The sequence below is a fragment of the Burkholderia sp. KL41 genome (assembly GCF_057005415.2).
Genome location: NZ_CM174446.1, coordinates 2776455 through 2888549, shown reverse-complemented (window position 1 = coordinate 2888549; position 112095 = coordinate 2776455). Strand labels below are relative to the sequence as shown.

The window sequence follows — 112095 nt, the reverse complement described above, 5'->3', positions numbered from 1 at the left end:
GTGCACACGTGCTGCATCAGTGTGTCGGTCGGTACATCGGCTTCGTCGGCGGTACGCAGCCAGTCGCGCACGCATTGCTCGACCGACGAGCCGAACGTCGAGCGCACGCGTACACGCTCGCGCGCGGCGTCGGCCGCATGACGCTGAATGCCGGCGAGCGGCGCGTTGTAGCGTTCGAACGGCGTGTCGAAGTGCGCGGAGCGCAGCACGATGCGGTTGTGCGCGGCATCGAACGACATCGGTGCGCCGAGCATGTCGCGCAGCGCGGCGGTGGGTGCGAACGCGCGGCCGGCGAAGGCGGCGTCGTCGACGCACACGTGCGGATCGTACAGGCGGGCGAGCGCGGCGAGGATCGCGAGGTTCGCGAACGCGCTGCCCGCGTGCCGGCCATCGCCTTCGTTCACGTATTCGAGCGCGATCGCGTCGCCGTTCTCGTGCGCGAAGACCCAGTCGACGTTGCCGATCAGCTCGCGATAGTGCAGGTAGCCGTGCAGCGCGTCGCGCAGTGTCGCCGCGTTGCACGTGACGCCCGCGAGTTCCGGGAACGGCGCGAGCCACGGCACGACCTGCGGCGGCGGGCAATGCCACGACAGCGGCCATGCGCTCGTGAGCCGCATCGCGGCGACATGCCGGTCGCCCGCGATGCGGCGCGTGTCGTCGGCGAGTTCGGCCGGGCCGATGCCAAGCGTGTCATACAGCGGCGCGAGATCGATGCCGTTCGCGCGCGCGTCTTCGCACAGCCAGCGGTAGATCCGCACGGATACCGATTTCTGTTGCAACTCCATGTCTGTCCCCCTTCGTCATGCCGTTCGGGTTTGTCCCCGCTGCGAGAGGTCAACGCATGCTCCTGCCGGTCAAGCGTGGTGACCGGTCAATTTTTAGACTCGGACGCTGGAGTGTGGCGACAAGTACAACAGAACGATTCAGGAGGATCAATGAAAACTTCGCTGTTCCGGTGTTCGACGATTGCGTCCGCGTGCGCGCTTACGGTGCTGCTCGCGTCGTGCGGCGGCGACGACATCCACGCGGGTCCGGTCGCGCCGGCCGACCCCGATGCCGCGGCCGACCAGCGCGCGGCCGCGCTCGTCGCGCAACTGACGAACGACGAGAAACTGCAGCTCGTGCACGGCACGGGCCTGCCGGCGCTCGACCTGGGCGGCCCGTTCCCGGCCGACGCACTCAATGGCGCGAGCTACATCCCGGGCGTGCCGCGGCTCGGCATTCCGGCCGTCAGCAGCGCCGATTCGGCGGGCGGCGTGAACGTGAAGAACGCGCGCGTGACCGCGCTGCCCGCGCCGGTCGCGCTCGCGGCAACGTGGGACCCGGCGCTCGCCGGCACCTACGGCACGCGTATCGCGCTCGAACTGCGTGCGCTCGGTTTCGCGGAAGGGCTCGGCGGCGGCGTGAACCTCGCGCGCGAGCCGCGCAACGGCCGCACGTTCGAATACATGGGCGAGGATCCGGTGCTCGCGGGTACGCTGAGCGCCGCGCGCACGCAGGCGACGCAGGCGCAGAAGGTGATCGCGACGATCAAGCATTTCGCGTTCAACGACCAGGAAACCAACCGGATGACGATCGATTCGGTCGTCGACGAGCGAACCATGCGCGAGGCCGAACTGCTCGCGTTCGAGATCGGCGTGAAGGACGGCCAGCCGGGCAACGTGATGTGCTCGTACAACAAGCTGAACGGCGTGTATGCGTGCGAGAACCCGTATCTGCTGACCACGGTGCTGAAGAACGAATGGGGCTTCAAGGGCGTCGTGCAGTCCGACTGGGGCGCGACGCATTCGACGGTCGCGGCCGTGCAGGCGGGGCTCGACGAGGAGGAGCCGGGTGCGGCGGACGACAACAACGCGCCGCTCGGCTCGTTCTTCAACACGAAGCTGCGTGCGGCGCTGCAGGCCGGCAGCGTGTCGGCCGCGCGGCTGAACGACATGGTGCAGCGCAAGCTGCGCACGCTGATTCGCATCGGCGTGATGGACGCACCGCCGAAGCCGGGCGGCGCGATCGACGAAGCGGCCGGCAACGCCGATGCGCTCGCGATCGCACGGCAATCCGCGGTGCTGCTGAAGAACGCGGCCGCGCCCGGCGATGCGCAGCCCGTGCTGCCGCTGGCGGCCGGCGCGCTGAAGTCGGTCGTCGTGATCGGCGGGCATGCGGACGCAGGCGTGCTGTCGGGCGGCGGCTCGGGCGCGGTGCCGGCGATCGACGGCAATGCGGTGACGACCTGCCAGCAACCCGCCGACACGCTGTTCGGCGGCTGTGCGTCGTGGTACAAGTCCGCGCCGCTCGCGGCGATTCGCGCGAAGGCGCCGAACGCGGCGGTCAGCTACCTCGACGGAATCGACGCGAATGCCGCGGCGAGCGCGGCGGCGCAGGCCGATGTCACGATCGTGTTCGCGACGCAGTGGCAGACGGAAGGGCTCGACCTTGCGAGCCTGTCGCTGCCCGATGCGAAGGCCGACCCGTACAACCAGCAATACGACCAGAACGCGTTGATTGCGGCGGTCGCGGCGAAGGCGAAGCGCGTGATCGTCGTGCTCGAGAACGGCAGCCCCGTGCTGATGCCGTGGCTCGCGAACGTGCATGGCGTGCTCGAAGCGTGGTATCCCGGCGCGCAGGGCGGCCAGGCGATCGCCGATCTGCTGTTCGGCGACGCGAACCCGTCGGGCCGGCTGCCGCTGACGTTCCCGAAGCAGGAGGCCGACCTGCCGCAGCCGGCGATCGATCCGTCGCGCACGCAGACCATTTACGCGGAAGGGCTCGCGTATGGCTATCGCTGGTTCGACGCGAAGGCGATCGAGCCGCTGTTCCCGTTCGGCTATGGGCTGTCGTACACGACGTATGCGTTGTCGGCGCTGTCCGCGCGGGCCGATGCGGCAGGCAACGTGACGGTCGGCGTGACGGTGACGAACACCGGCGCACGGGCCGGTGCGCAGACGGTGCAGATCTACGCGGCACTGCCCGCGTCGCTCGGCGAACCACCGAAGCGCCTCGTCGGCTGGACCAAGGTCGCGCTGCAGCCGGGCGAGGCGCGTACCGTCAGCGTTGCGGTGCCGGCGCAGCGCTTCGCGGTGTGGGATGCGAATGCGCATGCGTGGCGGATCGCCGCGGGCAGCTACGGGCTGTCGGCGGCGGCTTCGTCGCGTGACCCGCAGGCGCAGTCAACGACGGTGACGCTCGCCGCGCACTGAGCCGGGCGGCCACGCGGCACGCGGCGAGGCCGGTCGTGGTCTCGCCGCATTCCGGCACGTACCGTCACCTACCGGCACGTTCCGGCACGCAGTCGTTACCCGGCGCCGCGCCGGAACGGATCGTGTTCGCGCAATTCGTCGACGTACGCGTGGATGTGCTCGGTCTCGCGTTCGAGAAAGCGCGCGACGGCGTCCGAGAATGCCGGGTGCGCGAGCCAGTGCGCGGAGTGCGTGACGGTCGGCAGGAAGCCGCGTGCGAGCTTGTGTTCGCCCTGCGCGCCGCCTTCGAACGTGTCGAGCCCGGCCTCGATGCAGAATTCGAGCAGCTGGTAGTAGGCCGTTTCGAAATGCAGGCACGGCACGTGCTCGACCGCTCCCCAGTAGCGGCCGTACAGCGTGCCGCCGCCGTTCTCGCCGCGCCGGTAGACGGCGAGCGCGCTCGCGATCGGCTGGCCGCCGGCTTCCGCGATCACGAGCAGCAGGTTCTCGGGCATCGTCGCACCGATCGTGCGGAAGAAGTCGAGGTTCAGGTACGGGCTCGAATAGTGTTCGCGATAGGTCTGCCGGTAGCAGCGCGAGAAGAAGCGCCAGTCGGCGTCGGTGATCCGGTCGCCGGTCAGCCGCCGGAACGTCACGCCCGCCTCGTGCACCTTGCGCCGCTCCGCGCGGATGTTCTTGCGCTTCTTCTGCTCGAGCGTGCCGAGGAAATCGTCGAAGTGGCGGTAGCCGTCGTTGATCCAGTGGAACTGCACGCCTTCGCGCAGCATCATGCCCATCGATTCGAGGAGCGCCGCTTCGTCGCCGGTCGGGAACAGCACGTGCAGCGACGACACGTCGCTCTGCTCGGCGAATGCGAGCAGCGTGGCCGCGAGCCGGCGGCGCGCATCGTCGTCGGCCGCGAGCAGGCGCGTGCCCTGCACGGGTGTGAACGGCACCGCGCACAGCAGCTTCGGGTAGTAGGGCAGGTCGTTGCGCTGGTACGCGTCGGCCCAGGCCCAGTCGAACACGTATTCGCCGTACGAATGCTGCTTCGCGTAGACGGGCGCGGCGGCCGCGAGGCGGCCGGTGCGCTCGTCGGTCAGCGTGACGAAATGCGGCGACCAGCCGGTATCGTCGACCGCGCAGCGCGCGACGTGCAGCGCGTCGAGGAATTCGTGGCGCAGGAAGGGCGTCGGCTGCGCGTCGCGGGCGAGCAGCGCGTTCCATTCGTCGGCCGGCACCTCGGCGGGGGACGACAGGATGCCCGTGCGATAATCGATGCGTTCGTGTTTCAAGCGTGAATCCGTACCGTTCTGTGTCGCCGGATGCGAGGGCCTGCGCGGGCCCGCACCGGGACGATTTCGTCAGCCGTTCAGGGCGCGCCGCCGGGCTGCGCCGATCCCGCCATGAAGACCCGACTCGCTCTCGCCCAGATCAACGTCACCGTTGGCGATTTCGCCGGCAACGTCGCGCGGATCGTCGCGGCCGCACGCGCCGCGCACAACGATGGTGCGCAGCTGATGATCGCACCCGAACTTGCGCTGTCCGGCTATCCGCCGGAAGACCTGCTGCTGCGGCCGGCGTTCTACGCGGCGGCCGCGGCCGCGCTCGACGCGCTCGCCGGCGCCTTGAAGGCGTTCGACGGGCTCGCGGTGCTGGTCGGCCATCCGTTGCGCGGCGCGGGCGAAGGCGCGCCGGGCGGCGATCCGCATGCGCCAGCCGTCGATGGTAATGCAAACCGCCCGATCGAGCGCGGCGTGCCGCCCACCGATACCTACAACGCGGTATCGCTGATCGTCGGCGGCGAGATCGTCGGCACCTACCGCAAGCAGGACCTGCCCAACACCGAGGTGTTCGACGAGAAGCGCTACTTCGCGACGGACGCCGAGCCGCTCGTGTTCGAGCTGAACGGCGTGAAGTACGGCGTGATCATCTGCGAGGATGCGTGGCATGCATCGGCCGCGCAGATCGCGAAGGCGGCCGGCGCGCAGGTGCTGCTGATCCCGAACGGCTCGCCGTACCACATGAACAAGGAAGCGGTGCGCGTCGACATCCTGCGTGCGCGGATTCGCGAAACCGGGCTGCCGATGGTGTACGTGAACCTCGTCGGCGGCCAGGACGAACTCGTATTCGACGGCGGCTCGTTCGTGCTCGACGCGCAGGGCACGCTCGTCGCGAGGATGCCGCAGTTCGACGAAGGGCACGCGATCGTCGAATTCGACGGCGCGCGGCCGATGCCCGGCGCGATCGCGCCCGAGCTGTCGACCGACGCGCAGGTGTACCGCGCGCTCGTGACCGGCGTGCGCGACTACATCGGCAAGAACGGCTTTCCGGGCGTGCTGATCGGGCTGTCGGGCGGTGTCGATTCGGCGCTGGTGCTCGCGGTCGCATGCGATGCGCTCGGGCCCGGGCGCGTGCGCGCGGTGATGATGCCGTCGCGCTTCACGGCCGACATCTCGACCACCGACGCGGCGGACATGGCGCGGCGCGTCGGCGTGCGCTACGACGAGATCGCGATCGCGCCGATGTTCGACGCATTCCGCGCATCGCTCGCGGGCGAGTTCGCGGGCCGCGCGGAGGACGCGACGGAAGAGAACATCCAGGCGCGCATCCGCGGCACGCTGCTGATGGCGCTGTCGAACAAGTTCGGCTCGATCGTGCTGACGACCGGCAACAAGAGCGAGATGGCGGTCGGCTACTGCACGCTGTACGGCGACATGGCCGGCGGCTTCGCGGTGATCAAGGACATCGCGAAGACGCTCGTGTACCGGCTCTGCCGCTATCGCAACGAAACGGCCGACTATGCCCTGCGCGACGTGATCCCCGAGCGGATCCTCACGCGTGCGCCGTCGGCCGAGCTGCGCGAGAACCAGACCGACCAGGACAGCCTGCCGCCGTACGACGTACTCGACGCGATCATGCGGATGTACATGGAAGAGGATCGGCCGCTCGCCGAGATCGTCGCGGCCGGTTATGCGCAGGCCGACGTCGAACGCGTGACGCGGCTCATCAAGATCAACGAATACAAGCGCCGCCAGGCGCCGATCGGCATTCGCGTCACGCATCGCGCATTCGGGCGCGACTGGCGCTACCCGATCACGTCACGTTTTACCGAACGCCTCGACTGAGCCGTGCTGGGCCGCATGCGGCTCGCAGGCTTACAATCGGGGTCGCGATTTTTCATCCAAACGAGCATTGGGGGACAACCACCATGAAACGCATCACTGCCATCATCAAGCCGTTCAAGCTGGACGAAGTCCGCGAAGCGCTCGCCGAAGTGGGTCTCACGGGCCTGACCGTGACGGAAGTGAAGGGCTTCGGCCGCCAGAAGGGGCATACCGAGCTGTATCGCGGCGCGGAATACGTCGTCGACTTCCTGCCGAAGATGAAGATCGAGGTCGTCGTCGCGGAAGCGCAGGTCGACCAGGTGATCGACGCCGTGATCGGCGCGGCGCGCACCGGCAAGATCGGCGACGGCAAGATCTTCGTGTCGGATGTCGAGCGCGTGATCCGCATCCGCACCGGCGAAGAGAACGAAGCGGCCGTCTGAACGCCGTATTCGTCAGCGGGCCGTTTCAGGCCCCGCCAATAAAAAACGGTGCGATACCCGATTGGGTACCGCACCGATACGCGCCTCTCGCAGCAGCGTGGAAAGTGTTGTCGAATCGTTCTTTGACGGCGCCTGATCAGAACAGGTGCTGGATGCCGGCGTAGACGCCGGTCTGGCTGCCGCCCGGATTCGGGTTGCCCGTCGACACGGCCGTACCGGCGCCGTTCGCGTTCAGGCCGAAGTTGGCGTTCTTGCTGTTGCGCACCGTCGCGACCTGCAGGTCGAACAGCGTGCGCTTCGAGATGTTGTACGAGCCGCCGACGGTGTAGATGTTCGCGTTGCCGCCGCCGTGGTTCGCGTTCACGTGATACACGGCCGCGATCAGCGCCGCTGCCGGCGTTGCCTGCCACGTCACGCCGCCCCAGACCTGCTGGGTGCCCGTCACGCCGGCGTTCACCGCCGGGCCGCCGCTGCCGTCCGCGCGCGAGGCCTGGTAAGCGGCCTGAACCTTGAACTGGCCGAGGAACACGTTCACGCCCGCGAAGTATTCACGCGAGTAGTTGAACACGTCCGAGAAGCGGCCGTTGCTGTCGCGCGTTTCGTCGTAGATGCCGCGCAACTGGAACAGCGAATTCGTATAGGTGACCTGTGCGCCGGCTGCACGGCCCGGTTGGCCGGCCGTCGTGTTGCCGTTGAAGCTGGTCGAGTTCGAGAACGAGAACTGGCCGTAGAAGTCGAGGCCGTAGAACTGCGGCGACTGGTACGACACGTTGTTGCTGGTCTTGTTCCAGTTGCGGCCGCGTACCAGCGATGCCGTCGACCAGGCCGACTGGCCGAACGGGTCGAAGTCCCACACGCCGTTGGCGATCGCGAGTTCACGACCCAGCAGCAGCGTACCGTAGCGGTCGTTGGAGATCCCGACCGTCGCATAACGATCCCAGATCGAGCCGCTGAAGCCGCCCGTCATCGTATTGAACGCGCCTTCGAGGTGGAACAGGATCTTGTTGCCGCCGCCGATGTCTTCGGTGCCCTTCAAGCCCCACAGGCTGGTGCCCCAGTCGCCGCTTTCCGCGCGCACCTGGTGGCCATTTTGCAGGCCGTTCAGGTACTCGAGGCCGGCATCCAGGCGACCATACAGCGTGACGCTGCTCTGCGCGTGCGCCGTCACCACCCCAGCAGCCATCAGCGCGGCCGCGACCAAAGCTTTCTTCATCATCTCCTCCATACCCTGTCAAAAAGTCAACCCAGACTGCACGAGATGCCCGGAGCGCGAGCGCCGGGCAAAAGCGGGATAACCAGGGAGACCTCGTGCAGGGCCGGTAAGCGCAGCACGCGGGCAAGCGGACGGAAAACCGTTGAGCGGTCCCGCGCAGCCGGGTCGGCCTGCGGGGTCTCCTTGTAGTGTCGTGAAGCTAAACTACATTTCACGAACTTCGTTTTGCTACTTTGGTTACTAATTTAGCAAAAATACAATTTTGTGGCGATGGAAATCGTTGTTTGACTAACACCTGTCGCCAAATTGCCATGCAACACGGTGGGCAACAGGTGCGCCGAGGGTTTGCAATTAACGGAAAACCCTTGTCCCACAAGGGAGACACGACTTTCGCAAACATGGATCAAGGATTGCCACTATTGACGTTGCAGGGGGCGCGGGCGTAAGCGCCATACAGGAGGAATTGGTAAGTATTTCGTAATGAATGGGCGGGCACCGGACGTCGCCGGCCCGTGCCTGTCGCGCCGGCACGGCAACGCGCGACGCGGTGCGCCGGCGCGCTCAGGTCAGGCAGGTTCCGGCCTCGCTTCGAGCAACTGCGTGCGAATCCAGCGATGCGCATCGGTGCGCGCGTGCTTCGCGTGCGAGTAGACCTTCACGGTGTAGCGCGGGATCTCGAACGGCGCCGGAAAGATGCGGATCGGCGCCGCGTGCCGCAACGCCTGCGCGGCGCGGTTCGGCACGGTCATCAGCAGTGCGGATTCCGCAATCACGAACGGCGCGGCCAGCACGGTCGGCAACTGCACGGCGACTTGCCGCGCGAGGCCGAGCCGGTCGAGCACGTGGTCGACGACGCCGCGCGACTCGTTCCACGGCGTGACGACCACGTGGCGTGCCGCCAGGTACTGGTCGAGCGTGAGCCGCCGGCGGATGTCCGGATGCGCGGCGCTCGCGATGACGACGTAGTCGTCGGAGAACCAGTCGAAGTCCTCGATGCCCGGCGCGTCGGCCGCCGATTCCTCGTGGTAGCCGAGCGCGAAATCGATGCGGCCGGCCGCGAGTTCGTCGACGGAAATCTTCCGGTCGGAATGCACGACGCGGATCCGCAACCGCGGCGCGACATGCTGGATGCGCGCGAGAAACGCCGGCAGCACGGCGAATGCCGTGTAGTCGGTCGCCGCGAACACGAACGTGCGGTCGCTTTGCGCGGGATCGAAGCGGCGCGCGCGGGCGAGCCCCTTCGACATCGCGTCGAGCGCGTCGCCGGCCCAGGTGGCGATGTCGTCGGCGCGCACGGTCGGCTGCATCTCGTTGCCGAGGCGCACGAACAGGGCATCGCCGATCGCGTCGCGCAGCCGCGCGAGCGCGTGGCTCAGCGCGGACGGGCTCAATGCAAGCTCGTGCGCGGCCGCGGCGACGGACCGGTGGCGGTACAGCGCGTCGAACACGAGCAGCAGGTTCAGGTCGAGACGGCGCAGATCGGGATGCATCATGTTCAGGTCAGGATGAAAAACCTGCACTTCCTGCAGGCGCTGCGTGAACGTAGCATGACGATCTGATTGGCGCCAGCGCGGCTGCGCGGCGCCGCTTTCCGTTTCAAGTCCGGGCCGGAGGAGGGCTCATCCCGTGCAAATCGACATTCGTTCCGCCACCGTCGCCGACGTGCCGCAGATCCTGCGTTTCATTACCGAACTGGCCGTCTACGAGAAGGCCGAGCATGAAGTGGTCGCGACGCCCGCGTCGCTCGAGCGCAGCCTGTTCGGCGACGGATCGCCGGCGCGCGCGCTGATCTGCGAGGTCGACGGCGAGCCGGCCGGCTTCGCCGTGTATTTCTTCTCGTATTCGACGTGGCTCGCCCGGCAGGGGCTGTATCTCGAAGACCTGTACGTGTCGCCGCGTTTTCGCGGCGCGGGCGCCGGGCTGCGGCTGCTGAAGGCGCTCGCGCGGATCGCGGTCGAGTCGGGTTGCGGGCGTTTCGAGTGGAGCGTGCTCGACTGGAACGAGCCGGCGATCCGCTTCTACGAGAGCGTTGGCGCGGCGCCGCAGAGCGAATGGGTGCGTTACCGGCTCGCGGGCGACGAACTGCGCGCGTTCGCCGACAGCGCGCCGGTGAGCGCCGCATGAACGTCACATAGACGCCACGTAAACGCAAAACGGGCGCCGCGAGGCGCCCGTTCGAACGTCGTGCGTTTCGTGCGCGTTACTTGAGGCTGCCGGACAGGAACCCGCGCAGGCGTTCGCTCTTCGGGTTGGCAAACACCTCGGACGGCACGCCTTCTTCCTCGACGCGGCCCTGGTGCAGGAACATCACGTGGTTCGACACGTTGCGCGCGAAGCCCATCTCGTGCGTGACGACGATCATCGTGCGGCCTTCCTCGGCGAGCTTCTGCATCACCTTCAGCACTTCACCCACCAGTTCCGGGTCGAGCGCCGACGTCGGTTCGTCGAACAGCATCACGTCCGGATGCATCGCCAGCGCGCGCGCAATGGCGACACGCTGCTGCTGGCCGCCCGACAGGTGCGACGGATACTGCTTCTCGACGCGCGGCGCGAGGCCGACTTTCTCGAGATACGCGCGCGCACGCTCCTCGGCTTCCTTCTTCGGGATGCCGAGCACGTTCACGGGTGCTTCCATCACGTTCTCGATCACGTTCATGTGCGACCAGAGGTTGAAGTGCTGGAACACCATCGACAGCTTGGTGCGCACGCGCTGCAGCTGCTTCGTATCGGCCGCGCGCAGCGCGCCCGACTTGTCGAGCGCGGTGCGCACTTCCTCGCCGTCGACGAAGATGCGGCCCGCATTCGGCTGCTCGAGGAAGTTGATGCAGCGGAGCATCGTGCTCTTGCCGGAGCCGGACGAGCCGATCACGCTGATCACGTCGCCCGAGTTCGCCTTCAGCGACACGCCCTTGAGCACCTCGTTGTCGCCGTACCGCTTGTGCAGATCGTCGACGAAAAGCTTCTGAGTCTGGGAATTCATCAATAGTCCTGCGAAAACTTACTTGCCTTGCGGGCGCAGATACGCGAGCCAGCGACGCTCGGCCTGGCGGAACAGCCACACGAGCGTGAACGAGATCACGAGATAGAGCAGGGCGGCGATGCCGAACGCATGGAACGACATGTAGGTCGCCGAGTTCACGTCGCGGGCGATCTTCAGGATGTCCGGCACGGTCGCGGTGAAGGCGACGGTGGTCGCGTGCAGCATCAGGATCACTTCGTTGCTGTACAGCGGCAGCGCGCGACGCAGTGCCGACGGCAGGATCACGCGGCGATACATCGTGAACGAGGACATCCCGTAGGCACGCGCGGCTTCGATCTCGCCGTACGACGTCGCCTTGATCGCACCCGCGAAGATCTCGGTGGTGTACGCGCAGGTGTTCAGCGTGAACGCGAGCAGCGTGCAGTGCATCCCGTCGCGGAAGAACGCGTCGAGCATCGGCGTGCCGCGCACGGCCTGCAGGCTGTAGAGGCCCGTGTAGCAGAGCAGCAGCTGCACGTAGAGCGGCGTGCCGCGGAACACGTACGTGTAGAGCCACACGGCGCTCGACAGCCACTTCTTCTTCGACACGCGCGCGACGGCGAGCGGCACCGACAGGCAGAAGCCGAGGCCGATCGACACGACCAGCAGCCACAGCGTGATCGCGACGCCGGTGATGCGGTAGCCGTCGGTGTAGAGATAGTTGCGCCAGTATTCTTGGATGAGGTCGATCATAGGTCAGCCTTGCGGACGCCGGTCGAGTAGCGCTTTTCGAGCCACATCAGCACGAAGTTCGAGATCGTCGTGATCGCGAGGTAGACGGCACCCGCGATCAGCGTGAAGAAGAAGAACCGCAGCGTGCCCTTGCCGGCGTCCTGCGACGCCTTCACGACATCGGCCAGGCCGATGATCGACACGAGCGCGGTCGACTTCACGAGCACCTGCCAGTTGTTGCCGATGCCCGGCAGCGCGAAGCGCATCATCTGCGGGAACATGATCCGCGTGAATACCTGCCAGTTGGTCATCCCGTACGCGCTGCCGGCCTCGAGCTGGCCGCGCGGCACCGACAGGAACGCACCGCGGAAGGTCTCGGTGAAGTACGCGCCGTAGATGAAGCCGAGCACGAGCACGCCGGCGAGGAACGGGTCGATGTCGATCTGGTCCCAGCCGAGCGCGTCGGTCGCCATGTTCAGCCAGATCTGCAGGCTGTAGAACAGCAGCAGCATCAGCACGAGGTCGGGCACGCCGCGGATCAGCGTGGTGTAGACGGTGCCGACGCCGTTCGTGAAGCGGTTGCGCGACAGCTTCGCGCCCGCGCCGAGCAGCCCCAGCAGGAACGACAGCGCAAGCGAAAGCACCGCCAGTTTGACGGTTTGCCAGGTGCCAGCGAGGATCAGCGGGCCGTAACCTTGTAGAAACATATGTGGTCCCTGGGGTGGTCCCTAGTGTGGTCCCGTAGGGCGCACGCGGTGCGCCGCGAAAGACGCGCCCGCCAAGCTGCGCGGAACGCCCCGTGCGTATCATGACCGTCCGCCCCGGCATCGGTGCCGGGCCAGCCCGTCGCGCGAGCGGCGGGCGAGGGGGCGGGCGGCGCGTGGTCGACTGCCTGTACTGCCCGGACACGGGGCCGCCCCCGCATCCGTTGCCTCTTCTTTTCGACGCTCAGCGGGCCGAAGCCGAATAGACGCTGAACGCGAAATACTTGTGCGACAGCCGGTCGTACGTGCCGTCCTTGTGCATGTCGGCCAGCGCCTTGTTGATCTTGAGCTTCAGGTCCGTATCTTCCTTGCGCAGGCCGATCGCGGTGCCGTCGCCGATCGTCTTCGGATCCTTCACTTCCGGCCCGGCGAACGCGAAGCCCTTGCCGCGCGGCGTGCGCAGGAAGCCGTAGTCGGCTTGCAGCTCGTCCTGCAGCGTCGCGTCGAGGCGGCCCGAGCCGAGATCGGCATAGACCTGGTCCTGGTTCTGGTAAGGAATGATCGTCACGCCCTGCGGCTCCCAGTACGCCTTCGCGTAGGTTTCCTGCGTCGAGCCCTGCTCGACGCCCACGCGCTTGCCCTTCAGCGATGCGATCGTCGGCAGCAGCGGCGAACCGGCTTTCGCGATCATCCGCGCCGGCGCGTCGTATACCTTGTCGGAGAAGTCGATCTGTTCGCGGCGCTTGTCCGTGACGGTCAGCGACGACACGATGACGTCGTACTTCTTCGCCTTCAGCGCCGGGATGATCCCGTCGAGATCCTGCGCCACCCACACGCATTTCACGTTGATCCGCTTGCAGATTTCCTTGGTGAGATCGACGTCGAACCCGACGATCTCGCCGCTCGGCGCGGTCGACTCGAACGGCGGGTAGCTGGCGTCGACGCCGATCCGCACGGTCTTCCACTCCTTCGCGAAGGCGCTGCCCGCCACGAGGGCGAGGGCGGCGCACAGGGCGGCCTTCTTCATTTCGATCCTTCTGTTGCTGACTTTCCGGGGGCGCTCGCGGCCGGTCGAACCGGGCGCCGCGGCGTATTCTAGACGGCCAAAATTCGCCGATCGGCGTTCTGGCGATGGCGGCCGCCGGAACGGCGAACGCCAAAAGGGCGGTATTTTACCCGAACGCGATACCCGGAAACCGGCAATCCGGGCCGACCGATCGATTCCTCGAGGCATTGATCCGGCTGTTGCGATAATCGTCGTATTCGCAGCGGGCATTGAGTCCATTGCATCCGCAGATGCAACGATGCAGTGCACGAGCGGTGGATTGTGGCGCGATTGGCACACTCATACAGTGACGGCATACCAGAACAACGCCTCTCACGGAGTGTCCGCCCCATGTTCCAGATCCGCCGCGCCGCCGATCGCGACCAGCGCAGCCATGGCTGGCACGAATTCCTTCACAGCTTTCCTCGCGCGTCCGGCCAGAGCGGGCCGCCGGTCTTCGGCGCGTTGCGCGAACTGAACGAGGAATGCATCGCGCCGACCCGCGGCTACGGGATGCGGCCGTACCGGGATGCGGAAATCGTCACCTACGTGCTCGACGGCGCGCTCGCGCACCGCGACAGCCTCGGCAACGGGGCAATCGTGCGTGCGGGCGGCGTGCAGCGCATGAGTGCCGGCACCGGCGTCATGCTCAGCGAAGCCAACGCGTCGTGCGACCAGCCGTTGCGCCTGCTGCGGATCTGGCTCGCGCCGGCCGGGGCGGCCGGCCGTCCCGGCTATGCGCAGACGCGCTTTGCCGACGACGACAAGCGCGGGCGGCTGCGGCTCGTCGCGGCGCCGGACGGTGGCGGCGGCGCGCTGCCGTTGGGTGCGGACGCACGCATCTTTGCGGGACTGATCGACGGCGACGAGGCGGCGGCGTTCGACCTGCCGGCCGGGCGCCGTGCCTATGTGCACGTGGTGCGCGGCGACGTCGCGGTGAACGGCCGCGCGCTGGCCGCGGGTGACGGCGCGCGGATCGGCGGCGTGGACGCGGTGGCGTTCGCACGCGGCCGGGCGGCCGAGGTGCTGCTGTTCGACGTCGCCTGAAACGCAAAAGGGGACGCAGGGCGGTGCCCGCGTCCCCTTCGAGGGTGCCGCTCCGCGGAGCGGCCCCGCCGGCTTACTGCGCCGGTGCCGACGCGGCCTTGGCCGCGCGATGCTGCTGCCAGCGCTCCTTCATCTTCTCGTGGCGCTGTTCCATCTTCGCGAACTGCTGCTTGAGCGCCGTGCTGACCGTGGTCTTCTGCTGGTCGTTCAGGCCGTTGTAGAACGCGAGCCACGCGGCGGACGTCTGCTCGCGCAGTTGCGCGTTCTGCTGCTCGGCCTGCTGGCGCGCGGCGTGCATCGCGCTCAGGTCGAGGATCGGCTGGTTCTGCTGCGCCTTGAACTGTTCGCGCATCTGCTCGTGGCTCTTGCGCATCGCGTCATGGTTCTGCTTCATCGTGTTGACGGCGGCCTGCCACTGCTGTTCCTGCGATGCGTTGAGCTTCAGCTGGTCGTGCAGTTTCATGATCACGCCGAACGGGCCGCCGTCGTGCCCACCGTGCATCTGGTGGACGCCGGGGCCGCCCGGAGGCGGCATGTCGCCGGGTTGCGCGGCGTGCGCGGTGCCGAATGCGAGAGCGAGCACGGTGGCGGCCGCGATGGCCACGCGGGAAGTCTTCTTATACATTTCAGAAACTCCTTGTATCCAAAGGGTCCGGCGATGCGGTGCCGGGAAAGCCGTGTACCGCATCCGGTAAGACGCAGGTTAGCGAGGCAGGCCCCGGCCGATGTTACGTGGCGCGGTGGCCGGGTTACCGCGCATTACAGTTCCCTTGCGCGGTAACCCGCAGTAACCCTTTCGTCCCTTTGTTTCGTTCTTTGACTCCGCCCTCGCGCGGTAAACTTCGAGCCATGACTACCCAGATCCTCATCGTCGACGACGACCAAGAACTCCGAGACCTGCTGCGCGACTATCTCGTGCGCCAGGGGATGGAAGTGTCCGTGCTGCACGACGCGGCGACGCTCGAGAAACGCCTCGAGCGCGAGCGGCCCGACCTGATCGTGCTGGACCTGATGATGCCGGGCGTCGACGGCCTGACCGCGCTGCGCCAGTTGCGCGCGGCCGGCGACGACATCCCCGTGATCATGCTGACCGCGCGGGCGGACGACGTCGACCGCATCGTCGGGCTCGAGCTCGGCGCGGACGATTACCTCGGCAAGCCGTTCAACCCGCGCGAGCTGCTCGCGCGCGTGCAGGCCGTGCTGCGCCGCCGCCGCGCGACGCCGTCGGCGGCGGCGCCCGAGCAGCGCGAGCCGTTCGGATTCGGCCGTTTCGTGCTCGACTTCCAGGCGCGTACGCTGTCGGTCGACGGCAAGCCGGCCACGCTGTCGAGCAGCGAATTCGCGCTGCTGAAGATCTTCGTGAACCATGCGCTGCGCACGCTCACGCGCGAGCGGCTGCTCGAGCTGCTGCACGGGCCCGAGTACGACGGCACCGACCGCGGCATCGACGTCCAGGTGTGGCGCCTGCGCCGCATTCTCGAAACGGATCCGTCGACGCCGCGCTTCATCCAGACGGTGCGCGGGCGCGGCTACGTGTTCGTGCCCGACGGCGAGGCCCATGCGCAAACCCATTGATTCACTGTTCGGGCGGCTGGCGCTGCTCGTCGTTGGTGTCCTGCTCCTGTCGCACTTCGCGTGGTTTTTCGCGATGCGGCTTGAGCGCAGCCAGATGCAGACGCGCTACGCGGTCGAAGAGGCCGCGTTCCTGGTCGACGCGGTGCGCCAGCACGTCGAGCGCACGCCCGACCAGCCGTTGCCGTCGCGTGTGCGGCTCGTGGCGCCGGACAGCGCCGACGTGCCGAACGGCGATCCGTCGAACCTGCCGGCGGCGCTCCGGCGGTTCCGCGACGACGTGAGCGAGCGGATGCCGCCCGGCACGCGCGTCGAGCTCGGCGCGCCCGGCCATCCGCCGGTGCTGTGGGTGAAGGAGCCGACCGACCGCAACTGGATCGTGGTGCCGGTGCAGCCGTTGCGGCCGCCGCGCTCGCTCGACCGGATGCTGCTGTGGCTCGGCACGATCTTCTCGGCCGGCGTGATTGCCGCGCTGTTCGCGGCCTGGCAGCTGCAGCAGCCGTTGCGTTCGCTTGCGCGCGCGGTCGCGCGCTTCGGCCGTGGTCAGCCGGTGCCGCCGTTGCGCGAGCGCGGCCCGCGCGAGCTTCGCCAGCTCACGCACGGCTTCAACCAGATGGTGGAGCAGGTGTCGCAGGCCGAAAGCGACCGTGCGGTGATGCTGGCGGGCGTGGCGCACGACCTGCGCACGCCGCTTGCGCGGATGCGGCTGCGGGCGGAAATGATGGACGACGTCCGGCTGCGCGACGGCGTCGTGCGCGACGTCGATTCGATGTCGCACATCGTCGACCAGTTTCTGGTATTTGCCCACGGCGGGTCCGATCGCAGCGAGCCGGTGCCGGTCGATCAGGCGTGCGAGCGGATCGCACGCAGCTATCGCGCGGTCGCGCCGAACGCGCCGACGGTCCAGACCCGGCTCGACGCCGATCCGGGCTTCCGCCTGCCGACGGCGACGCTCGACCGGATCCTGTCGAACCTGCTGGACAACGCGCATGCGTACGGTGCGCCGCCCGTGCTCGTCGAGACGGCACGCACGCCGGCCGGTTATGTGCTGTCGGTCAGCGACAGCGGCGGCGGGATCGCCCCGCGCGATCTCGCGGCGGCGACACGGCCGTTCGTGCGGCTCGATCCCGCACGCGGCGGGAACGGCCACAGCGGGCTCGGGCTCGCGATCGTCGAGCGGCTCGTACTCAGGCTGGGCGGGGCGTGCGACATCGGCAACCGCCCCGAAGGCGGCCTGCGTGTCGCGATGACGTTCCCGTTCGAGGCCGTGCCGAAGGACGAACCCCACGCACAGGCCGCATGAGCGGCTGCGGCGCCGGCCCGGCCGGGCTGGCGCCGCGTGGCATCATTCGCCGAACAGCGTGCCGAGCGTCTCGGCCGCGTTGCTGTCGATGGTGTTGTAGGTCACGCTGGTGGCCTCGAAGATGTAGACGGTCGTATACCGGCCGAGGCGCTCCAGGATTTCTTCCTGCAGCGATTCAGGCACGACGTTCATGTTCAGGTACCATGCCGTCGACGACAGCCGCGTCTGGAACGACCCATATTCCTGCATCAATTCGTAGAACGCGTCGGCATCCTGATCGCGGCAGACGATCACCAAGTTTCCTGCCATTCCCTTTCCTCCCGCTCGTCGATCGATCCCCAGGGCCTGCGGACACCGGGAACGCGCATGCGTTGCCATCGGTACGGCCGCAACCGACCCCAGGGGCCAGCCCCGATCATACCCGCTTAGTCGTATCGGGCTGGTGACGCCCGACATGGTTTGCGCGTGCGTGCGGCGGGCGGGTTCCCGGCCGGGCCGGATCACGGCATAATTCGGGCCTGCGTGCCGGCCGAAGGAGTGCGGCCGGGCTGCTCGTACCGCGCACCCGTCATTCGCCCGCGCGCCAGGCACGATCCGTGCGCCGCCTGCGCCGTTCCCGGACGGTTGTACCTGAAATACAGGTTGGTGTAGTGTCGTGCCGTCGCGGGCCGGCACGTCCGGCGCGCGATAGCGCGTGCACGCACGGCGCACCGCGCTCGCGCGCGATCGTCAGTCAATCGAATTACCGCACCCGTGCGCTTTGCCATGAATCAACATCGACTGCCGGCTTCGTTCGGCCTTACCGGGGAGGGCGCCTGATGAACGTCGGATTCTTCAATCCGAACCGGACCGCCAACGCGTCCGCATGGCGTGTTCTGCCGAACCGGTGGGATTTCATCGCGTTTCCGCTGATCATCTGCCTGATCGCGATGGCGGTCGTCGGTTTCCACGAAACGATGGCGCCGATCGGCACCCTGCAGACGCAGAAGATCTCGCTCGACCCGTCGAACCTGCCCGAATACGCGTTGCGCACCACGCTGCGGATGCTCGCCGCGATGGTCGCGTCGCTCGCGTTCACGCTCGTCTACGGCACGCTCGCGGCCAAGAGCCGCCGTGCCGGCATGGTGCTGATCCCGATCCTCGACATCCTGCAGTCGGTTCCGGTGCTCGGCTTCATCTCGTTCACCGTCACGTTCTTCCTCGCGCTGTTCCCGAGCCGCGTGCTCGGCGCCGAGCTCGCGGCGATCTTCGCGATCTTCACGAGCCAGGCGTGGAACATGACGTTCAGCTTCTACCAGTCGCTGCGCACGGTGCCGCGCGACCTCGACGAAGTGTCGCGCGGCTTCCACCTGACGTCCTGGCAGCGCTTCTGGAAGCTCGAAGTGCCGTTCTCGATGCCCGGCCTGATCTGGAACATGATGATGTCGATGTCGGGCGGCTGGTTCTTCGTCGTCGCGTCGGAGGCGATCACCGTCGGCAACCAGACCATCACGCTGCCGGGCATCGGCGCGTACCTCGCGCAGGCGATCTCGGACAAGAACTTCGGCGCGATCGGCTGGGTGATCCTCACGATGACCGTCGTGATCCTCGCGTACGACCAGTTCCTGTTCCGCCCGCTGATCGCGTGGGCCGACAAGTTCCGGATGGAAAACACCGCGTCGGGCGACGCGCCGCAATCCTGGCTGCTCGACCTCGTCCGCCGCACGCGCCTGATTCATCAGCTGCTCGTGCCGGCCGGCTGGTTCTTCGCGAAGGCCGCGCGGATTCCGCTGCGCCTGCCGCTGTCGGGCGCGGTGCGCTTCACGTTGCCGAAAGTCGAGAAGAAGGCGTCGCGCACGGTCGACATCGCATGGGCCGCGCTCGTGCTGCTCGGCACGGCCTATATCGTGTGGCGCGTCATCAGCTTCGTGTCGACCGGCGTGACGATGGCCGAGGTCGGCCATGTGGTCATGCTCGGGCTCATCACGCTGCTGCGTGTGGTCGTGCTGATCGCGATCGCATCGGTCATCTGGGTGCCGATCGGCGTGTGGATCGGGCTGCGCCCGCGGCTCGCCGAGAAGCTGCAGCCGCTCGCGCAGTTCCTTGCCGCGTTCCCGGCGAACCTGCTGTTCCCGGTGTTCGTGATCGTGATCGCGCGCTTCCACCTGAACGCCGATATCTGGCTGTCGCCGCTGATCGTGCTCGGCACGCAGTGGTATATCCTGTTCAACGTGATCGCCGGTGCGACGTCCTACCCGAACGACTATCGCGAAGCGGCGACGAACTTCCGCATCCGCGGCTGGCAGTGGTGGCGGCAGGCGATCCTGCCCGGCATCTTCCCGTACTACGTGACTGGTGCGATCACCGCATCGGGCGGCGCGTGGAACGCGAGCATCGTGTCGGAAGCCGTGCAGTGGGGCAATACCAGGATCGAGGCGCACGGCCTCGGTGCCTATATCGCGCAGACCACCGCCGCCGGCGATTTTCCGAAGATCATCCTGGGCATCGCCGTGATGTCCCTGTTCGTTACCCTGTTCAACCGCCTGCTGTGGCGTCCGCTGTATGCCTTCGCCGAAGCGAAGCTGCGGCTCGACTGAGACCGATTGAGAGCGAAACGCGATGCACAATCCGAATGCTGTAAACGCCCCCGTCCAGACGAACCAGCCGCCGCGCCTCGGTGAGGAAATCCTGCGCGTCGATCACGTCTGTCGCGGCTTCAACAAGACGCAGGGCGAGCTGCTCGTGCTCGACGATGCGAACCTGTCGCTGCGCGAAGGCGAGATCGTCGGGCTGCTCGGCCGTTCCGGCTCGGGCAAGTCGACGCTGCTGCGCATCATCGCCGGGCTGATCGAGCCGACCGGCGGCGAGGTGACCTACCTCGGCAAGCCGCTGCGCGGCCCGGCCGAAGGCGTCGCGATGGTGTTCCAGACCTTCGCGCTGTTCCCGTGGCTCACCGTGCTGCAGAACGTGGAAGCCGGGCTGGAAGCGCTCGGCGTCGGCGCGCGCGAGCGGCGCGAGCGTGCGCTTGCGGCGATCGACCTGATCGGTCTCGACGGCTTCGAGAACGCGTACCCGCGCGAGCTGTCGGGCGGCATGCGCCAGCGCGTGGGCTTTGCGCGCGCGCTCGTCGTCGATCCGACGATCCTGCTGATGGACGAGCCGTTCTCCGCGCTCGACGTGCTGACCGCCGAGACGCTGCGTACCGACCTGCTCGACCTGTGGACGCAAGGCCGCATGCCGATCAAGTCGGTGCTGATCGTTACGCACAACATCGAGGAAGCCGTGTTCATGTGCGACCGGATTCTGGTGCTGTCGTCGAATCCGGGCCGCGTGATCGCCGAGATCAAGGTGCCGTTCAAGCATCCGCGCAACCGGCTCGACCCGGCGTTCCGCAAGCTGGTCGACGACATCTACGCGAAGATGACGGCGCGCCAGACCGGCGAGGCGACGAAGAAGGGGCTGGAGCTCGGCAGCTGGCTGCCGCAGGTGTCGACCAACCTGATGGCCGGCCTGATCGAGACGCTCGCGATGGCGCCGTACCACGGCCGCGCGGACATGCCGGAAATCGCGCGCACGCTGCATCTCGAGGTCGACGACCTGTTCCCGATCGCCGAAGTGCTGCAATACCTCGGCTTCGCGGACGTGCGGGAAGGGGACGTGTTCCTGACGCCGCCGGGGCGCGTCTTCGCGGAATTCGGCACGCAGGAGCGCAAGTTGATGTTCGCGGATCACCTGCTGAAGCACGTGCCGCTGGCCGCGCGGATCAAGAAGGTGCTGAACGAGCGTCCGGGCCATCGCGCGCCGCGCGTGCGCTTCGAGCAGGAGCTGGAGGATTTCCTGTCGGACGGTGCCGCCGAGGAGACGCTCGACGCGGTGATCGACTGGGGGCGTTACGGCGAGATCTTCTCGTACAACGACCAGACGGAGATTTTCAGTCTCGAGGACGTCGAGACCTGATGCTGGCGGGGCGACTCCTGCGTATCCCGCCGGAATCGCCCGGATGCCCCGAGCGGCCTGATGCTGCCGTCGCGGGCCAAGGGCCGCGGCCCGACCCCGGCGTTCGCAACGGGCGCCCGGCCATGAATACCTGATTGTCGGATCGTGCGCCTGCCGGAAGCGCTGAGAATGGTGTTCGGCGACGATGCCGCGTCCAGTTTCACTCTTCGGCGACAACGATTCGTTCACCTCGGACACCGTTCTCCACTTCACCACGTATTGAATGCCTGCTGCGTCGGTGCGGTGTGCTTCGACGCGCGATCACGCTCGTCGATCGGCAATAGATATTAGGGATTGATCTGCTGATCGATCGGGCTGCTTTCTGCACTGAACATTAAATCCTGACAAGTGGTTATGAATTTCCCTACGGTTTGATATATTTGGCGCCACCAAGGCGGCTGAGAGCGTCTTGTTGGTGCGATAGCGTCCAGATCGCGGCGGGTCCGCCCGACAAAAAGAACGAGGTCAATGATGAGTTTCGCAGCAAACGGAAACCCTGACGGGATGGGCGGGGGCGGTGCAGCCTTGGCCGGCGGTTTGAGCAACCTGGGTTCGCTTGCCGGCATGGCGGGCCAACTGGGCGCGCTGACGGGTATGCCTGGCGCGGGGCTGCTGGGCGGTGCCGCGAGCGCGGTGCAACTGGCGCAAACTGGCTTGTCGCTGATGGGCAAGGCTCCCGAATCGATCGCCGAGGCCATCAACAGCCTCACGGGCGCGCTTCCGCGCCTGACCCAGGACAATCGCTTCATCACGATCGAAACGCCGCTCGGCCCGGACGTGCTGCTGGTCAGCGCGGCGGTCATCGACGAGCACGTCAATCAGCTGACTGAAACACATCTCGACCTGCTTTCCCATCGCAACAATATCGAACCGCAGGAAATCGTCGGGCAGCGGGTCAAGATCACGCTCGAGCCGCAGAGCCGCAATTTCAGTCTGACGCGCGTCGTGACGTCGGCTGCGGATATTGAGACGAAACGATATTTCGACGGTTACGTTGCGTCGTTCGGCCGCGTCGGAAAATCGGGTTCGGTGACCCGCTACGAAATGTCGGTCGTTCCGTGGTTCTGGTTTCTCACGCGCTCCACCGATTGCCGGATATTCCAGAACCAGACGCCGCAGGACATCCTGAGCGACATTTTCCGCGAGATGGGTTTTTCGGATTTCGAGTTCACGATGCAGGGCGAAAGTCCGAAACTCGAATACATCGTCATGTACGACGAGTCGTACTACAGTTTCTGCTCGCGCCTGATGGAGCAGGAAGGGCTGATCTGGACGATCCGCTACGAACAGGACAAGCACATCCTCGTGATCGGCGACACCAACGCGGTGTTCCAGCCGATTCCGAACCTGAAGACCATTCCGTACGAAGCCAGTAGTGCCGCCAGCGAGCAGAACGGCATCGATCGATGGGACGAGGCGTTCAGTTTCCGCGTCGGCAAGATCACGTATCGCGACTTCAACTATAACCAGCCGTCGTCGCAACTGATGCATGTCGAGGTGCCGACCGTCAATCTGAAGCACCCGAACATCCAGACGACCGAGCGTTACCAGTTCCATTCGCTGTATGACCACGGCGACGACGGGCAGCGCTACGCGTGCTACGCGATGGAAGCGGAAGAAGCGCTCGCACATCGTTTCAACGGTGCCGGTCATGCGCACGGGATGACGACGAGCGGGCGATTCACGCTGGTCAATCACGGCACGTCCGCCTACAACAACAAGGACTTCGTAATCCTTCGCGTTCGTCACCAGGTGGCGAACGACTATACCCAGCAGACCTCGAAACTGCCGTACCACAACACGTTTACGTGCCTGCCGATCGACATCCCGTTCCGACCGGAGCGGCGTACGCCCAAGCCGCACATGCAGGGTACCCAGTCGGCGATCGTGGTCGGGCCGAAGGGCGAGGAAATTCACACCGACGGCAGCCGGGTCAAGCTGCATTTCCTGTGGGACCGGCGCGGCAAGCTCGACGGTTCCGATTCGATGTGGGTGCGTGTATCGCAACCATGGGCGGGCAAGGGCTGGGGCGGCTCCGCGATCCCGCGGATCGGCCAGGAGGTGCTCGTCTCGTTCAATCAGGGCGATCCGGACAACCCCATCGTCGTCGGCCGTGTGTTCAACGGCGATTCGGGCAACCCGTATCACGGCAGCGGCGGCCAGACGATGGGGATGCGCAGCCAGACGCACAAGGGCGAGGGCTTCAACGAGCTGCGGTTCTCGGATGTGAACGGCGCGCAGGAAGTCTTTCTGCATGCGCAGAAGGACATGAAGACGATCGTCAAGGACAGCGAATCGCACACGGTCGAGTCCGGCGCTCGGAACGTGTCGGTGCTGAAAGGCGACGAGAGCAAGCATGTCGCGGAAGGCAGCCTGTCGGAAAAGATCGCGAAGGCGCGCTTCACGACGGCCAACACCGTCGGCGTGCAGGCGTTGGCGGGCGATGCCGGCCCGGGCAAGCAGAGCTATCAGGCGACGGATGAGATCGAGCATCGGGTCGGTGCGAGTATCGTGACGCTCAAGCCGGACAGCATCAAGCTGTCCCACGGCGCATCGAGCATCCTGATCAATCAGAGCGGCATCTTTCTCGATGGCCCGGTGATCCATCTGAACCAGGGGTTGTTCGTGACCCCCGAGCAGGCGATGGCGATCGAATGGGCCAATCAGCAGGCGATCATCGCGGCGGGTCTCGCCTCGGCCGATCCGAAGGTGCAGGCCGCGGCACGCAAGCTTCAGGCGACGGTCAAGGCGCAGCAGTTGGCCAAACTCGCGGGAGCCGTGTATACGCCGGGTACGGCGCCGCCGGGATGGAAGAACGTGTCGAACGATCCGGAAGCTCTCAAGAAGTTCGGCTTGAGGCCGCAGGACTTGCAGATTCCCGGCAGCAACTTCGGTGCGCAGGCGTACGTGCCAGATCCCGCGGTGTTCGGCGACAGCATGAAGCCTGCTCTGGCCTTCAAGGGAACGCAGCCCACGGTCAAGGAAGACTGGTCGAACAACCTCAATCAGGGATTGGGCGACAACTCTCCGTACTACGATCGCGCGGTGACCATCGGCAAGAAGATCTACGGTTCCGGCAATGCAGGCGGCCTCGATCTCACCGGTCATTCGCTCGGCGGCGGCTTGGCTTCGGCGGCGTCCCAGGCCAGCGGCGCGGGCGCGACGACGTTCAACGCGGCCGGCCTCAATTCCGAAACGCTGCCGATGTACGGTGCAGCACCTCGGGCGTCGGCCATCACGAACTATCGGGTCGATGGAGATATCCTGACCGGGGTGCAGGAAGGCAGGCTGGGCCCGATCAGCGACGTGACGTCGGAATTGATGCCCAAGGCCGTCGGTGAGCAGATCACCATTCCGGGCTCCAGTTTGACGACCGTTCAGCGCCACATGATGGGGCAGGTGACGAGCGGACTGGAAACGACCGTTGCCGATCAGCAGGCGTCGTTGCTGAGTCAACTTCAGGGACATTGATGAAATACAGCAAGGTCATTGCCGCGGGCGCGGTTGTCGCGGTAATCGGTTTGTCGTCGCCGTTCTGGTGGCCGACTCATGCACAGGAAACAAAAATGGCAGACTTCAAGCGTTACCCGCCCGAAGACTTTTTCTCGGGATCGCAACTCGAGCTGGCGCGTGCCATTCGCGACGGAAATCTCGAGCAGGTCAAATCGCTTGCGACGCATATCGATCTGGCTGCGCCGGGCAACAAGAAGGCCACCCTGTTGTCGTTCGCGGTGCAGGAGGCGATTCCGGTGAAGACGGACACCTCGAACGTGCACTTCCAGATCATCAGCGAACTGGTTCGGGACGGCGCGAAGCCCGAACAGCCGTTCGGTGAGAACGGTGCGAACGTGGCATATCTGGCTGCGCGGGCAGACACGCCCAACCTGCTGAAAGCGTTGCTGGCCGGCGGCATGAGCCCGGATCTCAAGTACGACGGCGATACACCGCTGCTGTTCGCAACCTGCAAGGACACGCTGTTGCCGCAAATGCGCGTGCTGGTCGAACACAAGGCCGACGTCAATCGGCGGGACTCGATGAAGGAAACCGCGCTCTACGAAGCGACGCGCCTGCGGCAGTGGGACGTCGTCGATTATCTGCTCGCGCATGGTGCCGATCCGTCGGTGAAGAACGACAACGGCCTCGCCTATTCGAAAGTCCTCGGCGACGAACTGCAGCAGACGCCGAAAGGCTCGCCGCAGCTGAGTCGCATCGAAGCCATTCACAAGCGTTTGGTCACGGCTGGCGTGCAGTAACGCAAGCCGCAGACGGCTGGGCCGGCTGCGGCTGTGCTGCGGGCGAACAGTTTCAATCCGGCGCCTGCCCCGACGGGCGGGCCGAACCGAGAAGAGCATGTCCGAATATCAGATGAACGATGCCGTCATTCAGTTGCCGGCGCACTTCAAAGACAAGACGATCCACCTGTTCACGGTAGACGAAGCAGGAAGCAGCGGATTTACCTTCGTGGTGTCGCGCGCGCCGATGGAGCCTGACGACACGGTCGATACGTTCGTGACGCGATTGGTCTCGGAGATGCGCAAGTCGCTGCCGCGTTTCGAATTGAAGCATCTGGAAAACCGCGAAATCGACGGCGAAACCGCGCGCGAAATCGATTACCAGTGGGTGTCGGAAGGCTCGCCGCTGCATCAGCGCCAGACGGTCGTGATGTCGCCGAAGGCGGGGCGCGAGCGCATGGCGATCAGTTTCATCGGTACCTGTCCGAAGTCGTTCACGGAGGACAAGAGCAAGGAATACAAGAGCCTGCTCGCGAGTGTCGTGTTGACGCGGCCCGAGCGGGCGGCCTTCGCGCCGAGGATGCTCGGCCAGGACGAGGCCGGCATCGTGTTCGTGCTGCACGAGCCGAGTGCGACGCTGTACGCGCTCACCGGCATGGCCGAACTGTACCGCCACGACGTCACGGAAATGTTCGAAGACACCGCGTTCTTCGGCCCTGGTGGCGAGCCGCTTGCGCTGCAGCCTGCGCCGCACGGGCAACCGGCGTGGCGAGCCGTGGATGGCCGTCAATTCGCGCTATGGACGACGGATTCGCGCGAGCACGCGTCGCTCGGTGACCGCCTGGGTGACGTGGCGGCGGTGAAAGGCATGGTCGGCATGCAGAACGTCGAGGCCGTACGGGCTTATCTGACCGCGGTTGCGAACGCGGGCTGACGGGGAACGCGCGTGGATACATTGCTTGCTGCTGCGCGGTTCGGCGATCCGATTGCGCATACGGCGTCCAAGGGGTGGATGATCGCCGGGATGATTGCCGGCGCGGTGATTGGCGCCGTGGCGGTGGTCGCAACCGGCGGTGCGGCGTTGACGGTGATTGCCGCGGTCGCCGCGGGGGCTGCCGCTGGCGGCGGACTGGGCGAAGTGCTGGGCACGATGTCGTGGGCGCCGCGGCACGTCACCGGAAGCCTGATAAAGGGTTCGCCCAACGTCTTCATCAACAGTCGGCCGGCGATACGGGCCATTTTGAGCCTCGGGCTGTGCAGCGACCACGCGGGTCCGCCGCAGGTGGTCGCGCAGGGTTCGTCGACGGTATTCATCAACAGCCAGCCGGCGAGCCGCAAGGAAGACCGGATGATGTGCGGCGCGTTGATCAACGACGGATCGCCGAACGTGTTCATCGGTGGCCCGGCAGTCGGCGAGTTCAATCCCGAGATCCCGGCGTGGGTGAACTGGACGATGGCTGCGGTGGGCATTGCTGCCGCAGCCGTTCTTGCAGGGCCGGCGCTGGCGTTTCTCGGCGCGGCCGGCGGTTTTCTTGGCGGCGAAGTTGGCGGGTGGCTGGGCGGAAAGATTTTCGGCGAGGGTTCGGACGGGCAGAAGTGGTCGATGCTTGGAGGAAGCTTGCTGGGCGGGTTCGGGGCGGCGAAGGGCGCCGGGCTCGTCAGCGGGGCGAGGGGAGCGGGCTCTGCAGCTGGCGAACTGTCGGCGCTGGAAGCAGCCGAAGGTGCCGCAGGGGCGACGGAGCAGCCGACGATTTCACTGTTCGGTGTGCGTGGTGGCGGGCGGGTGTCCGATGTCGAAGGCGGGATGCATCCGTACCAGTACACTGGCCACGTCGGGTATTCGCTGGACGGCGGCAAGACGATATGGGGCTTTGGCCCTGCAACGGGCGATGCGAGCGCGGCGGAAGTGTTTGCTAATCTGAAAGGATCGGGCAGCTACCCCGGGATGATTACCGCGGATCAAGATGCATTCATCGCGATCGCGAAAAATCCGATGGCTGCCCGTGGCGGTGGCGGAGCGCTACAGACCGTGTACGAGCAAAAGATACCGGTCACGCAGGAGCAGTACGAATCAATACTGGCGGCGCACGAGGAACTGGTTGCGCGCGGGCCGATGGATGACATTCGGTATCAATGGCCACCCAAGTCTGGCGAATGGCCGGAAAACAACTATAACTGCGCGACGTTTCCAGGTCGCCTCGGCATTCCCATTCCCGAAGGGACAGGGAAATTGCAGAACTACATGCCGGAGCTCGAGAAAGTGGGTACGCCTTGGATGCCAGGGAATTAAATCTTATGAACATGTCAGAGAGCCTCTATTCTGTCGCTGCTGGTATGCACGACCTGGTGGTCGTGTCCGTCATCGATTCGCCGAGTCCGCACGTTTTTCGCGCAAAAATCGAGCAGATCTATTCCTGCGGGAAGGGCATCACGCCGGATCGTCTCGGAACGGAGTTCGAGTTTTACAGCGGGCCTGCGACGTGGGGGAACGTACCGCTCCAGATCGGGGAGCGGGCGTTGCTCTTCGTGCATCAGGTGTCCGGTGTGTTTAACGAATATCCATGGCGCGGCCACATGGTTCTGGAGGAAATTGACGGTGAATCGTACGCCCGATTACAGATTCCCGAGTTGTGGTTGAGGGACGATCTGCCGGAAGCCGTGAAAGCTGCGGCGGCTCCTCATCCAACCAGGCGAAACGCATCGATTGTCAGGTTCGGTGCGCTCGAGAACTACCTGAAAGGGCTCATCGAGAAAGCGGTTCGCTGAGCCGGGGCCGCTTCCGGACAGCGAAGCGGATAATGCGCGTGCGAAGTTTTTGGAGCTGAATTGAATGACCGATAAGAACCCCGATTTTTCACCGATGCGCATGCGGGCACGCGGATTCGTGTCGCAGGGGCGCATCGAGGATGCGCTCGGACTGTACGGCGACATCCTGAAGGTGGCGCCGGAAGACGCGGCGACGTATGCCGATCGCGGCACGACCTTCGCGATGATCAAGAAGACAGCGCTCGCGCTGAACGATCTGAACCGGGCCATCGAGCTGGGCTACACGGATCCGTCGGCGTATTGCACGCTCGCGACGATTTACCTCGAAGGCGGCGCCTACCAGAAGTCGCTCGATTACTTCGACAAGGCGCTGAAGCTCAATCCCGACCAGCCTTTCGTCTATTTCAATCGCGCCAGGGCATACGAGACGCTGGGTGATATCAACGCGTCGATCGCCGATCTCGAGCGGTGCCTGACTTACGACCCGGACGATGCGCTGTCCGCGAAGATCAAGGAAAGGGTGGCGCAGCTTCGCGCGCGTCTGTAACGGCTGCCTCCGGATGTGAAGTGTGCGGTACCCGGCCCGGAATCCGGGCGAATGGCTTGGGGAGTCGTGATGTTGAAGCGGGACAGCTTGCCGTATTCCGTGCTGCCTTCATCGTTGGCAGCATTAATCTCAGAGACTGATTTTCTGACGGCGTTCGAGAATGCGGAGTCGCAAACCGTCATCGTTTGGTATGTCGACGCGCGAATCGGTCGTCAGCATGAAATCGAGTTTTCCCCGAGGCTAGGGCGTCTGCTGTCGCGCGGCGAGCGCGAAGCGCAATTTCCGCCGGAGCGTCAGATGGTGCTGCAAGACGGGATCCGCGTGCACGTAGGCAATAGGCTCGAGGCCGATACCGACGTTCGCTATGCAACCTATACCGCACACGATCCGGTGACGTCGTCGAAGCTTGCCGTCGGCGAACAGATGTTCTTTGTGCAGTTTCTGGACGAGCCCGAGCCGGTCGTTCGGCAGGCAATCGAACGAGCGAAGTTCCCGAATACGTATGCGGGATGGAGCGCAATCGAGCGCATTCGTTATTGGGTGGGCGTGCTGTATCGTGCGCGCCGCCAGACGGGGGAGTCGGGTATCAACGAAGACGAAGCCTTTCGGCCCGCAGTGTTGAAGCACATGAGGGCGGTGGATCCTGATGTCGATGACATGCTTGCGGCGGTGCTTGCCGAGCTGAGTCGAATGGAAATGATCGCCCCGGATATCATGCGGGCTGCGTTCAATCGACGTACAGGCGCATCGATCTGATCGCCCAGACCACCAGTGTGTCCGATGAGCGACGCGCATTGATTGACCGACGCGCAGCACACCGCTCCGCTACTGCAAATTCCCCCACCGATCGACCGCCGGCTCCGCCGACGCCCACTTCCAGTGCGTGCCTTGCTGGCACGCATTCGCGAAAAACCAGTCGGCCTTGTCGCCGTCCTTCACCGAGAACGCGAATTCCTTGCACAGCGCGAGCGCCGACGAGTACGCGCGCGTGACCCGCACTTCGCCTTCGCCGTTTTCGAGCGGCAGCGTGTTCTTCACCTTCCACGGCTTCACTTCGCCGACGGCGAGACTGCCGGCCGTCTTCGCGATCGCGTCCTGCTGATTCTGATGGAACTGCTTCATCGTGCGGTTCACGGCTTCGTCGGTCGCGGCCTGCACGGCGATCCCGACGCCGACGCCGACCGCCGGGTTCGCGGTGACGAGGCCCGTCGCCGCACCGGCAAGCGCGCCGCTCGCCGCGCCGACCGACCCGCAGCCCGACAGCGTGGCCGCCGCCGCGCACAGCGCGCCGATGGCCGCGATACGGATCGCGACGCTCATTGCAGCGAGCCCCAGCGTTCGGTTGCCGGCTCCGCCGACGCCCATTTCCACACGGGGCCGTCGCGGCAGATCGTGGCGACGTAGAACGCCGATTGCGCGGCCTTGTCGGCTTTCGCGGGCGTGTCGACCGCGAACACGATTTCCTTGCAGTCGAGCGGGCCGATGCTGATCATCCGGCTGACCGTCACGCGGCCCTGTTCGTCGTCCTCGATCGGGAACGAGTGGTGCGTCGACCACGGCGCGACGCCGCCCACGTCGAGCGGGCCGGCCGCCTTCGCGATCTGTTCCTGTGTGTAACGGTGTGCGACGCGCTGCGAGTACTGGACGCCCGCACGCGCACCGGCGACGGCGCCGAGGCCGATGCCCGTCGCGACGGCGGCGTTGTTGGTGACCTTGGAGGCGATCGCGGCACCCGCGATACCGGCGCCGGCTGTCGCGCCCTCGCTGTACAGCGAGTTGCAGCCGGACAGCAGTGCGGCCGCGGCGATCGCGGCCAGCACGACGCGCGCCGGAATGGCCCGGCGCGGCGATTCGAAACGAATGTTCATCCCTGAGTGCAAGTCCTGTCTGGGTGAGCGGCAACGCGTGCGCGCCCTCATGCCGCGTCATTGTTTCGCAATTGTCATAGGAAAACTGCAAAGCTTTGACAAATCGCCGGACGGCATCCCGCGCGCGTACGCGCGGCGTTATTGTCGGACAGGTGGATCGTGAGGGGTCGAAACGTTACAAATTGAAGGTAATTGTTACTTTGGCGTGCAAGGAAGCGACCTAGACTTTTCAGTTATGGAATGTTTCTACGACGGCCTCGGGCCGCGCCGCACATGAGACACCCGGCCATGCGACGTTCGAAACGGTTTTCGCCCCGGCCGCCCGACGCAGGGGCGGTCCGCCCGCATTCGCAGACCGACGCGCCATCGGCACCGCCTGCCGGCGCGCCCGGCGAGACGCCGTCCGACGGCGATCACAACCAGGGCGGTGCCCGCCCGGAAGGGCTCGACTATCAGCGGGATCTCGGTCAGGAGCAGGACGCCTGATGTCGTTGCCGTCGTATTCCGCCGCTGCCTTTCACACCTGCATTTCTCACGTCTGAATCGCCGCACGGCCGCCTTCGGGCAGCCGTGCCAGCCTTGGCGCGCGCCGCGCGCCAGCCCATCGAATCGAGGAGGGAAAGCCGCATGAGCAGATTGATCGTGGTATCGAACCGTGTCGCCGCCGGCGAGGACACGCGCCCGAGCGCGGGCGGCCTGGCCGTCGGCGTGATGGACGCGCTGAAGGAAACGGGCGGTGTCTGGTTCGGCTGGAACGGCGAGATCGTCGGCGCACCCGACACCGCGCCGGCGATCCAGCGGGACGGCAACGTGACCTATGCGACGGTCGGGCTGACCCGGCGCGACTACGACCAGTATTACCGCGGTTTCTCGAACGCGACGCTGTGGCCGGTGTTCCATTACCGCGGCGATCTCGCGCGCTTCGACCGCCAGGAGTACGCGGGCTATCTGCGCGTGAACGCGATGCTGGCGAAGCAGCTTGCCGCGTTGCTGCGTCCCGACGACCTGATCTGGGTGCACGACTATCACCTGCTGCCGTTCGCGCATTACCTGCGCGAACTCGGCGTGAAGAATCCGATCGGCTTCTTCCTGCACATCCCGTTTCCGTCGCCCGACATGCTACGTCTCGTGCCGCCGCACGAGGAGCTCGTGAAATTCATGTGCGCATACGACGTCGCTGGCTTCCAGACCGAGGCCGACAAGCAGGCGTTCACCGACTACATCGAGCGGCGCGGGATCGGCGCGGCGAGCGACGACGGGATGCTGCATGCGCACGGGCGTGTCGTGAAGGTCGCCGCCTATCCGATCGGCGTCTATCCCGACGCGATCGCGCAGGCGGCCGTCCAGTACGGCGCGCGCAAGCTGGTGAAGATGCTGCGCGAGGCGCTCGACGGCCGCAAGCTGGTGATGAGCGTCGACCGCCTCGATTATTCGAAGGGGCTCGTCGAGCGCTTCCAGGCGTTCGAGCGGATGCTCGCGAACGCGCCGGGCTGGCAGGGGCGCGTGTCGCTCCTGCAGATCGCGCCGCCGACGCGTTCCGACGTGCAGACCTATCAGGACATTCGCGAAACGCTGGAAGGCGAGGCCGGCCGCATCAACGGCCGCTTCTCGCAGCTCGACTGGACGCCGATCCAGTACCTGAATCGCAAGTACGAGCGCAACCTGCTGATGGCGTTCTTCCGGATGTCGCAGGTCGGCTACGTGACGCCGTTGCGCGACGGGATGAACCTCGTCGCGAAGGAGTACGTGGCATCGCAGGATCCGGCCGACCCGGGCGTGCTCGTGCTGTCGGAGTTCGCGGGCGCGGCGGCCGAGCTGACCGGCGCGCTCCTCGTCAATCCGTACGACCTGTCGCAGATGGCGGAGGCGCTCGAGCGCGCGCTGTCGATGCCGCTCGCGGAGCGGCAGGCGCGCCACGAGGAGAACCTCGCGCGGCTGCGCGGAAACGACCTGTCGGTCTGGCGCGATACGTTCGTCGCCGACTTGCGCAGTGTCGCGGCCGCCGCGTCGGTCACGCGGCGCGCGGGCCGGCGGGTCGTGCATGCGTGAGGTCGTACAGGGGCCCGGCGCCGCCGACGACACGAGCGACGACGCCACCCGCCGCTTTTTCGTCGTGACCGGTGGCCCGGGTTCGGGCAAGAGCACGCTGCTCGATGCGCTCGAGCGCGCCGGTTACGCGCGCTCGCAGGAAGCCGGGCGGGGCGTGATCCGCGACCAGATGGCGATCGACGGTCACGCGTTGCCGTGGCGCGACCCGGCCGCGTTTGCCGAGCTGATGCTGAGCTGGGAGATGCGCTCGTACGATCTCGCGCGGCATGCGCGCGGGCCCGTGTTCTTCGATCGCGGCGTGCCGGACGTGATCGGCTATCTGCGGCTGACGGGGCTGGCCGTGCCCGCGCATGCGGAGGCCGCGGCCAACCGTTTCCGCTATCACCCGCGCGTGTTCATCGCGCCGCCGTGGCCGGACATCTATGCGCAGGACACCGAGCGCCGGCAGGATTTCGCGGAAGCCGTGCGCACCTACGACGCGATGGTCGAGTGCTATACGTCGTATGGCTATCGGCTGATCGAACTGCCGCGCGAGAGCGTGCAGGCGCGCGTGCGTTTCGTGATGGACGCGCTCGACGCCGCATGACGCGCGGGGCGGCGCGCGACGGTATCAGGTTGCCGCGTCCGGTCGCGGCGACGCGATGCGCAGCATGCTGACGAGCGCGGCCACCGCCGCGAATGCCGCGGCGACATAGAGCGCAATCGTCGGCCCGCGATCGGGGACGAGCCCGAAAATCAATGCGACGAGCGCGGCGCCGAGCGTCTGCCCGGTCAGCCGCGCGGTGCTCAGCATGCCGCCCGCGCCACCGCTGCGTTCGCGCGGCGCCGACGACAGCATCGCGCGGTTGTTCGGCGACTGGAACAACCCGAAGCCTGCACCGCACAGCGCCATCCGCCACACGATGTCGACGGTGCCCGGGTGCGCGCCGATCGTCGCGAGCGACAGCAGCCCGGCCGCGAACAGGGCGAGCCCGATCCCGCCGAGGATGCCCGCCGAATAACGATCCGACAGCACGCCCGCGAGCGGTGCGGCGAACACGATCACGAGCGGCCACGGCGTCATGTAGAGGCCCGTCTCGACCTGCGAGAAGCCGAGCGAGTGCTGCAGCCAGAACGGCAGCGCGACGAACGCGAGCATCTGCGACGTGAACGATGCCATCGACGTATAGATCGACAGCGCGAACATCGGGATGCGCATCAGGTCGACGGGCAGCAGCGGCGCCGGCTGCGACAGCTGGCGCTTCACGAAGAAGTAGCCGACGACGGACGCGACGGCCAGTTCGGCCGCGACGTACGCATGGCCTTCGCCGTGGCCGAGCCCGTCGACCGCCGTGATCAGCAGACCGAACACGCACGCGTTCATCAGCGCGCTCGGGAAATCGTACGGCGCATCGTGCAGCGGGTTGGACGGCAGCGCGCGCAGGCTGCCGATCACCGCGGCGATGCCGATCGGCACGTTGACCGCGAAGAGCCACGGCCACGATGCGAACGACAGGATCGCGGACGCGACCGTCGGCCCGATCGCCGACGACAGCGCCACGACCATCGCGTTGATCGACAGCCCGCGCCCGAGCATCGACGACGGGTAGATCATCCGCACGAGCGCCGCGTTGACGCTCATGATGCCGGCCGCGCCGAACCCCTGGATCACGCGCATCACGGCCAGCATCGGCAGCGAGCCGGCGAGCGCGCAGCCGAGCGACGCCGCGGTGAACAGCGCGAGCCCCGCGACGTAGATGCGGCGATAGCCGATGCGCTCGCCGAGCGAGGCGAGCGGCAGCAGCGTGATCGTGACCGCGAGCTGGTATGCGTTGACGATCCAGATCGATGCGGCGTCGGACGCGTGCAGGTCGCGTGCGATCGTCGGCAGCGCGACGTTTGCGATGGCGCCGTCGAGCACGGCGAGCGTGATGCCCAGTGCGACGCAGAGGATCGCCCAGTAGCGTTGCGGAAGCGGCAGGCCGGTATCGGCGTTCATGGCGGGAGCAGATGCGTGGTTGTCCGCGCGCCCGGCTGCCGGTTGCGTGTGCAACCATGCGGGAGGGTGGAGGCGGCGATGAGCGGCCCGGCCGGCGCAACTGCGCCGAGGCGGGGCCGGCCGAGTGTATCACCGGGCCGCATTGCGCGACGCCGGCACTCAGCCTTCGAAGTCGAGGCCGCCGAGCCGCACGAGCGGGTCGGCCTGCGTGCGCGACAGGAGATCGATGTCGCGCGCACCCTGCCATGCGCCCAGTTTTTTCGGCAGCGCGGCCAGGTAGTGCTCGAAGCGCCGCGGACCGTCCGGTTCCATCAGCCGCTCGATTTCGTCGGTGTCCCAGGTCAGTTCGAGATTCAGCGGATGCTCGAAGCCGCTGACATGCTCATGCGGCGCGCTGCGGATCTGCACGCGCGTCGGATGCCCGTGGCCGCCATACGGGACGACGTCGGTCAGCACGTGATCGGCGAAGAAGGCGGCGATCGCCTGTGCGATGCGCGGGGCGAATTCTGTATCGAAACGGCGGGCGGTTTCGGGCTGCATGAAGGCGTCTCCTGTATGCCGAAAATCCTAGCATGGCGGCGCCGCATTTCGGTGTGCGTGATAGCGGTAATCGCGCGTTACCACTTGCTGCATCTATTACGGCCGCCTGCCGCCACAATGCATCGCATCCAGTACCACTTCGCGTGGGAGCCCATCATGAAAAAAATTGCCGCAGTGTGTGTCCTCGCCGGTTCGCTTGCCGTGGCGGGTCCGGCGTCCGCGCATGGCCGCGACGGCGGCGCCGTCATCGGCGCATTGATCGGCGGCGCGGTGCTGGGCGCGATCGTGACGTCCGCGATGAATCCGCCCGTCGCGTATCAGGCGCCCGTGTACCAGGCACCGGCCTATCAGCCGCCGACGTACTACCAGGCACCCGCGTACCAGCAGCCTGCCTATCCGACCTACCAGCAGGCGCAGTACCAGGACGACGGCCCGAACTATTGCTACGACCGCTACCAGCGCGCGTATGTGTGCGGCGCGCCGGTGCGGGGCGGCTACGCGCAGCCGGCCGGGTGGTAAGCGGGCGGATGCGTGACGCGTGAACGGCCGGTGCCGGGCGGCCTGCGCCGCCGACGTTCGCTTCGCCGCACCGGACGACAAAAGGCCCTCGCTTCGTGCGAGGGCCTTTGTTTTTTGCGCGGGAGTCCGTTCGTCTGCGTAACTCAAGACCGGCAAGACCGCCCTTCGGCGGGCCGTGCGCGGATACAAACGGTTGCAATTGTGCGTCAGTGGCGATGGCCGCCGCCTCCGCCGCCTTCGTTCCAGTCGCCGCGGCGTCCGCCGCCGTGCCCCCAGCCGTTGCCGCGGTTGCCGCGATCGCCGTCCCAGCGATGGTAGTCGCGCCGGCCGCGATCCCAGTCGCGTCCGCCGCCACCGCCCCAGATGTTGACCGTGCCGTACACGGGGGACGGCGCGTATGCGTAGCCCGGGTCGGAATAGTAGGGCTGGCCGTAGCCGTATCCGGCGTCCGGGGCGACGACGCAGCCGGCCAGCAAGGTCGCGACGCCGGCGGCAGCAATGAGCTTCAGCATGATGTTCTCCGTTGGTTCCCCTATAAGTACCGCGCAAGGGGATTGCCAGCTGTTTGCAATTGTGTCGTCAAATTACAGCGCCGTAAGGTCATGCGACGAAAGTGTTAGCATCCGGAGCTCATTTGTTTTTCAGGAGTACCTCGATGAAATTCGCGATCCGGGCCGCGCTGGCCGCCTTGTGCGTGACGACTGCCGCCGCCTGCGTGGCCGCGCCTGCATCGGCGCCCGCCGTGCCGGCCGAGTCGATCAAGATGTTTCCGCAGGCAGCGGCCGGCCAGCAGCGCGTCGTGATCGCGCTGCCCGCGCTCGAGAACGAAGGCGATGCGCGCGTCGAGCTGATGATCGGCAAGACGTTGCAGACCGACTGCAACCAGCAGTGGTTCGGCGGCGAGCTGACCGCCGAGGACGTGAAGGGCTGGGGCTATACGTACTACCAGCTCACCGACGTGAAGGGCCCGGCGTCGACGCTGATGGCGTGCCCGGGCCAGGCGCCGCAGCAGCGGTTCGTGCAGGTGCGCGGCGATGGCCAACTGCTGCGCTACAACAGCCGCCTGCCGCTCGTCGTCTATGTGCCGGACGGTTTCGAGGTGCGCTATCGCGTGTGGCATGCGTCGAAGGACGTGCAGCACGCTGCAAGGCAGTAACGCGCGGGGGCGGCCGTGTGCGGCGGCGTCCTGCCGCTACGCGCCGCCCATACCGACGAGCGCTGGCCACGCGGCCAGCGCGGCCAGCGCGACGGCCTCAAGATCGCGACGGCTCGCACCATCTCGAGCCTGGATCGACATCCCCTGCTGGACGGTCACGTAGTACCGCGCGATCGCGTCGAGGTTCGCGTGCGCCGAGATCTCGCCGGTCGCGACACCTTGCCTGAGGCGCTCGCGCAGACTCTCGACCGTGCCCTCGCGCATCGCGATCAGCGTTTGCCGAACCGTATCCGAGCGCTCGGCCGGATGCAGCGCCGACAGCACGACCAGGCAGCCAGCCGGCTTCGACCGCCGCGTGAACACGCGTGCGGTATCCATCAGGTAGTTCCGCACGGCGTCGTGTGCGCTGCCGGCCTCCTCGACGCCCCCCCAGATTTCTTTTCCCTCCGTTGCGCGGTAGTGATCGAGCGCCTGCCGGAACAACGCTTCCTTGCTGCCGAACGCCGCATACAGGCTCGGCGATGCGATGCCCATCGCGGCCGTCAGGTCGGTCATCGACGCGCCCTCGTAGCCGAGGCGCCAGAACACCTCCATCGCGCGTTCCAGCGCCGCTTCCTTGTCGAAGCTCCTCGGTCGGCCCCGTTCAGCCATTGCGTCCGTTCCTTCGTCGATATCTGTATCGATCGATAAAATAAATCAATTGACTGTGCCGCGCAACTTGCCACATTCTGTGCCGGTCGTTACATAAATGAGGAAAGGAACCGACATGAATCGACTTCAGGGCAAGCGTGCACTCATCACGGGCGGCAGCCGCGGTATCGGTGCGGCGATCGCGAAACGGCTGGCGGCAGACGGCGCGGACGTCGCGATTACCTACGAGAAATCGGCCGAGCGGGCGCAGGCCGTCGTTGCCGGCATCGAAGCGCTGGGCCGGCGCGCCGTCGCGATCCAGGCCGACAGCGCCGATCCGGTGGCCGTGCGCGACGCAGTGGATCGTGCCGCGGAGGCGTTCGGCGGTCTCGACATCCTCGTCAACAACGCGGGGATTTTCCGGGCCGGCGGGCTGGACGATCTCACGCTCGACGATATCGATGCGACGCTGAACGTGAACGTGCGCGCGGTGATCGTCGCGTCGCAGGCGGCGGCGCGGCATCTCGGCGAGGGCGGGCGCATCGTGTCGACCGGCAGTTGCCTCGCCACGCGCGTGCCCGATGCGGGGATGAGCCTCTATGCGGCGAGCAAGGCCGCGCTGATCGGCTGGACTCAGGGGCTCGCGCGCGATCTGGGCCCGCGCGGCATCACGGTCAATATCGTGCATCCGGGGTCGACGGATACCGACATGAACCCGGCCGACGGCGAACACGCCGGCGCGCAGCGTTCGCGGATGGCGATCCCGCAGTACGGCAAGGCCGACGACGTCGCGGCGCTCGTTGCGTTCGTCGTCGGGCCGGAGGGGCGGTCGATCAACGGGACGGGATTGACGATCGACGGCGGCGCGAACGCGTGATCGCGTGATGGCGGACGCCCGGTGTGAGTTGACCGGGCGGCGTTGCGTTCGTTATCGGCAGCCGAGCCGTTGATGCTCGGCTTCGAGATCGGCGCGCTTGTCATAAGCGCGCAGTTCGTTGCGCGGCTTGCCGTCCGGGCCCATCCCGCGCACGACCTTCTGGCCGCGGTCGGGGGTGTGCGTCACGGCGTCGATGCCGGCGGCCAGTTCACGGCAGCGTGAGTCGGAGGAGGGTTTTTCCGGGCGCGGTGCCGCTGCGTTCGCGACGTTGGCGATGCCGGGGCTGACATAGCGCCGCTTCTCGGGCGCGGTGATGGTGTCGGCGGCGTTCGCCGTGCCGGTAATCGCGGAAAGCGCGGCGAGTGCCGCGATCGTTCGAATCATTACGGAAGTCCGGATGCTGAAGAAGGTTCGGAATTCTACGCAATGTCTGGTGCGGAGCCGCGGCGATCGGGCCGGATGCGATCGTGTGTCGCAGGTGGTGCCGGCGGCTGCGTGTTCCGCAATTTGTCTGCGATGCCTGCCAGGCGGTGCACACGCAGCAGTGCATGCGGAAAGCAAGAAGCCCGCTTGCTTTCGCAAAGCGGGCTTCGGTATTGGTTGCGGGGGTAGGATTTGAACCTACGACCTTCGGGTTATGAGCCCGACGAGCTGCCAGACTGCTCCACCCCGCGGCGCGAAGTGTACTTGGGCTGATGCCGAGAGTCAAACGATCTTTGATTCGCGTCGAATGGAAGCCGTGGTTCACCTTCACCGGGTGCGGCGATCCGGCGTGTGGGTTGGCTGCTGACGCATGCCCATCTGCTTCGACGTCGTGCGCTTTTCGTCGCCGTCGTTGCGGTACTTGATCGTGGGAAAGTGGATGAAGCCATGAGGCTTGGCTGGTCCCCCCGACAGGAATCGAACCTGTATCTAGCGCTTAGGAGGCGCTTGTTCTATCCATTGAACTACGGGGAGCGCCATGTCCGGGTGCTCGCACAAAAAACGCGAACCGGACGGCAGTGTGGACAGCGCGCAGAGTATAGCAAACGCGCGGCGCGTCGGCGGGGCGGAATGCACGCCGACGCGCGCGATCGCGCAATTAGCCGCGATCAGAACATCGTGGAATCAGAAATCGACGACAACAAAATCTTCCTTGCCCACGTCGCACAACGGGCAGCGCCAGTCGGCGGGAATGTCGGCGAAACGGGTGCCGGGTGCGATGCCTTCGTCGGGCAGCCCTTCCGCTTCGTTGTAGACCCACCCGCAAATCAGGCAGACCCAGCTCTGGTATTCGGTTACTTCGCTCATGTGGCGCTCGGTAAAAATGAAAATCCGGTGATGCCATCCGCGGCCTGGCCGCGGACGAAAGGCGCAATGGTACCGGAATTTCGCCGAACGGCTCCGCAACGTCGTTTTAAACGTACGCATCGCGAACAACACAACCGGACCACACGTGCCGTACGTGCGGTGTATGCTTCCCGGGCTGTCCAACCATAAGGAGAATGCGATGCTGAACAAAAAGTGGATCGCGAGTGCGGTATGCGTGGCGGCGATGGCCGTGTCGACGGTCGCGCGGGCCGAGGCGCGCGTGTTTTTCGAAGCGCCGAGCGACGGCGCGACGGTGTCGAATCCGGTGCTCGTGAAGTTCGGGCTCGAAGGGATGGCGCTTCGGCCCGCCGGCGACATGACGCCGGATACCGGCCATCATCACCTGCTGATCGACGGCCGGCCGATTCCGAAGGGCGACGTGATTCCCGCAGGCGAGCGTTCGCTGCACTTCGGCAAGGCGCAGACCGAAACCGAACTCAGGCTGCCGCCCGGCCAGCACACGCTGACACTGCAGTTCGGCGACGGCGCGCACCGCTCGTACGGCCCCGAAATGAGCTCGACGATCTCCGTGAACGTCAAGTAAGCACGCATATCCGCGAGGGCGGCCGGGCCGTCCTCGTGACGGAGTGAGCCCGCGCCTGCGGGCGCGGGTGCCCGCCGCGCGCGCGGCACTCGACCTCAGGCAACCGGCCCGCGCGACCGGTCCTGCACCTTATCCGTCCGGCCATACCGGTACCGGCGCCCGCGACCGGTACAATGGGCGCTTCCGATTTCTCTCTTCGCCGTCTCCCCATGTCGCTCTATTCCATTACCGGCGCGCAGCTCGCGTTCGGTCACGTCGCGTTGCTCGATCACGCGGATTTCTCGCTGGAAGCCGGCGAGCGCGTCGGCCTGATCGGCCGCAACGGCGCGGGCAAGTCGTCGCTGCTGAAGATCGTCGCCGGGCTCGCGAAGCCCGACGACGGGCTGGTCACGCGCCAGCAGGAGCTCGTGACCGTCTATGTGCCCCAGGAGCCCGAGTTCGAGCCGGGCGCGACGGTGTTCGATGCGGTCGCGTCGGGGCTCGCGCACACGCGCGAAGTGCTCGAAGAATACGATTCGATCGCGCACCGCCTCGCGGATACGCCCGAAGGCGCCGAACACGATGCGTTGCTCGCGCGAATGAACGCGCTGCAGTCGTCGCTCGACGCGCACGACGCGTGGAACTGGCGCACGCGCGTGTCGATGACGCTCGCGCAGATCGGCCTGGCGGACGTCGACGCGAGCGTCGACGCGCTGTCGGGCGGGATGCAGAAGCGGGTCGCGCTGGCGCGCGCGCTGGTGCTGCAGCCTGACGTGCTGCTGCTCGACGAACCGACCAACCACCTCGACTTCGACGGCATCCGCTGGCTGGAAGAGCTGCTCGTCGCGCAGCGCGCGGGCCTGCTGTTCATCACGCACGATCGCGCGTTCCTCGACCGCGTCGCGACGCGCATCGTCGATCTCGACCGCGGCCGGCTGTTGTCGTACCCGGGCAATTTCTCGGCGTACCAGACGCGCAAGGCGCAGCAGCTCGAAGTCGAGCGGGTGGAAAACGAGAAGTTCGACAAGCTGCTCGCGCAGGAGGAAGTGTGGATCCGCAAGGGGGTCGAAGCGCGCCGCACGCGCAGCGTCGGCCGCATCGCGCGGCTCGTGCAGATGCGCAACGAGCGCGCGGAGCGCCGCAATTCGCAGGGCAACGTGAAGCTCGACGTCGCGCAGGGCGAGAAGTCCGGCAAGATCGTCGCGGAGCTGACCGACGTGACGAAGCGCTACGGCGGCCGCACGGTCGTCGATCGCTTCTCGACGACGGTGATGCGCGGCGACAAGATCGGCTTCATCGGCCCGAACGGCGCCGGCAAGACGACGCTGCTCAAGCTGATTCTCGGCGAACTGAAGCCCGACGAAGGCACGGTGCGCACCGGCACGAACCTGCAGGTCGCGTATTTCGACCAGATGCGCGCGCAGCTCGACCAGGAAAAGAGCCTCGCGGATACCATCAGCCCCGGCAGCGAATGGGTCGAGATCGGCGGCGTGCGCAAGCACGTGATGAGCTATCTCGGCGATTTCCTGTTCGCGCCGGAGCGCGCGCGTTCGCCGGTGAAGTCGCTGTCGGGCGGCGAGCGTAACCGGCTGCTGCTTGCGCGCCTGTTCGCGCGTCCGGCCAACGTGCTGGTGCTCGACGAACCGACCAACGACCTCGACATCCCGACGCTCGAACTGCTCGAGGAGCTGCTGGCCGACTACGACGGCACGGTGCTGCTCGTCAGCCACGATCGCGCGTTCCTCGACAACGTCGTGACGTCGGTGATCGCGTCCGAGGGCGACGGCAAGTGGCGGGAATATGTCGGTGGCTTCACCGACTGGCAGATCCAGAGCGCGCGCGCGGATCAGCTCGCGCAGCAGGAAGCCGCGAAGCGCGCGGTGAAGGAAGCGGCGCCCGTCAAGGAAGAGCCGGCAAAAAGCGCCGCGGGCCGCAATGCGCAGCGCACGGTGAAGCTGTCGTTCAACGAGCAGCGCGAGCTCGATTCGCTGCCGGAGAAGATCGCCGCACTCGAGGAGGAGCAGAGGACGATCAATGCCCGGCTCGAAGACGGTTCGATCTTCGCGAAGGATCCGCAGGAAGGCACGCGCCTGACCGAGCGGTTCGCGGCGATCGACGACGAATTGCTCGCGGCGCTCGAACGGTGGGAAACGCTCGAGGCGAAGCGCAAGCCGGCGTAATCCGCATGACGCGTCGCGCGGCCGGCGGCGGCCGCGCGCGATTGCGCGATTGGCGTGCCACGCGGAACCAGTAAAATACCGCGCGTCCCGGGCAGCGCAGCCAACGCCGCGCGCCCGCTTTCTGAGCAGTCCAAGCACACCGTTGTTTCGATTCGCTTTTTTACGGAACTCAACGTTTTGTCCACGACGTTATCCACACGAGGTGTGGACAACGTCCCGATGAATGACGAAATTCAGCGCCTATGTCAACGAAGAAACCCAGCGCGGCCTATAGCGAAGCATCGATCAAGGTGCTCAAGGGTCTCGAGCCGGTCAAGCAGCGCCCCGGCATGTACACCCGTACCGAGAATCCGCTGCACATCATCCAGGAAGTCATCGACAACGCGTCCGACGAGGCACTCGGCGGCTACGGCAAGCAGATCACGGTCACGCTGCACGCCGACCAGTCGGTATCGGTCGAGGACGACGGCCGCGGCATCCCGTTCGGCATGCACCCCGAAGAGGGGGTGCCGGTCGTCGAGATCGTATTCACGCGCCTGCACGCAGGCGGCAAGTTCGACAAGGCCGCGGGCGGCGCCTATACGTTCTCGGGCGGCCTGCACGGCGTCGGCGTGTCGGTGACGAACGCGCTCGCGACGCGCCTCGACGTCACCGTCTGGCGCGACGGCAAGATCGCGGAACTCGGCTTCGCCGAAGGCGATGTGGTGAAGCCGCTCACGACGCAGGGCGCGGGCCGCGGCGAAAAGAAGTCCGGCACGCGCGTGCAGGTGTGGCCGAATCCGAAGTACTTCGATTCGCCGAACCTGCCGCTCGGCGAGCTGCAGCGCCTGCTGCGCTCGAAGGCCGTGCTGCTGCCGGGCGTCGAGGTCGTGCTCGTCAACGAAAAGAGCGGCGAGCGCCAGACGTGGAAATATGAAGACGGCCTGCGCGGCTACCTGCTCGACGAAATGAACGGCAGCGAGTTGCTGATCCCGTTGTTCGAAGGCGAGCGTTTCGCCGATTCGCGTTCGGGCGACGATACCTTCGCCGAAGGCGAGGGCGCATCGTGGGTCGTCGCCTGGAGCGAGGAAGGTTCGCTCGTGCGCGAGTCGTACGTGAACCTGATCCCGACGCCGGCCGGCGGCACGCATGAATCCGGCCTGCGCGACGGTCTCTACCAGGCGGTGAAAAGCTTCGTCGAACTGCACAACCTGCAGCCGAAGGGCGTGAAGCTGCTCGCGGAAGACGTATTCGCGCGCGTGTCGTTCGTGCTGTCGGCGAAGGTGCTCGATCCGCAGTTCCAGGGGCAGATCAAGGAACGCCTGAACAGCCGCGACGCGGTGAAGCTCGTGTCGTCGTTCTCGCGTCCGGCGCTGGAGCTGTGGCTGAACCAGCACGTCGAGCACGGCAAGAAGCTCGCCGAACTCGTGATCAAGCAGGCCCAGGCGCGCACGCGCGCGGGCCAGAAGGTCGAGAAGCGCAAGAGCTCGGGCGTCGCGGTGCTGCCCGGCAAGCTGACCGACTGCGAGACCGAGGACATTACGCGCAACGAGCTGTTCCTCGTCGAGGGCGACTCGGCGGGCGGTTCCGCGAAGATGGGCCGCGACAAGGAATACCAGGCGATCCTGCCGCTGCGCGGCAAGGTGCTGAATACCTGGGAAACCGAGCGCGACCGCCTGTTCGCGAACAACGAGGTGCACGACATCTCGGTGGCGATCGGCGTCGATCCGCACAGCCCCGATGAAAGCGTCGACCTGTCGAACCTGCGCTACGGCAAGATCTGCATCCTGTCGGACGCGGACGTCGACGGCTCGCACATCCAGGTGCTGCTGCTCACGCTGTTTTTCAAGCATTTTCCGCAACTGATCGAGCGCGGCCACGTGTGCGTCGCGCGGCCGCCGCTGTTCCGCGTCGATGCGCCGGCGCGCGGCAAGAAGGCGGCGCAGAAGCTCTATGCGCTCGACGAGGGCGAACTGGAAGCGATTCTCGACAAGCTCCGCAAGGACGGCGTGCGCGAGACGCAATGGAGCATCAGCCGCTTCAAGGGGCTCGGCGAAATGAGCGCCGAGCAGCTGTGGGATACCACGATGAACCCCGACACGCGCCGCCTGATGCCGGTGAAGCTCGGCGAACTCGACTACGAGGCAACCGTCGCGCGCATGACGATGCTGATGGGCAAGGGCGAGGCAGCCGCGCGACGCGGCTGGCTCGAGGAAAAGGGCAACGACGTCGAAGCGGACATTTAAGCCGGGAATCCGCGCGGCCGGGCATGACGCCCGGCCCGGCCTCACGCCACTTACGAATACGGAATTCAGATGGACGACAACACCTCCGATCTCTTTGCCGACTCCGGCGCGCCGGAGAGCGATGCGCTGACGCTCGGCAACTACGCGGAGCAGGCGTATCTCAGCTACGCGGTCAGCGTCGTGAAGAGCCGCGCGCTGCCCGACGTGTGCGACGGCCAGAAGCCGGTGCAGCGCCGGATCCTGTTCGCGATGAACGAAATGGGCCTCGGCCCGGACGCGAAGCCGGTGAAGTCGGCGCGCGTCGTGGGCGACGTGCTCGGTAAATACCACCCGCACGGCGACCAGTCGGCGTACGACGCGCTCGTGCGTCTCGCGCAGGATTTCTCGCTGCGCTACCCGCTGATCGACGGGCAGGGCAACTTCGGCTCGCGCGACGGCGACGGCGCGGCGGCGATGCGATACACCGAAGCGCGGCTCACGCCGATCTCGAAGCTGCTGCTCGACGAGATCGACCAGGGCACGGTCGACTTCATGCCGAACTACGACGGCTCGTTCGAGGAGCCGAAGACGCTGCCGAGCCGCATGCCGTTCGTGCTGCTGAACGGCGCGTCGGGTATCGCGGTCGGCCTCGCCACCGAAATTCCGTCGCACAACCTGCGCGAAGTCGCTGCGGCGGCGGTCGCGTTGATCCGCAATCCGAAGCTCTCGCATGCGGAGCTGATGAACCTGATCCCCGGCCCGGATTTCCCGGGCGGCGGCCAGATCATCTCGAGCGACACGGAAATCGCGGCGGCCTATGAAACCGGCCGTGGCAGCCTGAAGGTGCGCGCGCGCTGGAAGATCGAGGATCTCGCGCGCGGCCAGTGGCAACTGGTCGTCACCGAGCTGCCGCCGAACACGTCGGGCCAGAAGGTGCTCGAGGAAATCGAGGAGCTGACGAACCCGAAGCTCAAGCTCGGCAAGAAGACGCTCACGCCCGAGCAGCTCAACACGAAGAAGGCGATGCTCGACCTGCTCGACGCGGTGCGCGACGAGTCGGGCAAGGAAGCGGCGGTGCGGCTCGTGTTCGAGCCGAAGTCGCGCACGATCGACCAGACGGAATTCGTGAACACGCTGCTCGCGTACACGAGCCTCGAGTCGAACGCGACGCTGAACCTCGTGATGATCGGCGCCGATGGCCGGCCGGGCCAGAAGGGCCTGCTGACGATCCTCGACGAATGGGTGAAGTTCCGCCAGCTGACGATGACGCGCCGTTGCCGCCATCGTCTCGCGAAGGTCGACGACCGCATCCACATCCTCGAAGGGCGGATGATCGTCTTCCTGAACATCGACGAGGTGATCCGCATCATCCGCGAGTCGGACGAGCCGAAGGCCGCGCTGATGAGCGCGTTCGGCCTCAGCGAACGGCAAGCGGAAGACATTCTCGAAATCCGGCTGCGCCAGCTCGCGCGGCTCGAGAAGATCAAGATCGAGAAGGAACTCGAAGCGCTGCGCGACGAGAAGGCGAAGCTCGAGGAGCTGCTCGCGAACGAAAACGCGATGAAGCGGCTGATGATCAAGGAGATCGAGGCCGATGCGAAGCAGTACGGCGACGATCGCCGCACGCTGATCCAGCAGGAAAAGCGCGCGACGTTCGAGGCGAAGGTGGTCGACGAACCGGTGACGGTGGTCGTGTCGCAGAAGGGCTGGGTGCGTGCGCTGAAGGGCCACGGGCTCGACCCGGCAGGTTTCACGTTCAAGGCCGGCGACCATCTGTACGCGGCGTTCCAGTGCCGCACGCCGGACCGCCTGATCGCGTGGGGCAGCAGCGGCCGCGTGTACTCGGTCGACGTGTCGGTGCTGCCGGGCGGGCGCGGTGACGGCGTGCCGGTCACGTCGCTGATCGAGCTCGAATCGGGCTCGCACCTGATGCACTACTACGCGGCGCCGGCTGACCAGCAACTGCTGCTCGCGTCGAGCAACGGCTTCGGCTTCCTCGCGAAGGTCGGCGACATGGTGAGCCGCGTGAAGGCCGGCAAGTCGTTCATGACCATCGATGCGGGCGCGGTGCCGCTCGCGCCGATGCCGGTGCTGCCGAACGCGACGCAGGTCGCGTGCCTGTCGAGCGGCGGCCGCCTGCTGGTGTTCGGGATGGACGAGATGAAGACGCTGTCCGGCGGCGGTCGCGGCGTGATCCTGATGGCGCTCGACGACAAGGAAACGCTCGTTCAGGCGCTCGCGATCGATCCGGCCGGCGTCGTGCTGATCGGTACCGGCCGCGGCGGCAAGGCGCAGGACGAGACGCTGTCGTATGCGGGGCTGGCGCCGCACGTCGGCAAGCGCGCACGCAAGGGCCGCGCACCGGAGACGAAGCTCAAGGTCGTCAACGAGCTGCGTCCGCTGCTCGGCTGACGCGACGCGCGATCGATCGGCCGGTTCGGCCGTGATTGAAGGCCGCACCTCCGCTTCGGCGGGCGTGCGGCCTGTTCTTTTTGAGCGGGGATTCGGGTAAGCAAGCGTGGCGCTGTCACGCGGAACTTGCAAAATAATGTGAAATCGCGCCTGGGGTCTGAACCGGGCGGCGACAATCCGGTCGAACGTCGCTCGATGCCGCGTGCGACGCGGCCGTTCGCCGTACCCCACTCCTCACAGGATTGCCGTCATGTCCCATGCTGTCTCCGTCGCGCTGTTTCTTCATCTGCTGGCCGTCGCCGTGTGGGTGGGCGGGATGGTCTTCGCCAACTTCTGCTTGCGTCCGGCGCTGTCCGACCTGTCGCCGCAGCTTCGGTTGCCGCTGATCGAAGGCGTGTTCGGCCGCTTCTTCAACTGGGTGTCGGGTGCCGTGATCGTGATCCTGCTGTCCGGCGGCTTCCTGCTCGTGGAATTCGGCGGCGCGCACGCAACGTGGTCGCTGCATGCAATGGCCGGGCTCGGCGTCGTGATGATGCTGATCTTCGGGCATATCCGGTTCGCGCTGTTCCCGCGCATCCGTCGTGCGGTGCAGGCGCAGAAGTGGCCGGACGGCGCGCGCGCGGTGAATACGGTGCGCCTGCTCGTCCTCGTGAACCTCGTGCTCGGCGTCGTGACGATCGGCGCGGCGGTGTTGTCGCGCGGCTTCTGACCTGCCGGTGCCGGCCGGCATGCGGCCGCCGGCGCATCGGCCTGCGTCGCTACGCGGCCAGCATCGCATCGAGCAGCCATGAGCCGACCGGGCCGAGCGGCCGGTTGCGCGACCAGACCGCATCGACCCGCACGCGGCGCGGCCAGCCGCGCGCCCGCAGTTCGCACAGGCGATCGCGCGCAAAGTGGTCGACCATCCAGCGCGGCAGTTCGGCCCAGCCGAACCCCTGCACGGCCATCTCCAGCAGCATCAGGTAGCTCGGTGCCAGCCAGTGCTGCGTGCCGACGACGATCCGGTCGCCGGTGCCGCGACCTTCCGTTTTCACATAGGTATTGAGGCGCAGTTCGCGCACGTCGCGCAGCGCGGCGTGCGGCACGTCGGCGTCGCCGTATTCGGCGAGCGCGTGCATGCGGCCGACGAACAGCCCGATCTCCGATTCCTCCGCGATCGTCGCCGCGCCGATGTCGGCCGGGTAGGCCGCGCGCGCGGCCATCAGCCCGAGCTGCGCGCGTCCCTGCTGGATCAGGTCGAGCACGTCGTCGTGCTCGGCGATCTGGCATTCGAACTCGAGCGCCGGAAAGCGCCGCTCGAGCGCCATCAACGTTTCCTCGTAGCGCTTCGACTGGTACGTATCGGACACGACGAGCGTCAGCCGCGCTTCCTCGCCGCGCGCGAGCCGCGCGGCCGTGCGGTCGATTGCCGCGCCGGCCTCGAGCGCGCGCTGCACCTGCGGCAGCAGTGCCCGCCCGGCGTCGGTCAGCGTCGGCGCGCGCGTCGAGCGGTCGAACAACTGCACGCCGAGATCGATCTCGAGGTTCGCGATCGCCTCCGACACGGTCGACTGGCGCTTGCCGAGCTTGCGCGCGGCGGCCGTGAACGAGCCGAGCAGCGCGGCTTCGGCGAATGCGAGCAGGGCTTCGGGGGCGTGGCGCATGCGGCGCTCCTGATGGCGTTATATCGGTAAAACCGATGATATCAAACTGGATTCATACGGTTGTGCCGATCAAAATGGCGGCCATCAACGAAGCAGACGAATCGGAGGGAATCATGAAACAGGTCAACAAAACGGTGACGGAACGGTTGCTGCATGCACTGACGTTCGAGCTGGTCGCGATCGCGCTGTGCGCGCCGCTCGGCGCGTGGCTGCTCGACATGCCGGTGTCGCACGTCGGTGTGCTGACGGTGATGGTGTCGCTGATCGCGATGGCGTGGAACATGGCGTTCAATACGCTGTTCGACCGCATCGAGCGACGCGCGGGGCTGTCGCGCACGCTCGGCATGCGGATCGCGCATGCGGCCTTGTTCGAGCTCGGCCTCGTCGTGCTGGTGGTGCCGGTCGCCGCGTGGTGGCTGAACGTGAGCCTCGTCGAGGCGCTGCTGCTTGACCTCGGTATCGTGCTGTTCTTCCTGCCTTACACGTTCGGCTTCAACCTTGCGTACGACGCGCTGCGCGCCCGCTGGATGGCACGCCGGGTCGCGGTGCAGGCAGGGTGAGGACGGGCGAATGCCGGTCAAGGCCGACGGGGCGGCGGCCGCCGCCCGTCAGCGCGCGGCGGCCCACAGCCACACGCCGCACGCAACCGCGACCGTTGCGTACACGGCATAGACGGGCACCTTGAAGCGCGCGAAGCAAAGTGTCGCGAAGGCGCCCGTCAGCCAGTAAACGGGGTCGGCCGGTTCGCGGTGCAGGATCCTCACGACGGCGACGACGAGAAAACCCGTGGTCGCCGCGCGCAGCAGGCGCATCCCGTGCTCGAAACGCGAATGGCGCTTGAGCCGGGACAGATGGTTCTGCGCAAACACGACGAGGCAGCCCGACGGAATGAACAGCGCGGCCGTCGCGAGCAGCGCGCCGACCCAGCCGTCGGTCAGGTAGCCGAGAAACGGTACGACGTTCAGCAGCGGCCCGGGCGCGACGGGCGACAGCGCGAACGCAAGCGTGAAGTCGTGATCGGAGATGCCCGTTGCCGGCGTGACGAACAGCGTCTTGAGCACGGGCAGCGCGGAAAAGCCGCCGCCGAACAGCGTCATGCCTGCGCCGGCGAGGCGCGGCCACAGCAGCGTCGCCTGGTAATCGCCGGGCAGCGGCACCGCGAACAGCGTGACGAGCACGCCGAGCAGCACGAGCAGGTTGCGGTCGCGGGCCGACAGCGTGAAATCGACCGCGTCGCGCTGCGGCGGCCCGGTCAGCCAGCCCGCCGCGAATGCGGCGAAAAGAATCCCGACGAAAGCGGCCGGATTATGCGCGAAAGCAAGCAGAATCGTCGACAGCGCGGCGATCAGCTGTTCGCGCCGTGTGCGCGCGAGCGAGCGCAACTGCTTGACCCAGGTGACGCCGATCAGCGCGGCGAGCACCATCCCGAAGTGATTGATCAGCATCGGCGCCGCCAGCGAGCGCACGAATGGCGTGCGATAGAAGATCGCGAACAGCGTCATCAGGATGGAGAAGGGCAGCACGCTCGCGATGCCGGCAACCCATGCGCCGACACGGCCATGCAGTATCTGGCCGACCTGTACCGCCACGTTGCAGCCTACGGGGCCCGGCACGAGCCAGGCCAGCGCGACGAGATCGCCGAATACGTGAGGCTCGATGCGCTGCAGCCGCTCCACGTAGTGGCGTTCGAGCTGCGCCATCATGGAAAGCCCGCCCCACGAGACCGCCGAAATGCTGGCAACGACCTTGAACAGGTCCCACAGGGAAGCCTGTGCCTGTTCGACATCAGCGGTCGCTTCGATTTCGACGGTTGTCATCTTGGTGGTGTGGGCTCGGGGCCCGATCTCTCGCGTATGGCCATGCCGGCGGCCCGCCGACACGTTGCCCCTCCCGATTGTCCGCCGCGCATCGTGACACGACCATGAGCGAAAACGCTAGTTCATGAACCCAACAATCGGATCGGAAAACGAAACAATGACGGCGCATGCAACGCCCGCCACGGCTACGGTGCGCTTACGCGCCCGTGCTGCCCGTCGCGCGGTGCGCGATCACGTTCGGTGAATCGCTGCGCACGCCGAAGCGCGCGATCAGCGCGGGAATCGCGTCGGCCGGCACCGGTCGCGAGAACAGGAAGCCCTGCGCCTCGATTTCGCCGAGCGCGGACAGCCACGCGATCTGCTCCTCGGTTTCCGTACCCTCGACGACGACGGTCAGGCCGAGCGAGCGCGCGAGATGCACGATCGACGACACCATCACGCACACGCTGCGATCGTTCGGGATCGCCTGCACGAACGAGCGGTCGACCTTCAGCGTGTCGACGGAGAAGCGGTGCAGGTACGACAGCGACGAATAGCCGGTGCCGAAATCGTCGAGTGCGATCCGGATGCCGAGTTTCTTCAGTGCGACGATCTTCTCGGACACGAGCTCCGGATATTCCATCATCGCGGTTTCGGTGATCTCGATTTCGAGCCGGTTCGCGTCGATGCCGGTTTCCTGCAGCGTGCTCGAGATCGTCTCGATCAGGTCGCCGCGCCAGAACTGCACCGGCGAGATGTTGACCGCGAGCGTCAGCGTATCGTGGCCCTCGTCGCGCCAGCGCGCGATCTGCTCGCACGCGGTGCGGATCACGAAGTCGCCGATCGGCACGATCAGGCCGGTCGATTCGGCAATCGAAATGAATTCGTTCGCGGAGATGATCCCGTGCTCGGGGTGATCCCAGCGCGCGAGCGCCTCGAAGCCGGTGATGTGGCGGTGCGTGAGGTCGATCTTCGGCTGGTACGCGAGGAACAGCTGCCCCTCGGCGAGCGCGACGCGGAGTTGCTGTTCCCAGCGCATCAGGTGGTCGGCGCGGTGCGACAGGTGCGGCGCGTAGAACTGGTAGCAGTTCTTGCCGGCGTCCTTCGCGCTGTACATCGCGAGATCGGCCTTCTTCAGCAGGTCGATCTCGCTTTCGTTCGCGACCGTGTGCAGCGCGATGCCGATGCTCGCGTGCAGGACGAACGAGCTGCCGCGCACGTCGAACGGTTCGCTGAACATCCGGATGATCGCTTCCGCGAGCCGCACCGCGCGCCGCTCGACGTCGTCGCCCTTCATCACGACGACGAACTCGTCGCCGCCGATCCGCGCGAGCGAGCCTTCGTCGCCGACCGCATCGGCCAGGCGCGACGCGGTCATCTGCAGCACGATGTCGCCGGCGTTGTGGCCGAGCGTGTCGTTGACGGTCTTGAAGTTGTCGAGGTCGATGAACAGCAGCCCGAGCCGCGACAGGCTCGTCGGCATCGACACGTCGTTGCGCAGCCCGCGCAGCGTCGCATAGCGGTTCGCGAGGCCGGTGAGCAGGTCGTATTCGGCGAGCTGCGTCATTTCCCGCTCGCGGCCGAGCAGCTTGCCGATCAGCCCCGTCGCGACGCCGAAGAACGCGAGCATCGCGAGCGTGATGAAGCTCGTCATCAGCAGGTAGACGTTGCGCGTGTGGTAGTAGTCCGCGAATTCCTCGGTCTGCGACAGCCCGACCATCACCGCGAGCGGGTAGCCGTCGAGGTGGCGGTACGACACGATGCGCGTCACGCCGTCGATCGGGTCGATGATCGTGCCCGTCACGCGCTCGGCGATCGGGTAGACGCCCGACGCCGAAAACGCGCCCGGCGCGTTGCTGACCGAGCCCGTGCGCCGCGCGAGCACGCCGCCCGTATCGGACACGACCGCGATCACGCCTTCCTTGCCGATCGCCGCGTTGTTGTAGAAGTCGTTCGTGAAGTAGCTCGGGTCTTCCGACACGACGACGATGCCCGCGAAGCTGCCGTCCGGGTTGTTCAGGCGGCGTGTCATCTGCAGCGTCCAGTGGCTCGATACGCGGCCGAGCACGGGCTTGCTGATGAAGAGGCGGTCGTCGTTGTGCGCGAGGTGGACCTTGAAGTGTTCGCGGTCGGACAGGTTGATCGGCTGCGGATGCAGCTCGGCCGTGTTCGCGAACAGGATGCCCTTCGCGTTGACGAGCGACACCTGGATCAGCGTGTCGCTCGGCACGACGCCTTTCTCGACGGCGCTCGCGAGGTTGAAGCGCGCAGGCGACTTCTCGAATTCGAACTTGACGAAGCGGGTGATCTGGTCGACCTGGTGGATCGCCTTGACCGTATGCTGCTCGAGCGCGGAGGACAGGATCGCCGCGGAAGCCGCCGCCTCCTTGTATGCACTGTCCTTTTCCACCGAGAGACGCGCGATGATCACAGCCCACAGCAGCGCAAGCGCCAGCATCCCGAGCAGCGGGATCGCAAATAGCGCACGCCGGCGCGATTTGCGCGGCGCGCGAAGCGGCCGGGTCGGCGGCGTGTGGTTGGACCGGGCGGAGCTCATCGAAGAGGGTGGCGTCCTGCTCGCGTGCGCCATCCGTCAGGATGGCTGGCTATGGTTCGGGTTGTCCCGACGTCTGTTCGTTCGCGGGACACGCAACCATGGACAGACCTCCGAAACAACGGATTAGGCCCGATATTACTGGCTGGAACGTTTTTGCGATAGTTGGGCGAAGCGTAGGGGGCGCCGGGCGGGCCGGCGCCATCGCACATCGCGAAATGTCACACGGGTGACAGGAAGGTGCCGTCGACGACCGTGACGACATCGCCGCCGATCCAGGTGGTGCCGTCTTCGGCATAGCTGACGAAGATGCGGCCGTCGCGGCCGATCGCCGTACCCTGGCGGGCCGTATACGACGGGCCGGGGCGGCGCTCCTGCCGTGTCAGCAGCCCGGCCAGCGCGGCGTTTGCGCTGCCGGTGACGGGATCCTCGCCGAAGCCGAAGTTGCCGCCCGTCATCAGGCAGCGGATTTCGAACGTCGCGGGGCCGCCTTCGGCGTGCGGGGCGTAGACGGCGAGGCCGTCCATGCCGTAACGGTGCGTGAGCGCCTCCAGCGCGGCCGGATCGGGCGACAGGCCGATGCACGCGTCGGCCGACTTCAGCCGCACGACCAGCCACGGCGCGCCGTTGTCGACCGCGCACGGCTCGGCTTCCAGGTCGATCGCGTCGCTGCGCAGCGCGGCCGCCAGTGCCGCGTAGTCCGAACGGTCGAGCGGCGTGACGCGGGCCGGCGGCGCGGCGAACGCCCAGCCGTCGGCCTGCTCGCGCAGCGCAACCAGGCCGACCCCGCACTGCTGGATCAGCCGGCCCGGCGTACGCGGCCGCGCGCCGCTTTCCAGGAACGCATGCGCGGTGCCGAGCGTCGGGTGGCCGGCGAACGGCAGTTCACCGGCCGTCGTGAAGATCCGGACGCGGTAGTCGGCCTCCGGATCGGTCGGCGTGCAGACGAACGTGGTTTCCGACAGGTTCGTCCAGCGGGCGATCTCGAGCATGGCGTCGTCGCCGAGCGAATCGGCGTCGAACACCACGGCGAGCGCGTTGCCCTTGAACGGCACCGACGTGAACACGTCGACCTGCTTGAAGCGGACGAGACGGCCGGGCACTGCGTTGCGCCCGTTACGCAACTTCGGCGATCAGCTCGATCTCGACGCACGCGCCGAGCGGGATCTGCGCGACGCCGAAAGCCGAGCGTGCGTGCTTGCCCGCGTCGCCGAACACTTCGGCGATCAGTTCCGACGCGCCGTTCGTCACGACGTGCTGTTCGGTGAAGTCGAGCGTCGAGTTGACGAGGCTCATCAGCTTGACGATGCGCGTGACCTTGTTCAGGTCGCCGGTGTGCGCGTGCAGCGTCGCGAGCAGGTCGATCGCGATCGAGCGCGCGGCCGCCTTGCCGTCTTCCGTCTGAAGATCCGCGCCGAGCTTGCCGGCCCAGACCTTGCCGTCCTTCTTCGCGATGTGGCCCGACAGGTAGACCGTATTGCCGCTTTGCGCGCTCATCACGTAGGCGGCGGCCGGTGCACCGGCGGTCGGGAGCTCGATGCCGAGCGACTTCAGCTTGTCGTAGACGTTAGCCATGGATTCGATTCCTCGTAGAGAGTCGTGACAGGAAAAAGGGGATCAGAGGCGCTCGCGCAGCAGCTTGCCGAGGCGAGCGACGCCTTCCTCGATCTTCTCGGGCGGCACCGTCACGAACGACAGGCGCAGCGTGTTCTGCTGCGCGTTGTCCGCGAAGAACGGCGCGCCCGGCACGAAGGCGACGTGATTGTCGACGGCCGCCGCGAGCAGCTTCATGCTGTCGATCTGCGCGGGCAGGTTCACCCAGATGAACATCCCGCCTTCCGGCCGGTTCCACGTGACGCCTTCCGGCATGTGGCGCTCGAGCGAGCCGAGCATCGCGTCGCACTGCGCGCTGTACAGCTCGCGGATCGTCGGGATGTGCTCGTCGAGGAAACCGTCCTTGATCACTTCGTGCGCGATGCGCTGCGTGAGCGTCGGCGTGTGCAGGTCGGTGGCCTGCTTGGCCTGCACGAGCTTGAAGTGGAGTTCCTCGGGCGCAATGATGTAGCCGATCCGCAGGCCCGGCGCGAGCACCTTCGAGAACGTGCCGAGGTGCACGACGTGATCGGGCGCCATCGACAGCATCGTCGGCAGCGGCTCGCCGCGGTAGTTCAGCGCGCCGTACGGATCGTCTTCCAGCACCGGGAACGGGCTCGACTGCGCGAACGCGGCGAGCGCGCGGCGGCGCTCGACGGGCAGGCGGCGGCCGGTCGGGTTCTGGAAGTTCGGCTGCGCGTACAGCAGGCGCGCGCCTTGCGTGAGTTCCGGCGTCAGGCCTTCCGGCAGCAGGCCCTGCTCGTCGGTCGGCACCTGCACGTAGCGCGGCTCGTACAGCGAGAACGACTGCAGTGCGCCGAGGTAGGTCGGGGTTTCGACGAGGATCGGACTGCCCGGATCGACGAGCGCCTTGCCGAGCAGGTCGAGCGCCTGCTGCGAGCCGGTCGTGATCAGCACCTGCGACACGCGCACGCTGTAGCGCTCGGCGATCCATTCGCGCAGCGGCAGGTAGCCTTCGGTCGCGCTGTACTGGAGCGCGGCGGCCGGCGCGTCGCGCAGCACGCGATCGGCGGCGGCGCGCATGCGTTCGGCCGGGAACGTCGCGGGGGCGGGCAGGCCGCCGGCGAACGAGATGACCTCGGGGCGTTCCGTGACCTTCAGGATTTCGCGGATCGCAGAGCTCGTCAGCTTGCGGGCGCGTTCGGAAAGCTGCCAGTGCGGCGGATGCAGGTCGCTCGGATTCATAGTCTCCTCGTTCGGATATCGTGGTCAGTCAAGAAAGGTCGTTCGGGCAAATCGCTTCGACGCTGCCGGGTGGGCATGCGCGAGCGCGATCGAGCCTTCGCGGCCGGGTGGGCAAAACCGATCAGGCAAAACGTCCATTATGGCGCACCTGTTCAGCCGGCGCGAGCCGGTTGCGCGGCCGTGGCGACCGCCGAGCGGCGCCCGAGCACCACGGTGGCGATCACCGCGGCCGCGAACAGCCACGTGGACGACGTGACCGTTTCGCCGAACAGCAGCGCGGAAAAGGCGATCGTGAAAAAAATCTGCAGCAGTTGCACCTGGCCCACGCGCGCGATGCCGCCCATCGCGAGCCCCGCGTACCACGCGAAAAAGCCGATGAATTGCGAAAAGAGGGTCACGTAGCCGAAGGCGAGCCACGTGCGCAGGGCGAGCGGGCCCGGATGCGCGGCATGCTGCATCCATGCGAGCCAGCCGACCGGCAGCACGAGGAACGGCGCGGACACGACGAGCGCCCAGCAGATCACCTGCCAGCCGCCGATCTGGCGCGCGAGGCGCGCGCCTTCCGCATAGCCGAGCGCGCCGATGCCGACCGCGACGAGCATCAGTGCGTCGCCGGCCTGCACGGTGCCGCCGCCGTCGCGCAGCGCGAACGCGATCACGAGTGCGCTGCCGGCCACCGCGCTGGCCCAGAACGCCTTCGACGGCCGCTCGTGCGACAGCCATGCCGCGTACAGCGCGACGAACAGCGGCTGGAGGCCGTTGACCACCGCGCCGTGCGACGCCGGTACCGATTTCATCGCCCATGCGGAAAACACCGGATACGCGATGATCACGCCCGCCGACGTGATCGCGAGGCTTTTCAGTTGCGCGCGGGTCGGCAGCGGCTCGCGGCGCCACCACAGCAGCAGGCCGGCCGGTACCGCGGCGGCGAGCGCGCGGCCGAGCCCGTTGAGCAGCGGATGGAGTTCGGAGACGACGATCCGCGTCATCGGCAGCGTCAGGCTGAAGATCATGACGCCGATGAGGCCGAGCAGCATGCCTCGGGTTTCGCGCGAATTCATGGGATGGGTGTCTCCGTGTTGCCGGTATTGGGTAGGGGCGGGGCGGTGGGCGGCTCAGCGCAGCGTGCGCGGGCCCTGCGGCGTGTCGAATTCGGCGACGAGCGCGGGCGGGCCGTCGGCGGCTTCGAGGTCGAGCAGGTGGGCGGCGCCGAGCCAGTCGAGCTGCTCGCGGATCGCATCCGCGCGCGGGTGGACGCCCTTGAGCGCCTTCAGCGCGACGCCGTCGCCCGGCAGCGATTCGGACGGGTGGCGCGTGCTGTCCCACTGGATCAGCGACGGCACGAGGCCGTCGCCCGCGCCTTGCCACGCGGGGAACGCGCCGTCGTCGGGCACGGTGAGGCCCCAGCTCAGGTCGCCGCGCCGCATCGCGACGACCGGCGCGATGCGTGCCGGGTACTGGCTCTGCCACAGCGCGAGCTGGCGCGGATGGTCGACGCGCGCGACCCAGTGCGCGAGAAACGGGCCTTGCGCGAGCCGCGCGTGCATGGCCGGCTCGTCGAGCGCGAACAGCCGGGCGCGCGGCGGCTCGGCGCCGTCGTTCGGCGCCGGCGCGTCGGGGTCGATCGCGATCACCTCGAGGTACAGCCCGCCCCACGCGCCGAACAGCGCATTGTGGGTTCGCATCAGCGGGTGGCGGCCGCCGCCGGCCGGTTCGATGCCGAGCGCGTCGGCGACATGGCGTACGCCTTCGTCGAGCGTGCGCGCGGCGATCACGAGATGGTCGAGTGTCAGGGAGCGGGCTGGCATGAACGTCGGTCGGGAAGCGAAAGTGTCATGGTGGGCAGACGAGGCGCCGGGCGGTGGCCGGCCCGGCCGGTGCACCGACCGCGATGCGGGCCGGTGGGCGCGGTGCCGGGTGCGGCGGTGCCGGAACGGCGGCCGCACGGTCGCCGTTCCGGTCAACTGTAATCGTCGCTACCGGCACAGTAACGGTACAATCGGCGCGATAGCCTTCGGTACAGTTGGAGCTGCCGCCCATGTCCACCGTCCCACTCGCCCAGATTCCCGTGCCGCACGATACGGCCACGCTCACGCTCGTCGACCAGTTGGTCCAGTGGGCGCGGCGGCGTATCGACGAACGCGTGTTCCGGCCCGGCATGCGGATGCCGTCGATCCGCAAGCTCGCGCTCGACAAGAGCGTATCCCGCTTCACCGTCGTCGAGGCCTATGAGCGGCTCGTCGCGCAGGGCTATCTCGACTCGCGGCGCGGCTCGGGTTTCTACGTGCGCGAGCGCACGGCCGCCGGCCCGCAGCCGGCCGACAGCGTCGCGCGCGTGGCCGAGGCCGCGCCGGTGCACAACACGATCGACGTCGTCTGGCTGCTGCGCAACATGCTGCACACCGTCAGCCCGGAAAAGGGGCCGGGTCTCGGCTATCTGCCGGGCCGCTGGCTCGACGGCGAACTGATTACCGGCGCGCTGCGCGCGCTCGGGCGCCAGTCCGGCGCGCAGATGCTCGGCTTCGGCACCGCGCAGGGCTTCCTGCCGCTGCGCCAGCAACTGCAGACGCGCCTCGCCGAAGTGGAGATCGGCGCGAAACCCGAGCAGATCGTGCTCGTCTCGGGGATCACGCAGGCGATCGACCTGATTTCGCGGATCTACATGCGGCCTGGCGACGCGGTGATCGTCGGCGATCCGGCCTGGTTCCAGATGTTCGGGCGTTTCGCGGCGCAGGGCGCGCAACTCGTCGGGATGCCTTACACACCGGACGGCCCCGATCTCGACGCGCTCGAGACGCTGGTGCAGATGTGGCGGCCAAAGATGCTCGTGATCAACTCGGTGCTGCAGAACCCGACCGGCACGTCGCTGTCGGCCGCGCAGGCGTTCCGGATCCTGAAGCTCGCGGAGGCGTACGACTTCCTCGTCGTCGAGGACGACGTGTACGGCGACCTGTGCCCGCCGAGCTATCCGGCCACGCGCCTCGCGAGCCTCGACCAGCTGAAGCGCGTGATCTACCTCGGCAGCTATTCGAAGACGCTCGCGGCGAACCTGCGGGTCGGCTATGTCGCGTGCGCGCCGGAGATCGCGAAGGCGGTCACCGACCAGAAGATGCTGGTCGGGATGACGACGCCCGAGCTCAACGAGCGCGTGCTCTACAAGATCCTGACCGAAGGGCATTACCGGCGCCACGTGGAGCGGCTGCGCGCGCGGCTCGACGGCGTGCGCGACAAGACCGCGCGGATGCTCGAGCGCACCGGGCTCGGCCTCTTCACGATGCCGGCGGCCGGGATGTTCCTGTGGGCCGACACGGGCGTCGACTCCGACGCGCTCGCGGCGGTCGCGCACGAGGCCGGCTTTCTGCTGACGCCGGGCAGCCTGTTCTCGCCGCAGCAATCGCCGTCGACGTGGATGCGCTTCAACGTCGCGAACTGCGGCGATCCGGCGCTGCCGGGGCTGCTGTCGCGCTATATCGATTCGGCCGTACGCCGCGCGTCGTAATCGGGCGCCGCACGCCGGCCCTTGAAATCGGGCGTGCGATCCCCAGATACGCGCGCAAACCGCTTGCGCCAGGCGGTGGCCCTCCAGGGCCGTCCGGCATCGCGCGCCGGGCGCCTGCGCCACACCATTCAAGTTCAAGTAAGAGGAAACAGCATCCATGGCACATGAAACGATGAGCTTTCAGGCAGAGGTCAAGCAACTTCTCCACCTGATGATCCATTCGCTCTACAGCAACAAGGAAATCTTCCTGCGCGAACTGGTGTCGAACGCGTCCGACGCGGCCGACAAGCTGCGTTTCGAAGCGCTCGCGGACAACGCGCTGTACGAGAACGATCCGAACCTGCGCATCCGCATCGGCTTCGACAAGGCCGCACGCACGATCACGATCGAGGACAACGGCATCGGCATGAGCCGCGACGAGGCGATCGCGAACCTCGGCACGATCGCGCGTTCGGGCACCAAGGAATTCTTCACGAAGCTGTCAGGCGACCAGCAGAAGGACGCGGCGCTGATCGGCCAGTTCGGCGTCGGTTTCTACTCGGGCTTCATCGTCGCGGACAAGATCACCGTCGAGACGCGCCGCGCGGGCCTGCCGGCGAACGAAGCCGTGCGCTGGGAAAGCGCGGGCGAGGGCGACTTCACGATCGACGCGATCGAGCGCGCGCAGCGCGGCACGACGATCACGCTGCACCTGCGCGAAGGCGAGGACGAGCTGCTGTCGTCGCACCGCCTGAAGTCGATCATCCAGAAGTATTCCGATCACATCGCGCTGCCGATCCTGATGCAGAAGGAAGAGTGGGATCAGGAAAAGGGCGAGATGGTCCTGAAGGACGAGGACGAGACCGTCAACCAGGCGAGCGCGCTGTGGACGCGTTCGAAGGGCGACGTCACCGACGAGCAGTACACGCAGTTCTACCAGCACATCGCGCACGACCACCAGGATCCGCTCACGTGGACCCACAACCGCGTCGAGGGCCGCAGCGAATACACGCAGCTGCTGTTCGTGCCGGCGCACGCGCCGTTCGACCTGTGGAACCGCGACTACCGCGGCGGCCTGAAGCTGTACGTGAAGCGCGTGTTCATCATGGACGACGCCGAGCAGCTGCTGCCGCAATACCTGCGCTTCGTGAAGGGCGTCGTCGATTCGGCCGACCTGCCGCTGAACGTGTCGCGTGAAATCCTGCAGGAAAGCCGCGACGTGAAGGCGATCCGCGAAGGCGTGACCAAGCGCGCGCTGTCGATGCTCGAGGAACTCGCGAACGCGGAAGAGGATGCCGGCAAGGAGAAGTACAAGACATTCTGGGGCGCGTTCGGCCAGGTGCTGAAGGAAGGCCTCGGCGAGGATCACGCGAACCGCGAGCGCATCGCGAAGCTGCTGCGCTTCGCGTCGACGCACGGCGACACCGACGCGCAGGACGTGTCGCTCGCCGACTACGTGTCGCGCATGAAGCCCGAGCAGAGCAAGATCTACTACGTGACGGCCGATACGTGGCAGGCCGCGAAGAACAGCCCGCACCTCGAAGTGTTCCGCAAGAAGGGTGTCGAGGTGCTGCTGCTGACCGACCGCGTCGACGAATGGATGCTGTCGTTCCTGCATGAATTCGACGGCAAGCCGCTCGCGAGCGTGGCGCGCGGCGATCTCGACCTCGGCGAGCTGAACGACGAAGAGAAGAAGGCGCAGGAAGAAGCGGGCGAGGCGATCAAGCCCGTCGTGGAGAAGATGAAGGAAGCGCTCGGCGACAAGGTGAAGGAAGTGCGCGTCACGTTCCGCCTGACCGATTCGCCGTCGTGCCTCGTCGCCGACGACAACGACATGAGCGGCTACCTGCAGCGGATGCTGAAGGCGGCCGGCCAGAATGCGCCGGCGATGCAGCCGATCCTCGAGATCAACCCGGAGCACGCGCTCGTCAAGCAACTGAAGGCCGACAGCGCCGATTTCGGCGACTGGGCCCATCTGTTGTTCGATCAGGCGCTGCTGGCCGAAGGCGGCATGCTGGACGATCCGGCGAGCTTCGTGAAGCGGACCAACGCGCTGCTGCTGTCGCGCGCCGCGTGAACGCGCGCTTGCGATTCGACGGCGGCCAGGCCGGCTGGCGCGAGACGCCGCGGCCCGGCTGCACGCTCGACCAGCGCGACTGGCTGACGCGCGGCGGATCGCTGACCGCGCACCTCGCGCGGCTCGGCCGCGTGAACGTGCGGGTGACGCGCGAGGCCGTCGACTGCCCGTGGTTCGACGAGCCGGACGCGCTCGCCAGTTCGCCGCGCGCGCCGATGTGGGTGCGCGAGGTGATCCTGTCGGTCGACGGCACGCCTTTTGTTGCCGCGCACAGCATCGCGCCGCTCGCGGCCAGCAAGGGCGTGTGGCAGGCAATGCGGCGGCTGCGCACGCGGCCGCTGGCCGAGTTGCTGTACAGCGATCCGCAGGTCGAACGTTCCGCGCTCGTCAGCCGGCGCGTGATCGCCGGCCATCCGCTGTACGCGCTCGCGAGCCATGCGCTCGGCGCGGGCGTGCGCACGCCGCATGCGTTCGCTGCGCGGCGTTCGGTGTTCCAGCGTCACGGCAAGCCGCTGATGGTCACCGAATGCATGCTGCCGGCGCTGTGGCGTCATCTCGATGCGCACGGCGACGGGCCCCGGTCCGTCGGGCCGCGTGGAGACGCGTGATGCTGCAGGGGTTTGCGCCGGTCGTCGGGCCGGATACGCACACGATGATCCTGGGCAGTTTCCCGGGCGAGGCGTCGCTCGACGCCGCGCAGTATTACGCGCATCCGCGCAACCAGTTCTGGCGGTTGCTGGGGGCGGTGCTCGGCGAGCCGACGCTTCATGACCTGCCGTACGATGCGCGGCTCGTGTGCGTGCTTTCGCATGGCATCGGCATCTGGGACGTCCTCGATGCATGCCATCGCCAGGGTAGCCTCGACTCGGCCATCCGGAATGCGAAGCCGAACGACTTCGATTCGTTGCGGGACCATGCGCCGTTGCTGAAGCGCGTGTGCTTCAATGGCAAGACGGCAGGGCGGTTCGCCGACGTGATCGGCCAGGCCGGGTACGAGACGCTCGTGCTGCCTTCGTCGAGCCCGGCGAATGCAATGTTGTCGTTCGAGCAGAAGCTGGAATTCTGGCGTCGAATGATTTCTTGATGGGCGCGGCGCTGCCGTCAGGCTGCGAATACGACTTCGATGCGCCCCTCGATTTCCGAATGACGGTCGGGTCCGACGACGATCTGCACGTCGCGCCCGAGCTTCGCCAGACACTCGAGCATCTTCGTTTCGCTCACGCCGCGAAACTGTCCGCGCAGCATGTTCGACAGTTTCGGTTGCGTCATGCCGAGCAATCGCGCGGCATGCTGCTGCGTCCATTTGCGCGCCTTGATGATCTCGGCGATCTTGGCGGCGAGTTGCGCCTTCACAAGCATTTCGTCGGCATCGTGCCTACCCAGATCGGCGTAGACGTTACCGCTGCCCTGCTCGATTTCGATCATCGACTTTCTCCTTTTGCGTGCGCTTCGGCTGCTTTCAGGCGTTCACGGATCAGATCGACGTCCGGCTTCGGTGTCGCGATGCCGCTCGACGATTTTTTCTGGAAGCTGTGCAACACGTACACGCTGTTCCCGAGCTTCACGGTGTAGACGGCGCGGTACGTGCCGTTGTCTTCCGATTCCACGATCTCGAGCACGCCGGCCGATCCGAAGCCCCTCAACGGCTTGGCGTGATCGTGCTTTCGCCCCGTCTGCGCCAGGTACAGCGCATATCCGACCGTGTCCTGTACGGCATCGGGCATCGCTTTCAGGTCCTTAAGCGCCGAACCGAGCCAGTACAGCGGTTTGATGTACGGATCCATCGATGAATTTATCCCTATTTGGGTATATTTTCAAGGTGCGCGCGGGAACCTGCTGCGGCAGTTCGGTTGCGATGTCAGGCGCGGGACAAGCTGGGGGGAACGCCGACGGGCGAAGCCGGTTCGGCATCGGGATGCGTGTCGATGCGGATGCGAGCATGTGTCCTTCCCGCACACGGCCGTTCTTTCGCATTCTCGTGTCGCAGGGAGATTCGGGACAATTCAGCCGATCGACAGAGTGTGGCCGCGGCGTATCGATGACCGAGGGGAGGGGTGTTTCCTGCCGACGAACCACGACCGCACGGGCTGCGTGTCGAGCCTGACCGTCAATCGTCCTTGCCCCAACGCCACCCGGGTTTCTCGCCCTTGAGCCAGCACACGGCAATCAGCAGCGCGACCAATGCCACGATGCAAATGGCGTAGGCGAACGGCGATCGGTGAGGCGGCGCCAGCCACGCACTCGCGATGATCCCGAGCGTGAACAGCACCAGCACGACCCAGCCCTGCCACGCAACCGGCCATCCCCAGCCCCATCCGTAGCGTTTCGCCGGAAACCAGATCTTCCTGTCGGTTGAGGTCATGTTTCCTCCTTCGAGCGATGAATGCCGTGTATCGCCAACGGGATTCGAAGTCGGGTGCAGCCGGGCGCGGCTCGCGGCCGCCATCCCCCACCAATGCTATCCTCTCGTCCGCTAAAACCAGCGTCACCCAGCGAGATTCAATCATGACCCGACTGATCAAGCGCGCGTCCGCCGAGGCGCGCGCGTTCAAGAATCGCAAGCCGTCCGCCTACAACGGCTCCGAAAAACTCCAGCCGCCGCGCGTGAAGCGCCGCCCGGACATCGACGAACACGACGACGTGCCCGTGCTCGAAGCGCCGCGCAAGCCGCGCTTCGCGCCCGTCACGTTCTCGGAAGAGGGCGGCGTGCGCTTCCTGCACTTCGGCACCGAGTGGGTACAGGGTGCGATGCGGATCTCGAAGCCGCTGCACATCGAGCTCGAATACGCGCAGCAGATGATGGCGTGGCTGCTGTTCCTCGAAACGCCCGGGCGGATCGTCCAGCTCGGGCTCGGCACCGGCGCGCTGACCAAGTTCTCGCACCGCTTCCTCCCGCAAGCGAAGGTCGAGGCCGTCGAGCTGAACCCGGCCGTGATCGTCGCCGCGCGCACGATGTTCGCGCTGCCGCCCGACGATGCGCGTCTCGCCGTGCATGAAGCCGACGCATGGGACTTCGTCAACGACCCGGCCAACCGCGGCACGACGGGCGCGATCCAGATCGACCTGTACGACGCGACCGCGCGCGGCCCGGTGCTCGACAGCGTCGCGTTCTACCGTGCGGTGCGCGGCTGCCTTGCCGACGCGGGCATCGCGACGATCAACCTGTTCGGCGACCATCCGAGCTTCGTGCGCAACATGAAGCACCTGAACGCGGCGTTCGATCATCGCGTGATCGCGCTGCCGGAAGTGCATGACGGCAACCGGATCGCGATCGCGTTCTCGGGCCCCGTGCTCGACGTGTCGTTCGCGCAGCTCGACGCGCGTGCGAAGCTGATCGAGGACACGCTGAAGCTGCCCGCACGCAAGTGGGTGAAAGCTTTGAAAGAAACGGCCGGCGCGCGCGATACCTCGTTCGCGATCTGACGCTTCAGGCACCGGCGGCAGGCCGGTGCAACCACGCGACAAGGGGCGGATCACATCGGGTTCGCCCCCGCTTGACCGCGTGCTCGCGGCTCCTATACTGGCGCGAAGCCAGGGGAGCCGCAGCCTACCCGTTTTGCGCTCCTCTCGGCGCCGTACCCGCTCAACAAGATCGATAACCGGGAAAGAAGAGGAGACGTCATGGCTCACGATGCCGACGCCAACCGGGCCGCCAAGCGCTGGCTCTGGCTGCTGGTACTGCCGTTGATCGCGATGGTCTGGGTACCGTCGTACAGCAAGATCGAACCGCAGATGTTCGGTTTTCCGTTTTTCTACTGGTACCAGCTGCTTTGGGTCTTCATCAGCGCGGTGATCACCGCGTTCGTGTACTTCAAGACCAAGAACGCGTGGAAGGCGAGCGGCCCGCAGGGAGGTGCACGATGAATCTCGGCGCAACCTTCGTCTTCGTCCTGCTGTTCATCGGCGTCACGATCATCGGTTTCCTGGCCGCGAACTGGCGGCGCGGCGATCTCGCCCATCTCGACGAATGGGGCCTCGGCGGACGCCGCTTCGGCACGATCGTCACGTGGTTCCTGCTCGGCGGCGACCTCTATACGGCGTACACCTTCGTCGCGGTGCCCGCGCTCGTGTTCGGCGCCGGCGCGATGGGTTTCTTCGCACTGCCCTATACGATCCTGATCTATCCGTTCGCGTTCGTCGTGTTCCCGAAGCTGTGGAGCATCGCGAAGCGGCACGGCTACGTGACGGCCGCCGACTTCGTCAACGCGCGCTACGGCAGCCGGATGCTCGCGCTCGCGATCGCGGTGACGGGCATCCTCGCGACGATGCCGTACATCGCGCTGCAGCTCGTCGGCATCGAAGTGGTGATCGGCGCACTCGGCTTCGACACGACCGGCTTCGTCGGCGACCTGCCGCTGATCATCGCGTTCGCGATCCTCGCCGCGTACACGTACACGTCGGGCCTGCGCGCGCCCGCGATGATCGCGATCGTCAAGGACATCCTGATCTACATCACGATCGCCGCGGCGGTCATCGTGATCCCGGCGAAGCTCGGCGGCTTCGGACACATCTTCGCGAACGTGCCGCCGGCCAAGCTGCTGCTGAAGGCGCCCGACGCGATGAGCCTGAACGGCTACAGCGCGTACGCGACGCTCGCGATCGGCTCGGCGCTCGCGTTGTTCCTGTATCCGCACTCGGTCACGGCGATCCTGTCGTCGTCGTCCGGCAACTCGATCCGCCGCAACATGGCGATGCTGCCCGCGTACTCGTTCGTGCTCGGCCTGCTCGCGCTGCTCGGTTACATGGCGCTTGCGGCGGGCGTGAAGGACATGCCGCAGTACGCGCCGTACTTCAAGGCGTTCGGCCCGAACTTCGCGGTGCCCGCGCTGTTCCTCGAGTATTTCCCGTCGTGGTTCGTCGGCGTCGCGTTCGCGGCGATCGGCATCGGCGCGCTGGTGCCGGCGGCCATCATGTCGATCGCGGCCGCGAACCTGTACACGCGCAACATTCACCGCGAGTTCGTGAACCGCAACATGTCGCACGAGCAGGAGACGCACGTCGCGAAGCTCGTGTCGCTGATCGTGAAGGTCGGCGCGGTCGCGTTCATCCTCGGGCTGCCGCTGACCTACGCGATCCAGCTGCAGCTGCTCGGCGGGATCTGGATCATCCAGACGCTCCCCGCGATCGTGCTCGGCCTCTATACGCGCGTGCTCGACCATCGCGGCCTGCTGGCCGGCTGGGCGGCCGGCATCGTGTGCGGCACGTGGATGGCGATTTCGCTGAAGCTGGCCGGATCGATCTTCACGATCCACCTGTTCGGTCTCGCGATTCCCGGCTACGCGGCCGTGTGGTCGCTGATCGTGAACCTGGTGGTGGCGGTGGTGGTGAGCGTGCTGGTGCGCGTGATGGGCATGGCGCATGCTGAGGATCGCACGCGGCCGGAAGACTATCTCGACGTCGTCGAAGGCTGAGACGGACGACGCGCGGTAACGAAAACGCCCGCCACCGTGAGGTGGCGGGCGTTTTCCCGCGTCAGCCCTGCGCGCGTTTCGCGAGCTCCTCGCGCTGCGACAGGTCTTCGACGTTGACCATCCAGTGCACGCCGAAGCGATCCTTGGCCATCCCGAAGCCGAGCGCCCAGAACGTCTTGCCGAACGGCATCGTCACTTCGCCGCCGTCGGCGAGCGCATTGAACAGCTTCTGGCCTTCCTCGACCGTCTCCGGGTTCAGCGACAGCGAATAGCCGGCGTGCGCGGCGCCTGCCGGCTGGCTGCAGTCGCCGTCCGAGCACATGATCATCGAGTCGCCGATCGTGAAGCTCGCGTGCATCACCTTGTCGGCCATCTCCGGCGCCATCGGGTAGTCGGGATTCGGCGGCGCGTCCTTGAAGTGCATCTTGAACATCGTCTTCGCACCGAGTGCCTTTTCGTAGAACTGAATGGCTTCGTCGGCGCGACCGTAGAACGTCAGGTACGGTTGAACTTGCATCGTTGTCTCCTGTGATGGGCCGGCCTGCGCATCTGCGCGGGTTCGGCGTCGTACAAGACTGACCGGGAAAAGGGGGCATCGGGAGGCGGCCGCCGCACCCGTGACGTGGATTGTAGTGCGCGTGCTTGACGATGGAATGAAAAATAAAAACGGCCGCGAACATGACGTCCGCGGCCGTGTGCGTCGTGCCTGCTGACGGCTGTTGTCAGTGTTGCCGACAGCCGCTGACGCGTATCGCGGCTCAGCGCAGCGAGTCGATCAGCTTTTCGAGCTTCACCGCATCGGCGGCGAATACGCGGATGCCTTCGGCGAGCTTTTCGGTTGCCATCGCGTCGTCGTTCAGCTGGAAGCGGAACGCGGCCTCGTCGATCGCGACACGCGCGGCGGGCTTGTCGTGCAGCGCTTCCGGCGACAGCTTGCGCGTGACCGTCTCGTTGCTGTCCTGCAGCTTCTGCAGCAAATCGGGACTGATCGTCAGCAGGTCGCAGCCGGCGAGTTCGGTGATCTGGCTGGTCGTGCGGAAGCTCGCGCCCATCACTTCGGTCTTGTAGCCGAACGTCTTGTAGTACGTGTAGATGCGGCGTACCGACTGCACGCCCGGATCGTTCGCGCCACCGTCCTTCTCTTCATTCCACTCCGCGCCGGCCTGCTTCTTGAACCAGTCGTAGATGCGGCCGACGAACGGCGAGATCAGCTGCGCGCCGGCTTCCGCGCAGGCGGCGGCCTGCACGAGCGAGAAAAGCAGGGTCATGTTGCACTTGATCCCGTCCTTCTGCAGCACTTCGGCCGCGCGGATGCCTTCCCACGTCGACGCGAGCTTGATCAGGATGCGCTCGCGGCCGATGCCGGCTGCTTCGTACAGCTTGATGAGTTCGCGACCCTTGTCGATCGAGCGCTGGGTGTCGAACGACAGGCGCGCGTCGACCTCGGTCGACACGCGGCCCGGGATCAGCTTCAGGATTTCGGTGCCGAATGCGATCAGCAGGCGGTCGATGATGAAGTCGGTGCTTTCGTTGCGATGATCGCGGACGGTTTTCTCGAGGATCGGCTTGTACGCGTCCTTCTGGACGGCTTTCAGGATCAGCGAAGGGTTCGTGGTCGCGTCCTGCGGCTGGTATTGCGCAAGCTGCTGGAAATCGCCCGTGTCGGCGACGACGGTCGTGTACTGCTTCAGCTGGTCGAGTGCGGTAGTCATGGCGATTCGGAAGAAGGGCGCAAGGCGCCGGGTTCTCACGGGCCGCGCGAGCGCGGCGGCGAAGCGAAGCGGCGCCGGGCGCCGCTTCCGATTCGCTATTCTAGGCCCGATTCGGGTCGGGCACGTTCTGACGTGTCCAATGGCCGCGGCAGCGGGTGCCGCGCCGCGTCAAGCGGGGCGGCGCGCGTTCAGGATCACCTGCGTGACGATTCCCGCGACGAGCCCCCAGAAGGCCGAGCCGATCGACAGCAGCGTGAGGCCCGACGCGGTGACCATGAACGTGACGAGCGCGGCTTCGCGCTGCTTCACGTCCTGCATCGCGTTCGCGAGGCCGCTCATGATCGAGCCGAACAACGCGAGCGCGGCGACCGACACGACGAGCGCCTTCGGCAGCGCCGCGAACAGCGCGGCGATCGTCGCGCCGAAGACACCGGCGACCAGGTAGAACATGCCGCACCACACGGCGGCCGTGTAACGCTTCGCGTGATCCTCGTGCGCTTCCGGGCCCGTGCAGATCGCGGCCGTGATCGCCGCGAGGTTCACGCCGTGCGAGCCGAACGGCGCGAGCAGCAGCGATGCGAGGCCGGTGGTCGCGATCAGCGGCGACGACGGGGTCTGATAACCGTCCGCGCGCAGCACCGCGATGCCCGGCACGTTCTGCGACGCCATCGCGACGACGAACAGCGGAATGCCGATGCTGACGATCGACGCGATCGAGAACGCCGGCATCGTGAACACGGGCTTCGCGAACGCGATGTGAAAACCGCTGAAGTCGAGCAGGCCGAGGCCGCCGGCCACTGCCGTGCCGACGATCAGCGTCGTCACGATCGCATAGCGCGGCGCGAGCCGCTTGACGATCAGGTACGTGAAGAACATCGCGAGCACGAGCGCGGTCTGGAACTGCGCGGCGCGGAAGATCTCGATGCCGATCTCGAACAGGATGCCCGCGAGCAGGGCGGCGGCGATGCCGGCCGGAATCTTGCGCATCAGCGTGTCGAACAGCCCGCTCACGCCGACGGCCGTCAGCAGCACCGCGCAGACGACGAACGCGCCGATCGCCTCGGGGTAGGGCACGCCGGGCAGCGACGCGATCAGCAGCGCGGCGCCGGGCGTCGACCACGCGACGACGACGGGCGCGCGAAAACGCAGCGACAGGCCGATCGTCGTCAGCGCCATGCCGATCGACAGCGCCCAGATCCACGACGAGATCTGCGCATCGGTGAGGTGGGCGGCGCGGCCGGCCTGGAACATCAGCACGAGCGAGCTCGTGTAGCCGGTCATCATCGCGACGAAGCCGGCGACGAGCGCGGACACGGATGTATCGGCGAAAAAGCGGCGGCCGCCGGCGCGGCTGGCGCTCGCGGTGGGCGAGGGGTTCATGCTCTCTCCGGGGGGAGGCCGCCCGGAGGCGACCTTCGTGTCTTGGTGGGTGTCGTTACTTGCTGAGTGCGCGCATCGCGGTTTCGAGGCCCGCGAGCGTGAGCGGATACATGCGATGGCCGAGCAGGTCGCGGATCACCGCGACCGACTGCCGGTATTCCCATAGCCGCTCGGGCTCCGGGTTCAGCCATGCATGATGGGGGAACTGGTCGGCGAGGCGGCGCAGCCACACGGCGCCGGCTTCCGGGTTGTTGTATTCGACCGAGCCGCCGGGCTGCAGCACTTCGTACGGGCTCATCGTCGCGTCGCCGACGAAGATCAGCTTGTAGTCGGGCGTGAACTTGTGCAGCACGTCCCACGTCGCGGTGCGTTCCGAGTGGCGGCGGCGGTTGTTCTTCCACAGGTGGTCGTACACGCAGTTGTGGAAGTAGAAGAACTCCAGGTGCTTGAATTCGGCCTTCGCGGCCGAGAACAGCTCCTCGGTGCGCTTGATGTGATCGTCCATCGAGCCGCCGACGTCGAGCAGCATCAGCACCTTCACGTTGTTGTGGCGCTCGGGCACCATCCGCAGGTCGAGCCAGCCCGCGTTCGCGGCGGTGCTGCGGATCGTGCCGGGCAGGTCGAGCTCCTCGGCGGCGCCTTCGCGCGCGAAGCGGCGCAGCCGCCGCAGCGCGACCTTGATGTTGCGCGTGCCGATCTCGACGGAATCGTCGTAGTCGCGGTACGCGCGCGCCTCCCACACCTTCACCGCGGTGCGGTTGCCGTTCGACGGGCCACCGATGCGCACGCCTTCCGGGTTGTAGCCGCCGTGCCCGAACGGCGACGTGCCGCCGGTGCCGATCCACTTGTTGCCGCCTTCGTGGCGCTCCTTCTGCTCGTCGAGCAGCGCCTTCAGGCGCTCCATCAGCTTGTCGAGCCCGCCCATCGCCTCGATCTGCGCCTTCTCCTCCGGCGACAGCTCGCGCTCGAGGCGCTTTTCGAGCCAGTCGAGCGGAATGTCGAATGCATCCGACGGCAGCGCGGACACGCCGTGGAAATACGCGCCGAACGCCTGGTCGAACTTGTCGAAGTACTGCTCGTCCTTGACGAGCGTCATCCGTGCGAGGAAGTAGAACGCGTCGATCGACGGCGAGATCAGCCCGGCCTTCAGCGCTTCGAGCAGCGTCAGGTATTCCTTCACGGAGACGGGCAGCTTGGCTGCGCGCAGCGCGTAGAAGAAATTGAGCAGCATGGCCGGGCCTTCGCGGGTGAGGGGGGATTACCGGTTGTGCCGGTTCATGTAGACGAGCCGTTCGAGCAGGCTCAGGTCCTGCTCGTTCTTCAGCAGCGCGCCCGCGAGCGGCGGCACGATCTGCTTCGCGTCCGCGCCGCGCAGCGCGTCGGCCGGGATGTTCTCGGCGAGCAGCAGCTTCAGCCAGTCGAGCAGCTCGGACGTCGACGGCTTCTTCTTCAGGCCCGACACGCCGCGCAATTCGAAGAAACTCTCGAGCGCCGCGCGCAGCAGCTCCTCGCGGATGTCCGGGAAATGGACCGCGACGATCTTCTGCATCGTCGACGGGTCGGGGAACTGGATGTAGTGGAAGAAGCAGCGGCGCAGGAACGCGTCGGGCAGCTCCTTCTCGTTGTTCGACGTGATGATGACGAGCGGGCGGTGCTTCGCGCGGACCGTTTCGCGCGTCTCGTACACGTGGAATTCCATCCGGTCGAGCTCGCGCAGCAGGTCGTTCGGGAATTCGATGTCGGCCTTGTCGATCTCGTCGATCAGCAGCACGCTCGGGTGCTCGGCATCGAACGCCTGCCACAGCACGCCCTTGACGATGTAGTTCGAGATGTCCTTCACGCGCTCGTCGCCGAGCTGCGAATCGCGCAGCCGCGACACGGCGTCGTATTCGTACAGGCCCTGCTGCGCCTTGGTGGTCGACTTGATGTGCCACTGCAGTAGCGGCATGTCGAGCGCGGCGGCCACTTCCTCGGCGAGCATGGTCTTGCCGGTGCCGGGCTCGCCCTTGATCAGCAGCGGGCGTTGCAGCGTCAGCGCGGCATTGACCGCGAGCTTCAGATCGTCGGTGGCGACGTAGTGCGAGGACCCTTCGAAACGCATGGCGGCGCTCTTCTCAATCGGGGAAAAAAACCCAGTATAAGTCAGAAGGGCTGTCCGGTTGGGCCGCGCCCGCGTATCGTTGCGGGACTGTGGCGGGGCGCCTTGTGGACGCGTTCCCCGCCGACGCGGTACAATCTGGCCGTTTTTTTTGGCCTGCGTGGCGACCGACAAGCATAACGGCGCGGGCCGTTGCCGCTTCGGCGCCAGTTTCCCCTCAAGCTAGGTTACAAGAGCTATGAACAAATTCGTCGGCAAACACGTCGTTGTCGCAGCGCTCGTGGCGCTCGCGGGCAGCGCGCAGGCGGCCGGTGTGGTCGGCAACCCGAAGGACGGGGCGAGCAAGGTCGCCATGTGCATCGGTTGCCACGGCATCCAGGACTACCGCGCGGCGTACCCGGAGGTCTACCGGGTGCCTGTCCTCGGCGGCCAGAACCAGCAATACCTCGAGAACGCGCTGAAGGCCTACCGCAAGAAGGATCGTCACTTCCCGTCGATGAATGCGATCGCCGGTTCGCTGACGGACCAGGACATCGCGGATCTGTCGGCGTACTACGCCGCCCAGAAGGCCGACTCGAAGGACAACCCCTACAAGTAAGCGCGCGCCGCCGATCTCTCGGCGGGACAGGAGCATTCATGAACAACGCATTCAAGACGGCGGCGGTTGCACTGGCGGCCGGCCTCGCGATCGGTACCGCGCACGCGGCGGACATCACGAAGGGCAAGGAACTGGTCGAATCGCACAACTGCGCGGCCTGCCACGGCGCGCAGATGAACAAGCCGATCAACGCCGAATATCCGCGCCTCGCCGGCCAGCATGCCGACTACCTCGTGTGGGCGATGCGCCAGTACCAGATGGGCCTGACGAATCCGCTGCTCGGTCGCAACAACGCGATCATGCAGGCACAGGTGCAGAGCCTGTCGGTCAGCGACATGAAGGACATCGCGGCCTACATCGAGTCGCTGAAAGAGACCGATCTCGTGTTCAAGAAGTAAGCGCGACGGGCCCGGCGGGCCCGCGCAGCAAGGATACCCCGCCCCGGCGGGGTATTTTTTTGCCCGCGCGCCGGCGCCCGCGGGCCGCCGCGGCGGCGCTCAGTCGCGCGATGCGCGGCGCAGGATGCGCTGCAGGTACGCGTCGGTATCGGGCGGCGTGTTCGTGCGCTGGGCTTCCCAGATCGTCTCGCCGAGGCATTCCATGATCACGTGCTGCGCGTCGTGGGTCGAGTCGAGCTTCGCCGCGAGCTTGTCGTGCGCGGCGCGGATGCCGGGCGGCTGGTCGATCGACAACTGCTCGCTGATCGCGAGATGCATCGACAGGTGCAGGAACGGGTTCGTGCGGCCTTCCTCGGGCGTGTACTCGCGCGCGGTGGCGCCATCGGCGTCGGCGAGTTCGTCGTGGTATTCGGGATGCTCGACGATCCAGTCGGCTGCCATCGCTTCCAGCGGCGTCAGGATCTCGCCGGCGCGCTGCTTGCGCCAGGTCTCGGTGAAAAAGCGACGCACTTCGTCGCGGCTTGGATTGAACATGGTGGGGAAACGTCGTGATTCGGACGGCTGGATGCCGCGTCGCGCATTGTACGCCGGGTCGGCGGGCGGCGCTGGCGGCGGGTTGGCGCAATCGCGTGGCCGCAGCGGAGGGGCCCGCGGGCCGTGCAGGTGAGCGGCGCGGGCCGGTGGCGTGCGCCGCCGGTGCCGGGTAACGGGTAAGCGCGGGGTAAGCGCGGGCTAGGCTCGCGGCCGCCGCGCCGTTACACTCCAACGCTTCCCGTCACCGCGCCGTTCTCATCCGTTCCGTCATGACCGCCACCGCCCGCCCATCGTCCGCAGCCCTGCAGGGCACGCTCTACGTCGCGCTGTCCGCCGCCGCGTTCGGCGCGATGGCGATCTTCGGCCGCTACGCGTATGCGGCCGGTGTCGACGTGCTCGGGCTGCTGATCGTGCGCTTCGCGATCGGCGGCGCGGTGCTCGCCGCGATCGCACGGCATCGCCGCGTCACGTGGCCGCGCGGGCGCGCGCTCGCGCCGCTCGTGGCGATGGGCGCGCTCGGCTACGTCGGGCAGTCGTTCTGCTACTTCAGCGCGCTGCAACACGCGCAGGCGAGCCTTGTCGCGCTGCTGCTGTACCTGTATCCGGCCTTCGTCACGCTGCTGGCCGCGTGGTGGCTCGGCGAGCACCTCACGCGCGCGAAGGCCGTCGCGCTGGTGCTGTGCGTCGCGGGTTCGGCGCTGATGGTCGGCGGCGGGCATGGCGAGCCGCTCGGGATCGCGCTCGCGCTGGCCGCCGCGGTGATCTATTCGCTGTACATCGTCGGCGGCACGAAGGCGACGCGCGGCGTCGATCCGCTCGCGACCACCGCGATCATCTGCCTGTCGGCGACCGCGACGCTCGTGGCGATCGCCGTCGTGCGGACCGCGGCGTTCGGTGCGCCGCCGCGCTGGCCCGCGACGGCCGGCGGCTGGGCGTCGATGCTTGCGATCGCGCTCGTGTCGACGGTCGCGGCGATGATCGCGTTCTTTGCCGGGCTCGAACGGCTTGGGGCCGCGCGCACGTCGATGCTGTCGACGCTCGAACCGGTCGTGACGGTCGCGCTGGCGGCACTGCTGTTCGGCGAGGCGCTGTCGCCGCTGCAGTGGGCGGGCGGCGTCGCGATCCTGGCTGCCGTGCTGGCGCTGGTGCGCGCGGGCGGCGCGGCGGCCGACGATGCGACCGCGACCTCCAACGCCTAGTCGGGAAGGGGAAAGCGGCGGCGGCGCGGATGGTTACGCGCTGTCGCGGCCGCGGTCTGCCGGCGGAGGGCGGCCGGTGAGATGTGCGTCGAGCGTCGGGCCGCATCGCGTCCGGCGGTTTGCGGCAGGCCGGCCGCGGTTGCGCGTCACTCGTTGGGCGGCGGGGTCTTCGGCCTGAATTCGCACAGCGGCTCGATCGCGCAATGCCAGCATTCGGGCTTGCGGGCCTTGCACACGTAGCGACCGTGCAGGATCAGCCAGTGATGCGCGTCCTGCAGGAACTCCTTCGGCGTGAACTTCTCGAGCGCGGCCTCGACGGCGCGCACGTCCTTGCCCGGCGCGAGCCCCGTGCGGTTCGCGACGCGGAAGATGTGCGTGTCCACCGCGATCGTCGGCTGGCCGAACGCGGTGTTCAACACGACGTTCGCGGTCTTGCGGCCGACGCCCGGCAGGCCTTCCAGCGCTTCGCGATCGGCCGGCACCTCGCCGTCGTAGCGGTCGAGCAGGATCCGGCACGTCGCGACCACGTTCTTCGCCTTGGTCCGGTACAGGCCGATCGTCTTGATGTACTCGGTGACGCCTTCTTCGCCGAGTGCGACGATTTGTCGCGGGGTGTTCGCGACCGGAAACATCTTCCGCATCGCCTTGTTGACCGATACGTCGGTCGCCTGAGCGGACAGCATCACGGCGATCAGCAGCTCGAACGGCGTCGAGTATTCGAGCTCGGTGGTCGGATGCGGATTGAGGCTCTGCAGCGTTTCGTAGATCGCGCGTCGTTTGCTGGCGTTCATGGAGCGTTCTGGTCGGGCGGTGCGGACGGGCCGCCCGGACCGTCGTTGCCTGCGTCGTTTTCTTCGTCGTTGCCGCTCGCGGCCGCCGCTTCGGCGTCGCGTTGGGCCTGCTGTTCCGCGAGCCGCTTGCGGCGCGCCTCGGCGGCGTCGATCTGTGCCTGGACGGCCGCGCTCACACCCTCGGTGTTCTTCGGCCCGGCATCTTGCCCGGACAGTTCTTCCTTCTTCTTGCGCGCACGCTCGAGCGCGGCGGCGATGATCGCGCGCTTCTTCGCTTCGGCGTCGTCCGGGGCCGGTGCGGCGGATGGCGTCCCTGCGGGTGCCGCGGCCGGCTTCGCGGCGCTGGCCGCGCGGCGTGCGGCCGCACGCGCTTCGGCGGCTTCGCGTTCGCGGCGCTGGCGCGCGAGCCGCAGGTCGTGGCGTTCGCGCGCGGCATCGGCCTGTTCCTGCGACCACGCGTCCCAGCCGGTGCGTTCACCGGTCACCGGCAGCATCGCGATGCAATCGACCGGGCAGGGCGGCACGCACAGGTCGCAACCCGTGCACAGCGACTCGACGATCGTGTGCATCTGCTTCGGCGCACCGACGATCGCGTCGACCGGGCACGCCTGCATGCACAGCGTGCAGCCGATGCACAGGCTTTCGTCGATGAAGGCGACGGCGCGCGGATGTTCGCTGCCGTTCACGGGGTTCAGCGGAATCACGGGCTTGCCGAGCAGGCCCGCGAGGCGCGCGATGCCTTCGGCACCGCCGGGCGGGCACTGGTTGTAGTTCGCGTCGCCGGCGGCGATTGCCTCGGCGTACGGCCGGCAGCCGTTATAGCCGCACTTCGTGCATTGCGTCTGGGGAAGCAGATCTTCGATGCGATCCGCGAGTGTTCTGGAGTCGGTCACGGTGACAACGGGCGCAGCGGCGCCGAATGGCTCTCGGCCGCTTCGGGCGCGGCCGGAAAGGTTTGCCAAAGCTCGATTATCGCCGATTTCCCGCATTGCGCTGGACGCCGTCTGTGCGCATAATCGAACCGCTTTTTTGCAGGGGCTCAGCAGGAGGGCGGCCGCCCGCGGCGCGCCCGTTCCAGGGCGGCCGGCGCCGAGGCGGTGGGGGTGCCGGTCCGGATCAAGCGGCTCACATAGCAAAACGCCACCATGAATCAGCCAAAAATCAAAAGAGATCCTGAAGGTACGCGCCGCCGCATCCTGATGGCGGCAGCCGAAGAGTTCGCGAGTGGAGGGCTGTTCGGCGCGCGCGTCGATCAGATCGCGCGCCGGGCCGAAACCAACGAGCGCATGCTCTATTACTACTTCGGCAGCAAGGAGCAGCTGTTCACGGCCGTGCTCGAACACGCGTTCTCCGCGCTGACCGAGGCCGAGCGCGTGCTCGATCTCGACGGCGTCGCGCCGGTGGAAGCCGTCACGCGGCTCGCGCATTTCGTCTGGGACTACTACCGCGACCATCCGGAACTGCTCAGGCTCATCAACAACGAGAACCTGCACGAAGCGCGCTACCTGCACAAGTCGACGCGGATCCGCGAGATGATGTCGCCGATCGTCGCGAAGCTCGGCAACGTGCTGACGCGCGGCCAGAAGGCCGGGCTGTTCCGCACCGACGTCGATCCGCTGCGCTTCTACGTGACGCTGTCGGGGCTCGGCTACTACATCGTGTCGAACCGCTTCACGCTCGCCGCGACGCTCGGCCGCGATTTCACCGATACCGACGAACGCGCCGAGATGGTCCGGATGAACACCGAGTTGCTGCTCGCGTATCTGCTGCGTCGCTGACGCACCGGCCGGGCTGAAGCGGTAGAAGGATGCAAAAACGCCGCCGTGCGCAGGCAACGGCGGCGTTTTTTCGTCGGGACGCGGTGCGTCAGGCGGCCTTGCGCGTACGCACGGCCTTGACGCGCGGGCCGCTGGCGGCGCGTTTCGCGGCCGGTGCGGCCTTGGCCGGCGCCGCTGCGACTGCCTTGGCGGGGGCCTTCGCGCGCGTGCGCTTCGCCGTGGTGGCGCGCGTCGTTTCGAGCGGCGCATTGCTGGCCGGCACGGCGGAGAGCGTCTTGGGCACCGGCGCATCCGCGGCATCCTTCGTTGCGCCGTGCTTCGGCTCCGGCGCATGCTCGCGGATGAAGTCGCGCAGTTGCGGATAGATGATCGTGCGCCAGCGGCGGCCCGAGAAAATCCCGTAGTGACCGCACTTCTCGGCGGTCAGGCTGCGGCGCTGGTCCTGCGGGATGCCCGTGCACAGCTCGTGCGCGACGTGCGTCTGGCCGCTGCCGGAGATGTCGTCGAGTTCGCCTTCGATCGTCATCAGCGCGGTACGCTTGATGTCCTGCGGACGCACGCGCTCGCCTTCGACATCCCACGTGCCCTCTGCCAGCCGGAATTCCTGGAACACGATGCGGATCGTCTCGAGGTAATACTCGGCGGCCATGTCGAGCACCGCGTTGTATTCGTCATAGAACTGGCGGTGCGCTTCGGCGTCTTCCTCGTCGCCGCGCAGCAGGCTCTGGTAGAAATCCCAGTGCGACTGTGCGTGCCGCTCCGGGTTCATCGCGACGAAACCCGTGTGCTGCAGGAAACCCGGATACACCTGGCGGCCTTCGCCGGGGTAGTTCGCGGGCACCGTGTGGATCACGTTGTTCTCGAACCACGCGGTCGAGTGCTGCGTGGCGAGCGAATTCACCGACGTCGGGCTGCGGCGCGCATCGATCGGGCCGCCCATCATCGTCATCGTGAGCGGCGTGTCCTCGCCGCGGCTCGCCATCAGCGAGATCGCCGCGAGCACCGGCACCGTCGGCTGGCACACCGAGATCACGTGCAGGTTGCGTGCGCCGATGTGACGGATGAATTCCTGGATGTACGCGATGTAGTCGTGCAGGTGGAACGGGCCGACCTCGACCGGCACCATCCGCGCGTCGATCCAGTCGGTGATGTACACCTTGTGATCCTGCAGCAGCGTGCGCACGGTGTCGCGCAGCAGCGTCGAGTGGTGGCCCGACAGCGGCGCGCAGACCAGCACGACCGGCTCGTCCTTCAGCTGCGTGACGGCGTCGGCGTCGTCCGAATAGCGCTTGAAGCGCAGCAGCCGGCAGAACGGCTTCTCGACGATCGTCTGCTCGACGATCGGGATGTTGTGGCCGTCCTTGACGATCTGGTGAATGTTGAACTCGGGCTTCTCGTAATCCTTGCCGAGCCGGTACATCAGCTCGTACGCGGCGGCCATCCGCGGCGCGCCGGGCATCAGCGAGAACGGGCTGGACGGATTGGCGAACGATTTGGACGCGGCCTGGGCCCAGGCCGTCAGCGGGCTCAGCATGGCTCGCTGGAATTCGTGCAGTTGGTAAAGCATGCAGACTACTCCCGCGTGGGGGACGGTGCGCAAGGGCGGCGTGAGGCGTCGCGGCGTGCCGTGTGGGTCAGCGGCCGGCCATGTTGCACTGCAGCCGGACAATCGCGTCGATCATATCGGACAACGATGGGTGGTGCAATGCAACATTTCCCCGATTTTTCATCAAAGTTTTGCGATTTGACGTTCTCTGAACAAGCCGCTCGCGCCCCGTTCAGCGCCCCGTGGCGACGGCCGGCGCCGGCTGGCCGGCCGCGCGCGCCATCGCGTCCTCGTGGTGCATCAGGTTCATCGCGGTATGCACGAGCGCCACGTGCGAGAACGCCTGCGGGAAATTGCCGACGAGCCGCCCGGCCACCGGGTCGTACTCCTCGGCGAGCAGCCCGAGGTCGTTCGACAGCGCGAGCAGCCGGCTGAACAGGCGGTGCGCGTCGTCGATCCGGCCCAGCAGCGCATAGTTGTCGACCAGCCAGAAACTGCACGCGAGAAACGTGCCTTCGCCGGGCGGCAGGCCGTCGTCGTATTCGGTCGTGCGGTAGCGCATCACGAGCCCGTCGTGCAGCAACTCCCGCTCGATCGCTTCGACCGTGCCGACGATGCGCGGATCTTCCGGCGGCAGGAAGCCGAGCAGCGGCATCAGCAGCACGCTCGCGTCGAGTTCGTCGCTGCCGTAGCTCTGTGCAAACGCCCGTTTGCTTTCGTGCCATGCGTTGTTGCACACGTCGGCATGGATCTGCTCGCGCAGCGCGCGCCAGCGGTCGAGCGAGCCGGGCAGCCGGAACATCTCCGCCGACTTGATCGCGCGGTCGAACGCGACCCACGCCATCACCTTCGAGAACGTGAAATGGCGGCGGCCGCCGCGCGTTTCCCAGATGCCTTCGTCGGGCTCCTGCCAGATCTTCTCGAGATGGTCGAGCAGCGCGCACTGCACCGACCACACCGTGTCGTCGGCCTGCAGGCCGCCCACGCGCGCCAGGTGCAGCGCGGCCATCACCTCGCCGAACACGTCGAGCTGGAGCTGGTTCGCGGCGCCGTTGCCCACGCGCACCGGCTTCGAGTCCTGGTAGCCGGGCAGCCAGTCGAGTTCCATTTCCGGCAGCCGGCGTTCGCCGGCGATCCCGTACATGATCTGGATCTGTTCGGGCGAGCCGGCCATCACGCGGCCGAGCCACGTGCGCCACGCGCGCGCCTCGTCGTAGTAGCCGCCGCGCATCAGCGCGAGCAGCGTGATCGTCGCGTCGCGCAGCCAGCAGTAGCGGTAGTCCCAGTTGCGATTGCCGCCGATCTTCTCGGGCAGCGACGTGGTCGGCGCCGCGACGATCCCGCCGGTCGGCTCGTACGCCAGTGCCTTCAGCGTGATCAGCGAACGGCGCACGGCGGCCGCGTAGCGGCCCTGCACCTGGCAGCGGCCCGACCATTCGAGCCAGTAGTTCTCGGTGCGTGCGAGCATCGACAGCGGATCGCGTGCGGGCGGCAGCCGCATGTGCGACGCCGCATAGCTGAGCGAGAACGGCACGCGTTCATCGGCGTTCACGGTGAATTCCGCGAGCGTATGGAGGTTCTTGCCGGTGAGCGGCACCGGCGTGCGCAGCACGACGGTGTCAGGGCCCGCGATCGCCTTCATGCCGTCCTCGCGGGTCAGCTGCGTGACCCACGGAATCGAGAAACCGTAGTCGAAGCGCAGCACGAGCTCCATGCGCATCTTCATCGTGCCGTGGCGGCCGATGACGATCCGCACCAGCTCGGACCAGCCGTTGCCGGGCGGCATGAAGTCGACCACCGTGACGGCACCGTCGGCGCTTTCGTAGTCGGTTTCGAGAATCAGCGTGTCGCCGCGATAGCGGCGCGACGTGTGCGTGATCGCGGCATCGGCGGCCGGCGCGAGCAGCCAGCGGCCGTGCTCGGGGGTGCCGAGAAGCGCCGCGAAGCAGGCGCCCGAATCGAAGCGGGGCCAGCACAGCCAGTCTACGGAGCCGTCTTTGGCGACCAGCGCGGCGGTGTGGCCGTCGCCGACGAGGGCGTAGTCTTCGATCAGGGCAGGCATGGGCAGGCGATCCTTGGGTATTCGAGTTCACAATGCGGACGGCGGCGGCCAAGGCTTCACGCGCGGGCGCCGCGCCCCGTATACTCGGCCGGGCGGCGGAGCGCATGAACGGCCGGCGTTTCGTCCTATCTCAACACTTGAAGCGACTCGATGCAAGGAGGATTCAATGCCCAACCGTTTACGCGAGCGTGACGCACGCGCTTCGACACGAGGGTTCCCGCTTAGGCTCGCTCACTGGATGAAAGGTTTCGCGATCGTGCTCTCCCTTTCCGCGACCCATGCATTTGCGCAGCAATCGCCCGCTCCGGCCGACGGCGTGTACAACCTGCTCGTGGGCACCTACACGGGCGGCGGCAGCGACGGGATCTATGTTTACCGCTTCGATACGAAAACCGGCAGCGTCGCGCCGGTGTCGTCGGCGAAGACGGTGAATCCGTCGTACCTGTTGCCGAGCCGCGACGGTCGTACCGTCTACGCGGTCAACGAACTGCCCGGCGACGACGGGCCGGCGTCGCAGCGCGGCGGCGTCAGCGCCTTCCGTTTCGACGCGAAGACGGGCGCGCTGAGCTTCATCGACCGCGTGTCGTCGGAAGGGAACGATCCTTGCTATCTCGCGCTGTCGCCGGACGGCAAGTACCTCGTGACGGCCAATTACTCGGTCGCGAAGGATCCGGGCGGCAGCTTCGCGGTGTTTCCGCTGCGCGACGACGGCGCGGTCGGCCAGGCCGTGCTGACGGTGCACCACGAGGGCACGGGGCCCGTGAAGGGCCGTCAGGACGGCGCGCACGTGCATTCGACGGTGTTTTCGCCGGATGGCCATTACCTGTTCGTACAGGATCTCGGCGCGGACAAGGTCTACGGCTACCGGTACACGGTGGACGGCAGCCGCGGGCTGATCAGCCCGACCGACACGCGCTACACGCCGGTCAAGGCGGGTTCGGGCCCGCGTCACATGGTGTTCAGCGCCGACGGCCGGTACGCGTACGTGACGAGCGAGCTCAACGCGGCGGTCGAGGTGTTCGGCTACCACGACGGCAAGCTGACGCCGGTCGAGACCGTATCGATGACCGCGCCGGGCTTCAAGGGCAAGGTCGGCGGCGGTGCGATCCATCTGTCACCTGACGGCCGCTTCCTGTACGTGAGCAACCGCGGCGATGCGAACGACCTGGTGATCTACGCGGTGAACCAGGCCGACGGCCGGTTGAAGCCCGTCGGCCGCCAGTCGAGCCTCGGCAAGACGCCGCGCGAGTTCCTGATCGACCCGACCGGCAAGTGGTTGATCGTCGGCAACCAGGACAGCGATACGTTCTACGTGTTCAGCCGCAATGTGGAAACGGGGCAACTGGGCCCGAATCCGCAGAAGGTGGCGGTCGGCAAGCCGGTCGATTTCAAGCTGGTGCCGGTGCAGTAAATGACAAAGGGCGCTGCCGATGCAGCGCCCTTTTGCTTTACGGGGCGGCCGGTTTCCCGGTGGCCCGCATCGGTGGACGGCGGCGGCCGCCGCGCTCAGTCGGCCGCGGCCGGCACGAGCACCTCGCGGCTGCCGTTGATGCCCATCGGCGACACCAGCCCGGCCGCCTCCATCTGCTCGACGAGCCGTGCGGCGCGGTTATAGCCGATGCGCAACTGCCGCTGCACCGACGAGATCGACGCGCGCCGCGTGCGCACGACGAACGCGACGGCTTCGTCGTACAGCGGATCGGCTTCCGCGTCCGGCGCATCGCCGAACAGGTCCTGCGTTGCGCCGTCGGCGGCCGGGCCGTCGAGGATCCCTTCCTCGTACTGCGGTTCGCCGAACTGTTTCAGGTACTCGACGATCCGGTGCACTTCCTCGTCGGCGACGAATGCGCCGTGCACGCGCTGCGGGTAACCGGTGCCCGGCGGCAGGAACAGCATGTCGCCCATCCCGAGCAGCGATTCGGCGCCCATCTGGTCGAGAATCGTGCGCGAGTCGATCTTCGACGACACCTGGAACGCGACGCGCGTCGGGATGTTCGCCTTGATCAGGCCCGTGATCACGTCGACGGACGGGCGCTGCGTCGCGAGGATCAGGTGGATGCCGGCCGCGCGCGCCTTCTGCGCGAGACGGGCGATCAGTTCCTCGATCTTCTTGCCGGCCACCATCATCAGGTCGGCGAGCTCGTCGATCACGACGACGATCAGCGGCAGCGTCGACAGCGGCTCGGGGTCCTCGGGCGTCAGCGAGAACGGGTTGCCGATCTTCTTTTCCTTCGCTTCGGCATCGCGGATCTTCTGGTTGAAGCCCGCGAGGTTGCGCACGCCGACGGCCGACATCAGCCGGTAGCGCTTCTCCATCTCGCCGACGCACCAGTTCAGCGCGTTGGCCGCGAGCTTCATGTCGGTGACGACCGGCGCGAGCAGGTGCGGGATGCCTTCGTAGACCGACAGCTCCAGCATCTTCGGGTCGATCATGATGAGCCGCACGTCCTCGGGTGTCGCCTTGTACAGCAGCGACAGGATCATCGCGTTGATCGCGACCGACTTGCCCGAGCCCGTCGTGCCCGCGACGAGCATGTGCGGCGCCTTCGCGAGATCGGTGACGACCGGATGGCCGGTGATGTCCTTGCCCATCGCGATCGTCAGTTGCGAGGCCGAGTGCTGGTACTGGCGCGACTCGAGGATTTCCGACAGGCGGATCATCTGGCGCTTCGCGTTCGGCAGTTCGAGGCCCATGCAGGTCTTGCCGGGAATCGTCTCGACGACGCGGATCGACGTGAGGCCGAGGCCGCGCGACAGGTCTTTCATCAGCCCGACGATCTGGCTGCCCCGCACGCCGAGCGCGGGTTCGATCTCGAAGCGCGTGATCACGGGCCCGGCCGATGCGCCGACCACCGTCACCGGCACCTTGAATTCCTGCAGCCGCTGTTCGATGACCTGCGCGGTTTGCGCGAGGTGTTCGTCGGTGATCGTTTCGATGTCGTCGGACGCGGGTTCGAGCAGGTCGAGGGTCGGCAGTTCGACGTTGAACGTCGCGGGCGCGTGGAATTCGAACGCGTTCGGACGCGGCGGGCGGACGGGGGTGTCGGGGGCCGGTGCGGCGGGTTCGGCTGTTGCCGTGGCGGCGGTCGCATCTGCCGGCGGGGCAGCGGGAATCGCCGGTACGGTCGTGACCGCCGCCGGTGCGGGCAGGCTCGCGCCGGGGAATGTCGTGGCGGGTTGCGGGGCAGCGGTTGCCGGTGTCGCGGCGACGTTCGACACGTGCCAGCTTGCCGGCGACGAGGCCGGGGCCGGGGCGGGCGGGGCTGCGAACGTCGTGGCTTCGATTGCGGCAGGTGCGGAAGCGATCGGCGGAGCCTGCGTAGGCGCGGTTACCCCGAAGGACGGCAGCGAGCCGGTCGGAGCGACGGGCGAGCCGGAGATCGGTTGCGCCGGAGTCGCTGCGGCGGACGTGATCGGCGCGACGGCGCCGGGGGACGGTGCAGTCGTGTCGGAAACGGCCGGCGGCACGGGCAGGCTTGCGGCCGGCTGCGGTGCGACCGGGCTGGAGGTGCCGAACGTGCCGAATGTCGTACCCGTCGATGAGCTTGCCGGGTTGGCTTGCGTCGGCGCGGGCGAACCGGACGCGGTGTTCACGGGCATCGCGGTGGCGAGCGCCGATGCGGGCGCGGTCGAACCGGATGTCGAAGCCGACGTGCCGGCCGTCGACGGAGTCACGACGGGCGATGTGGGCATCGATGCACGGGGGAACGAATCGTAAGTCGTGCCCGTTCCGCTAACCGGCGCTGCCGACGCAATCGATGCAACGGTCGATGTCGACGCGGCCGGCTGCGAAGGCGAAGCCGACGCAGTACCGGTTACGCCGACCGGGGATGCCGATGGGGTGGATGCAGGTGTCGGTGCCGATGCGGCCGGCTGCGAAAGCGAAGCCGACGCAGTACCGGTTACGCCGACCGCGGATGTCGATGGGGCAGATGTGGCGGTCGATGCCAATGCGGCCGGCTGCGGCAGTGAAGCCGGCGCAGTACCGGTTACACCGATTGAGGATGCCGCTGCACCCGATGCAGCGGTCGATGCCGATGCGGCCGGCTGCGGCAGTGAAGCTGACGCAGTACCGGTTACGCCGACCGGGGATGCCGATGGGGTGGATGCAGGTGTCGGTGCCGATGCGGCCGGCTGCGAAAGCGAAGCCAACGCAGCACCGTTTGCGCCGATTGCGGATGTCGACGCGACTGATGCAGCGGTCGATGCCGACGCAGGCGACTGAGCAGGCGAACCGGATGCCGTGCCGGTCACGCGATCCGTTGAAGCGGTCTCGGCGACAGGCGATATGCCCGAAGCGGATGCAGGTGCTTGTGCGGTCGAGCCTTGAGCGGTGCCGACGAGCGGCGACGCAGCAGCAGCCGAAGCCGTCTGCTTGGCGGCAAACGGTTGAGCGGCGACCGGCGATTTCGGCAATTCCGCGGCGACGGTCGTATTCGTCGGGGCAGATTGTGCCGTCGACGGTTTCCAAGTCCATTCCGCTGCCGGCGCTGAGCCCCGAGCGTTTGCCGACGGCGGTGCCGCAGGTTCTGCCGCGTCCGCCTTGACGGCTTCCGGCGCTGCACCCGACGCGGCCGGTCCCGACGTTGCCGACACCGCCGCAAACGGTCTGCCGTCGGCACTTGCGCGCGACGTCGTTTCGGTGATCGGCGAAGAGGGGAGGGCCGCGAACGGTGCGACGTTCCCGGCCGCTTTCACGTCGGTGTGCGCATCGTCGATGCCCTGCGGCACGCGGGCCGATGCGATGTGAGCGATTGCGGGAGCCGGTTGCGCCGTGTACCTGTCGTCGTTATCGACGGGTGCCGGCAGGTTGCTCGCGGCGATGTCGCGAGCCGCCTCGCGCCTGGGTTGCGCGGCGGCAGCGTCGGCCGGTTCCGATCCCGTCGCGTCCGTCGCGTCCGTCGCGTCCGTCGCGTCCGTCGACGACTCGGCGGCCGCGTTCCACGCGGATGCGTCGAACGCGGAAACCGGCCGGCTGGCGAGGTCTTCCCACGGTGCGAGGTCGATGGGCGCGTCGAACGAGGGTGAGGGTGCGGACGGGATTCCCGGCGTCGGCGCGGCAGGCGCATCGTCGGCGTACCGGAGCTCGTCGTCGGCGTGATGCGAAAACGCGGCATCGTCGCTGCCGGTATTCGACAGCGCGTGCGGGGCGGCCGCGTCGAGCGCCACGGTGCCCGCATCAGCATCCGGTGCATGAACAGCGGGCGCCGCCGGCATGAACGCGTCGAGCACGATCGGTGCGTTGTCGTCGTACGCCGGCGCCGCATCGTGCGCGAGCGACACAGCGGCGTCATGCGCGGCGAGGCCGTGGGTCGCGGCGGCGATCCCGGCCGGCGCGGCCGGCACGGTCGATGCGGCCGCCGATGCCGGCGTCGCAACGCCGGCTGCTGCCGCGGCCACCCCGGCCACGGTAGCGGCTGCGGCGCCAGCGTGCCCGGCGTCGGCCGACTGCGCACCGCCCAGCGTCGCCCATTGCGCGGTGCTGGCCTCGATCGAGCGCAGCGTGTCGTGCACGCTCGGTGCCGGCGCGATCGGTGCGGCGGGTTTTTCCGTCCAGGCATAGAGCGGCGCACGCGCCGGTGTTTGCTGCGCCGGACGACGTCGTGCCGTATCCGCAGGCTGGCCGGCCGAACCTGCGCCTGCGACGGGGCGTACCGGCGGGCGCTGCGGCTGCGCGGCGGCCGGCCGCGGCGTGACCGTGGTACGCGGCGTAGTCGGCTTCAATGCGGGCGTGGCCGGTCGCGCGGCTGTCGGGCGTGGGCGGACGGGTTCGAATCCGACAGGAAGCGGGGCCGGATCGGGGCGCGGGACCTGCGAATTCGCTGCTGCGCGCGCCAGGCTGGCGGTGCTGCCGGTCGTCGGTGGCGGCATCGCGCTGGCCGGGGGGATCGGTGCGGGCTGCGTCGGCGTGCGCTGGGGCGCGGTCGGCTTCAACCAGCCCGACGGCGCGACGGGTTCCACGTGCGGGCGCGGGGGCGTGCTGCTGCGCGGCTTCGGCCGCGCCTGCGGATCGGGTTTCCACAGCGTCGGACGCGAATACCGGCCGTTCTGGCGCGGCGCCATCGAATTGACGGTATGCGCGGTGGTCGGCTGTACGACGTCGTCGTCGCGATGCAGCGCGCTGCGCGGCAGGTCGGCAATGCCGCGGGCATCGTCGTCGCCGCCGTCGCGCGACAGCTTGACGCCGAACGACGTGTCGACCCACGCGGCGAACTGTCGCCAGCCGATGCCGGTCAACCAGGGCAGCCCGGCGAAGAACAGCACGACCATCGCGACCGGCGTGCCGATCGGGCCGAGCACGTGGGCGAAGCCTGCCGAGAACGCATGGCCGAGCGTGTTCGTGTCGGGGCCCGACAGCGGGCTCGTCAGCGTGCAGCTGGCCACGAACACCGCGGCGAAGCCGAGCCACAGGCGAATCGAGCCGCGGCCGGCGAGTCCGCCGCCGCCGGGCAGCATCGCCTGCACGAGACGCCAGAAGAGAAGGAGGAACCAGACGGCGGAGATGCCGAACCAGCCGAAGACAACCGTGTGCATGCTTTGAAACAGGAGTGGGGAGGGGCGCGCGGGGCGCGACCCGCCGAGTTTAACCGGCCGGCGAACAAGACTCTAACGCGGCGTGCATCCGCTTCACGCCGCGCGACGCGGGTGTGCGGCACACGCGCGTGGCGCGCCACGCGAAGGCGGTCGGTCGGCCTTCGCGCGCGCGGTGCATCAGGGGCTCCGGTGCGTGAAGGTCAGCGTTGCGCCGGACGCGGTCACGATCTGCAACTGCTGCGGCTCGCGCATCTGCACGCCGGTCTTGTCGACATGGGCGAGTGCGTCGAGGTACGCGGGTTCGAGCTGGCCGCCGAGCGTATTCGGGCAGGCCATCCGCGTGCCGGCGAGCGGCCCGAAGCTCAACAGGCCGTTCTTGATCGCGTAGGTGCCCATGTAGCGGTTGCAGCCCGAGAACCCGCTCGCGCGCCGGATGCCCGACTCGGTCGACAGCGCGAGCTTGATCGGCTCGCCGTTGTCGCCGTGCGGGATCGCGCGCTGCGTGCCGTCGGCGTTCAGCCAGCTGGTGAGCTCCCAGCTCGTGTCGTCGAGCAGCTGGACGGCGGCCGGGTTGTACGGGTCGGGCGCGGGGGCGGCGGAATCGGGGTGGGTCGGCATCGCGCAGGCGGCGAGAAGCGTGGCAAGCGTCAACGCGCAGAGCGGCGCGCGCAACGGGCGAAGCAGGCCGGTGCGTGCGCGTGCGGCTGCGGACAGGTGGGACATGAGCCTCGTTCCTCATCGGATTCTGATCAAGGCGTAAGAGTAACGCACCCGCCCCGCGGCAGGCGAGCCGACACTTCGCGCGTGAAAACGTTCGCAGCCCGCTCGCGAGCGGCCCGAGGCGGGGCGGCGGCACGGCGAAACGCGCTAAACCGGTGTCGTGGCGCGTGTTAACATCGGAGCCGTTTTCGTCCTCCACCAGAAGCGGGTAATCACATGCAGATCGGTCAGCGGCTCGGTACGCCGCTCTCATCCTCGGCCACGCGCGTCATGCTGCTCGGCGCCGGCGAGCTCGGCAAGGAAGTCATCATCGCGTTGCAGCGTCTCGGTGTCGAAGTCATCGCGGTCGACCGCTATCCGGACGCACCCGGCCATCAGGTCGCGCATCGCGCGCACGTGATCGACATGACCGATGCCGCCGCGCTGCGCGCGATCGTCGAGGCCGAACGCCCGCACCTGATCGTGCCCGAGATCGAGGCGATCGCGACCGACGCGCTCGCGGCGATCGAGGCGGCCGGGCTCGCCGAGGTGATCCCGACCGCGCGCGCAACGCAGCTCACGATGAACCGCGAAGGGATCCGCCGGCTCGCGGCCGAGGAGCTCGGCCTGCCGACGTCCCCGTATGCGTTCGCGGATTCGTTCGAAGCGTTCAGCGCGGCCGTCGCGAAGATCGGCATGCCGTGCGTCGTGAAACCCGTGATGTCGTCGTCGGGCAAGGGGCAGTCGGTCGTGAAGACCGAAGCCGACGTGAAGCCGGCGTGGGACTACGCGATGGCGGGCGGGCGCGTGAACCACGGCCGCGTGATCGTCGAAGGCTTCATCGATTTCGACTACGAGATCACGCAGCTCACCGTGCGCGCGATCGATCCGGCGACGGACGCCACGCGTACCTACTTCTGCGAGCCGGTCGGCCACGTGCAGGTGGCGGGCGACTACGTCGAGTCGTGGCAGCCGCAGCCGATGAGCGCGGCGGCGCTCGAGAAGTCGCGCGAGATCGCGCACAAGGTCACCGAGGCACTCGGCGGGCGCGGGCTGTTCGGCGTCGAGCTGTTCGTGCGCGGCGACGACGTGTGGTTCTCCGAGGTGAGCCCGCGGCCGCACGATACGGGCCTCGTCACGCTCGCGTCGCAGCGCCAGTCCGAGTTCGAGCTGCACGCGCGTGCGATTCTCGGGCTGCCGGTCGATCCGACGCTCGGTTCGCCGGCCGCGTCGGCCGTGATCTACGGCGGGCTCGACGAGCGCGGCATCGCGTTCGAAGGCGTGCGCGACGCGCTCGCGGTGCCGGGCGCCGACCTGCGCCTGTTCGGCAAGCCGGAGAGTTTTGCGAAGCGGCGCATGGGCGTCGCGCTGGCGACCGGCGCGACCGTCGACGAAGCCCGCGAACGCGCGAAGCGCGCCGCCGCGGCCGTCCGGCCCGTGTCGGCGCGCTGACGTAACCAGGAGAGGACGATGACGCCAAGGTGGCTGCGTATCGGAAAGCTGGGCGCCGCACTGGCGCTGGTCGCGAGTCTCGCGGGTTGCGGCGTCGCGGCCGCACCGTGCCGGGTGGCCTCGGCCGGGCTCAAGATCGTGCCGCTCGTCGGCCATCTCGCGGCCGCGCCGACCGACGCGTGTGCCGACGTCATCGATCCCTGATCACGCTATACGACGCGATCGCCAACGATAATTGCGCGCCCCGCGAGGGCGCGTTTCCACCCGTCTCGTGAGAGGACCTGCATGATTCGCCAAACGCTCGCCGCGCTCGCGCTCGCCGGCACCGCCGTTTCCGTCGCGCATGCCGCGCAACTGACCGTCGAAGAGATCGACGCCGATTCGCGCCAGTTCGCCGTCTACCAGTGCGCGAACCAGAAACAGCCCGTGCGCGTGTCGTACTGGCTCGCGGGCAACGGCCAGAGCTTCGCGCTCGTGCCGGTCAACGGGAAGCAGATGCTGTTCGTCGACACCGTGTCGGCGTCCGGCGCGCGCTATCAGGCCGGCCGCTATACGTGGTGGACGAAGGGCAAGGAAGCGACGCTGCGCGACGAGATCGCCGACCAGAATGCGCCGCCGCTGCTGGGCGACTGCGTCCAGGTCGAGAAGAAAAAGAAGAAGGGCTGAGCGAGGGGCGGGAACGTGGATCGTGCCTGGCGGTGGCAGCCGGGGTCAGGCTCCCTGGCGTGACTGCCTGGCACGCGGGCCGGCGACGGGCGATCCGGGAAGACGATCCGGCAAGACGATCCGGAATCTGACCCCTGAAATTATCCGTCGACCGATCGGGATAGCCCGATCGAGGCATTCGTCGACCGCGCGGGCCTGCCCGGGCCCGCCGCGCGCACTGTCGGGGGGGCGTTCGCGGCGTTGTCACGGACAGATGGCTGCGCAGTGCTACAATACGCCCCTTTCCGCCGGCATTCGCGCCGAACGGAGTCCGCACGGCCTGGCGTCCAGCGTTCATATTGAACCGGTCCCAAGCGCCAGAGCGGCGCCGCGCGGCGCGCCGCGGCTCCGTCTATTTCCGAATTGTGATGAGCGCAGGCCCGGCTGGCCTGACGCACGATGTCCCCGCCGCGCCTTTTGAGCGAAACGCCACCATGTCCGATTCTGTCGCCAAGCCCGTCGACGCAACCTTCGATCAATTCGGCCTTGCCGCCGATATCCTGAAAGCCATTGCGGAGCAGGGTTATACGACGCCGACGCCGATCCAGGCGCAGGCCATTCCGGTCGTGCTCGCCGGCCGCGACGTCATGGGCGCCGCGCAAACGGGCACCGGCAAGACCGCGAGTTTCTCGCTGCCGATCATCCAGCGGCTGCTGCCGCAGGCCAACACGAGCGCGTCACCGGCGCGCCACCCGGTGCGCGCGCTGATCCTCACGCCGACCCGCGAACTCGCCGACCAGGTCGCCGCGAACGTGCACGCGTATGCGAAGCACACGCCGCTGCGCAGCGCGGTCGTGTTCGGCGGCGTCGACATGAACCCGCAGATGGCCGAACTGCGCCGCGGCGTCGAGATCCTGATCGCGACGCCGGGCCGCCTGCTCGACCACGTGCAGCAAAAGACGGCGAACCTCGGCCAGGTGCAGATCCTCGTGCTCGACGAAGCCGACCGGATGCTCGACATGGGCTTCCTGCCCGATCTGCAGCGCATCCTGAACCTGCTGCCGAAGGAACGTCAGACGCTGCTGTTCTCGGCCACCTTCTCGCCGGAAATCAAGAAGCTCGCGTCGACCTACCTGCGCAACCCGCAGACGATCGAAGTCGCGCGCAGCAACTCGACGAACGCGAACGTCACGCAGATCGTCTACGACGTCGCCGAAGGCGACAAGCAGGCGGCCGTCGTGCAGTTGTTGCGCGATCGCGGGCTCAAGCAGGTGATCGTGTTCTGCAACAGCAAGATCGGCGCAAGCCGGCTGGCGCGCAATCTCGAGCGCGACGGCGTGGTCGCGTCGGCGATCCACGGCGACAAGACGCAGATCGAGCGGATGCAGGCGCTCGACGCGTTCAAGCGCGGCGAGATCGAGGCGCTGGTCGCGACCGACGTGGCCGCGCGCGGCCTCGACATCGCCGAACTTCCCGCCGTGATCAACTTCGACCTGCCGTTCAGCGCGGAAGACTACGTGCACCGGATCGGCCGTACCGGCCGCGCGGGTGCGACGGGCGACGCGCTGTCGCTGTGCAGCCCGAACGAGCGCAAGCAGCTTGCCGATATCGAGAAGCTGATCAAGCGTCCGCTCGAAATGCAGACGCTCACGCTCGACAAGCCGGCGCGCCATCGTCACGACGAGCGCGGCAACGACCGCGGTGGCGATCGCAACAGCGAGCGCGGCGGCGAACGGGGCGGCCGTCGCGAACGCGACGAACATCGCGGTGCGTCGGGACGCCGCCCGGGCGGCTCCGAGCGTGGTCATCACCGTCGCCACGAAGCGCCGGTCGACGATTTCTTCCTGAAGCCGTACGAGCCGTCGGCGCCCGCGAAGCAGCGGGACGACGCGCAGCCTGCGCAGCAGCCCGAGAAGAAGGGGCCGAAGCGTCAGGTCGCCGCGCTGCTCGGCGGGTTCGGGATGCCGCGCAAGCCGTCGGCGTAAGCCTGGCGGACACGACGGTGCGGCGCGCGAGCGCTGCGGGAAAAGCGGGTGCATGCGATGAGCATGTGCCCGTTTTTCATTGGGGGCGCGGTTCGATGGTGGAGCGGAAGAGGGCGCTTGGCGCTGGCGGCGAGCGATGCAAGCGGCACCCGGTGGCCGCGCGATCGGCGCGAAACCGGCGCGAAACCGGCGCGAAACCGGCGCGAAACCGGCACGAAACCGGCGCGAAACCGGCACGAAACCGGCGCGAAACCGGCGCGAAACCGGCGCGAAACCGGCGCGAAATCAGCGCGAAATCAGCGCGAACCCAGCGCGAACCCAGCGCGAAACCGCGTGTTAGCCCGCCTGCGGCCCGAAGCGCGTCGCCCACGCGGCCGTTGCGGCTGCGTAGAACGCATCGAGAGTCGCGGCTGCGAGCGCGCCGGTCGGCGCGAGGCCCAGATGCGCGGCCGCAGCCTGCAGTGCCGGCAGCGGATCGTCGCGTTCGAGCGCGGTCGCGCCCGTCTGCTTGCTGAGCTTTTCGCCGTTCGCGTCGACCACGACGGGCACGTGCAGGTATCGCGGGGTCGGCACGCCGAGGCACTGCTGCAGGTAGATCTGGCGCGCGGTCGAGTCGAGCAGGTCGGCGCCCCGCACGACGTGCGTGATGCCTGCATCGGCATCGTCGACGACGACCGCGAGCTGATACGCCCATTGCCCGTCCGCGCGTTTCAGCACGAAATCGCCGACTTCGGTCGCGAGGTTCTGCGTTTGCGTGTGCTGCCAGCGATCGTCGAACGTGACGATCGCGGCGGTGCCGTCCGGCACGCGCAGCCGCCATGCGCGTGCGGGCTTGCCGTGCAGGCCGGTGCGGCAGGTGCCCGGATAGGCGAGCGTCGTGTGGCGCTCGTGCGCGGCGCGCAGCGAGTCGGCGATTTCCTTGCGCGTGCAGCCGCACGGATAGACGAGCCCGGACGAGACGAGCCGTTCGAGCGCGGCCGTATAGGCCGCGTCCCGCGTACTTTGCCAGAGGGGCGGCTCGTCGGGCGTCATGCCGAAATGCGCGAGCGTCGCGAGGATATCGTCGGCCGCGCCGGGTACCGTGCGCGGGCCGTCGAGATCCTCGATGCGCACGAGCCACGCGCCGCCGTGCGCGCGCGCGTCGAGCCAGCTCGCGAGCGCGCCGACCAGCGAACCGAAGTGCAGCGGGCCGGTGGGCGACGGCGCGAAGCGGCCGCGATAGGCGCTCATCGGGGCGCGGGGCGGCGCGCGGTCAGGCTGCGCTGGATGCCGGTGCGCAGGCCGGGCACGACTGGCCGGGCACGTAGCTCGGCGACTGTTGTGCTTCCGGCGTGACGACCGCGCGGCACGCGAAGCACGTGACGTTCTCGGTAGGCTGGAGTTGCGGGTTCAGCGCGGTGCGGTAGTCGAACACGAAGCAGTCGCCGTGATAGTGCGCGCCGCCGACTTCCTCGAAGTATTTCAGGATCCCGCCTTCGAGCTGGTACACGTTCTCGATGCCGATTTCCTTCATGTGGATCGCGGCCTTCTCGCAGCGGATGCCGCCCGTGCAGAACGACACGACCGTCTTGCCTTCGAGGTCGGCGCGGTTCGCGTCGATCACTTCAGGGAATTCGCTGAACTTGTCGATCCGGTAGTCGAGTGCGTCGTCGAACGTGCCGACGTCGACTTCGAATGCATTGCGCGTATCGAGCATCACGACCGGGCGGCCCGTGTCGTCGTGGCCGCGGTCGAGCCACGTCTTCAGCGTGCGTGCGTCGACGAACGGCGCGCGGCCGAGTTCCGGCTTGATCGCGGGCTTCTTCATCGTGATGATCTCGCGCTTCAGGCGCACGAGCATCCGGCGGAACGGCTGCGAATCGGACAGGCTTTCCTTGAACTGCAGCGACGCGAACTTGCCCTCGAACAGCGGATCGTGGCGGATGTACGCGATGAACGCGTCGGTGGCGTCACGCGTGCCGGCGATGAACAGGTTGATGCCTTCCGGCGCGAGCAGGATCGTGCCGCGCAGGCCGAGTTCGTTGCAGCGGGCGGTGACGAGCGGGCGCCATTGCTCGGTCGCGTCGAGCGACACGAAGTGGTAGGCGGCGAGGTTGACGATGGTCATGATGGTCCGACGGGAAAACGGCCGCACGGCGGCCCGCAAAAAAGGGTGCGAAGCCGGGGCGTTGATTCGAAAAACCGTATTATCCCGCAAACGGCGCACGCATCGGCATCCGGCCGTTCGGCCAGTCGCGCGACGCGTCGCCGCGCGCATCGGCCGAACGGCCGGCGCGGGGATTTTTTGGGCAGCCTGCGCGGCGGGGCGGCTACAATAGCGCCCATGTCAGATCCCCGCTTCGTCCATCTTCGCGTTCACTCCGAATTCTCGATTGCCGACGGCATCGTGCGCATTGACGACATCGTCAAGGCGGCGGCCGCGGACGGTCAGGGCGCGCTCGCGCTCACCGATCTCGGCAACGCATTCGGCCTCGTCCGTTTCTACCAGGAAGCCCGCGGCAAGGGCATCAAGCCGATCGCCGGCTGCGACGTCTGGATCGCCAATCCCGACGACCGCGACAAGCCGTCGCGGCTGCTGCTGCTCGTCAAGGACAAGGTCGGCTACCTGAATCTCTGCGAGCTGCTGTCGAAGGCGTGGCTCACGAACCAGTACCGCGGCCGTGCGGAACTCGACGCGAGCTGGCTCGACGGCGAGCTCGCGCAGGGGCTCCTCGCGCTGTCCGGCGCGCAACAGGGCGATATCGGGCTCGCGTTTGCCGCGGGCAACGAAGAAGCCGCGCGCCGTCACGCCGAGCGCTGGGCGAAGGTGTTTCCGGGCGGCTTCTACATCGAGCTGCAGCGTTACGGCCAGCCGGGCGCCGAGGCGTACATCCAGCAGGCCGCGACGCTCGCAGCGGCGCTGAAGCTGCCGGTCGTCGCGACGCACCCGACGCAGTTCATGACCGACGACGATTTCACCGCGCACGAAGCGCGCGTGTGTATCTCGGAAGGCGACATCCTCGCGAATCCGCGGCGCCAGAAGCGTTTCACGACCGACCAGTATTTCCGCACGCAGGACGACATGGCCGCGCTGTTCGCCGACCTGCCGTCGGCGATCGCGAACACGGTCGAGATCGCGAAGCGCTGCAACCTGAAGCTCGAGCTCGGCAAGCCGAAGCTGCCGCTGTTCCCGACGCCGGACGGCATGTCGCTCGACGACTACCTCGTCCAGCTGTCGAAGGAAGGGCTCGAGACGCGTCTCGCGCAGCTGTATCCGGCCGAAGCCGAACGCGACGCGCAGCGCGACACGTACTACAAGCGCCTCGAATTCGAGTGCGGGACCATCACGAAGATGGGCTTTCCCGGCTACTTCCTGATCGTCGCGGACTTCATCAACTGGGCGAAGAACAACGGCGTGCCGGTCGGGCCGGGCCGCGGCTCGGGCGCCGGTTCGCTGGTCGCGTACGCGCTCGGCATTACCGATCTCGACCCGCTGCGCTACAACCTGCTGTTCGAGCGTTTCCTGAACCCGGAACGCGTGTCGATGCCCGACTTCGACATCGACTTCTGCCAGCACGGCCGCGATCGCGTGATCCAGTACGTGAAGGAAAAATACGGCGCGGATGCCGTGTCGCAGATCGCCACCTTCGGCACCATGGCCGCGAAGGCGGCCGTGCGCGACATCGGCCGCGTGCTCGACCTCGGCTACATGTTCACCGACGGCATCGCGAAGCTGATCCCGTTCAAGCCGGGCAAGCACGTGACGATTGCCGACGCGATGAAGGAGGAGCCGCAGCTTCAGGAGCGCTACGACCACGAGGACGAAGTGCACCAGCTGCTCGACCTCGCGCAGCGCGTCGAGGGCCTCACGCGTAACGTCGGGATGCACGCGGGCGGCGTGCTGATCGCGCCCGGCAAGCTGACCGATTTCTGCCCGCTGTACACGCAGGGCGACGACGGCGGCGTGGTCAGCCAGTACGACAAGGACGACGTCGAAGCCGTCGGCCTCGTGAAGTTCGACTTTCTGGGTCTCACGACGCTGACGATCCTCGACTGGGCCGAGCGCTACATCCGCCGACTCGATCCGTCGAAGGCCGACTGGTCGCTCGCGCAGGTGCCGCTCGACGATCCCGCCTCGTTCCAGATCCTGAAGAAGGCCAACACGGTCGCCGTGTTCCAGCTGGAAAGCCGCGGGATGCAGGGCATGCTGAAGGATGCGCAGCCCGACCGTTTCGAGGACATCATCGCGCTCGTGTCGTTGTACCGTCCGGGCCCGATGGACCTGATCCCGAGCTTCTGCGCACGGAAGCACGGCCGCGAGAAGGTCGACTATCCGGATCCGCGCGTCGAACCCGTCCTGAAAGAGACCTACGGCATCATGGTCTATCAGGAGCAGGTGATGCAGATGGCGCAGATCATCGGCGGCTACTCGCTCGGCGGCGCGGACTTGCTGCGTCGCGCGATGGGCAAGAAGAAGCCCGAGGAGATGGCCAAGCATCGCGAGATCTTCGCCGAGGGTGCGGCGAAGAACGGCCTAACGCGCGAGAAGTCCGACGAGATCTTCGACTTGATGGAGAAGTTCGCGGGCTACGGCTTCAACAAGTCGCACGCGGCTGCCTACGCACTGCTCGCGTATCACACCGCGTGGCTGAAGGCGCACCATCCGGCCGAATTCATGGCGGCCAACATGACGCTCGCGATGGACGACACCGACAAGGTGAAGATCCTGTTCGACGATTGCATCGTGAACAACCTCGCCGTGCTGCCGCCCGACATCAACCAGTCGCATTACCGCTTCGAGCCGGTCGCGGAAGCCAACGGCAAGCGCTCGCGCACGATCCGCTACGGCCTCGGCGCCGTGAAGGGCAGCGGCCAGAACGCGATCGAGGAAATCCTGCGCGCCCGCGAGGAAAAGGCATTCACCGACCTGTTCGACTTCTGCGAGCGGATCGACCGGCGCGTCGTCAACCGCCGCACGGTCGAGGCGCTGATCCGCGCCGGCGCATTCGATTCGCTGAATACGAACCGTGCCCAGCTGATCGCGTCGGTGCCGCTGGCGATGGAAGCGGCCGACCAGGCCGAGGCGAACGCGATGCAGGCCGGCCTGTTCGACATGGGCGCCGAATCGCCGCACGCTCATGCGCTCGTCGACGAGCCCGCGTGGGACGACAAGCGCCGCCTGCAGGAAGAAAAGGGCGCGCTCGGCTTCTACCTGTCCGGCCACCTGTTCGACGCGTATCGCGACGAGGTGCGCCGCTTCGTGCGGCAGAAGGTCGGCGACCTGAAGGAAGGGCGCGACAAGCTCGTGGCCGGCATCATCGCTTCGCTGCGCACGCAGATGACCCAGCGCGGCAAGATGCTGATCGCGCTGCTTGACGACGGCTCGGGCCAGTGCGAGATCACGATCTTCAACGAGCAGTTCGAGGCGAACAAGGCGCTGTTCAAGGAAGACGAACTGCTGATCGTGCAGGGGCAGGCGCGCAACGATGCGTTCACGGGCGGCATCCGCTTCACGGCCGACACGGTGATGGATCTCGAACGCGCGCGCAGCCGTTATGCGCAGGCCGTGCGGCTGACGATGAACGGCAACGCCGACGCGGCCGCGCTGCGCCGTGTGCTCGAGCCGCACGTGTCGAAGGACGATCCCGCGGCCACGGCTGCGGTCGAGGCGCCTGCGCCGCGCGGCGGCGGGCGCGACGGCGGCCGTCGCCCGCAGGCGCCGCTGCCGAACGGGCTCGCGGTGCAGGTTCACTACAGCAACGCGCGGGCGCAAGGCGAAATGCGCCTCGGCGACGCATGGCGCGTGAAGCCGAGCGACGTGCTGCTCGCGGAGCTGCGTGCGGCGTTCGACGGCAGCGTCGTCGAAATCACGTACTGACCGCGCTTCAGCCGACGGCTGTCGCGCCACGCGGCCCGCCGCATCGCCGTCGTGCGGTGCGGCGGGCTGTTTTGCATGTTCACGCAAGCGGGTCTTGGGCTGGCCATCCGGACGCTATACAATCCGGCGCTGGCCGCACGAACGCGGCGCCGATCGCCGCTCGTCCGGCAGGTGGCGCCGGTATCGCGCGCATGAACGGGGGCGGATCCGTGCGGCGAGCGGCGATATGCGACAAGGCCGTCCCGGAGCCGGATGCCGGGAAATGGCCCGTCGCACAACAATGAACTGACAGTCTCCACATGACCATGGCCAATGGGAACCCGCCGCAGCGGATCCTCGTGATCCGGATCGATTTTTTGGGCGACATGCTGTGCACGACGGCGTTTCTCGGTGCGCTGAAGGAGCGCTGGCCCGGCGCGGAACTGCATGTGGTCGCGAACCGCTACAACGCGGCCGCGCTGGCCGGAAACCCGGGCGTGGACATGATCCACACCTACGTGTACAGCCGCCAATGCGAACGCAACGACCGTCCCGGGCGGATGCGTGCATTCTTCGACCGGTTGCGGCTCGTGCGTCGCCTGCGCCGCTTGCGGTTTGACCTCGTGGTCGTGCCGAACGGCGGCATGCATCGCAGCAGCATGCAGTTCGCGCGCCAGATCGGCGCGAAGGATTGCCGCTGGCACGATGCCGAGACCGAATTCGACGATCGCAAGCCCGAGCATGTCGCGCAGCGGCCGATGTGCCACGAGGCACTGTCGGGTTTCCGGCTCGTGCCCGAGCTCGGCCGCGCCGATCTCGACCGTCTCGAGTTGTCGGTCCATCCCGACCGCGCGCTGCAGGACGCGTGGCATCGGCTGCTCGGCGCGCGCACGAAGCCGCGGGTCGGGCTGTTCGTGACGAACAAGGCGGCCGAGCGCCGCTGGCCCGCGGAACGCTGGCACGACCTCGCCGAGCGGCTTGCACCGAGCGTCGACGTGATCGTGTTTCGCGACCCGGCCGTGGGTCACGCGCCCGAGGACGACTCGTGGCGCGACGTGAACGCCCGCCATGTCGCGCCTTCGTCGGTCGCCGAGCTGGTGGCGGCCGCGAGCCTGCTCGATGCGGTCGTCTCGGCCGACAGCGCCCCCGTGCACCTCGCGTCGGCGCTCGGCGTGCCCGTCGCCGCGCTGTTCGAGGATCGTCCCGAGAAATACCTGCGCTGGCACCCGCTCGGTGTGCCGCACGTGATCCTGCGCGCCGGCGCGACCGTCGACGCGATCGGTGTCGACGCGGTCGAGCGCGCGGTGCGTCATCTGCTGCCGCAGGCCACCTATCGCGACGAACCGCTGGCCGACGCAGCCCGCCCGCGGCCGGCTGCCGATGTCGCGACGCCGGTGATCTTGGCAGCCTCATAACCCCACGGGCGCCACGGGCGTCACAAGCCCCGCGCGTGCGGCACCGACACCGACACCGGCACCGGCACCGGCGCGCGGTGCGCCTGCCGGGCATCCCCTCCATGAGCAGGACCGTATCAGGGCAGCCGCACGGCCGATTCGCCAGGCCGCGCCGGCTGCTGCAAAATCCTGTACATTGCCAGCCTTGTTCAGCCAGCCGGATACCCGAATCGCCGTGGCCCTGTTTTCTTCCGCCCGCCCGCCCAGAACCATCCTCGTGGCCGCGCCGCGCCGTATCGGCGACGTGCTGCTGACGACGCCGCTCGTCCGTTCGCTGAAGGCCCGCTGGCCGGATGCGCAGATCGACATGCTGGTGTTTCGCGGCACCGAAGGCGTGCTCGAGCACAATCCGGACGTGCGGCACGTGATCGTCGTCGCGCAGCGCGCGGGCTTCCGCGAGCGGTTGCGCGACGCGTTGTCGATGTGGCGCCGCTACGATCTTGCGTGCGCGGCGCTGAGCTCCGACCGGCCGCGCTTCTACAGCTGGTTCGCGGGCCGCAAGCGGGTGGGCCTCGTCGATCCGAACCGCGTGACGTGGCTCACGCGGATGATGCTGAACGGGATCGCGATCAATCATCACGAATCCGCGCATACGGTCGTCAGCACGCTGGCACTCGCGCCGGTGATCGGCATCGAGCCGGTGTCCGAGGTCGTCGCACCCGGCATCGGCGACGATCCGGCACGGCGTGCGCGTTTCGACGCGTGGCTCGCCGAGTCGCCCGCGATCCGCGCCGGCAAGCCGCTGGTTGTCCTGCATCCGTATCCGATGTTCCGTTACAAGCAGTGGCGGCTCGACGGCTGGGTCGAGATGATCGGCTGGCTGCGCGAGCACGGCTACGCGGTCGCGCTGTCGGGCGGCCCGGCCGACAGCGAGCGCGAGTATGCGGAGCAGGTCGCGGCGGAGGCGGGCGGCGACGTGCTGAACCTGGTCGGACGCCTGACGTTCGGCGAAAGTGCCGAACTCGTCCGGCGCGCGCGGCTTTTCATCGGGCCCGATACCGGCGCGACGCACGTCGCGGCCGCGACCGGCACCGACACGATCGCGCTGTTCGGTCCGTCAGACCCGGTGCGCTGGGGGCCGTGGCCGCAGCACTGGCCGGCGACCGAGAATCCGTGGCCGCTGCGCGGCTCGGGGCGGCACGGGAACGTGTGGCTGCTGCAGGGGGAGGGCGATTGCGTGCCGTGCCGGCACGAGGGCTGCGAGCGCAAGGTCGACAGCCGCAGCGACTGCCTCGCCAATCTCGGTGCGCAGCGCGTGAAGGCCGCAGCGGCTGAGATGCTCGGACTGAATCCGCCGGGCCCGACCGCGGTCACCGTCGATACGTCACGGCTGCATCGCGCCGGCTCCGACTGACGCGCCGGCGGCGCGCGCCGTTCTTTTTGTCGTTCTGGATGGCCTGCTTCGCGACGGGCCGCGCTGAACGCGTACAGCCCGGTCGCTTCGACGGCGGGTGCCGCTGCCGCCGAAGCCGGTCGGCAGCACGGCGCAGGCCGCCGCGCGTTAAGCGTTACGCGCTGCGCCGGATCGCCGACGTCTCGCGCGGCAGCGCCTCGCCGCGCTCGCCGCAGCCGAGCAGGATACCGGCCAGCAGCACGATCAGGTGCCCTTCGGCGAAATCGAGCAGCAACGAATTCGCGAGACTGCCGATCGCGAAGATCGCGAGCCAGGCGAGCAGCAGATGCCGCGAGCGCGGGTCGAGCGCGCGGCTGCCGCGTGCGATCTGCACGATCAGGTTGATGAACAGCAGCAGGCCGAGCGTCCCGAGCTGCACGGACATCAGCAGGTATTCGTTGTGCGGGTTCGACGTCAGCTGGCCTTCGGCGGCGGTCTTGCCGGCCGTGAGTTTCTCGAATTCGAATTCGAGGCCGCCCGCGCCATAGCCGATCAGCGGGCGCTGGCGATACAGTTCGAAGCCCTTCTTGTACCACTCGAGGCGCAGCCCGGTCGACGTCGCCGCATCGCTCTGCCGATACTGCTGCACTTCCGACACGACCTTGATGAGCCGGCCGTTGTGAACCGTGCAAGCCGCGACCACCAGCGCGATGCCGGCCAGGACGAACACCCCGGCGACGAGCCCCGCGCGCAGCGCCGACCGGCGGCGCAGCAACAGCACGAAACGCACCGCGACGACGAGGATCAGCAGCAGCGCGATGACTTGCCCGGTGCGCCCCTGCAGCATCACGAAGACGTTCACCAGCGACCACGCGGCGATGGCGGCGCAAGCGACGCGCGACAGCGTCGTGCGCGCCGACAGCGCGAGATCGGCGGCCTGGTAGAACAGCAGCGCGCCGAACATGCCGGCGGCGATGTGGTTCTTGAACACCCATGCGCGCGACAGCGGCAACTGGGTCGCATGCGCGGGCCCGATCGCGGTCAGCCCGAGATAGTTGGTCGTCGACAGCAGCAGGATGACGCACAGCGTGCCGAACCAGCAGCGCTGCACGATCGGCGCCCAGTTCGAATGACGGAACGCGAGCACGGCAAAAGGCAGCAGCAGCAGCTTGTCGTATTTGGCGACCCAGTTCCACGCCTTGGCGTGCGGCGCAACCGTATAAGTGACGCTGATGGCCAGCGCGGCGAGGATCAGCAGCGCCGCGAGCGAAGCCTGGTCGGTGACGAACGAGCGCAGGTCACGCCAGAATTCGGGGGAGATGACGAGCGCGGCGGCGAACAGCCCGCAGAAGACGTTGGTCAGCGCGGTCGAGACCGGCACCATGCAGAGCGCGGCAACGGCGAAGGCGCGGGCGGCGGTCAGGCGCCGCGTGGCGGGAGCGGAAAACGAAAGCATCGGAACCTGTCGAATGGACGAATGCGGCTTGCGGGCATCGTGCTGCGCGCCGCGCCCCCCGGCGGGAGAGCCGGGACGAACGGCGCAGAGTATACGCGAAGCAGGGGGCGTTTCCGTGCTGTTTTCGGGGCCCGATCAGCTGAACGCGCGCTTGATCCGCGAGCGCAGCAGCGCGCGCTTCAGGCGTCCTTCGATGGCCGGCGTGTCGAGCGCGACGCGCGTGCCGGCCGGTTCGCCGCGATGCAGGTAGTAGCGGTCGAACGTCGCCTGGGTCATGCCCCATTTGTTGAGGAACTGGCGGCGGCCGTCGTTCTTGACGATCTTGCCCGTGCTTTTCTGCTGGAAGTGGTAGACGAGGCTGTCGCCGGCACCGATGAAGATCCGGCAGCCGGCATCCCAGAATTTCATCGAGAAATCGTTGTCGCTGCTCATGCCGGGCGACAGTTCGCTGCTGTAGCCGCCGATCCGGTTCCACCAGTCGCGGTGCACGAGCGTCGGCGGCCAGGTCGAGCCGAGCCAGTCCGCGCGCGCGAGCTTCGGGGCCGCCGCGACGAGGCCTGCCGCATCGAAATGCTCGGCGTCGCGGCCGAAATTGCTGACCACGACGCACGGGTTGCGCGTGTCGACCGGCTCGATCATCGTGCCCGACAGCATGAACAGGTCGGTCGGCATCTGTTCGATGCGGCGCACGAGCGCCGTGTCCCAGCCGGGGCAGCAGAACATGTCGTCGTTCATGTAGACGACGTAGTCGCGGGTCGCGCGTGCGGCGGCCCAGTTCACCGCGTGGCAGATGCCGATGTTGGTCGGCGACGCGGTGTGTTCGATGCCTTCGCTGCGCACCCAGTCGAGCGTGCCGTCGGAGCCGTCGTTCACGTGGACGATGATCTGGTGGTCGTACGCGGAGTGGCGGCGCAGGCTGTCGACGACGAGCTTGAGGTACGGCAGGTTGTTCCAGGTCGGAATGATGATGGAGAACATGGCGGTCGGATTCGGTGGTCGTCGTGGCGGGCGGCGCGCGGCGCCGCCTGTCGGGCGAGCGGGCACGCGCGGCGCGGGCAGCCCGGCATTGTAACGCCGCGCCGGTCGCGTGCCGGGCGGGCGCTCAGCGTGCCCGTTCGTGGCCGAGCTTCAGGAACCGGTAATACACGGTTTCCGCGTTGAACACGGCGATCATGAAGCCGGCGCGGCCGTCGAGGAAGCCGCGCCGCAGCACGTAGGTGCGCACGAACGCCCAGGCGCCGCGCGCGAGCGCCTTGCCGAAGCCGCCGCGCTGGCCGGCCGCGCGGCGCTGGCGCGCGCCGGCCGTCGAATACGCGTCGAGCTTGCGCACGACGGTTTCGAAATCCTCGTACGAGTAGTGCATCAGCTTGCCGGACAGGCGCTGCGCCGCGCCATCGAACACGAGGCGCTCGTGCACGAGATCGTCCGAGAAGCGCGCGCAGCCGCGCCGGAACAGGCGCGGCACCCAGTCCGGATACCAGCCGCTGTGATGGATCCACTGGCCGCAGAAGCTCGACAGCCGGTCGACCGCATAGACCTGCGCGTTCGGTGCGCGGATCGCGTCGCGGATCGACTGCGCGAGTTCAGGCGTGACGACTTCGTCGGTATCGAGGGACAGGATCCAGTCGGTGTCGAGCGCGTCGAGCGCGCGGTTCTTCTGCGGGCCGAAGCCCGGCCAGTCGCGCTCGACGATCACGCGCGCGCCGTGCGCCTGCGCGATCGCGACGGTATCGTCGGTGCTGCCGCCGTCGATGACGACGACGTCGTCGGCGAACGACAGCGCGGCAAGGCACTGCGCAAGCCGCGCGGACGCATTGAGGGCGATGAGGGCGACGCCGAGGGAGGGTTCAGCCATGAAATCGTCGGAAAGGCGGAGAAAACGGTGAGCGGCAGTATACCCGCGGGCCGGCCGCCGGCCGCCGGCCGCGTCGGCCCCGCGTCGGCCATGACCGTGCCCGCCGGGGCGGTGCGGCTATAATGTTGAGCCCTTTTCGGCACCCGCCCGACAGGGCGACATCCCGGGCGGCCATGCCCGGGCGCCGCTTCGCGGCTCAAGAAGGATTGCCTTGGAAACCCAGAACACTCTTCGCAAACCGATGGACGGCACGGGCACCTCGCCCGTGACGGTCCTCAAGCGCCTGTGGCCGTACATCCGGCCGCTGATCGGCATCGTGGTGCTCGCCGTGATGACGATGGGCGTCGTCGCGGCCACCGAGGCCGGCATCCCGGCGCTGCTCAAGCCGCTCCTCGACCACGGCTTCGGCGCGCACGGCAGCGACCGTGCGAAATGGTACGTGCCGATCGCGGTGATCGGCCTCGCGCTCGTGCGCGGCGTGTCCCAGTACACGTCGAATTACCTGCTCAACTACGTATCGAACCGCATCCTGCTGCAACTGCGGCTCGAGATGTTCCAGCGGATGATCCATACCGGTGCGTCGTTCTTCCAGCGCGAAACCGCGAGCACGGTGATCAACGCGATCGTGTTCGAGGTCAACCAGATCCTGTCGGTGCTGACGGGCGTAATGGTCACGCTGGTGCGCGATTCGCTGACGGTGATCTTCCTGCTCGGCTACCTGTTCTACCTGAACTGGCGGCTCACGCTGATCGTCGCGGTGATCCTGCCGGGCATCGGCTGGCTCGTCAGCAAGATCAACCGCCGCCTGCGCCGCCTGAACCGCGAGCACCAGACGCTGACCAACGAGCTGTCGTACATCGTCGAGGAGACGGTCGGCGGCTACAAGGTCGTCAAGGTGCACAACGGCGAAGCGTACGAGATCGACCGCTTCACGCAGATGAGCAAGCGCCTGCGCGGCTACGCGATGCGCATGACGGTTTCCGGCGGCCTCGCTCAGCCGCTCACGCAGTTCCTCGCGTCGATCGCGCTCGCGGTCGTGATCACGATCGCGGTCGTGCAGTCGTCGAACGACCAGACGACGGTCGGCGGCTTCGTCGCGTTCGTCACGTCGATGCTGCTGGTGATCTCGCCGCTCAAGCACCTGATCGACGTCAACCAGCCGCTGCAGCGCGGGATGACGGCCGCCGAGCTGATCTTCGGGCTGATCGACGAGCCGGCCGAGCCGCAGGGCGGCGGCCGGCTGTTGCCGCATGCGCGCGGCGAGATCGAGTTCCGCAACGTGTCGTTCGACTACGGCGCGACCGAGCGGCCGACGCTCGACCGCATCTCGTTCAAGGTCGCGCCGGGTGAAATGATTGCGCTCGCGGGCCCGTCCGGCAGCGGCAAGACGACGCTCGTGAACCTGCTGCCGCGCTTCTTCGACCCGACCGACGGCGCGATCCTGGTCGACGGCGTGCCGGTGGCCGACTACGACCTCCACGCGCTGCGCGGCCAGATGGCGATGGTCAGCCAGGACGTCGTGCTGTTCAACGACACGATCGCCGCGAACGTCGCGTACGGGCAGACGCCCGACCGCGCGCGCGTGCAGGCCGCGCTCGAGGCCGCGAACCTCGCCGATGCGGTCGCCGCGATGCCCGACGGGCTCGACACGCTCGTCGGCGGCAACGGGATGCGGCTGTCCGGCGGCCAGCGCCAGCGGCTCGCGATCGCGCGTGCGATCTACAAGGACGCGCCGATCCTGATTCTCGACGAAGCGACCTCGGCGCTCGACTCGGAATCGGAGCGCCACGTGCAGGCCGCGCTCGAGCGACTGATGGAAGGCCGCACGACGCTCGTGATCGCGCACCGGCTGTCGACGATCGAGCGCGCGGACCGCATCCTCGTGCTCGAGGCCGGCAAGATCGTCGAAGAGGGCAGCCACGACGAATTGCTGCGCCACGGCGGCCTTTACGCGCACCTGCACCGGATCCAGTACCAGCAGCAGGCGGCGTAACGCGCGGTTACGTAGCCGCGCGATACCGTGTGCTAGTCTTCATCGGGCAGTTCGAGTGGTTTCGTTCGACGTGACGACACGGAGGGAACGCACGATGAAGAAGATGCACGGGATGATGCTGGCCGCGGTGATCGCGGCGGGTTTCGCCGCACCGGCCGCGATGGCGCAGGACCACGACAACCACCACGACCAGGGCGGCCACGGCATGCAGCGCGGCCACGGCCCGAAACACATGCCGCCCGGCCAGATGCGTCATGAGGACGACGTGCCGCCGCGCTGGGCCGACCAGCCGCGCCGCGAGTGGCACAAGGGCGACCGGCTTCCCCCCGAGTTCCGCGATCGCCAGTACGTGATCGACGACTGGCGCGGCTATCACCTGAGCCCGCCGCCGCGCGGCTATCAATGGGTCGGCGTCGGCGGGGATCACCTGCTGGTGCAGATCGGTTCCGGCATCGTGCTGCGGATCGGCGGCTGACCTTGCCGATCGTCCGGCGCGTATCGCGATGCCGCGATGCGCGCCGGGCAGCCGCGTCACTTTGCCGCTGCGTGGCGGAACCAGCGGCGCTCGATTCTCGACATCACCCAGCACACGCCCAGCGCACACACGGTGCCGAGCGTCACTTCACCGAGCCGCATCAGCGGAACATCCCACAGCGGGCCGTTGCCCGGAAACAGCAGCACGATCGTCGCGGTTACGCCGCCGAGCCGTGCCGCGCTGCCGACGTTCAGGCACCAGCAGCAGACGATCACGACCGCGACGGTAATCGCATACGCGACGAGGCGGTCGCCGCCGAGTGCCGCGCCGGCGAAGCCGAGCACGCCGCCGACCATCGCGCCGACGAACTGGTCGCGCGACAGCGACATCGTGTCCGAGTAGTTGTGCTGCGTGACGGCGATCGCGGTGATCGCCGCCCACACGGCCTGCTCGGTGTGCATCGCGCGGCCGATCACGTAGGCGAGGCACGCGCTGCACACGGCCTGCAGCGCCATCAGTCCGCCTTGCGCGAGCCGTTCGCTGAATGACAGCCCCTTGAACAGATCGAAGATCGACTGCTGGATCTGCTGGCGGGCTTCGTTGAGTGTCCTGATCGTATCCATCATGCGTTGGCCTGGAAGCGGGTAGCGGCGGCGCGCGGGCGTCAGTGCGCCTGTTCGGGCGATGCGGCGGCCGGTTCGTCGGCCGCGGCGTCGCCGTTCTCGACGCGCGTTTCGGGCATCACGAGCCAGACCAGCAGCACGGCCAGCGCACCGGCGCCCGCGAGCCCGAAGAAGCTGACGGCATTCCCGAAATGATCGGCGACGTAGCCGGCAGCCGCGGTGCTGAGCGTCGCGCCGATCCCGGCCGCGAGCCCGAACAGCCCGATGCACAGGTTGTAGCGGCCCTTGCCGCCCGCGACGTCGGCCGCGATCAGCGGCAGCATCACGCCGAACACGGCGGCGCTGATGCCGTCGAGCATCTGCACCGGCACCAGCAGGTACGGGCTGCTCACGCCCGCGAACAACAGCGCGCGCACCGGCAGCGCGGAGAAGCCGAGCAGCAGGATCGGCCGGCGCCCCCAGCGCTGCGCGGAGCGGCCGACCCACGGCGACAGCATCGCGACGATCGCCTGCGGCACGATGATGCACGCGGCGATCACGAGCTGCACGTTTTCGCCCATCCCGGCCGTGACCTCACCGGCCGCGAGATTCAGCATCGCCGCGTTCGACAGGTGGAACAGCACGACGCACGCCGCGAAGATCAGCATCCGGCGGTCGCGCAGCAGTTCGAGCAGTGTCTCGCGTTCGCCGGCTTCGTCGTGGTCGCCGTGGTCGTCGGGCTTCGACGATTGCGGGATCACTTCGTGTGTCGGCTGGATCATCGCGAGTGCGAACAGCGCGGGCAGCGCCAGCACGGCGGTCAGCCAGAACACCGCACGCGCGGAGAAGTATTCGCCGGTGAGCCCCATCAGGCCCGCCGCGACCGCGCTGCCGATCGATGCCCAGCGCGCGTTGCGGCCGAGCCGGTCGCCGAGGTCGGCGCGGCCGACGAGCGAGAACGAGATCGCGGCCATCGCCGGCACGAGCATGCAGCTCGCGAAACCGTGGAACACCTCGGCGGCGATCACCGGCACGATCGTCGGGCTCGACGCGAGCAGCACCGCGGACAGGATGATGGCCACGATCGCCCACGCGGCCGCGCCTTTCTTGTTCTTCAGCGCATCGACGGCCGCGCCGCCCGGCACCTGGCTGACCATCGCGCTGATCGTGCCGATCGACAGCACCATGCCGATCTCGCCCTGCGTCCACTTGTGCGACGCGAGGTAGGACGCGATGAACGGACCGAACCCTGTTTGAACGTTTGCAACGAAGAAGTTGAGCCAGTCGAGGGACCGGAGACTGCGAACGCTGACGGAATGCTTGATCGTCATCGGGTCGCACTCGCAGACGAAGCCGGTGCCGGGGCAACGGGCGGGTAGACCGCGACGATCGGCTTGTCGGCCGCGTAGGGCGGCGACGCCTTGATCTGTGCGTCGTTCAGGTCGAGCTGCGGACGCAGCGCCTTGTCGCGCGTGACGAAGCGCAGCGCGCCCCAGCTCGCGGCGATCGAACGGCGGTCGGTATTGACGAGCCCGCCGAGGTCGAGCACGACAGCCTGCGGCTGCGACGCGCGGTCGATCAGCACGTCGACGACGCGGCCGATCTTCGTGCCGTTCGGGCGCTCGACGTCACTGTCGAGCAATGGCAGGCGCGTCGCGGGCGAGGCCGCGGCCGAACCCGACAGCGGCACGGCCTTGGGCCGTGCGGCCGGCGGCAGGTCGCCCGACGGCACGTCGAGCACGATCGGCTCCTGTTTGCCGCCCGGCGTGAAGCGGAACACGTTCCACGGGAAGATGACCTTGCGGTCGCCGACGCCCATGAAGCCCTGCAGGTTGACGACCATCTCGCGCGGCTTGCCGCTCGCGTCGGTCACCATGTCGACCGCGCGGCCGATCACCTTGCCGTTGCGGCGCGCGACTTCGCTGTCGAGCAGCGCATGGATCTGCGTGCGGTCGAGCGGGCGCGTCGCGACGATCGGCGCGGGCGGAGGCGGCGGCGGTGTCGGCGATTCGGGGCGCTGCACGGGCTTCGGCCGCGTGACTTCGCGGTGCGGCTTTTTCGGCGCTTCCGGCCCTTCCGGCTGCGTCGGCGCCGGCACGGGCGGCATCGTCAGCGGTTCGCCGGCGGTTTCCTGGACGGGCTCGACGAGCGCCTCGCTGATCGGCGCGGGCGGATTCTGGACCGGCAGCAGCCCGCAGCCGGACAGCAGCGCGGCGGCGGCGAGAATCAGGAAGACCGTCGACGACGGCAACGACTTGCGGGATGCGGGAAACGGAAGTCCGCCGCTCATTGACACTCACTCCATGGGTCGGGGGCGGCCCGAGGGCACGCGGCTGGCGATGGATGGCGGGTGCGGGCGGCGCACCACGCGAGGGGAGATTTTAACGTGTCTTCCTTTCAGGGCCGATTTCGACGGCTTGCTGCAGGCGGACTGTCGGGAAAAGGTAGGGATCGGCGGCGGTCGCGTCGCCGCGGGGCGACGGGGAAGCGACCGGGCGAGGGGCCGTGCGCATGGGTGCCGGCCCGGCCTGCCGCCGTCATGGCGGGCAGGCGCGGGCGCGGCATGAAAGCAGGGGGAAACCGGGCGTCAGGCTTCCGGGTACCACGCGTCGGAGAATTCGCTGACCTGCACGTCGGTCAGTTCCGGACGGGCGGCGAGCCAACCGCGCACGAGTTCGCGATCGGCGTCGGTCGTCGTGCCGCGCGGTGCGCCGGAGATCACGTACGCGCCGATGCCTTCGTCCGCCGACGCGACGGTCAGCAGACCGTTCGCTTCGACGAAGTCGATGAACGCGTCGATCAGCTGGCCGCGTTCGAGGTCGGTCAGTTCGTTGCGGTAGTGCGCGGTTGCGTTGAACGCGAGTTCCTGGAATTCGCCGATGTGAAGTTTCTTGCGCTGGCGGCGGTTGTGGCCTTGGCTCATGGTGTGTGGTGAGTGAATGAGAGGGGAATGGATCGTGCGGCCGGAGGCGGCAGCGAAAGGATGACGCATGGCGCCGTCTCGATCGCGTGTCATCGCGGGGCGATCGTGAAACCATTCGTGAACATTGACGCGATGGGCGTTTCGTGATGCGGCTTGGCCCGGCGGCTCATCGCGCGCATGACCGAATGATACAGGGACGGCGGGCTGCCTCGGCTTTGCTATGGTCGGCGGCTACTCGAACGACAACGCGGGTCGCATGTCGGACGATCGCAATTCGTTCATTGGACGTATCGATCTCGAGGCGGGCGGCCTGTTTTTCCGGTGTTCTGAAATGCCGACCGATACGTGGGAAAAGCTGGCCGCGTTCACGCGCGAAGAACTGGGTCGCCCGTTGTTCGGCGGCGAACTGAAGATCGCCCCGTCGTCACGCCTCGAAGAGAATCTGTATGTGACCGGAATCGACGCAATCGAATTCATCGACAAGTGGGCCGAAACGTTTGGCGTGCAGGCCGGCGATTTTCCCTGCGGCCGCTATTTCGGCCCGGAGGCGCAGGATAGGGTGACGACGTTTCTCGCGATGTTTTCCGGGCGTTATCGCAAACCACCGCGCGTGCCGTTGACGCTCGGCATGCTGGAGGAAGCGATGCGGCTCGGCCGTTGGGATAGCAATGCGATCGAGCCGGCCGCAACGCTAACCGCTCACACACGAAACAACCGGATTCGAACGGCCGTTACATCAGCACGATATCGTATTGCTCCGGACTTAATCTTTCCGCATCTCGTCGCGTCTCACTGAATCCAATTTTCACCTTTATTTCAAGGGAGAATCGCCTCAACGTGTGCCGACGCGTCTCGACGAATCCAGATTAGAATGGGTAGCTGTAAAGGTAGCTGGAGAGAAAAGTGGCGAAGCGACTAACAAACGTGTTGAACGATATCCAGCTCAGGCAGCTTGTGCGCGCCGGGGTACCAGTGGCGAAGGCTGACGGGAATGGACTTACCTTCACGTTGTCTGTAACCGGAACGGCCTCGTGGATCCTGCGGTTCTACCACCGCGGCCGGCGGCAGGAGTTGACGCTCGGTCGATATCCTGACGTTACGTTGTCCGCGGCGCGGGCGATGGCGGCACGGAAGCGGGCGCAGTTGGCCGATGGAATCAATCCGGCGGAAGAGCAGCGGAAACTGAGGAGCCGGCGCGACTGGACGATGCGCGAGTTGATAGCGGATTACCGCACCAAGGTTCTAAGCACGCTCGCGACCAGCACGCAACGCAGCTACGGCCGGAATTTGAAGCGCGTCGAGAACGGCATGGGTTCGATGTCAGTGCAGTCTGTAGGGCCCGCAGACATTGTGGCCGAGATCGAGCGCCACGACTTGGGGTGGGTCGAGATCTTCACGCTCTGGTGCGTACTACGCGGCCTGTTCAAGCATGCGGCCGGCAAGAAGATCATCGTCGCCAATCCATGCGCAGGAATCCAGCTCGACGCGATCATTGGGAAGCGACCGCCGGTGAAACAGCGGCTGATGCTGACTGATGACGAACTCCGCGTTCTGCTGAACGCGAAGATGCGCGACGTGAACCTCTACGCTGTTCGCATCGCTCTCGCGACTGGTGTTCGAATTTCCGAGCTGTACACGGCGCTTCGTCGAGATATTCATCTCAGCGAAAGTCGTTGGCATGTTCCGAAAAGCAAGACCGGGCCGGAAATGGATATTCCGCTTGCGCCGATCGTGATTGAGTGGTTTGAGCGATTGCTCGTGCTGGCCGGGACGTCCGAATATGTCCTGCCGGCCCGCCTGAGCAATCGCCTGGATCGTCACCATGGGGACACGCACGTTTCGAAGGACGCGATTCGGGAAGCGATCGACTACTGGATCGAGCACCACGAACCCGC

105 protein-coding genes, 2 tRNA genes and 1 pseudogene (2 of these 108 running past the window's edge) are annotated in these 112095 nt (G+C 67.2%); 55 read left to right on the top strand and 53 right to left on the bottom strand.

The window, feature by feature from the left end:
* Positions 1-785 carry the 5' portion of a helix-turn-helix transcriptional regulator gene (locus tag PQB87_RS13605; protein ID WP_233345299.1) on the bottom strand. Its footprint begins 250 nt before the window's first position, so only the first 785 of its 1035 coding nucleotides appear in the window; its start codon is at positions 783-785; its stop codon lies off the left edge, out of view.
* 150 nt (positions 786-935) lie between these two features.
* Between PQB87_RS13605 and PQB87_RS13600 the strand changes: the two genes are divergently transcribed.
* Positions 936-3194, top strand: a complete 2259-nt coding sequence (locus PQB87_RS13600) for a glycoside hydrolase family 3 C-terminal domain-containing protein (RefSeq protein WP_489242108.1) — start codon at positions 936-938, stop codon at positions 3192-3194.
* Positions 3195-3289: 95 nt separating this feature from the next.
* Here PQB87_RS13600 and PQB87_RS13595 read toward each other — a convergent pair whose 3' ends face one another.
* Entirely contained in the window at positions 3290-4468 is a 1179-nt protein-coding gene (locus PQB87_RS13595) for a GNAT family N-acetyltransferase (RefSeq protein WP_027786755.1), read from the bottom strand.
* Positions 4469-4579: 111 nt separating this feature from the next.
* Here PQB87_RS13595 and PQB87_RS13590 point away from each other — a divergent pair, with 111 nt between their 5' ends.
* Both PQB87_RS13590 and PQB87_RS13585 read left to right on the top strand, forming a co-directional pair.
* Positions 4580-6301, top strand: a complete 1722-nt coding sequence (locus PQB87_RS13590) for an NAD+ synthase (protein ID WP_233345303.1) — start codon at positions 4580-4582, stop codon at positions 6299-6301.
* Between the two features lie 83 nt (positions 6302-6384).
* Entirely contained in the window at positions 6385-6723 is a 339-nt protein-coding gene (locus tag PQB87_RS13585; protein WP_006398637.1) for a P-II family nitrogen regulator, read from the top strand.
* Positions 6724-6859: 136 nt separating this feature from the next.
* Here PQB87_RS13585 and PQB87_RS13580 read toward each other — a convergent pair whose 3' ends face one another.
* Complete coding sequence (locus tag PQB87_RS13580) at positions 6860-7939, bottom strand: porin (RefSeq protein WP_034195856.1); 1080 nt, start codon at positions 7937-7939, stop codon at positions 6860-6862.
* Between the two features lie 563 nt (positions 7940-8502).
* Entirely contained in the window at positions 8503-9429 is a 927-nt protein-coding gene (locus PQB87_RS13575; protein ID WP_042974110.1) for a LysR family transcriptional regulator, read from the bottom strand.
* Between the two features lie 133 nt (positions 9430-9562).
* Between PQB87_RS13575 and PQB87_RS13570 the strand changes: the two genes are divergently transcribed.
* On the top strand, positions 9563-10060 hold the full coding sequence (locus PQB87_RS13570) for a GNAT family N-acetyltransferase (RefSeq protein WP_021158490.1): 498 nt from the start codon (positions 9563-9565) through the stop codon (positions 10058-10060).
* A gap of 76 nt (positions 10061-10136) precedes the next feature.
* On the opposite strand, the gene PQB87_RS13565 is transcribed toward PQB87_RS13570, so the two are convergent.
* The 4 genes from PQB87_RS13565 to PQB87_RS13550 form a co-directional block, all read right to left on the bottom strand.
* Positions 10137-10916 (bottom strand): ABC transporter ATP-binding protein, encoded by a 780-nt coding sequence (locus PQB87_RS13565; RefSeq protein WP_059486218.1) that lies wholly within the window; start codon positions 10914-10916, stop codon positions 10137-10139.
* A gap of 18 nt (positions 10917-10934) precedes the next feature.
* Positions 10935-11648: an ABC transporter permease gene (locus PQB87_RS13560; protein ID WP_489242104.1), complete on the bottom strand. Its 714-nt coding sequence runs from the start codon at positions 11646-11648 to the stop codon at positions 10935-10937.
* Positions 11645-12334: an ABC transporter permease gene (locus PQB87_RS13555; RefSeq protein WP_021158491.1), complete on the bottom strand. Its 690-nt coding sequence runs from the start codon at positions 12332-12334 to the stop codon at positions 11645-11647. Before PQB87_RS13555 ends, PQB87_RS13560 begins: the two co-directional genes overlap by 4 nt.
* Positions 12335-12575: 241 nt before the next feature.
* Positions 12576-13358, bottom strand: coding sequence for an ABC transporter substrate-binding protein (locus PQB87_RS13550; RefSeq protein WP_021158492.1), 783 nt, complete (start codon positions 13356-13358; stop codon positions 12576-12578).
* Between the two features lie 369 nt (positions 13359-13727).
* Between PQB87_RS13550 and PQB87_RS13545 the strand changes: the two genes are divergently transcribed.
* Positions 13728-14423 carry a pirin family protein gene (locus tag PQB87_RS13545; protein ID WP_233345305.1) on the top strand — a complete coding sequence of 232 codons (696 nt, stop codon included), beginning with the start codon at positions 13728-13730 and terminating at the stop codon, positions 14421-14423.
* A 73-nt stretch (positions 14424-14496) separates the two neighbouring features.
* Here the strand turns inward: PQB87_RS13545 and PQB87_RS13540 are convergent, their stop codons facing one another.
* The gene (locus PQB87_RS13540) at positions 14497-15048 is read right to left on the bottom strand and encodes a Spy/CpxP family protein refolding chaperone (RefSeq protein WP_175849238.1); all 552 of its coding nucleotides are present in this window, start codon (positions 15046-15048) and stop codon (positions 14497-14499) included.
* Between the two features lie 224 nt (positions 15049-15272).
* On the opposite strand from PQB87_RS13540, the gene PQB87_RS13535 reads away from it, so the two are divergent.
* Positions 15273-15998 (top strand): response regulator, encoded by a 726-nt coding sequence (locus tag PQB87_RS13535; protein WP_021158495.1) that lies wholly within the window; start codon positions 15273-15275, stop codon positions 15996-15998.
* A complete protein-coding gene (locus tag PQB87_RS13530) occupies positions 15982-17298 on the top strand; it encodes an ATP-binding protein (RefSeq protein ID WP_060062600.1) in 1317 nt (438 codons plus the stop codon). Before PQB87_RS13535 ends, PQB87_RS13530 begins: the two co-directional genes overlap by 17 nt.
* A gap of 42 nt (positions 17299-17340) precedes the next feature.
* Here the strand turns inward: PQB87_RS13530 and PQB87_RS13525 are convergent, their stop codons facing one another.
* Positions 17341-17607, bottom strand: coding sequence for a double-stranded DNA-specific endonuclease (locus PQB87_RS13525; RefSeq protein WP_027786765.1), 267 nt, complete (start codon positions 17605-17607; stop codon positions 17341-17343).
* Between the two features lie 509 nt (positions 17608-18116).
* On the opposite strand from PQB87_RS13525, the gene PQB87_RS13520 reads away from it, so the two are divergent.
* The 9 genes from PQB87_RS13520 to PQB87_RS13480 all read left to right on the top strand — a co-directional run bounded on the left by PQB87_RS13520 (position 18117) and on the right by PQB87_RS13480 (position 29574).
* Complete coding sequence (locus PQB87_RS13520; RefSeq protein ID WP_233345307.1) at positions 18117-19874, top strand: ABC transporter permease; 1758 nt, start codon at positions 18117-18119, stop codon at positions 19872-19874.
* A 22-nt stretch (positions 19875-19896) separates the two neighbouring features.
* Entirely contained in the window at positions 19897-21234 is a 1338-nt protein-coding gene (locus PQB87_RS13515; RefSeq protein ID WP_027786767.1) for an ABC transporter ATP-binding protein, read from the top strand.
* A 510-nt stretch (positions 21235-21744) separates the two neighbouring features.
* Positions 21745-24744, top strand: coding sequence for a type VI secretion system tip protein TssI/VgrG (locus PQB87_RS13510; protein ID WP_111942558.1), 3000 nt, complete (start codon positions 21745-21747; stop codon positions 24742-24744).
* Between the two features lie 50 nt (positions 24745-24794).
* Positions 24795-25526, top strand: coding sequence for an ankyrin repeat domain-containing protein (locus tag PQB87_RS13505; RefSeq protein ID WP_233345315.1), 732 nt, complete (start codon positions 24795-24797; stop codon positions 25524-25526).
* A 97-nt stretch (positions 25527-25623) separates the two neighbouring features.
* Positions 25624-26439 (top strand): DcrB-related protein, encoded by an 816-nt coding sequence (locus PQB87_RS13500; RefSeq protein ID WP_059688826.1) that lies wholly within the window; start codon positions 25624-25626, stop codon positions 26437-26439.
* 12 nt (positions 26440-26451) lie between these two features.
* Complete coding sequence (locus PQB87_RS13495; RefSeq protein ID WP_196487810.1) at positions 26452-27795, top strand: PAAR domain-containing protein; 1344 nt, start codon at positions 26452-26454, stop codon at positions 27793-27795.
* A 5-nt stretch (positions 27796-27800) separates the two neighbouring features.
* Positions 27801-28271, top strand: coding sequence for a hypothetical protein (locus tag PQB87_RS13490; RefSeq protein ID WP_027786770.1), 471 nt, complete (start codon positions 27801-27803; stop codon positions 28269-28271).
* Between the two features lie 64 nt (positions 28272-28335).
* Positions 28336-28818 (top strand): tetratricopeptide repeat protein, encoded by a 483-nt coding sequence (locus tag PQB87_RS13485; RefSeq protein WP_048028495.1) that lies wholly within the window; start codon positions 28336-28338, stop codon positions 28816-28818.
* Positions 28819-28887: 69 nt separating this feature from the next.
* The gene (locus PQB87_RS13480; RefSeq protein ID WP_111942532.1) at positions 28888-29574 is read left to right on the top strand and encodes a hypothetical protein; all 687 of its coding nucleotides are present in this window, start codon (positions 28888-28890) and stop codon (positions 29572-29574) included.
* Between the two features lie 69 nt (positions 29575-29643).
* On the opposite strand, the gene PQB87_RS13475 is transcribed toward PQB87_RS13480, so the two are convergent.
* Positions 29644-30138 (bottom strand): hypothetical protein, encoded by a 495-nt coding sequence (locus PQB87_RS13475; RefSeq protein ID WP_111942534.1) that lies wholly within the window; start codon positions 30136-30138, stop codon positions 29644-29646.
* Positions 30135-30686 (bottom strand): hypothetical protein, encoded by a 552-nt coding sequence (locus tag PQB87_RS13470; protein ID WP_059698004.1) that lies wholly within the window; start codon positions 30684-30686, stop codon positions 30135-30137. The genes PQB87_RS13475 and PQB87_RS13470 overlap by 4 nt, the downstream gene beginning before the upstream one ends.
* A 288-nt stretch (positions 30687-30974) precedes the next feature.
* On the opposite strand from PQB87_RS13470, the gene PQB87_RS13465 reads away from it, so the two are divergent.
* The 3 genes from PQB87_RS13465 (at position 30975) to PQB87_RS13455 (ending at position 33321) form a co-directional block, all read left to right on the top strand.
* A complete protein-coding gene (locus PQB87_RS13465; RefSeq protein WP_060063454.1) occupies positions 30975-31172 on the top strand; it encodes a hypothetical protein in 198 nt (65 codons plus the stop codon).
* 141 nt (positions 31173-31313) lie between these two features.
* Positions 31314-32735, top strand: a complete 1422-nt coding sequence (otsA, locus tag PQB87_RS13460) for an alpha,alpha-trehalose-phosphate synthase (UDP-forming) (protein WP_489242095.1) — start codon at positions 31314-31316, stop codon at positions 32733-32735.
* On the top strand, positions 32728-33321 hold the full coding sequence (locus PQB87_RS13455; RefSeq protein WP_111942560.1) for an AAA family ATPase: 594 nt from the start codon (positions 32728-32730) through the stop codon (positions 33319-33321). The genes otsA and PQB87_RS13455 overlap by 8 nt, the downstream gene beginning before the upstream one ends.
* A gap of 24 nt (positions 33322-33345) precedes the next feature.
* Here PQB87_RS13455 and PQB87_RS13450 read toward each other — a convergent pair whose 3' ends face one another.
* Both PQB87_RS13450 and PQB87_RS13445 read right to left on the bottom strand, forming a co-directional pair.
* The gene (locus tag PQB87_RS13450; RefSeq protein ID WP_060063460.1) at positions 33346-34713 is read right to left on the bottom strand and encodes an MFS transporter; all 1368 of its coding nucleotides are present in this window, start codon (positions 34711-34713) and stop codon (positions 33346-33348) included.
* Between the two features lie 159 nt (positions 34714-34872).
* On the bottom strand, positions 34873-35253 hold the full coding sequence (locus tag PQB87_RS13445) for a DUF5594 family protein (protein WP_059697999.1): 381 nt from the start codon (positions 35251-35253) through the stop codon (positions 34873-34875).
* Positions 35254-35370: 117 nt separating this feature from the next.
* Between PQB87_RS13445 and PQB87_RS13440 the strand changes: the two genes are divergently transcribed.
* The gene (locus PQB87_RS13440; RefSeq protein WP_021158522.1) at positions 35371-35772 is read left to right on the top strand and encodes a hypothetical protein; all 402 of its coding nucleotides are present in this window, start codon (positions 35371-35373) and stop codon (positions 35770-35772) included.
* Between the two features lie 206 nt (positions 35773-35978).
* Here PQB87_RS13440 and PQB87_RS13435 read toward each other — a convergent pair whose 3' ends face one another.
* Complete coding sequence (locus tag PQB87_RS13435; protein WP_059688830.1) at positions 35979-36284, bottom strand: hypothetical protein; 306 nt, start codon at positions 36282-36284, stop codon at positions 35979-35981.
* Between the two features lie 143 nt (positions 36285-36427).
* Between PQB87_RS13435 and eco the strand changes: the two genes are divergently transcribed.
* Positions 36428-36928: a serine protease inhibitor ecotin gene (gene eco / locus PQB87_RS13430; RefSeq protein WP_060357435.1), complete on the top strand. Its 501-nt coding sequence runs from the start codon at positions 36428-36430 to the stop codon at positions 36926-36928.
* Positions 36929-36964: 36 nt separating this feature from the next.
* Here eco and PQB87_RS13425 read toward each other — a convergent pair whose 3' ends face one another.
* On the bottom strand, positions 36965-37579 hold the full coding sequence (locus PQB87_RS13425) for a TetR/AcrR family transcriptional regulator (protein ID WP_111942536.1): 615 nt from the start codon (positions 37577-37579) through the stop codon (positions 36965-36967).
* Positions 37580-37694: 115 nt separating this feature from the next.
* Between PQB87_RS13425 and PQB87_RS13420 the strand changes: the two genes are divergently transcribed.
* Positions 37695-38435: an SDR family NAD(P)-dependent oxidoreductase gene (locus PQB87_RS13420; protein ID WP_027786779.1), complete on the top strand. Its 741-nt coding sequence runs from the start codon at positions 37695-37697 to the stop codon at positions 38433-38435.
* Positions 38436-38486: 51 nt separating this feature from the next.
* Here the strand turns inward: PQB87_RS13420 and PQB87_RS13415 are convergent, their stop codons facing one another.
* From PQB87_RS13415 to PQB87_RS13400, 4 genes are all read right to left on the bottom strand, one after another.
* A complete protein-coding gene (locus tag PQB87_RS13415; RefSeq protein WP_111942538.1) occupies positions 38487-38819 on the bottom strand; it encodes a hypothetical protein in 333 nt (110 codons plus the stop codon).
* A gap of 213 nt (positions 38820-39032) precedes the next feature.
* A tRNA-Met gene (locus tag PQB87_RS13410) sits at positions 39033-39109 on the bottom strand.
* Positions 39110-39317: 208 nt separating this feature from the next.
* Positions 39318-39392: transfer RNA gene (locus tag PQB87_RS13405), tRNA-Arg, on the bottom strand.
* A gap of 150 nt (positions 39393-39542) precedes the next feature.
* Positions 39543-39725, bottom strand: coding sequence for a rubredoxin (locus tag PQB87_RS13400; protein ID WP_006398668.1), 183 nt, complete (start codon positions 39723-39725; stop codon positions 39543-39545).
* Between the two features lie 199 nt (positions 39726-39924).
* On the opposite strand from PQB87_RS13400, the gene PQB87_RS13395 reads away from it, so the two are divergent.
* The 5 genes from PQB87_RS13395 (at position 39925) to PQB87_RS13375 (ending at position 47813) form a co-directional block, all read left to right on the top strand.
* Complete coding sequence (locus PQB87_RS13395; protein WP_060063467.1) at positions 39925-40329, top strand: DUF4399 domain-containing protein; 405 nt, start codon at positions 39925-39927, stop codon at positions 40327-40329.
* A 209-nt stretch (positions 40330-40538) separates the two neighbouring features.
* Positions 40539-42488 carry an ATP-binding cassette domain-containing protein gene (locus tag PQB87_RS13390; protein ID WP_489242087.1) on the top strand — a complete coding sequence of 650 codons (1950 nt, stop codon included), beginning with the start codon at positions 40539-40541 and terminating at the stop codon, positions 42486-42488.
* Between the two features lie 242 nt (positions 42489-42730).
* The gene (gene parE, locus PQB87_RS13385) at positions 42731-44713 is read left to right on the top strand and encodes a DNA topoisomerase IV subunit B (protein ID WP_021158532.1); all 1983 of its coding nucleotides are present in this window, start codon (positions 42731-42733) and stop codon (positions 44711-44713) included.
* A gap of 69 nt (positions 44714-44782) precedes the next feature.
* Positions 44783-47104: a DNA topoisomerase IV subunit A gene (parC, locus tag PQB87_RS13380; protein WP_021158533.1), complete on the top strand. Its 2322-nt coding sequence runs from the start codon at positions 44783-44785 to the stop codon at positions 47102-47104.
* A 250-nt stretch (positions 47105-47354) separates the two neighbouring features.
* Complete coding sequence (locus PQB87_RS13375) at positions 47355-47813, top strand: CopD family protein (protein ID WP_021158534.1); 459 nt, start codon at positions 47355-47357, stop codon at positions 47811-47813.
* A 49-nt stretch (positions 47814-47862) separates the two neighbouring features.
* Here the strand turns inward: PQB87_RS13375 and PQB87_RS13370 are convergent, their stop codons facing one another.
* Positions 47863-48747: a LysR family transcriptional regulator gene (locus PQB87_RS13370; protein WP_059688836.1), complete on the bottom strand. Its 885-nt coding sequence runs from the start codon at positions 48745-48747 to the stop codon at positions 47863-47865.
* 113 nt (positions 48748-48860) lie between these two features.
* On the opposite strand from PQB87_RS13370, the gene PQB87_RS13365 reads away from it, so the two are divergent.
* Positions 48861-49307, top strand: a complete 447-nt coding sequence (locus PQB87_RS13365) for a multidrug/biocide efflux PACE transporter (protein WP_048025391.1) — start codon at positions 48861-48863, stop codon at positions 49305-49307.
* Between the two features lie 48 nt (positions 49308-49355).
* Here the strand turns inward: PQB87_RS13365 and PQB87_RS13360 are convergent, their stop codons facing one another.
* From PQB87_RS13360 to PQB87_RS13330, 7 genes are all read right to left on the bottom strand, one after another.
* Positions 49356-50564, bottom strand: a complete 1209-nt coding sequence (locus tag PQB87_RS13360) for a chromate transporter (protein ID WP_222155820.1) — start codon at positions 50562-50564, stop codon at positions 49356-49358.
* Positions 50565-50760: 196 nt separating this feature from the next.
* Positions 50761-53100: a bifunctional diguanylate cyclase/phosphodiesterase gene (locus tag PQB87_RS13355; protein ID WP_059688838.1), complete on the bottom strand. Its 2340-nt coding sequence runs from the start codon at positions 53098-53100 to the stop codon at positions 50761-50763.
* A gap of 218 nt (positions 53101-53318) precedes the next feature.
* A complete protein-coding gene (locus PQB87_RS13350) occupies positions 53319-54200 on the bottom strand; it encodes a PhzF family phenazine biosynthesis protein (protein ID WP_021158540.1) in 882 nt (293 codons plus the stop codon).
* A gap of 13 nt (positions 54201-54213) precedes the next feature.
* Positions 54214-54672, bottom strand: coding sequence for a RidA family protein (locus tag PQB87_RS13345; RefSeq protein ID WP_006478174.1), 459 nt, complete (start codon positions 54670-54672; stop codon positions 54214-54216).
* 42 nt (positions 54673-54714) lie between these two features.
* Positions 54715-55896: an aminotransferase-like domain-containing protein gene (locus PQB87_RS13340; protein ID WP_048025387.1), complete on the bottom strand. Its 1182-nt coding sequence runs from the start codon at positions 55894-55896 to the stop codon at positions 54715-54717.
* 152 nt (positions 55897-56048) lie between these two features.
* On the bottom strand, positions 56049-56957 hold the full coding sequence (locus tag PQB87_RS13335) for a DMT family transporter (RefSeq protein ID WP_021158543.1): 909 nt from the start codon (positions 56955-56957) through the stop codon (positions 56049-56051).
* A 54-nt stretch (positions 56958-57011) separates the two neighbouring features.
* Positions 57012-57704 carry a VOC family protein gene (locus PQB87_RS13330; RefSeq protein WP_489242080.1) on the bottom strand — a complete coding sequence of 231 codons (693 nt, stop codon included), beginning with the start codon at positions 57702-57704 and terminating at the stop codon, positions 57012-57014.
* 230 nt (positions 57705-57934) lie between these two features.
* Here PQB87_RS13330 and PQB87_RS13325 point away from each other — a divergent pair, with 230 nt between their 5' ends.
* From PQB87_RS13325 to PQB87_RS13310, 4 genes are all read left to right on the top strand, one after another.
* A complete protein-coding gene (locus PQB87_RS13325) occupies positions 57935-59395 on the top strand; it encodes an aminotransferase-like domain-containing protein (protein ID WP_021158544.1) in 1461 nt (486 codons plus the stop codon).
* 157 nt (positions 59396-59552) lie between these two features.
* Complete coding sequence (gene htpG, locus PQB87_RS13320; RefSeq protein ID WP_059688841.1) at positions 59553-61451, top strand: molecular chaperone HtpG; 1899 nt, start codon at positions 59553-59555, stop codon at positions 61449-61451.
* Between the two features lie 8 nt (positions 61452-61459).
* A complete protein-coding gene (locus tag PQB87_RS13315; RefSeq protein WP_431207626.1) occupies positions 61460-62059 on the top strand; it encodes a chorismate--pyruvate lyase family protein in 600 nt (199 codons plus the stop codon).
* On the top strand, positions 62059-62535 hold the full coding sequence (locus PQB87_RS13310; protein ID WP_059688872.1) for a DNA-deoxyinosine glycosylase: 477 nt from the start codon (positions 62059-62061) through the stop codon (positions 62533-62535). The genes PQB87_RS13315 and PQB87_RS13310 overlap by 1 nt, the downstream gene beginning before the upstream one ends.
* 17 nt (positions 62536-62552) lie before the next feature.
* On the opposite strand, the gene PQB87_RS13305 is transcribed toward PQB87_RS13310, so the two are convergent.
* The 3 genes from PQB87_RS13305 to PQB87_RS13295 all read right to left on the bottom strand — a co-directional run bounded on the left by PQB87_RS13305 (position 62553) and on the right by PQB87_RS13295 (position 63813).
* Complete coding sequence (locus PQB87_RS13305) at positions 62553-62876, bottom strand: helix-turn-helix domain-containing protein (protein WP_489242077.1); 324 nt, start codon at positions 62874-62876, stop codon at positions 62553-62555.
* Positions 62873-63235, bottom strand: a complete 363-nt coding sequence (locus PQB87_RS13300) for a type II toxin-antitoxin system RelE/ParE family toxin (protein ID WP_048026588.1) — start codon at positions 63233-63235, stop codon at positions 62873-62875. The genes PQB87_RS13305 and PQB87_RS13300 overlap by 4 nt, the downstream gene beginning before the upstream one ends.
* Positions 63236-63558: 323 nt before the next feature.
* Positions 63559-63813 carry a hypothetical protein gene (locus PQB87_RS13295; protein ID WP_153488635.1) on the bottom strand — a complete coding sequence of 85 codons (255 nt, stop codon included), beginning with the start codon at positions 63811-63813 and terminating at the stop codon, positions 63559-63561.
* A 143-nt stretch (positions 63814-63956) separates the two neighbouring features.
* On the opposite strand from PQB87_RS13295, the gene PQB87_RS13290 reads away from it, so the two are divergent.
* From PQB87_RS13290 to mctP, 3 genes are all read left to right on the top strand, one after another.
* Positions 63957-64874 (top strand): class I SAM-dependent methyltransferase, encoded by a 918-nt coding sequence (locus PQB87_RS13290; protein ID WP_113047955.1) that lies wholly within the window; start codon positions 63957-63959, stop codon positions 64872-64874.
* 198 nt (positions 64875-65072) lie between these two features.
* Positions 65073-65315: a DUF3311 domain-containing protein gene (locus tag PQB87_RS13285; RefSeq protein WP_021158552.1), complete on the top strand. Its 243-nt coding sequence runs from the start codon at positions 65073-65075 to the stop codon at positions 65313-65315.
* Positions 65312-66862: a monocarboxylate uptake permease MctP gene (gene mctP, locus PQB87_RS13280; RefSeq protein WP_301861137.1), complete on the top strand. Its 1551-nt coding sequence runs from the start codon at positions 65312-65314 to the stop codon at positions 66860-66862. The genes PQB87_RS13285 and mctP overlap by 4 nt, the downstream gene beginning before the upstream one ends.
* Before the next feature lie 61 nt (positions 66863-66923).
* Here mctP and PQB87_RS13275 read toward each other — a convergent pair whose 3' ends face one another.
* From PQB87_RS13275 to PQB87_RS13255, 5 genes are all read right to left on the bottom strand, one after another.
* Positions 66924-67379, bottom strand: coding sequence for a VOC family protein (locus PQB87_RS13275; RefSeq protein WP_059688846.1), 456 nt, complete (start codon positions 67377-67379; stop codon positions 66924-66926).
* A 241-nt stretch (positions 67380-67620) separates the two neighbouring features.
* Positions 67621-68574, bottom strand: coding sequence for a transaldolase (tal, locus tag PQB87_RS13270; RefSeq protein ID WP_027786801.1), 954 nt, complete (start codon positions 68572-68574; stop codon positions 67621-67623).
* 168 nt (positions 68575-68742) lie between these two features.
* A complete protein-coding gene (locus PQB87_RS13265; protein ID WP_059688847.1) occupies positions 68743-69954 on the bottom strand; it encodes a benzoate/H(+) symporter BenE family transporter in 1212 nt (403 codons plus the stop codon).
* 55 nt (positions 69955-70009) lie between these two features.
* A complete protein-coding gene (locus PQB87_RS13260) occupies positions 70010-71185 on the bottom strand; it encodes a vWA domain-containing protein (protein ID WP_027786803.1) in 1176 nt (391 codons plus the stop codon).
* A 27-nt stretch (positions 71186-71212) separates the two neighbouring features.
* Entirely contained in the window at positions 71213-72055 is an 843-nt protein-coding gene (locus PQB87_RS13255) for an AAA family ATPase (protein ID WP_021158556.1), read from the bottom strand.
* A 235-nt stretch (positions 72056-72290) separates the two neighbouring features.
* On the opposite strand from PQB87_RS13255, the gene PQB87_RS13250 reads away from it, so the two are divergent.
* Both PQB87_RS13250 and PQB87_RS13245 read left to right on the top strand, forming a co-directional pair.
* Complete coding sequence (locus PQB87_RS13250; RefSeq protein ID WP_021158557.1) at positions 72291-72650, top strand: c-type cytochrome; 360 nt, start codon at positions 72291-72293, stop codon at positions 72648-72650.
* A 38-nt stretch (positions 72651-72688) separates the two neighbouring features.
* Positions 72689-73048, top strand: a complete 360-nt coding sequence (locus PQB87_RS13245) for a c-type cytochrome (protein ID WP_027786804.1) — start codon at positions 72689-72691, stop codon at positions 73046-73048.
* 99 nt (positions 73049-73147) lie between these two features.
* Here PQB87_RS13245 and PQB87_RS13240 read toward each other — a convergent pair whose 3' ends face one another.
* On the bottom strand, positions 73148-73582 hold the full coding sequence (locus tag PQB87_RS13240; RefSeq protein WP_027786805.1) for a DUF1841 family protein: 435 nt from the start codon (positions 73580-73582) through the stop codon (positions 73148-73150).
* Between the two features lie 269 nt (positions 73583-73851).
* On the opposite strand from PQB87_RS13240, the gene PQB87_RS13235 reads away from it, so the two are divergent.
* On the top strand, positions 73852-74781 hold the full coding sequence (locus PQB87_RS13235; RefSeq protein WP_059688848.1) for a DMT family transporter: 930 nt from the start codon (positions 73852-73854) through the stop codon (positions 74779-74781).
* A 146-nt stretch (positions 74782-74927) separates the two neighbouring features.
* On the opposite strand, the gene nth is transcribed toward PQB87_RS13235, so the two are convergent.
* Complete coding sequence (gene nth / locus PQB87_RS13230) at positions 74928-75572, bottom strand: endonuclease III (RefSeq protein ID WP_042976184.1); 645 nt, start codon at positions 75570-75572, stop codon at positions 74928-74930.
* Positions 75569-76561 carry an electron transport complex subunit RsxB gene (rsxB, locus tag PQB87_RS13225; RefSeq protein ID WP_060063507.1) on the bottom strand — a complete coding sequence of 331 codons (993 nt, stop codon included), beginning with the start codon at positions 76559-76561 and terminating at the stop codon, positions 75569-75571. The genes nth and rsxB overlap by 4 nt, the downstream gene beginning before the upstream one ends.
* A 156-nt stretch (positions 76562-76717) precedes the next feature.
* On the opposite strand from rsxB, the gene PQB87_RS13220 reads away from it, so the two are divergent.
* The gene (locus tag PQB87_RS13220) at positions 76718-77350 is read left to right on the top strand and encodes a TetR/AcrR family transcriptional regulator (protein ID WP_021161256.1); all 633 of its coding nucleotides are present in this window, start codon (positions 76718-76720) and stop codon (positions 77348-77350) included.
* Positions 77351-77438: 88 nt separating this feature from the next.
* On the opposite strand, the gene PQB87_RS13215 is transcribed toward PQB87_RS13220, so the two are convergent.
* The gene (locus PQB87_RS13215) at positions 77439-78917 is read right to left on the bottom strand and encodes a polyhydroxyalkanoate depolymerase (RefSeq protein ID WP_174415508.1); all 1479 of its coding nucleotides are present in this window, start codon (positions 78915-78917) and stop codon (positions 77439-77441) included.
* Positions 78918-79128: 211 nt separating this feature from the next.
* Positions 79129-80958, bottom strand: a complete 1830-nt coding sequence (locus PQB87_RS13210) for a glycoside hydrolase family 15 protein (RefSeq protein WP_021161258.1) — start codon at positions 80956-80958, stop codon at positions 79129-79131.
* Between the two features lie 166 nt (positions 80959-81124).
* Between PQB87_RS13210 and PQB87_RS13205 the strand changes: the two genes are divergently transcribed.
* Entirely contained in the window at positions 81125-82369 is a 1245-nt protein-coding gene (locus PQB87_RS13205; RefSeq protein WP_027786811.1) for a lactonase family protein, read from the top strand.
* Between the two features lie 95 nt (positions 82370-82464).
* Here the strand turns inward: PQB87_RS13205 and PQB87_RS13200 are convergent, their stop codons facing one another.
* A complete protein-coding gene (locus tag PQB87_RS13200) occupies positions 82465-84177 on the bottom strand; it encodes a DNA translocase FtsK (protein WP_502291552.1) in 1713 nt (570 codons plus the stop codon).
* 55 nt (positions 84178-84232) lie between these two features.
* Here PQB87_RS13200 and PQB87_RS13195 point away from each other — a divergent pair, with 55 nt between their 5' ends.
* The gene (locus PQB87_RS13195; protein ID WP_502291553.1) at positions 84233-84676 is read left to right on the top strand and encodes a hypothetical protein; all 444 of its coding nucleotides are present in this window, start codon (positions 84233-84235) and stop codon (positions 84674-84676) included.
* Positions 84677-84691: 15 nt separating this feature from the next.
* On the opposite strand, the gene PQB87_RS13190 is transcribed toward PQB87_RS13195, so the two are convergent.
* Positions 84692-85429 (bottom strand): hypothetical protein, encoded by a 738-nt coding sequence (locus PQB87_RS13190; RefSeq protein ID WP_502291546.1) that lies wholly within the window; start codon positions 85427-85429, stop codon positions 84692-84694.
* 351 nt (positions 85430-85780) lie between these two features.
* Between PQB87_RS13190 and PQB87_RS13185 the strand changes: the two genes are divergently transcribed.
* The 3 genes from PQB87_RS13185 (at position 85781) to PQB87_RS13175 (ending at position 87499) form a co-directional block, all read left to right on the top strand.
* Positions 85781-86059, top strand: a complete 279-nt coding sequence (locus PQB87_RS13185) for a hypothetical protein (RefSeq protein ID WP_502291545.1) — start codon at positions 85781-85783, stop codon at positions 86057-86059.
* A gap of 114 nt (positions 86060-86173) precedes the next feature.
* Entirely contained in the window at positions 86174-86521 is a 348-nt protein-coding gene (locus PQB87_RS13180) for a hypothetical protein (protein ID WP_502291544.1), read from the top strand.
* Between the two features lie 282 nt (positions 86522-86803).
* Complete coding sequence (locus tag PQB87_RS13175; protein WP_181523094.1) at positions 86804-87499, top strand: hypothetical protein; 696 nt, start codon at positions 86804-86806, stop codon at positions 87497-87499.
* 170 nt (positions 87500-87669) lie between these two features.
* Here the strand turns inward: PQB87_RS13175 and PQB87_RS13170 are convergent, their stop codons facing one another.
* A complete protein-coding gene (locus tag PQB87_RS13170; RefSeq protein WP_059688852.1) occupies positions 87670-88215 on the bottom strand; it encodes an META domain-containing protein in 546 nt (181 codons plus the stop codon).
* Between the two features lie 213 nt (positions 88216-88428).
* On the opposite strand from PQB87_RS13170, the gene purT reads away from it, so the two are divergent.
* The 4 genes from purT (at position 88429) to PQB87_RS13150 (ending at position 92273) form a co-directional block, all read left to right on the top strand.
* Positions 88429-89643: a formate-dependent phosphoribosylglycinamide formyltransferase gene (gene purT, locus PQB87_RS13165; RefSeq protein WP_042976186.1), complete on the top strand. Its 1215-nt coding sequence runs from the start codon at positions 88429-88431 to the stop codon at positions 89641-89643.
* Between the two features lie 18 nt (positions 89644-89661).
* Positions 89662-89847 carry a DUF6726 family protein gene (locus tag PQB87_RS13160; protein WP_027786814.1) on the top strand — a complete coding sequence of 62 codons (186 nt, stop codon included), beginning with the start codon at positions 89662-89664 and terminating at the stop codon, positions 89845-89847.
* A gap of 81 nt (positions 89848-89928) precedes the next feature.
* Complete coding sequence (locus PQB87_RS13155) at positions 89929-90309, top strand: MliC family protein (RefSeq protein ID WP_021161266.1); 381 nt, start codon at positions 89929-89931, stop codon at positions 90307-90309.
* Positions 90310-90782: 473 nt separating this feature from the next.
* Complete coding sequence (locus PQB87_RS13150) at positions 90783-92273, top strand: DEAD/DEAH box helicase (RefSeq protein WP_021161267.1); 1491 nt, start codon at positions 90783-90785, stop codon at positions 92271-92273.
* A gap of 336 nt (positions 92274-92609) precedes the next feature.
* Here the strand turns inward: PQB87_RS13150 and gluQRS are convergent, their stop codons facing one another.
* Positions 92610-93503 (bottom strand): tRNA glutamyl-Q(34) synthetase GluQRS, encoded by an 894-nt coding sequence (gene gluQRS / locus PQB87_RS13145; RefSeq protein ID WP_233345341.1) that lies wholly within the window; start codon positions 93501-93503, stop codon positions 92610-92612.
* A gap of 22 nt (positions 93504-93525) precedes the next feature.
* Positions 93526-94380, bottom strand: a complete 855-nt coding sequence (locus PQB87_RS13140; protein ID WP_111942606.1) for a sulfurtransferase — start codon at positions 94378-94380, stop codon at positions 93526-93528.
* A gap of 216 nt (positions 94381-94596) precedes the next feature.
* Between PQB87_RS13140 and dnaE the strand changes: the two genes are divergently transcribed.
* The 3 genes from dnaE to PQB87_RS13125 all read left to right on the top strand — a co-directional run bounded on the left by dnaE (position 94597) and on the right by PQB87_RS13125 (position 100917).
* Positions 94597-98130 carry a DNA polymerase III subunit alpha gene (dnaE, locus tag PQB87_RS13135; RefSeq protein WP_489242062.1) on the top strand — a complete coding sequence of 1178 codons (3534 nt, stop codon included), beginning with the start codon at positions 94597-94599 and terminating at the stop codon, positions 98128-98130.
* Positions 98131-98435: 305 nt separating this feature from the next.
* The gene (locus PQB87_RS13130) at positions 98436-99524 is read left to right on the top strand and encodes a glycosyltransferase family 9 protein (RefSeq protein WP_489242845.1); all 1089 of its coding nucleotides are present in this window, start codon (positions 98436-98438) and stop codon (positions 99522-99524) included.
* 214 nt (positions 99525-99738) lie between these two features.
* Positions 99739-100917 carry a glycosyltransferase family 9 protein gene (locus PQB87_RS13125; protein ID WP_226145204.1) on the top strand — a complete coding sequence of 393 codons (1179 nt, stop codon included), beginning with the start codon at positions 99739-99741 and terminating at the stop codon, positions 100915-100917.
* Between the two features lie 154 nt (positions 100918-101071).
* Here the strand turns inward: PQB87_RS13125 and PQB87_RS13120 are convergent, their stop codons facing one another.
* The 3 genes from PQB87_RS13120 to PQB87_RS13110 all read right to left on the bottom strand — a co-directional run bounded on the left by PQB87_RS13120 (position 101072) and on the right by PQB87_RS13110 (position 104207).
* Complete coding sequence (locus PQB87_RS13120; RefSeq protein WP_175831467.1) at positions 101072-102352, bottom strand: O-antigen ligase family protein; 1281 nt, start codon at positions 102350-102352, stop codon at positions 101072-101074.
* 135 nt (positions 102353-102487) lie between these two features.
* Positions 102488-103330 (bottom strand): glycosyltransferase family 2 protein, encoded by an 843-nt coding sequence (locus tag PQB87_RS13115; RefSeq protein ID WP_027786823.1) that lies wholly within the window; start codon positions 103328-103330, stop codon positions 102488-102490.
* Positions 103331-103454: 124 nt separating this feature from the next.
* Positions 103455-104207 carry a glycosyltransferase family 2 protein gene (locus PQB87_RS13110; RefSeq protein ID WP_489242058.1) on the bottom strand — a complete coding sequence of 251 codons (753 nt, stop codon included), beginning with the start codon at positions 104205-104207 and terminating at the stop codon, positions 103455-103457.
* Between the two features lie 241 nt (positions 104208-104448).
* On the opposite strand from PQB87_RS13110, the gene msbA reads away from it, so the two are divergent.
* Entirely contained in the window at positions 104449-106200 is a 1752-nt protein-coding gene (gene msbA, locus PQB87_RS13105; protein ID WP_034195746.1) for a lipid A export permease/ATP-binding protein MsbA, read from the top strand.
* A 94-nt stretch (positions 106201-106294) separates the two neighbouring features.
* Entirely contained in the window at positions 106295-106675 is a 381-nt protein-coding gene (locus tag PQB87_RS13100; RefSeq protein ID WP_059688858.1) for an RcnB family protein, read from the top strand.
* A 56-nt stretch (positions 106676-106731) separates the two neighbouring features.
* Here the strand turns inward: PQB87_RS13100 and PQB87_RS13095 are convergent, their stop codons facing one another.
* From PQB87_RS13095 to PQB87_RS13080, 4 genes are all read right to left on the bottom strand, one after another.
* Positions 106732-107298 carry an FUSC family protein gene (locus PQB87_RS13095; RefSeq protein WP_021161088.1) on the bottom strand — a complete coding sequence of 189 codons (567 nt, stop codon included), beginning with the start codon at positions 107296-107298 and terminating at the stop codon, positions 106732-106734.
* Positions 107299-107339: 41 nt separating this feature from the next.
* Positions 107340-108608 (bottom strand): MFS transporter, encoded by a 1269-nt coding sequence (locus tag PQB87_RS13090; RefSeq protein WP_489242056.1) that lies wholly within the window; start codon positions 108606-108608, stop codon positions 107340-107342.
* The gene (locus PQB87_RS13085) at positions 108605-109567 is read right to left on the bottom strand and encodes a PRC-barrel domain-containing protein (RefSeq protein WP_489242054.1); all 963 of its coding nucleotides are present in this window, start codon (positions 109565-109567) and stop codon (positions 108605-108607) included. The genes PQB87_RS13090 and PQB87_RS13085 overlap by 4 nt, the downstream gene beginning before the upstream one ends.
* A 297-nt stretch (positions 109568-109864) precedes the next feature.
* On the bottom strand, positions 109865-110200 hold the full coding sequence (locus tag PQB87_RS13080) for a YggL 50S ribosome-binding family protein (RefSeq protein ID WP_027786829.1): 336 nt from the start codon (positions 110198-110200) through the stop codon (positions 109865-109867).
* 331 nt (positions 110201-110531) lie between these two features.
* Here PQB87_RS13080 and PQB87_RS13075 point away from each other — a divergent pair.
* Both PQB87_RS13075 and PQB87_RS13070 read left to right on the top strand, forming a co-directional pair.
* A pseudogene (locus tag PQB87_RS13075) lies at positions 110532-110888 on the top strand (DUF1493 family protein); the annotation flags it as partial.
* A 215-nt stretch (positions 110889-111103) separates the two neighbouring features.
* Positions 111104-112095, top strand: the 5' portion of a protein-coding gene (locus PQB87_RS13070; RefSeq protein WP_489242051.1) for a tyrosine-type recombinase/integrase. The gene runs 220 nt beyond the window's last position; only the first 992 of its 1212 coding nucleotides appear in the window; its start codon is at positions 111104-111106; the stop codon falls past the right edge of the window.

Bases quoted from the DNA above. Each gene is read 5' to 3' on its own strand.
- PQB87_RS13600 (WP_489242108.1), top strand. From the start codon at position 936: ATGAAAACTTCGCTGTTCCGGTGTTCGACGATTGCGTCCGCGTGCGCG.
- PQB87_RS13590 (WP_233345303.1), top strand. From the start codon at position 4,580: ATGAAGACCCGACTCGCTCTCGCCCAGATCAACGTCACCGTTGGCGAT.
- PQB87_RS13585 (WP_006398637.1), top strand. From the start codon at position 6,385: ATGAAACGCATCACTGCCATCATCAAGCCGTTCAAGCTGGACGAAGTC.
- PQB87_RS13580 (WP_034195856.1), bottom strand. From the start codon at position 7,939: ATGATGAAGAAAGCTTTGGTCGCGGCCGCGCTGATGGCTGCTGGGGTG.
- PQB87_RS13575 (WP_042974110.1), bottom strand. From the start codon at position 9,429: ATGATGCATCCCGATCTGCGCCGTCTCGACCTGAACCTGCTGCTCGTG.
- PQB87_RS13565 (WP_059486218.1), bottom strand. From the start codon at position 10,916: ATGAATTCCCAGACTCAGAAGCTTTTCGTCGACGATCTGCACAAGCGG.
- PQB87_RS13560 (WP_489242104.1), bottom strand. From the start codon at position 11,648: ATGATCGACCTCATCCAAGAATACTGGCGCAACTATCTCTACACCGAC.
- PQB87_RS13555 (WP_021158491.1), bottom strand. From the start codon at position 12,334: ATGTTTCTACAAGGTTACGGCCCGCTGATCCTCGCTGGCACCTGGCAA.
- PQB87_RS13550 (WP_021158492.1), bottom strand. From the start codon at position 13,358: ATGAAGAAGGCCGCCCTGTGCGCCGCCCTCGCCCTCGTGGCGGGCAGC.
- PQB87_RS13545 (WP_233345305.1), top strand. From the start codon at position 13,728: ATGTTCCAGATCCGCCGCGCCGCCGATCGCGACCAGCGCAGCCATGGC.
- PQB87_RS13540 (WP_175849238.1), bottom strand. From the start codon at position 15,048: ATGTATAAGAAGACTTCCCGCGTGGCCATCGCGGCCGCCACCGTGCTC.
- PQB87_RS13535 (WP_021158495.1), top strand. From the start codon at position 15,273: ATGACTACCCAGATCCTCATCGTCGACGACGACCAAGAACTCCGAGAC.
- PQB87_RS13530 (WP_060062600.1), top strand. From the start codon at position 15,982: ATGCGCAAACCCATTGATTCACTGTTCGGGCGGCTGGCGCTGCTCGTC.
- PQB87_RS13525 (WP_027786765.1), bottom strand. From the start codon at position 17,607: ATGGCAGGAAACTTGGTGATCGTCTGCCGCGATCAGGATGCCGACGCG.
- PQB87_RS13520 (WP_233345307.1), top strand. From the start codon at position 18,117: ATGAACGTCGGATTCTTCAATCCGAACCGGACCGCCAACGCGTCCGCA.
- PQB87_RS13515 (WP_027786767.1), top strand. From the start codon at position 19,897: ATGCACAATCCGAATGCTGTAAACGCCCCCGTCCAGACGAACCAGCCG.
- PQB87_RS13510 (WP_111942558.1), top strand. From the start codon at position 21,745: ATGAGTTTCGCAGCAAACGGAAACCCTGACGGGATGGGCGGGGGCGGT.
- PQB87_RS13500 (WP_059688826.1), top strand. From the start codon at position 25,624: ATGTCCGAATATCAGATGAACGATGCCGTCATTCAGTTGCCGGCGCAC.
- PQB87_RS13490 (WP_027786770.1), top strand. From the start codon at position 27,801: ATGAACATGTCAGAGAGCCTCTATTCTGTCGCTGCTGGTATGCACGAC.
- PQB87_RS13485 (WP_048028495.1), top strand. From the start codon at position 28,336: ATGACCGATAAGAACCCCGATTTTTCACCGATGCGCATGCGGGCACGC.
- PQB87_RS13480 (WP_111942532.1), top strand. From the start codon at position 28,888: ATGTTGAAGCGGGACAGCTTGCCGTATTCCGTGCTGCCTTCATCGTTG.
- PQB87_RS13475 (WP_111942534.1), bottom strand. From the start codon at position 30,138: ATGAGCGTCGCGATCCGTATCGCGGCCATCGGCGCGCTGTGCGCGGCG.
- PQB87_RS13470 (WP_059698004.1), bottom strand. From the start codon at position 30,686: ATGAACATTCGTTTCGAATCGCCGCGCCGGGCCATTCCGGCGCGCGTC.
- PQB87_RS13465 (WP_060063454.1), top strand. From the start codon at position 30,975: ATGCGACGTTCGAAACGGTTTTCGCCCCGGCCGCCCGACGCAGGGGCG.
- otsA (WP_489242095.1), top strand. From the start codon at position 31,314: ATGAGCAGATTGATCGTGGTATCGAACCGTGTCGCCGCCGGCGAGGAC.
- PQB87_RS13455 (WP_111942560.1), top strand. From the start codon at position 32,728: ATGCGTGAGGTCGTACAGGGGCCCGGCGCCGCCGACGACACGAGCGAC.
- PQB87_RS13450 (WP_060063460.1), bottom strand. From the start codon at position 34,713: ATGAACGCCGATACCGGCCTGCCGCTTCCGCAACGCTACTGGGCGATC.
- PQB87_RS13445 (WP_059697999.1), bottom strand. From the start codon at position 35,253: ATGCAGCCCGAAACCGCCCGCCGTTTCGATACAGAATTCGCCCCGCGC.
- PQB87_RS13440 (WP_021158522.1), top strand. From the start codon at position 35,371: ATGCATCGCATCCAGTACCACTTCGCGTGGGAGCCCATCATGAAAAAA.
- PQB87_RS13435 (WP_059688830.1), bottom strand. From the start codon at position 36,284: ATGCTGAAGCTCATTGCTGCCGCCGGCGTCGCGACCTTGCTGGCCGGC.
- eco (WP_060357435.1), top strand. From the start codon at position 36,428: ATGAAATTCGCGATCCGGGCCGCGCTGGCCGCCTTGTGCGTGACGACT.
- PQB87_RS13425 (WP_111942536.1), bottom strand. From the start codon at position 37,579: ATGGCTGAACGGGGCCGACCGAGGAGCTTCGACAAGGAAGCGGCGCTG.
- PQB87_RS13420 (WP_027786779.1), top strand. From the start codon at position 37,695: ATGAATCGACTTCAGGGCAAGCGTGCACTCATCACGGGCGGCAGCCGC.
- PQB87_RS13415 (WP_111942538.1), bottom strand. From the start codon at position 38,819: ATGATTCGAACGATCGCGGCACTCGCCGCGCTTTCCGCGATTACCGGC.
- PQB87_RS13400 (WP_006398668.1), bottom strand. From the start codon at position 39,725: ATGAGCGAAGTAACCGAATACCAGAGCTGGGTCTGCCTGATTTGCGGG.
- PQB87_RS13395 (WP_060063467.1), top strand. From the start codon at position 39,925: ATGCTGAACAAAAAGTGGATCGCGAGTGCGGTATGCGTGGCGGCGATG.
- PQB87_RS13390 (WP_489242087.1), top strand. From the start codon at position 40,539: ATGTCGCTCTATTCCATTACCGGCGCGCAGCTCGCGTTCGGTCACGTC.
- parE (WP_021158532.1), top strand. From the start codon at position 42,731: ATGTCAACGAAGAAACCCAGCGCGGCCTATAGCGAAGCATCGATCAAG.
- parC (WP_021158533.1), top strand. From the start codon at position 44,783: ATGGACGACAACACCTCCGATCTCTTTGCCGACTCCGGCGCGCCGGAG.
- PQB87_RS13375 (WP_021158534.1), top strand. From the start codon at position 47,355: ATGTCCCATGCTGTCTCCGTCGCGCTGTTTCTTCATCTGCTGGCCGTC.
- PQB87_RS13370 (WP_059688836.1), bottom strand. From the start codon at position 48,747: ATGCGCCACGCCCCCGAAGCCCTGCTCGCATTCGCCGAAGCCGCGCTG.
- PQB87_RS13365 (WP_048025391.1), top strand. From the start codon at position 48,861: ATGAAACAGGTCAACAAAACGGTGACGGAACGGTTGCTGCATGCACTG.
- PQB87_RS13360 (WP_222155820.1), bottom strand. From the start codon at position 50,564: ATGACAACCGTCGAAATCGAAGCGACCGCTGATGTCGAACAGGCACAG.
- PQB87_RS13355 (WP_059688838.1), bottom strand. From the start codon at position 53,100: ATGAGCTCCGCCCGGTCCAACCACACGCCGCCGACCCGGCCGCTTCGC.
- PQB87_RS13345 (WP_006478174.1), bottom strand. From the start codon at position 54,672: ATGGCTAACGTCTACGACAAGCTGAAGTCGCTCGGCATCGAGCTCCCG.
- PQB87_RS13340 (WP_048025387.1), bottom strand. From the start codon at position 55,896: ATGAATCCGAGCGACCTGCATCCGCCGCACTGGCAGCTTTCCGAACGC.
- PQB87_RS13335 (WP_021158543.1), bottom strand. From the start codon at position 56,957: ATGAATTCGCGCGAAACCCGAGGCATGCTGCTCGGCCTCATCGGCGTC.
- PQB87_RS13330 (WP_489242080.1), bottom strand. From the start codon at position 57,704: ATGCCAGCCCGCTCCCTGACACTCGACCATCTCGTGATCGCCGCGCGC.
- PQB87_RS13325 (WP_021158544.1), top strand. From the start codon at position 57,935: ATGTCCACCGTCCCACTCGCCCAGATTCCCGTGCCGCACGATACGGCC.
- htpG (WP_059688841.1), top strand. From the start codon at position 59,553: ATGGCACATGAAACGATGAGCTTTCAGGCAGAGGTCAAGCAACTTCTC.
- PQB87_RS13310 (WP_059688872.1), top strand. From the start codon at position 62,059: ATGCTGCAGGGGTTTGCGCCGGTCGTCGGGCCGGATACGCACACGATG.
- PQB87_RS13305 (WP_489242077.1), bottom strand. From the start codon at position 62,876: ATGATCGAAATCGAGCAGGGCAGCGGTAACGTCTACGCCGATCTGGGT.
- PQB87_RS13300 (WP_048026588.1), bottom strand. From the start codon at position 63,235: ATGGATCCGTACATCAAACCGCTGTACTGGCTCGGTTCGGCGCTTAAG.
- PQB87_RS13295 (WP_153488635.1), bottom strand. From the start codon at position 63,813: ATGACCTCAACCGACAGGAAGATCTGGTTTCCGGCGAAACGCTACGGA.
- PQB87_RS13290 (WP_113047955.1), top strand. From the start codon at position 63,957: ATGACCCGACTGATCAAGCGCGCGTCCGCCGAGGCGCGCGCGTTCAAG.
- PQB87_RS13285 (WP_021158552.1), top strand. From the start codon at position 65,073: ATGGCTCACGATGCCGACGCCAACCGGGCCGCCAAGCGCTGGCTCTGG.
- mctP (WP_301861137.1), top strand. From the start codon at position 65,312: ATGAATCTCGGCGCAACCTTCGTCTTCGTCCTGCTGTTCATCGGCGTC.
- PQB87_RS13275 (WP_059688846.1), bottom strand. From the start codon at position 67,379: ATGCAAGTTCAACCGTACCTGACGTTCTACGGTCGCGCCGACGAAGCC.
- tal (WP_027786801.1), bottom strand. From the start codon at position 68,574: ATGACTACCGCACTCGACCAGCTGAAGCAGTACACGACCGTCGTCGCC.
- PQB87_RS13265 (WP_059688847.1), bottom strand. From the start codon at position 69,954: ATGAACCCCTCGCCCACCGCGAGCGCCAGCCGCGCCGGCGGCCGCCGC.
- PQB87_RS13260 (WP_027786803.1), bottom strand. From the start codon at position 71,185: ATGCTGCTCAATTTCTTCTACGCGCTGCGCGCAGCCAAGCTGCCCGTC.
- PQB87_RS13255 (WP_021158556.1), bottom strand. From the start codon at position 72,055: ATGCGTTTCGAAGGGTCCTCGCACTACGTCGCCACCGACGATCTGAAG.
- PQB87_RS13250 (WP_021158557.1), top strand. From the start codon at position 72,291: ATGAACAAATTCGTCGGCAAACACGTCGTTGTCGCAGCGCTCGTGGCG.
- PQB87_RS13245 (WP_027786804.1), top strand. From the start codon at position 72,689: ATGAACAACGCATTCAAGACGGCGGCGGTTGCACTGGCGGCCGGCCTC.
- PQB87_RS13240 (WP_027786805.1), bottom strand. From the start codon at position 73,582: ATGTTCAATCCAAGCCGCGACGAAGTGCGTCGCTTTTTCACCGAGACC.
- PQB87_RS13235 (WP_059688848.1), top strand. From the start codon at position 73,852: ATGACCGCCACCGCCCGCCCATCGTCCGCAGCCCTGCAGGGCACGCTC.
- nth (WP_042976184.1), bottom strand. From the start codon at position 75,572: ATGAACGCCAGCAAACGACGCGCGATCTACGAAACGCTGCAGAGCCTC.
- rsxB (WP_060063507.1), bottom strand. From the start codon at position 76,561: ATGCGGGAAATCGGCGATAATCGAGCTTTGGCAAACCTTTCCGGCCGC.
- PQB87_RS13220 (WP_021161256.1), top strand. From the start codon at position 76,718: ATGAATCAGCCAAAAATCAAAAGAGATCCTGAAGGTACGCGCCGCCGC.
- PQB87_RS13215 (WP_174415508.1), bottom strand. From the start codon at position 78,917: ATGCTTTACCAACTGCACGAATTCCAGCGAGCCATGCTGAGCCCGCTG.
- PQB87_RS13210 (WP_021161258.1), bottom strand. From the start codon at position 80,958: ATGCCTGCCCTGATCGAAGACTACGCCCTCGTCGGCGACGGCCACACC.
- PQB87_RS13205 (WP_027786811.1), top strand. From the start codon at position 81,125: ATGCCCAACCGTTTACGCGAGCGTGACGCACGCGCTTCGACACGAGGG.
- PQB87_RS13185 (WP_502291545.1), top strand. From the start codon at position 85,781: ATGTCGCGAGCCGCCTCGCGCCTGGGTTGCGCGGCGGCAGCGTCGGCC.
- PQB87_RS13180 (WP_502291544.1), top strand. From the start codon at position 86,174: ATGAACGCGTCGAGCACGATCGGTGCGTTGTCGTCGTACGCCGGCGCC.
- PQB87_RS13170 (WP_059688852.1), bottom strand. From the start codon at position 88,215: ATGTCCCACCTGTCCGCAGCCGCACGCGCACGCACCGGCCTGCTTCGC.
- purT (WP_042976186.1), top strand. From the start codon at position 88,429: ATGCAGATCGGTCAGCGGCTCGGTACGCCGCTCTCATCCTCGGCCACG.
- PQB87_RS13160 (WP_027786814.1), top strand. From the start codon at position 89,662: ATGACGCCAAGGTGGCTGCGTATCGGAAAGCTGGGCGCCGCACTGGCG.
- PQB87_RS13155 (WP_021161266.1), top strand. From the start codon at position 89,929: ATGATTCGCCAAACGCTCGCCGCGCTCGCGCTCGCCGGCACCGCCGTT.
- PQB87_RS13150 (WP_021161267.1), top strand. From the start codon at position 90,783: ATGTCCGATTCTGTCGCCAAGCCCGTCGACGCAACCTTCGATCAATTC.
- gluQRS (WP_233345341.1), bottom strand. From the start codon at position 93,503: ATGAGCGCCTATCGCGGCCGCTTCGCGCCGTCGCCCACCGGCCCGCTG.
- PQB87_RS13140 (WP_111942606.1), bottom strand. From the start codon at position 94,380: ATGACCATCGTCAACCTCGCCGCCTACCACTTCGTGTCGCTCGACGCG.
- dnaE (WP_489242062.1), top strand. From the start codon at position 94,597: ATGTCAGATCCCCGCTTCGTCCATCTTCGCGTTCACTCCGAATTCTCG.
- PQB87_RS13130 (WP_489242845.1), top strand. From the start codon at position 98,436: ATGGCCAATGGGAACCCGCCGCAGCGGATCCTCGTGATCCGGATCGAT.
- PQB87_RS13120 (WP_175831467.1), bottom strand. From the start codon at position 102,352: ATGCTTTCGTTTTCCGCTCCCGCCACGCGGCGCCTGACCGCCGCCCGC.
- PQB87_RS13115 (WP_027786823.1), bottom strand. From the start codon at position 103,330: ATGTTCTCCATCATCATTCCGACCTGGAACAACCTGCCGTACCTCAAG.
- PQB87_RS13110 (WP_489242058.1), bottom strand. From the start codon at position 104,207: ATGGCTGAACCCTCCCTCGGCGTCGCCCTCATCGCCCTCAATGCGTCC.
- msbA (WP_034195746.1), top strand. From the start codon at position 104,449: ATGGACGGCACGGGCACCTCGCCCGTGACGGTCCTCAAGCGCCTGTGG.
- PQB87_RS13100 (WP_059688858.1), top strand. From the start codon at position 106,295: ATGAAGAAGATGCACGGGATGATGCTGGCCGCGGTGATCGCGGCGGGT.
- PQB87_RS13095 (WP_021161088.1), bottom strand. From the start codon at position 107,298: ATGGATACGATCAGGACACTCAACGAAGCCCGCCAGCAGATCCAGCAG.
- PQB87_RS13090 (WP_489242056.1), bottom strand. From the start codon at position 108,608: ATGACGATCAAGCATTCCGTCAGCGTTCGCAGTCTCCGGTCCCTCGAC.
- PQB87_RS13085 (WP_489242054.1), bottom strand. From the start codon at position 109,567: ATGAGCGGCGGACTTCCGTTTCCCGCATCCCGCAAGTCGTTGCCGTCG.
- PQB87_RS13080 (WP_027786829.1), bottom strand. From the start codon at position 110,200: ATGAGCCAAGGCCACAACCGCCGCCAGCGCAAGAAACTTCACATCGGC.